The organism is Streptomyces sp. NPDC012825, from assembly GCF_042900925.1.
In the GTDB taxonomy this organism is placed as follows: Bacteria; Actinomycetota; Actinomycetes; order Streptomycetales; family Streptomycetaceae; genus Streptomyces.
Genome location: NZ_JBIBBZ010000001.1, coordinates 440,581 through 553,585 on the forward strand (window position 1 = coordinate 440,581; position 113,005 = coordinate 553,585).

The window sequence follows — 113,005 nt, forward strand, 5'->3', positions numbered from 1 at the left end:
CGGCAGGCAGGCCCCGGCCCGCGCGCCGCTGACCGACGTCGTGCCGCGCCGCACCCTGGTCATCATCGCCGCGGTCGTGGTCGTCGCCCTGCTCGGGACGATCCTGGCGGTCTCCCTCGGCGGCGGGGACGAGGGCAGCCAGGGCAAGGAGGGCACCACGGCGTCGGCCGGCGCCTCCGCGGGCGGTGACGGCTCCGGCGGCGCGGACGGCTCCGACGGCGGCAAGGGCCAGACCCCGTCCGACCCCGGCCAGCAGGGCGGCGCGCAGCCCGGCGGCGACGGCGCCGACGGCTCGGCGGGCACCGACGGCGCGACGGGTTCGACGGGTTCCACGGGGACGGCGGACGGCGGGCAGGGCGCCACGCCGTCCGGCACGCCCGACGGCGGCACCGGCGGCCGGCTGCCCGCCGGATACGCCCTCGTCACCAGCGACCGCTTCCACTTCTCCATGGCCATGCCCTCGTCCTTCGGGCTGAGCACCATCCCGGGGTACGCCCTCGGCGGGATCTTCAGCGAGAACGGCGGCTTCCCGCGCGTCCAGGTCGACTACAACGACAGCCCGAAGGACAACGCGGCGAGCGCCTGGGAACTGGCCAAGATCGGCGTGGCCGCCACCAGCGAGGACTACAGGCACCTCGGCATAAGGACCGTCTCGTACAAGGGCTATCCGACCGTCGCCGACTGGGAGTTCGAGCGCACGCAGAAGGGCGTGCGCGTCCACGTGCTCAACCGCGGCTTCAAGGCGGACACCGGGCGCGGCTACTCCATCATGGTCAGCTGCGCGGCGGACGAGTGGAACGGCGAGGAGTGCCGGACCCTGCGGGAGACGGCGTTCGCCACGTTCAGCCCCAAGGACTGACCGGTGCCCCGTATCGTGGGGATCCGGGGGTCGTACGCAGTCGAACAGAGCCGTTGACCGCACGGCCCCGGACCGGACCGACCGGAACCGACGGACTCGCGTGATCCCGCACGATCCGGGGTACCCGTGGGGCCACGGGGGACAGTGCGCGCGTGGGGAGGCGTCGTGGACGACTACGCGGGAAGGGTGCTCGCGGACCGCTACCGCCTGCCGCTGCCGCCGGCGGACGGGACCGCGGGCGGTCACGACCTGACGGAGACGCGGGCCTTCGACACGTACAGCGGCCAGGAGGTGCTGGTCCGTCAGGTCCCGCTGCCGGAGTTCGTCGACGCCGAGGTGCTCGACGACACGGGGCCCGGCGGTCCCGGCGGCCTCCGGGGCGGCGCGGGGCGGCCCGGCCGCGGGCCCGCCGAACCCGTCGTGCGCCGCGCGATCGAGGCGGCCCAGGCCGCCGCGCAGATCCCCGACCACCCCTTACTGGACCAGGTCTTCGACGTCTTCGCGGAGGCCGGTTCGCTGTGGATAGTCAGCGAACGCGTGGCGGCGTCCCGGCCCCTGGCCGCCCTCCTCGCCGAGCGTCCGCTCAACCCGTACCGGGCCGCCGAGATCGGCGCCGACGTCCTCACCGCCCTGCGCGCGCTGCACGCCCACGGCTGGGTGCACCGGAACATCACCTCCCGGACCGTCCTCGTCTGCGACGACGGCCGGGTGGTCCTCTCGGGCCTCGCGGTGGGAGCCGCCGAGGAGGCCCTCTGCGGCTACGCGCCGGTACCGGAACAGGACGGGCCCGACGCGTTCGCGCATCCCGACGAGTTCGCGTACGCGCCTGCGCCTCCGGCGGGCGTGGACGAGGAGACCGATCCGGACCCGTACGCCCCTGATCCGTACGACCCCGACCCGTACGCCCCGGACCCCCACGGGCCGGACACGTACGAGCCGGGGGTGTACGAGGCCGAGACGTACGCGCCCGGACCGTACGAGGCCGAGACGTACGAGCCGGACGCGGAAGGACCCGAGACGCACGGGTCCGGTGCGTACGCCCTGGAGCCGTACGCGGCGGACACGTACGAGACGGAGGTGTACGCGCCCGAGCGGTACACGCCCGAAGGGCTCGCGCCCGTCGAGGAGTACGGCTCCGAGACGTACGGCTCCGAGGCGTACCGCCCCGGGGAGCCCGGCTCCGGGACGGCATACGGCTCCGCGGCGTACCGCCCCGAAGAGCACCGGCCCGAGCCGTACGCGCTGGAGGCCCCCGACGGGGGCGTGCGCACCGGTGACGGGACGGACGGCGCGGACAGCGGCACGGGCGACGGCACCGAGGGCCGGTCGGGCGGGGGCGCCGGTTCCGGCGGTTCCGCTCCGGGGCCCCGCCCCGCCCCCAACGCCTACGGCGCCGACCCCTACGGGAAGTCGGCGGCGGCCCCCGCCGGGACGCGGCCCCCGGCCACGCCGCCGACCGCCGACGTGCGGGCCGCGCGGGCCGGGGCCATCGCCGCCTACCGGGCCGGTGCGCGGGCCGCCGCCCGGCTCGGCGAGACGGGGGCGCTGCCCGTGCAGCGGCCCGTGCCGCCGGAGTCGCCGGGACCGCCGCCCCCGCCGACGGCGCAGGCGGAGGGCGCGCCCGAGCCGCAGTGGTGGGCCCGGGTGGCGGACGACGAGGACGACGAGGACGAGGGCGACGAGCCGTACGGCGGCGGCCCCCGGAACGACCCGCCGCCGCGCGCGATGCTGACCGGCAGCTGGAGCGACGGCCCGCACGCCTCGCGGGACGCCTCCGGGCCGGTACCGGCCGGGGGCGGCTCGGGCCGCGGCCCGGTGCTGCCCGGTTCGGGGCGCCCGGCGCTGCCCGCCGGATACCGGGCGGCGGACCCGGACGCCGGGCGCCTCCCGGTCCCCGCCGGTGTCCCGGAGGCCCGGCGGGAGGAGCCGGCGACGGCCGCGGCCGAGCCGCACCGGGGTCCGGCCACGCGCCTCGCGGCGGAGCGGGCCCGGCAGACCCGGATCGCGGTCGTCGGCGCCGTCACCGAGCGCTGGGCGCCCGAACAGGCCGGTCCCGTCCACGAGAACTGGCGCCTCGCGGCGCCCATCGGCCCCGCCACCGACCTGTGGGCGCTCGGCGCCCTCCTCTACCGCGCCGTCCAGGGCCACGCCCCCTACCCGGAGGACAGCGCGGCCGAACTCGTCCAGCTGGTCTGCGCCGAGCCGCCCGCCTTCGCCGAGGAGAGCGGGCCGCTGCGCCCGGTCGTGGAGTCGCTGCTCCGTCAGGACCCCACCGAGCGTCCCGACTTCGAGGAGCTGCGCGGCTGGCTGCGCTCCCTCGTCCGCTCGGCGCCCGAGCCGGAGGCCGGTGTCGGCGTCGTACCGCTGCCGTCCGACGAGAAGCGGCTGCCGATCGTGCGCCGGCGCGGCGAACTGGTGCGCCGCAGGCGCCGGGGCGAGGGCGCGGGCCGCCGCCGTCACAAGCGGGGCAGGGACCCGCGCGCCGAGGTCCGGCACGAGGTCCGGCACGAGCCCGAGCGCGCGCACGTCCGCGAGTACGCGCGCGTACCGGACGATTTCCGCGAGGAGTCCGACGGCGGGTACCACGAGGAACTCCCGCAGCGCGCCCCGCGCGCGCCCCGGACTCCGCGCGCCCCGCGCACCTCCTCCGGTTCCTCGGGCTCCCCGCGCGCCCTGGGCCGTACGCTCCTGCTCCTGGTGCTCCTCCTGCTCGTGGGGGCCGTCGCGTACGCCGTCCTCTTCATGCCCCGCGCGGGGGAGGAGCCCGCCGGTTCGGGCGCGCCCACGACCGGTCCGGCCCCCGTCACCACCGCGCCGAGCACCGGCGGCGAGAGCCCGGCCCCGACCACGGGCGGTCCCTCCACGGGCGGCCCCTCCGCGACCACCGCGCCGGCCACGACCCGGCCCCCGGCGGATCCGTCGGCCCCCGCGCTCGCCGCCGGGTACGCCCTGCGCCAGGACCCGGAGGGGTTCCGGATCGGGGTGCCGAACGGCTGGCGGCGCAGCCCGATCAACGACGCCGGGCAAGTGCGCTACACGGGCGGCGACTTCACGATGATCGTGGTCCCCGGCCGGGACGGCGTGAAGGAGAACGGTGCCGACCCGCTGGCGTACCAGAACGCCAGGGAGCGCGAGCTGGAGCCCTGGCGGGCGTCCAGCTGGGCGGGCGCGGAGCGGACGCTCCGGGTCGACATCGGCAGCACGGCGACGGCCACCGGAAGTTACTGGTGGCTGGACGGCACGGGACGGGAGGTGTTCGTCCGCAACCTCGCCCTGATCGACGGCGGCCGGTACCACGTCGTCCAGGTCATCGGCCCGTACACCGAACGGGACAAGGTCTCCGAGATCTACGAGCAGGCCACGAAGGCGTTCCGTCCGGGCCGTTGAACCCCCGCCGGTCCACCGGCCCCCGGTCACAGTGCTGTTCCTATGGCCGCCCCGAGGTTTCGCGGTCCGTGCCCCCCTCCGTAACCTGGCGTCAGAAGGAACGGGCGGGGGCAAGTGGAACATTCACAGGGCACAGGGGCGGGGCTGCTGCTCGCCGGACGCTACCGGCTGGGCGAGTCCATCGGACGCGGCGGCATGGGCAAGGTCTGGCGCGCGCACGACGAGGTGCTGCACCGCGTGGTGGCGGTGAAGGAGCTGACGGCGGGCCGGTTCGTGGCCGAGGCCGACCGGCTCGTGCTGCACGCCCGTACGCAGAAGGAGGCGCGGGCGGCCGCGCGGATCACGCACCCGGGCGTGGTGACCGTCCACGACGTCCTGGAGCACGACGCCCGCCCGTGGATCGTCATGCAGTACGTCGACGGGCCCTCGCTCGCCGACGCCGCCAAGGAGTCGGGCACCGTCGAGCCCCGCGAGGCGGCCAGGATCGGGCTGCACGTCCTCGGCGCGCTGCGCGCCGCGCACGCGGCCGGGGTGCTGCACCGGGACGTCAAGCCGGGCAACATCCTGCTCGCGCGCGACGGGCGCGTCCTCATCACCGACTTCGGGATCGCGGCGATCGAGGGGGACTCGACGATCACCCGGACCGGTGAGATCGTCGGCTCCATCGACTACCTGGCGCCCGAACGGGTGAAGGGCGCCGACCCCGGCCCCGCATCCGACCTCTGGTCGCTCGGGGCCACGCTCTACACGGCGGTGGAGGGCACCTCGCCGTTCCGCCGCGGCTCCCCGATCAGCACCATGCAGGCCGTGGTGACCGAGGAGCCGCCGCACCCGGAGAAGGCCGGGGCGCTGGCCCCCGTCATCGTGGCCCTGCTGCGCAAGGACCCGAAGCGGCGGCCGCGCGCGGACGAGGCCGGGCGGATGCTGCTCGAAGCGATGGAGGGGCGCGCACCGGCGTCGGCGCAGGCGTACGTGCCGACCCAGCGGGTGGTCAGGGAGGACCTGGACCGGACGGAGGACGCGGGCGACCGGAACGCGCGGGCCGGCGAGGCGCGTACGGCGTCCGGCGAGGCGCGCGCGGCGGACCGGACGGACCGGGCCGACCGGCCGGAGCCGGGAACGGCGGACGTCGCCCCGCGCGGCTCCACCGCCCAGTGGTCCCGGCCGCCCCGGACGGTTCGGCAGCCCCCGCACTCCCCGCCGCCCCCCGCCCCCACCCCCGCCCCGGCACACCCGTCGTCCGGCCGGGGCCGCCTGCGCACCGTCGTCCTCGCGGCCCTGCTCGCCGGGCTCGTCGCGGGCGGCGCGGTCTTCGCTGCCATGCACTACGCGGGCGGCGACCGCGTCGTCGACGGCACCGGGGGGACGACCGCCGCCACGGCCCCGACCACGATCCCCCCGGCCGGGGTCGAGGGGAAGAACGGGATCCCCGGGGGATGGCACCGCGTCGAGGACCCGGAGGGCTTCAGCCTCCTCGTCCCGGACGGCTGGAAGCGCCAGGTCACGGACGGCCAGATCGACTACACCCCGGACAACGGCAGGCACCGCATCCGGATCAGCGTCGACCGCAGCCCCGACTTCGAGAGCCCGTACATGCACGCGCTCGACCTGGAGGGCGCCCTGGGGAAGCGGATGCACTACAAGCGGGTCCAGCTCTCCGAGAAGGTCTACCGGGACCAGGTCCTCTCCGTCCTGTGGGAGTTCACCTGGACCGAGAAGAAGAACTTCCCGGGGCCCCGGCACGCGATCGACCAGATGTACTACGGCGACGACGGCACCGAGTACGCCGTCTACATGTCCTCGCCGGAGTCGAGCTGGGAGACCACCCGGGAGCAGTTCGACATCGTCCTGCGGCACTGGCGGGAAACGGGCGAGTAGACGGGCGGGCCGTCGGGCGGACGAGCAGGCGGGCGTGAAGGCCGGAAAAATCTCCGTGACCGGCCTTCGACAGCCGTAAGCCGCTGATCAGGCCTTATGTGCCAGTGATCGCTGGCGTGATGTGAGACCCCGGTGAAAACGCGTTACCGACGGGTACCCAAAGGGCGGACGGCGCCTTACGCTCGCCCTCATGACGGACTCGCAGGCCCCCGCCGCCCCTTCGGCTCCCGACGCCCCCGCCACCGCCTCCGCAGCGCGGACCGGGACCACCGCCCCCGCCGGGGCGACCAACCCGGTCGCGCCCGCGCCCGCCGGCGCCAGGACCGCCGCCGACGTCGTGACGCCCGACCTGGTCGCCCGGCTCGTCCGCGGCGTGGTCGGCTCCGGCCGGACCGCCAACCACACCCCCTTCACCGGGGAGAAGCTGGCGGACCTGCCCGAGTCCACCCCCGAGGACGTCGCCGAGGCCTTCGCCCGCGCCCGCGCCGCCCAGCCGGTCTGGGCCGCGACGCCGGTACGGACCCGCGCCGCCGTGCTCCTCCGCTTCCACGACCTGGTCCTCGACCGGCAGGCCGAGGTCCTCGACCTCATCCAGCTGGAGACGGGCAAGGCGCGCCTGCACGCCCACGAGGAGGTCATGGCGGTGGCCGTGGCCGCCCGCCACTACGGCCGCAAGGCCTCCTCCTACCTGCGCCCCCGCCACCACACCGGCGTCGTGCCGACCCTCACCAAGGTCACCGAGCTGCGCCAGCCGCGCGGGGTCGTCGGCCAGATCGCCCCCTGGAACTACCCCCTCGAACTCTCCGTCGGCGACGCCCTGCCCGCCTTCGTCTCGGGCAACGCCGTCGTCATGAAGCCCGACACCGAGACCGCGCTCACCGCCCTGTGGGCCCGCGACCTGCTCATCGAGGCCGGACTGCCCGCCGAGGTCTTCCAGGTCGTCCTCGGCGAGGGCCCGGTCGTCGGCCCCGAGGTCGTCCGGCACGCCGACTACGTCTCCTTCACCGGCTCCACCCGCACCGGCCGCGAGGTCGCGCAGGGCGCCGCCGCCCGCCTCGTCGGCGTCTCCCTCGAACTCGGCGGCAAGAACGCCATGCTCGTCCTGGCGGACGCCGACGTCGAGAAGGCCGCCGCCGGCGCCGTCCGCGCCTGCTTCTCCTCCGCCGGACAGCTCTGCATCTCTATCGAGCGCCTGTACGTGCACGAGTCCGTCGCCGACGACTTCGTCGCCCGGTTCGCCGCCCGTACGAAGGCGATGCGGCTCGGCACCTCCCTCGCGTACGGGGCCGACATGGGCTCCCTCGTCGGCGAGCGGCAGCTGGAGACCGTCGAGCGGCACGTCGAGGAGGCCGTCGCCAAGGGCGCCAGGCTGGTCGCGGGCGGCGTCGCCCGCCCCGACGTCGGCCCCCTCTTCTACGAGCCGACCATCCTCGACGGCGTCGAGGCCCCGATGGCCGTCTGCAACGAGGAGACCTTCGGCCCGGTCGTCTCGATCTACCGCTTCACGGACGAGGACGAGGTCGTCGAGCTCGCCAACGCCACCCCGTACGGCCTCAACTCCTCGGTCTGGACGAAGGACTCGCGCCGCGGCCACGCCGTCGCGGCCCGGCTGCGCACCGGCACCGTCAACATCAACGAGGGGTACGCGCCCGCGTACGGCAGCGTGCAGTCCCCGATGGGCGGCATGAAGGACTCCGGGCTCGGCCGCCGCCACGGCTCCGAGGGCATCCTCAAGTACACCGAGGCCCAGACCGTCGCCCAGCAGCGGCTGATCCCGCTCGCGCCCTCCTTCGGCATGGACGACGAGAAGTACGCGGCGTTCATGAGCCTGTCCCTGAAGGCGATGAAGGCCCTGCGCCTGCGCTGAGGCCCCGGGCCCCCGCGCGCGGCGGGGGCCCGCGCCCTCCCCCTTCCACCCCTTTTTCCGTACTCCGTACGAGGAGAGCCATGACCGCGGTACCCCCTACCCAAAATCAGGAGCAGGCGGAGGACGCCGCGTACGACTACGACGTCCTCGTCGTCGGCTCCGGCTTCGGCGGTTCGGTCACGGCCCTCCGCCTCACCGAGAAGGGCTACCGGGTCGGCGTCCTGGAGGCCGGGCGCCGCTTCACCCGCGAGACCCTGCCGAAGAACTCCTGGGACCTGAAGAACTTCCTCTGGGCCCCCGCCCTCGGCCTCTACGGCCTCCAGCGCATCCACCTGCTCGGCAACGTCATGGTCCTCGCGGGCGCCGGCGTGGGCGGCGGCTCCCTCAACTACGCCAACACCCTCTACGTACCGCTCAAGGCGTTCTTCGACGACCCGCAGTGGAAGGACATCACGGACTGGGAGGACGAGCTCCGGCCGTACTACGACCAGGCCAAGCGGATGCTCGGCGTCCGGCTCAACCCGACGATGACCCCCTCCGACGTGCACCTGAAGTCGGCGGCCGAGGCGATGGGCATCGGCGACACCTTCCACATGGCGCCGGTCGGCGTCTTCTTCGGGGACGGGAAGGACGCCGACGGCGGGACGAGGACGAAGCCGGGCGGCGAGGTCCCCGACCCGTACTTCGGCGGCGCGGGCCCCTCCCGGCGCGCCTGCGCCGAGTGCGGCGAGTGCATGACCGGCTGCCGCCACGGCGCCAAGAACACCCTCAACGAGAACTACCTGTACCTCGCCGAGAAGGCGGGCGCGACCGTCCACCCCATGACGACGGTCGTCACCGTCACCGAGGACTCGCGCGGCGGCTTCGCGGTGAAGACCCTGCCCACCGACGACCGGAAGAAGGGCAGGGGCCGCACGTTCACCGCCCGCCGGGTCGTGATCGCGGCCGGCACGTACGGCACGCAGACCCTGCTCCACCGGATGAGGGACACCGGCCTGCTGCCCCGGATCTCGGACCGGCTCGGTGAGCTGACCCGCACCAACTCCGAGGGCCTGGTCGGCGCGCAGACCACCGACCGCCGCTACCGGAGGAAGCACGGGAAGGGGAAGGCCGACTTCACCCGGGGCGTCGCCATCACCTCCTCCGTCCACCCCGACGAGAACACCCACATCGAACCGGTCCGGTACGGCAGGGGCTCCAACTCGATGGGCAGCCTCACCGTCCTCCAGGTGCCCTACGGCGCCCACCGGGTGCGCGACTGGGTCCTCAACCTGCTCCGGCACCCCGCGCTCGCCGCCCGCTCGCTATCCAACCGGAAGTGGTCGGAGCGGACCATCATCGGCCTGGTCATGCAGTCCCTCGACAACTCCCTGACCACCTACCGCAAGCCCGGTGGCCTCGGAAAGGGCCTGCTCACGGCCCGCCAGGGGCACGGGGCGCCGAACCCGGTCCAGATCCCGGCGGCCACCCGGGCCGCCACCCTCCTCGCCGAGGAGATCAACGGCTTCGCCGGCTCCAACGTCGGCGAGCTGATGGGCACCCCGCTCACCGCGCACTTCCTGGGCGGCTGCCCGATCGGCGCGGACGCCGCGTCCGGCGTCATCGACCCGTACCACCGGCTCTACGGCCACCCGGGGATCTCCGTCGTCGACGGGGCGGCCGTCTCCGCCAACCTCGGCGTGAACCCGTCCCTGACGATCACCGCCCAGGCGGAACGGGCCATGTCCTTCTGGCCGAACAGGGGCGAGGAGGACCCGCGCCCGGCGCAGGGGGAGGCGTACGCACGGCTCGCGGCGGTCGAGCCGAAGTCCCCCGCGGTCCCGGCCGAGGCCTTCGGCGCGCTGCGCCTGCCGTTCCTGGGGATGCCGAAGATGCCGTCGAAGACCCTGCCGGACGTTCCGCTGGAGGTCCCGTCGCAGCAGTCGCAGCAGTCGAAGCAGTCGCAGCGGGAGTGACCCGGGCCGGACCGGCGGAAACAGAAAGGGCGCTGCATCCCCCTCCGAATGCAGCGCCCTTCCGGCTTCTGGTGTTGCTGCATTGGTTGACCCGCGACCCCCGTGATGGGTTGTAGCGGTTGCACGGGATCTTCGTGTGACGCGCGTCACATGACCGGGGGGCGGGGGTACGGGCGAGGGCCCCGTGGCGCGATTCGGGTCGCGGCACGGGGCCCTCGGGGGTCGGCACCGGTGTCAGGGCAGCCGCGGTGCCGAGCGGAGCGGCGCCGGGGGGTCGCGCCGCTGGGGGAGGAGGAACGGGGGGAGTAACGGGGTGGCGGGACGAGGGGACGGGGCCTTCGCAACGGTGCTGGGGCCGCGGGATGCGGCCGGGGGAGCCGGTTGCGATCGGCCCCGGGCGTCCCCGGGGCCGACCGCACTTTCCGGGTGACCGGGCCGCTGTCCCCTGCTGCCCGGTCACACGCGCTGGTGCGAGGTCCCACGGCGTACCGGAGAGGTACGCCACACGCCCCAGCGAAGCCACGCGTGGTTTTTCTTCGGGCCCGCCCCTGGCTGGCACGGACAACCGGACCAACGAAGCCGGCGCGGAGCCGGTCACGCGCCGTACGGGTGAGAGCGGGTCCGAACTCGGGTGCGGGCGCCCACTCGGACGCGTCCCCGACGGCTCTCAGACGCGTCCCCGGCACAGCTCCAGCATCGTCATCGCGAGCGCCGTGCCCGGCTTGCCGAGGGCGTCCCTGTAGCGGCCGAGGACCTCCATCTCGCGGTTCAGGTTCACCCGGCGGCCGCCGGAGGAGATCCGGGCCTCCTGGATGACGGCCGAGACGGCCGTCCGTTCCTGGATGAGACCGATGATCCGGTCGTCGAGCGCGTCGATGCGCTCACGGGCGTCGCCGATCAGCGCCGCCGCCTCGGCGGTGCGGGCGCCGGTGCGCTCGGTGGTCTTCGCGGTGACGGTGGTGTCGGTCGTCATGGTGGGGCTCCTGGGGTGTCGGGCCCCGGAGCGACCCGGCCCGGGAACGACGGACGCCCCGGGCCTTGTCGGCCCGGGGCGCCTGGGAAGTCGCTTGTCAGTTGCTCAAGCAGCACGACCATGGCAGCCGGTGGGCCGGTTGCCATAGGTAAAGACGAAGGTCTGGTGCTTGCGCATGGCGACAGTATGGACCCGGCCCCGGAACCGGGGCCAACCCGGGTTCGGATGGTGAGACGAATGGTCCGACCGGCGCGCCGGTAGAATCGACAAATAGCACCCCTTTCGAGGGACCCCCTCCTACCGCCGGAAGGCCGCCGTAGTGTCATCAGCGACCCCCGCTGCCGCGCCCGACGTCACCAACCCGGACGTAGTCCTCGTTGTCGACTTCGGCGCCCAGTACGCCCAGCTCATCGCCCGCCGCGTCCGTGAGGCCCGGGTCTACAGCGAGATCGTCCCGTCCACCATGCCGGTGGCCGAGATGCTGGCCAAGAACCCGAAGGCGATCATCCTCTCCGGCGGCCCCTCCTCCGTGTACGCGGAGAACGCCCCCCGCCTCGACCGCGCGCTCTTCGAGGCGGGCGTCCCCGTCTTCGGCATGTGCTACGGCTTCCAGCTGATGGCGACGACCCTCGGTGGCACGGTCGACAACACCGGAGCCCGCGAGTACGGCCGCACCCCGCTCCACGTCTCCAAGGCCGGCTCCACCCTCTTCGAGGGCACCCCGGTCGAGCAGTCGGTGTGGATGTCGCACGGCGACGCCTGCTCCGCCGCCCCCGAGGGCTTCAGCGTCACCGCGTCCACGGACGTCGTGCCGGTCGCCGCCTTCGAGAACGACGAGAAGAAGCTGTACGGCGTCCAGTACCACCCCGAGGTGCTGCACTCCACGCACGGCCAGCAGATCCTGGAGCACTTCCTCTACCGGGGCGCCGGCATCGAGCCGAGCTGGACCACCGGCAACGTGATCGAGGAGCAGGTCGCGGCCATCCGCGCCCAGGTCGGCACCAAGCGCGCGATCTGCGGCCTCTCCGGCGGTGTCGACTCCGCCGTGGCCGCCGCCCTCGTGCAGAAGGCCATCGGCTCGCAGCTCACCTGCGTGTACGTCGACCACGGCCTGATGCGCAAGGACGAGACCGAGCAGGTCGAGAAGGACTTCGTGGCCGCCACCGGCGTCCAGCTGAAGGTCGTCGACGCGCAGGAGCGCTTCCTCACCGCCCTCGCCGGCGTCTCCGACCCGGAGACCAAGCGGAAGATCATCGGCCGCGAGTTCATCCGCGTCTTCGAGCAGGCACAGCTGGAGATCCTCCAGGAGGAGGGCCCCGAGGTCGCGTTCCTCGTCCAGGGCACGCTCTACCCGGACATCGTCGAGTCCGGCGGCGGCACCGGCACCGCCAACATCAAGTCCCACCACAACGTCGGCGGCCTGCCCGACGACATCGAGTTCGAACTCGTCGAGCCGCTGCGCCAGCTCTTCAAGGACGAGGTCCGCATGGTCGGCCAGGAACTCGGCCTGCCCGAGGAGATCGTCCAGCGCCAGCCCTTCCCCGGCCCCGGCCTCGGCATCCGCATCGTCGGCGAGGTCACCAAGGAGCGCCTGGACCTGCTGCGCGAGGCCGACGCCATCGCCCGCGAGGAGCTGACGGCCGCCGGTCTCGACCGCGACATCTGGCAGTGCCCGGTCGTGCTGCTCGCCGACGTGCGCTCCGTGGGCGTCCAGGGCGACGGCCGCACCTACGGCCACCCGATCGTGCTGCGTCCCGTCTCCTCCGAGGACGCCATGACGGCCGACTGGTCGCGCCTGCCCTACGAGGTGCTCGCCAAGATCTCGACCCGCATCACCAACGAGGTGGCCGACGTGAACCGCGTCGTCCTCGACGTCACCAGCAAGCCGCCGGGCACCATCGAGTGGGAGTGACCCTTCCCGCCCGCCCGTGAAACCGCCGCCCCGAACCCCCCCGGGGCGGCGGTTTCGTCGCATCGAGGGCTCGGGGGCCCCGGTCGTGACGGCGCAGGGCGTGGAGGCCGACCGGGTCACGGTCGACACCCCGGACCGACCACCCGGCCTCTCCTCGCGCCCCGGGGCCGCCGAACGGAGGAGAATCGTTCCGCGAGCAGCCGTACGGGGCGTGTGAGAGGTGACCGGTGATGACGGGACAGACGGGCCAGGGAGACGACAGGACCTCCGGCGGAACCGGCGACGCGAACTCCGGCGTCCACCGCCCTCTCGGCGCCGATGGTGACGGGACCGGTGTCTGGAAGGCCCTCGCCTCCCGCTACGCCCTCCTTCCCCTGCGGATCTTCCTGGGTGTCACGTTCCTCTACGCCGGGCTCGACAAGCTCACCGACTCCTCCTTCTTCGCCGGTACCGGCAGTGGTTCCATCGGCGAGACGATGCGCGGCGTCCGGGACGTCTCCGCGATCCCCGCCCTCGTCGACCTCGCCCTCAAGAGTCCCTCCGGCTTCGGGTACGCCCTCGCCTTCGGGGAGCTCGCCGTCGGACTCGGGACCCTCTTCGGTCTCTTCGCCCGGGTGGCGGCGCTCGGCGGCGCGCTGATCTCGCTGAGCCTCTGGCTGACCGTGAGCTGGCAGGTGTCGCCCTACTACCTCGGCAACGACCTCGTCTACCTGATGGCCTGGCTGCCGCTGCTGCTCGCCGGAGCCCCGGTGCTCTCGCTGGACCGGCTCCTCGCCGAACGGCGCCGTATTCGATAGGCGGCCCAGGTCGCGAGGGCGGCCACGCCCAGGCCGCCGCAGAGCACCGGGACCACCGCGTACCAGGGGGTCGTCCAGGCCCCGGCGGCGTCGCCCGCGTACAGGGCGGTCAGGGCGAGGGCGGTGAGGCCGACGAGCAGCCGGCCGGGACGGAACTCATGAAGCAGCACGGATGACCTCCACCTGTCCGAGTGCGACCTCCAGGGAGAGGTCCAGGGTGCCCGCCGGGGTGGTCCCGGCCGGCGGCGCGAGCGTGTGGGTCTCCTCGCGGTCCGGTGCGATGTCGATGTCGTTCGGGGGCTGTCCCGGCAGGCGCAGATCGCCCAGCGCCACCGTGGCGCGCAGCTTCACGACCGCGTCCTTCGGGACGATCACCTTGAGCTGTCCGGCGCCCACCTCGGCGCCGGTGGTGACCGTCGTCCCCGCGGGGAGCGGGAGCCGCGACAGGTCGAGCGTGCCGACCCCGCTGCCCAGCTCGTAGCGCGGCTGCACGACGGCGACCGACGCCGGCGTCCACGTCTCGCGGACCCAGTCCGTGGTGATCCGGTCGGGCAGTGCCGTCGTCAGGGCGAGCAGGCCCGCCGTGACCACGGTCAGGAACACCGTGCCGAACCCGGTCCGCCCGAGGAAGCTGCTCACGACGAGCCCCAGGCCGAACACCCCGAGGGCGGCGGTCAGACCGATCTGCAGGCTGGTGCCGAGCGGCTCGGTCTCCCAGGTCAGGGCCGTGCCGAGGCCGGCCGCCACCATCGCCAGCAGCTCGACGAGACCGGCGATGGAGAGCGGGCTCCTCCGGACGGAGGGCGTCGGACGCCCGGGCGCCGGAGCCGGGGGACCCCACTGACTGCCGGGCCTCGGCACCTCGCCGTTCACCCTGCCGTCCTCGTCCAGCACGCCGTGCGGACCCCACAGGTAGCCGACGGCCACCCGGCCCGTCGAGCCGTCCTTGACGATCGGGTCCTTCCACCAGGACGTGTACTCGATCAGCGGCGGGGCCTTCGTCTCGGGCGGGGCCTCGGCGACCGCGAGCGCCGCCGCCGTGTCCGCCCTGCCCTCGCTCTCGACCGCGCCGGTCCGTCTCCGCCGGGACCAGACCGCCGCCCCGCACGCCGCGAACGCCACCAGCAGCGAGGAACCCAGCATCGATCCGCTGCGCAGCATCGACAGGAAGACCCCGCAGCCGACCAGCGCCATCAGCAGGGCCGCGAGGGAGGAACCGGAGACGCGGCCGGTCAGCAGCCTGCGCCCCTCGGTGTCCTCCTCGCCCGCGAGCGGGATCAGCAACCACGCGAAGCCGTAGAAGATCAGCCCGAAGCCGCCCGTCACCGCCAGCACGCCGATCACGACGCGGAAGACCACCGGGTCGAGGTCGAAGTACCGGCCGAGACCGCCGCAGACGCCGCCCACGACCTTGCTCCCGCGAGAGCGCCGCAGGGGCGCGGCGGAAGCGGCCTCCGCCGGCGGCGGGGCCTCGTGCTGCGAAGGCGTCGAACTCGTCATGCCTCCATGGTGACGGCCCGTGACGCCGTGCGGCACCGGGGACGACCCTGGCCCGACCCTGATATTCGGAGGGCCCTCCTCCCCGAGGCCGTACCAGGGAAGATCTCAGGGCCGACCCTGATGTTCCGGGCGGGCCGAACGTGTGACGATCGGTGCATGTCCGTATCCGCTCGTGTCACCGAGACCGACGAACCGCCTCTGCGCAGGCTCTACCGGAGCGCCGACGGGCGGTGGCTCGGCGGTGTCGCACGCGGTCTCGCGGGACACCTCGGGCTCCCGGTCGTCTGGGTGCGCACGGCGTTCGCGGTCCTCGCCCTGGCGGACGGCCTCGGCGCCGTGCTCTACGCGGTCTTCTGGATCGTCGTCCCACTAGGCGTCGGCGGGCGGACCGCGCCGCGCCCCGTCTTCGAGACCACCCCGGACGGGCGCCGCAGGCTGCGCAAGCCCGACCGGGGCCAGGTCTTCGCTCTGGTCGCGCTCGCCGTGAGCCTCGCGGTCGTCGCCGGGAACGCCAGCTTCGACGGCGAGACGGGGCGGTACATCTGGCCCGTCCTCCTCACCGGCGTCGGCGTCGCCGTCTTCTGGCGCCAGACGGACAACGCCCGCCGGGCCAGCTGGACCGATCCCGGGCGGCACCGACGCGCGTTCCAGCTCGCCCGCGGCTTCGTCGGCGTCGCCCTGGTCGGCACCGGCCTCGCGGTCTTCGTGGTGGTCCGCGGCTCCGTCGCCCAGCTCGGCACGGCCCTCACCGCCGCCGTCGCCGTCCTCACCGGCATAGCCCTGCTCGCCGGCCCCTGGCTGGTCCGCATGTCGCAGGACCTCACGGAGGAGCGGACCATGCGCATCCGCGCCCAGGAGCGCGCCGAGGTCGCGGCCCACGTCCACGACTCGGTGCTGCACACCCTCACCCTGATCCAGCGCAACGCCGACGACCCGGGCGAGGTGCGCCGGCTCGCCCGCGCCCAGGAACGGGAGCTGCGGAACTGGCTCTACAAGCCGGAGGGCACCGGCAGGGACGAGGAGCCCGAGACCCTCGCGGAAGCGGTGAAGAGAGCCGCGGCCGAGGTCGAGGACAAGCACGGCGTCCCGCTGGAGGTGGTGGTCGTCGGCGACTGCCCCCTCGACGAGGGACTGGTCGCACAGATACAGGCCGCGCGCGAGGCGATGGTCAACGCCGCCAAGTACGGTGGCGAGGGAGGGGCGGTGCAGGTGTTCGCGGAGGTGGACGGCCGCACGGTCTTCGTCTCGGTGCGCGACCGGGGGCCGGGCTTCGACCTGGACGACGTGCCCGAGGACCGGATGGGCGTACGAGAATCGATCATCGGCCGGATGCAGCGCAACGGCGGTACGGCCCGGCTGCGGTCACCGCAGGGCGGCGGCACCGAAGTGGAGCTCGAGATGGAGAGGGCGGACGGATGAGCGACGGGACCGGGGCAGCGACCGGGAGTGGGGCGGGCGCGGACACGGGCGCGGAAACGGGTGCGGGGGCGGCGCCGGGCGCCGGGCGTCGGGTGCGGGTGGTGCTCGTCGACGACCACCGCATGTTCCGCACCGGGGTGCAGGCCGAGATCGGCCGGACCGAGGTCACCGGCGTCGAGGTGGTCGGTGAGGCCGCCGACGTCGACCAGGCGGTCACGGTCATCACCGCGACCCGCCCCGAGGTCGTCCTGCTCGACGTGCACCTGCCGGGCGGCGGCGGGGTCGAGGTGCTGCGGCGCTGCGCGAGCCTGCTCGGCGCGCCCGAGGACCCGGTCCGCTTCCTGGCCCTTTCGGTGTCGGACGCGGCGGAGGACGTGATCGGGGTGATCCGGGGCGGGGCCCGCGGCTACGTCACCAAGACGATCACCGGCACCGACCTGGTCGACTCGGTCTTCCGGGTCCAGGAGGGCGACGCGGTCTTCTCCCCCCGGCTCGCCGGCTTCGTCCTGGACGCCTTCGCCTCGACGGACGCGCCCCCGGTGGACGAGGACCTGGACCGGCTCACCCAGCGGGAGCGGGAGGTGCTGCGGCTGATCGCGCGCGGCTACGCGTACAAGGAGATCGCCAAGCAGCTCTACATCTCGGTGAAGACGGTCGAGTCGCACGTCTCGGCGGTGCTCCGGAAGCTCCAGCTCTCCAACCGCCACGAGCTGACCCGCTGGGCCACCGCCCGCCGCCTGGTCTGAGCCCGCGCTCCGGACCCGGGAAGCGGCGAGCCCGGGCCCGGACCCGGGTGTCAGCCCACGCGGGTCGCCCCGGCGAAGGGCATCTCGTCGATCGGGGCGATTCGGATCGGGGCGCCGGGGCGGGGGGCGTGGATCATCTGGCCGCCGCCGATGTAGAGCCCGACGTGGCTGATCCCGGAGTAGAAGAAGACCAGGTCGCCGGGGGCGAGCCGGGAGCGGGAGACCCTCTGGCCGGCGTTGATCTGGGTGTACGTGGTGCGGGGCAGGGAGACGCCGGCCGCGCGCCAGGCCGCCTGGGTGAGGCCCGAGCAGTCGTACCCGGAGGGACCCGTCGCCCCCCACACGTACGGCTTGCCGAGTTGGGCGCGGGCGAAGGAGACGGCCTGGGCGGCCCGGGAGTCCGGGACGTCCACCGATGCGCGCGCCCCGCCGGAGGAGCGGTCGGCCCGGGTGGAGGCGGAGGCGCCGGGCGCGTTCGTCGCGTCCGGCCGCGCCGAGGGGGCCGGGGCGTTCCGGGTGGCGGTGGCGGCCTCGTACCGGGCCCGTTCCTCCGCGGTCAGCCGGGCGAGCAGGGTCCTGGCCGCCCGCAGTTTGCCGAGGACGGTCGTCTTCTGCCGCCGCAGCTCGGCCTCGTGTCCGCGCAGCGCGGTCAGCCGTTCCGCCGACTCGCCGCGCAGCCGCCCGATCGCGCCGAGTTCGCGTCGTACGGTCCGGATCGCGGTCGCCTGCCGGTCACCGGCCTTCTCGGCGAACGCGGCCCGCGCCAGGTACTGGTCCGGGTCGGAGGTGAGGACGAGCCGGACCGTCGGGTCGAGGCCCCCGGAGCGGTACTGGGCGGCGGCCGCGGATCCGAGGGCGTCCCGCGCGTCGTTGAGGCGCTGGGTCCTGCGGGCGGCCTCGTCGCGCAGCCGGTCGAAGGCGGCGCGCGCCTCGTCCGCCTTCTCCTTCGCCCCGTTGTACCGCTCGGTCGCGGCCCCGGCCTCCTGGTAGAGCCGGTCGACCCGCGCCTTGACCTGGGCCGTGGTGGGCCGGGGGTCCGCGTGTCCCGCCCCCTCGAAGAGGGTCGTCGTCGCCGCGGAGGCGAGGGCGAGGGTGGCGGCGGTACGGACCGCCTGACCGCCGAGGAGGGACGGCGTGGACTTCCGGTGCGCTGCCACGAGGGCGGTTCACATCCTCTTCCCTGGGGGACGGTGTCCGCCGGGCCGGCGGCGGCCCGCACAGGGGGACGGACCGCCGCCGGTTTTCTCGGCGGGGGTGACCGACGACCGCCGACCTGCCGGCGGTGGTGGGGAGCCGGTCACCTGGTGGAGGACGCTAGGCCCGGGGTCGCGCCCGGACGACGGGTTGACCGCTATTGGCGCCAGTTGACAGGTGGGAGACCGAACTCTTTCGCCGGGTGACGGGGTGAGGATCATTCCGAGGGCGCCAAGGGTGCCGGGGGCGCCCCGGCGGCCGACCGGAGTTCCGGAGCGGGCGGGACCCGCCCGGAAAGCGGGACCGGGGCCCCGGTTAGGCTCCGCCCCATGGACGTTCTCATCAATGTCTTCGTCGCCCTGCACGTCATCGGTATCGCCTCCCTCCTCGGCGGCTTCCTCACCCAGATGAAGGCGATGGGCGCCGGTACGGCCCGTTTCAGCCCCGCGATGCTGCACGGCGCGCTGACCATGCTGATCACGGGCGTCGCGCTCGTCGGCCTGAACCAGGCCGACGACCAGACCGTGAACAACCTCAAGATCGGCATCAAGCTGGCGATCCTCGTCGTGATCCTCGGCCTGGTCTACGTCAAGCGGGACGACGAGAAGGTCGACAAGGGCCTCTTCGCCGCCGTCGGCGGCCTGACCACGGCGAACATCTTCATCGCGACCCTCTGGACCTGAGCCGCACCCGCGGTCCGCGGCCCCGGTGTGACCCGTTCCGCACCCCGTCCGCACGGGCCGGCCTCCGAACACGGACCCGGATGTCGGTGGAGCGCCCTAGACTCGTGAGGCGATGAGCAGCCTCTTTGACGACAGCTTCCTGGCCGGTCTCCAGAACTCCTCGGAGGAGCCCCCGCCCCACCCCGAGGACGACGAGCAGGGCTCCCCGGCCTCGGAGGAGGTCCCGCACGACCTCTTCGGGGAGCACTTCGACGCGCCCCCGCCCCGGGACGCGTACTACCGCGACGGCGCCCCGCGCCCCGTCGTGGACCCCGCCGCGCTCCTGGACGGGCTGAACGAGCAGCAGCGCGCCGCCGTCGTGCACACCGGCACCCCGCTGCTCATCGTCGCCGGCGCCGGTTCCGGCAAGACCCGGGTGCTCACCCACCGCATCGCCCACCTCCTGGGCACGCGGCACGTCCACCCCGGCCAGATACTGGCGATCACCTTCACCAACAAGGCCGCCGGCGAGATGAAGGAGCGCGTCGAGCAGCTCGTCGGCCCGCGCGCCAACGCCATGTGGGTCATGACCTTCCACAGCGCCTGCGTCCGGATCCTGCGCCGCGAGTCGAAGAGGCTCGGCTTCACCTCCTCCTTCTCGATCTACGACGCCGCCGACTCCAAGCGCCTGATGGCCCTGGTCTGCCGCGACCTGGACCTCGACCCGAAGAAGTTCCCGCCGAAGTCGTTCAGCGCCAAGATCTCGAACCTCAAGAACGAGCTGATCGACGAGGAGACCTTCGCCGGCCAGGCGCAGGACGGCTTCGAGAAGACGCTCGCCGAGGCGTACCGGATGTACCAGGCGCGGCTGCGCGAGGCCAACGCCCTGGACTTCGACGACATCATCATGACGACGGTCCACCTGCTCCAGGCGTTCCCCGACGTCGCCGAGCACTACCGCCGCCGCTTCCGCCACGTCCTCGTCGACGAGTACCAGGACACCAACCACGCCCAGTACACCCTGGTGCGCGAGCTGGTCGGCACCGGCTACGACGACCTCGGCCCGGCCGAGCTGTGCGTGGTGGGCGACGCCGACCAGTCGATCTACGCCTTCCGCGGCGCCACCATCCGCAACATCCTCCAGTTCGAGGAGGACTACCCGGACGCGACCACGATCCTCCTGGAGCAGAACTACCGCTCCACGCAGACGATCCTGTCGGCCGCCAACGCCGTCATCGAGCGCAACGAGTCCCGCCGCCCCAAGAACCTGTGGACCAACGCGGGCGAGGGCGCGCGGATCACCGGCTACGTCGCGGACACCGAGCACGACGAGGCCCAGTTCGTCGCCGACGAGATCGACCGGCTCACGGATGCGGGCGAGGCCAAGGCCGGGGACGTGGCCGTCTTCTACCGGACCAACGCCCAGTCCCGCGTCTTCGAGGAGATCTTCATCCGCGTCGGCCTGCCCTACAAGGTCGTCGGCGGCGTGCGCTTCTACGAGCGCAAGGAGGTCCGGGACGTCCTCGCGTACCTCCGCGTCCTCGCCAACCCCGAGGACAACGTCCCGCTGCGCCGCATCCTCAACGTCCCCAAGCGGGGCATCGGCGAGCGCGCCGAGGCGATGATCGACGCGCTCTCGCTCCGCGAGAGGATCACCTTCCCGCAGGCCCTCAAGCGGGTCGACGAGGCGTACGGCATGGCCGCGCGCTCCGCGAACGCCGTCAAGCGCTTCAACGTGCTCATGGACGAGCTGCGCACCGTCGTCGAGTCCGGCGCCGGGCCCGCCGTCGTCCTGGAGGCCGTCCTGGAGCGGACCGGCTACCTGGCCGAGCTCCAGGCGTCGACCGACCCGCAGGACGAGACCCGGATCGAGAACCTCCAGGAACTCGCCGCCGTGGCCCTGGAGTTCGAGCAGGAGCGGGGCGAGGAGCCCGCGACCCTCGCCGAGTTCCTGGAGCAGGTCGCGCTCGTCGCCGACTCCGACCAGATCCCCGACGAGGACGAGGAGGGCCGGGGCGTCATCACCCTCATGACGCTGCACACCGCCAAGGGCCTCGAATTCCCGGTGGTGTTCCTCACCGGCATGGAGGACGGCGTCTTCCCGCACATGCGCGCCCTCGGCCAGACGAAGGAGCTGGAGGAGGAGCGGCGCCTCGCGTACGTGGGCATCACGCGCGCGCGTGAGCGGCTCTACCTCAGCCGCTCGGCCATGCGCAGCGCCTGGGGCCAGCCCTCGTACAACCCGGCCTCGCGCTTCCTGGAGGAGATCCCGCCCACGCACCTGGAGTGGAAGCGGACCGGGCCGATGGCGAAGCCCGCCGGGCCGACCTCGGGCATCACCTCCTCGCTCTCCTCCTCCCGCGCGCGCTCCGGCCCCTCGGGCTTCGCCACGCGGCGGGCCGGCGACAAGCCGGTGGTCTCGCTCCGGGTGGGCGACCGGGTCACGCACGACCAGTTCGGTCTGGGCACGGTGACGGCGGTGACGGGCGAGGGCGACCAGGCCCAGGCGACGATCGACTTCGGCGACGACAAGCCGAAGCGGCTGGTGCTGAGGTACGCGCCGGTCGAGAAGCTCTAGGGACGGCTGTAGGGACGTACGCGGTCACGGAAGAGGGCCCCGACTCCGGTCGGGGCCCTCTTCCGTACGTACGTGGCGGATCAGACGGTCGGGTCCAGGCCGTGGCTGCGCAGCCACGCCAGCGGGTCGATCGCGTAACCGCCGCCCGGCCGGACCTCGAAGTGCAGGTGCGGGCCGGTGGAGTTGCCGGAGTCCCCCGAGTACGCGATGACCTCGCCGGCCTTCACGGAACCGGAGCGGATCTTGGCGCTGCTGAGGTGGCAGTACCAGGTCTCGGTGCCGTCCGGGGCGGTCACGATCACCATGTTGCCGTACGCGCTGTTCAGCTGGGTGCGGACGGTGCCGTCCGTCGCGGCCATCACGGGCGTGCCGCCGAACACGGGGAAGTCGATGCCGGTGTGCACGGACATCCAGTTGACGCCCGACTGGCCGAAGCGCGCGCTGAGCCGGTGGAGCTTCACCGGCAGCGCGAACTTGGGGCGCATCGCCTCCTTGCGGATCGCCTCCTCCTCGCGCTTCTTCTTCTCGGCCGCCTGGCGGACCTTGAGATCGATGCGTTCCTGGGTGCGGCTGGCGCGGCTGCCGAAGTCGCGGGCGTCGGCGTCGAGCGCGTCGAGCTGGGTGTTGAAGGCGTTGTTGGCGGCGACCGGCTCGACGGTGTCCGGGGCGGCGGCGAGCGCGGTCGTGTTGTCCTTCGTCTCGCCCCCGGCGCCGGTGCCGGGGAGCCCGCCGACGGACGCGGCGGCGATGCCGGCGACCCCCATGACGCAGGCGGAGGGGACGGCGACGGTCAGCAGCGCGGACCGCTTGGCGGGGGTGCGGCGACGGCCGCGCCCGCCGCCGGAGGAACGGCGTGCGGGGCGGCCGGCAGGGGAGTCGGTACGGAGCTCGACGGCGGGCTCGCCGTGGGGTTCCTCGTCGGTCCCGTGGGCCTCGCCGTCCTCGAAGGCCTCGGCCTCGTCGGTGCCGTCGGCGTCGCCGAAACCGTCCGGCTCCGCCTCGGAGGCGTAATCGGAGGCGGCGTAATCGGAGGCGGCGTATGCGGAGACGGGCTCGGGCGTGTGGTCGAAGGAGAACTCGGCGGTGTGGCCGTCGACCTGCTCGGTCTGCGGGGTGTACTGGTGGGGGACGACCGGCTCGGGCTCCGGGGCCGCGTGGTTCCACGCGGTCGCGTCGTAGGAGCCGGTCCCGCTCTCGGTCTCGGTCGCGAAGGCCGGGGCGGCCCACTGGCCGGTGGTGTCGTAGGACTCGTAGCCGTACGTGCCCTGGGCGGCGTACGCGCCGGCGTGGGCGGTCTCGTACGGGCCGGTGTGCTGGGCCTCGGTCCAGGTGGAGGAGTCCCACTGGCCGGAGGTGTCGTGCCGACCGGCGGTGTCGTACGGCGCCGCGCCGGTCCCGTAGGCCTCGTAGGAACCGGTGGTCCCGTAGGCGGGGGTCCCGACGTTCCACTGCCCCGTGGTGTCCCACTGGCCGGTCGTGCCGTACTGCTCCGCCGCGTCGTACCGGCCGGCCGTGTCGTACGGACCGGTGGCGCCGTTGGTGTCGTACGGGCCGAGGTCCCACTGGCCGCTGTGGTCGGCCTGACCGCCGGGGTACGTGCCGAACAGCGGGTCTGTGGCGAAACTGCCAGTGGTGTGGGTGTCGTCTCCGACGTACCCGGCGTGGGGGTGCTGGTCGTTCACCAACGTCTCTCTCGCCTCGGCAGCAGGACCAGTCCGGGGCGGGCCCGACGAGGGGTGTCCCGGGGGTAAGCAGTGGCGCGACTGTACCCGGCGGTATGCGCGGCGGACAATCTTCGGAGGGGTTTGCGACCGCAGGAAACGGGCAATCGGTTGCGTTTCGCCAGCTCGCGAAGACAGCTTTGGCCTTGTGTTCGAGAAACGTTCGAACGGGAGTGTCGCGCCGTCGGGTACCGAGGTGTCGATGCCGGTGATGCCGTGTGAACGGACGGGCACAAGGCGTGTGCGAAACGTCTACGAGGCGCTCGCGGGGGTCGGCGCGCCGTCCGCGAGGCGCCGGTGGAACTTCACCGGAGCGGGCGGGCGCGGTCAGGCCACGGAGGACGCGTCCGGTTCCTCCCCCCGCCTGGCCGTGGTCCCGGGCCCGTCGGCGTCGAGGGCCTCGCGGACCCCGGCGGCCACCGTCGGGTGCACGGGCAGCGCGAGGTGGCCGATGCCGCTGACCCGGACGTTGTGCACGAGCAGGTCGGGGTGGTCGAGGCGGGCGGTCTCCACCGGCACCATCACCTGGTCGAGGTCGCTCCAGAAGCTGACGAACCTGGTCCGGCAGCCGGGCGCGGGCCCGGCCAGCTCCCGCAGCACCCCGGAGCCGGGCCGCATCTGCCGCACCAGCGGATGCGCGGCGGCGAGCCGGGCCATGGTCGTGCCCGCGTGCGGGGTGCCGAGCGTGACCAGGGTCCGCACCCGTGCGTCGCCCCCGAGGCGCTGCACGTAGTAGCGGGCGATCAGCCCGCCCAGGCTGTGCCCGACGATGTCGACCTCGGCGTGTCCCGTACGGGCGCGGATCTCCTCCACCCGGCGGCCGAGGGCCTCGGCGGCGGCCCGCAGGTCGCACGTGAGCGGGGAGTAGTTGAGCGACTCGATCCCGTCACGGCCGTGCCGGGTGAGGGAGCGGCGCAGCAGGACGAAGACGGAGCGGTTGTCGACGAAACCGTGCAGGAGCAGGACGGGGCGCCCGCCCCGGGGGCGCCCCCCTGGCGAGGCGTCGGGCGGGGCGGGGGCCAGGCGCTCGGCCACGATCCCGGTGGGGTAGAGGACGAGGTGACCGGTGAGGATCGCGACCTCGAGCGCGGTGGCCTTCATCAGGGTGGTGACCTTGGCGAACTCCATGGCCGGCCTCCCGAACGGCACGCGGGGCCGGACGGCGTGGCCGGTGCGCCGCGCCCCCGCGCCGCACGGACGGCGGCACGGAGGCGCGACGGACCTCGTCGCGGCTCCTTTCGCGACCGGTCCCGCCTGCGGCTGGTGGGCCCAGGAGGAGGGCCCGGAAGCGGGGACGGTGCGGAGCGAACATGTCCCACGTGTGATTTCCCCCTCGGTGGCTGCCGCGAAACGGCCGCTTGCGGGATGCTGGGGATAACGTTCGTTCACCTCCCCGGCAAAGACGCGCGGGGGTCGCATGTGGAGGCAGTGATGGGTGTGACCGGTCCGATCCGCGTGGTGGTCGCCAAGCCGGGCCTCGACGGCCACGATCGCGGGGCCAAGGTGATCGCGCGAGCGCTCCGGGACGCCGGCATGGAGGTCATCTACACCGGGCTCCACCAGACGCCCGAGCAGATCGTCGACACCGCGATCCAGGAGGACGCCGACGCGATCGGCCTCTCCATCCTCTCGGGCGCGCACAACACGCTCTTCGTGAAGGTCCTGGAGCTCCTCAAGGACCGCGACGCGGAGGACATCAAGGTCTTCGGCGGCGGCATCATCCCGGAGGCGGACATCGCGCCGCTGAAGGAGAAGGGCGTGGCGGAGATCTTCACGCCGGGCGCGACGACGACGTCCATCGTCGACTGGGTGAACGCGAACGTCCGCGTGGCCGCGTAGTACGGCGTAGTACCGCGTAGTACACGGGCCGTGGGGCGGTTCGCGCCTCACCGTCCAGGGCCCTCCCCCGGGGAGGGCCCTTCGCCGTCCCCGTACGCCCTCCGGGAGGGCGGCGCGAGTTCGGCGCGTATCGACGCGCGCAGGCGGAGCGTGGAGACCAGCCGGCGGAAGGCCTCCGACCAGTAGCCGCCCGCGCCGGGAACGACGGTCTCCGCCTCGTCCGGACGGGCCGTCAGGGCTTCGAGGCGCCGGGCCGCCTCCGGGGCGAGGCAGCGCTCCGCGAGGCCCATCACCCCGCTGAAGCTCCATGGGTAACCGCCCGCCTCGCGCGCGCTGTCCAGGGCGTCGATCACCGCCCCGCCGAGCGGCTCCGCCCACGGCACGGCGCAGACGCCGAGGAGCTGGAACGCCTCCGACAGGCCGTGGGCCGCGACGAACCGGGCGACCCAGAGCGCTCGTTCCTCCGGGGACAGCATCGACAGGAGCTGGGCCCGCTCGGCGAGCGACGAGGTGCCGGGGCCCGTCGCGGGCGGGGTCGCGGGCGAACCGAGCAACGCGCGCGACCAGGCCGCGTCCCGCTGCCGCACGGCCGCCCGGCACCAGGCCGCGTGCAGCTCGTCGTGCCACTCGTCGGCGACCGGCAGGGCCACGATCTCCTCCGGGCCGCGTCCCCCGAACCTGGCCGGCCAGCAGGAGAGCGGCGCGGACTCGACGATCCTGCCCAGCCACCAGGAACGCTCGCCCCGGCCCGCCGGAGGGACCGCCGCGACGCCGTCCCGCCGCATCGCCGCGTCGCACTCGTGCGGGGCCTCGACGCCGATCGTCGGCACGTCGGCCGTCCGGTCGGGGCCGACGCAGGTCAGGGCGCGGACCGCCATCCGGCCCGCGAGGGCGGAGGACGGCAGGGCGGAGAGGAGTTCGGCGGCGGTGGCGCGGACGTTCCGGCTGCGGTCGCCGAGCGCCGCCTCCAGGAACTCCTCGTCCGCGTCGGAGAGTCCGGCCCGCAGCGAGTCGAGGAACATCAGCCGGTCCTCCGCCCGCTCGGTGGCCCAGGTGGAGGCGAGGAGGGCGAGACCGGCGGCCGGGTCCTCGCTCCGCACGGCGATGAGCAGGGCGACCCGTTCGGCGAACAGGCCCTCGTCCCACAGGGCCCGCACCGCCTCCGCGTCCCGGGGGGACGGGAGGGAACCGGCCGCCCCCGTGCCGCGGAGGGCGAACCTCCACTCGGGGTTGAGCCGGGCCAGCCACAGCCCGCGCGGCCCCGCGAACCGGAGGACCGGGGCCCGCAGATCGGTGCGGGCCCGGGCCGCGTCGAGGAGGGCGGGCAGGGCGGCGGGCGGCGCCTTGTACCCGTGCTCGCCGGCGAGGGCCAGCCACTGGGGGAGCAGCTCGGCGAGGTCGGGCGCGGCTCCGCGCCGTCCGGCGGGCGGGGGTGCGGTCCGGCCGGCGAGCAGCTGGCCGAGACGCCGCCGGGCCGCCTCGGGCAGCGGCGCGCGGGGGTCCGCCGGCGCGGGCTCCGGCGGGGGCGCGGCGGGCCCGGGGCGCAGCCCCGCCCTGCGCCGTACGGTGTGCAGCGCGGCCGCGTCGAGCAGCGCGGCCGCCGCGTCGCCGGTCGCGGTGCCCTCCGGGCCGCCGCCTCCCGCGTCACCGCCCGTCCCCGCGCGCGTGAACCCCGCGGGTGTCCGCCGGTCCGTCCCGAGCAGCGCCGAGGTGACCAGCTCCTCCCAGAACTGGTCGGGGGCGGTCCCGGCAGCCGGACGGTCCCCGCTTCCGTCCGTGGCACGGGCGGTTGCGGCGTCGTCCGCGATCCTCGTCCCGCCCCTGGCGGAAGTGGTCGTGGCGGTGTCCATCGGGCTCCTCCGGGCGGTCGGGGACTGGTGGTCGGTGGGCGGCGGTTGGTGGCTGGTGGTCAGTGGTCGGCAGTTGGTGGGCGGCGGCCGGTGACCGGTGGTCATGGGCGGTGGTCGGTGGTCGGGCGGGGCGTACGGACGGGGTTACCGGCAGAGGACATTACGGGCAGGGACGTACGGACGTCACGGGGTCACAGGAGGGGGACCGTCTCGTTCGGGGCCTCCGGCGACCAGGCGGCGAGCGGGGTGAACCCCCGGTGTCCGCACTCCCCGAAGACGGTCACCGGGGCGCCGCCGGACAGGGCGACGAGCCGCCAGAGGCCCGGGTGGGACCGGGTCCCGGAGGTCAGGGGCAGCGCCTCGCGGCCGTCCGCGTCGGCGAGCTGCCAGCCGTACTCCGCCCGCGCCGGTACGACCCCGCTCAGCGTCACGGGCCACGCGTCCAGCCACGGGTCCTCGCGCAGCGCCCGCCCGTACGCGTCGAGGGCCGCGCCGACCGGGCCGCCCGGCGGCGGGGCCGCGGGCCCGGCGACCGGGACGAAGCGCTCGCCCGGCTCCGCCCGCACCTGCCCGGAGCCGGCGTGCGGGGTCAACTCGCCGTCGAGCAGGGCGCCCACGGGCAGGGACAGCCGGGGCGCCCGCCCCGACGCCCCGTACGAGAGCACGAGCGCCGTGCGCCCGCCGGTCGTCCCGTACAGCCAGACGCGCCGGGTGGTCAGCCGGCTGTCGCCCGTGTCGTACTGCGCGAGGACGAGCCAGTGGTCGCGCACCGGGGATCCGGCGACCGGGGCGGGGAGGCCGACCCGGGTCCGCACGGTCGTCGCGAAGGGCGCGGGCAGCCGGTCGGCGGTCAGCCACGCCCGGTCGAGGAGGTGGGTCAGCGCGCACTCCTCCAGGAGCCGCACGGGCCAGCCGGGCCCCGATCCCGGTATCGCCCCCAACTCCCTGACCCGGCCCGCGAGTCCCGGCGCCTGGGCGTCGACCATGCGGGCCGCCGTCTCCTCCCACAGGCCGTGTCCGGCCCGTCCGGCCGCCGCCAGGCCGCCGCGCAGCAGATCGGCGAGCCGCTGCTCCAACTCCTGCGCGCCCGAGGTGATCCGGGCCGCTCTCCGCTCGGCCCTGCGGCGGGCCGCGGCGGGATCCGCCGGGCCTCCGTCGGCCGCGCCGATCCTGCTCCCCGCTCCGCGCGAGACCTCGTCGGAAACCGGCGCGGGCACCTGCCCCGCCGTCGAACGCACCCCCATGCCATTCATGTCCACGACCGTAGAGGGCGCCACTGACAACGCACCCGGCCTGGGAGTTCGGGGAGGCGGGGAGGCGGTGTGAGAGGGAGGGGGAGAGGGGGCTTTACCCTTCCTTTACTATTCTCCCTGTGGGGGGTCACGCTCGGCTTCCCGCGTCCGGACACACCCAGGGGGACCCCCGTGAAGCGCACCACCCGTACCGTCCGCACCGCCGTCTCGGCCCTCGCCGTCACCGGTCTCGCCCTCGGCCTCGGCGCCTGTTCGGAGGTCACGGATAAGGCCGTCGACCAGGTCGACAAGTCCGTGAACGAGACCTACGAGGTCACGTACGAAGTCACCGGCAGCGCGATCGAGTCCGTCGACTACCACGCCGGCGGCGGCACCGCGATGGAGCCGAAGATCGAGTCGGAGAAGAAGCCCGCCTCCCCCTGGAAGAAGACGGTGACGCTGAAGGGGATCATGCCGCCGGCCGTCATGCCGGTCTCGCTCAACCCCTCCGACCTCACCTGCAAGATCACCTACAACGGCAAGGTCATCAAGGAGGCCAAGGCCGAGCAGGCGATGGCGGGCGGCTGCGTCGCCGTCTCCCCGGTCGTCGGCTGACCCCACCGGGACCGGAGGGGGCGTCAGCCCCTGGAGTCGGAGGGTGCGTCAGCCCCTCCAACCGCCCGTGACCAGCGATGACATCGGATTGTCAGTGGCATGGTGCACGGTGGATCGCACAGCAGGTCGAACGATCTGGAGGGGGATCCATGCCCGTGCCCGAAACCATCGCGAAGCCCGGTGACGGTGCCGAGACGGACACCGCACCGGGCCGGCCGCAGGGCTCCACCGAGGTCCTGCGGCCGCACGCCGAGCACGCCTTCGCCGCCGAACTCGCGGCGCTCGCCGCGGCCGACGACCGGCCCAGGCCCGCCCGCTGGCGCCTCTCGCCCCGGGCCGTCGCCACCTACCTCCTCGGCGGCACGCTCCCCGACGGGACCGTGATCACGCCCAAGTACGTCGGTCCGCGCCGCATCGTGGAAGTCGCCGTCACCACCCTCGCCACCGACCGGGCGCTGCTCCTCCTCGGCGTCCCCGGCACCGCCAAGACCTGGGTCTCCGAGCACCTCGCCGCCGCCGTCAGCGGCGACTCGACCCTCCTCGTCCAGGGCACCGCAGGCACCCCCGAGGAGGCGATCCGGTACGGCTGGAACTACGCCCGGCTCCTCGCTCACGGCCCCGACCGGGAGGCGCTCGTGCCGAGCCCCGTCATGCGGGCCATGTCCAGGGGCGCGACGGCCCGCGTCGAGGAACTCACCCGCATCCCCGCCGACGTGCAGGACACCCTCGTCACGATCCTGTCCGAGAAGACCCTGCCCGTGCCCGAACTGGGGGAGGAGGTGCAGGCCGTCCCCGGCTTCAACCTCATCGCCACGGCCAACGACCGCGACCGGGGCGTCAACGAGCTCTCCAGCGCGCTGCGCCGCCGCTTCAACACGGTCGTGCTGCCGCTGCCCGCCACCCCCGAGGACGAGGTCGACATCGTCGCCCGGCGCGTCGAGCAGCTCGGGCGCTCCCTGGACCTGCCGGTCCCGCCGGACGGCGCGGCCGAGATCCGCCGGGTCGTCACCGTCTTCCGCGAACTGCGGGACGGGGTCACCGCCGACGGGCGCAGGAAGGTCAAGACCCCCTCCGGGACGCTCTCCACGGCGGAGGCCATCTCCGTCGTCACGGGCGGCCTCGCCCTCGCCGCCCACTTCGGCGACGGCGTCCTGCGTCCCGCCGACGTCGCCGCCGGCGTCCTCGGCGCCGTCGTCCGCGACCCGGCCGCCGACCGGATCGTCTGGCAGGAGTACCTGGAGACGGTCGTCCGGGAGCGGGACGGCTGGAAGGACTTCTACCGCGCCTGCCGGGAGGTGGGCGCGTGACGCCGCCCGCCGGCACGTCCTCGGCCGGGGCTCCGGGGGGAGCCCGGGCCCCGCGGGCGGAGCCCGGCGGTCCGCTGCTGCTCGGGGTGCGGCACCACGGGCCCGGGTCCGCGCGGGGAGTGCGGGCCGTCCTGGAGGCGGAGCGGCCCGACGCGGTGCTGATCGAGGGACCCGCCGAGGCCGACGCGCTGGTGGAGCTCGCGGGGGATCCGGGCATGCGGCCGCCCGTCGCGCTGCTCGCCCACGCCGTGGACGACCCCGGACGGGCCGCGTTCTGGCCGATGGCCGGGTTCTCGCCCGAATGGGTCGCGATCCGCTGGGCCTTGGACCGGGGCGCCGCCGTCCGGTTCGTCGACCTGCCCGCCGCGCACACCCTCGCCGCCGACCCCACCTGGGACGACGGGGAGGGGGTCGCCGGGGACGGGGTGCGGATCGACCCCGTCGCGGAACTGGCCGGGGCCGCCGGGTACGAGGACGCCGAGCGCTGGTGGGAGGACGTCGTCGAGCTGCGGGGCGGCGGCGACCCCGCCGCTCCGTTCCGGGCCCTCGCCGAGGCCATGGGCGCCCTGCGCGAGGCGTACGGCCACGGCGGCCACCCCCGGGACCTCGTCCGCGAGGCGCACATGAGGCTCCGGCTGCGCGCGGCGAGGAAGGAGTTCGGGGACTCCGTCGCCGTCGTCTGCGGCGCCTGGCACGTCCCCGCCCTCGCCCTGCGCACCACCGTCGCCGCCGACCGGGCCCTCCTCAAGGGCCTGCCCAAGGTGCGGACCGAGGCGACCTGGGTCCCCTGGACCCACCGCAGGCTCGCCCGCCGTTCCGGCTACGGGGCCGGCATCGACGCCCCCGGCTGGTACCACCACCTCTTCACCGCACCCGACCGGCCCGTCGAACGCTGGATGACCGGGGTCGCCGGTCTCCTCAGGGCCGAGGACCGCCCCGTCTCCTCCGCCCACGTCATCGAGGCCGTCCGGCTCGCCGAGGCCCTCGCCGCCCTGCGCGGCCGCCCGCGTCCCGGCCTCGACGAGACGACCGACGCCGTCCGCGCCGTCCTCTGCGACGGCTCCGACGTGCCGCTCGCCCTCGTCCGGGACCGTCTCGTCGTCGGGGACGTCCTCGGGAGGGTTCCCGACGGCGCCCCCGCCGTCCCCCTCCAGCGCGACCTGAGCCGCCGTCAGCGCTCCCTCCGCCTCAAGCCCGAGGCGGAGGAGCGCGAACTCGCCCTCGACCTGCGCAAGGAGACGGACGGCGACCGCAGCCGCCTGCTGCACCGGCTGCGGCTCCTCGGCGTCCACTGGGGCGAACCGGTCGCCGGCCGGACCGGTACCGGCACCTTCCGAGAGACCTGGCGGCTGCGCTGGGAGCCCGAGCTGCACGTCCGGGTCGCCGAGGCCGGCGTCTGGGGCACCACCGTCGAGACAGCCGCCACCGCCAGGGTCACCGCCCGGGCCCTGGCCGCCACGGGGTCGGCCACGACAGCTGCCGCTTTCACCGGGGCGGCCTCCGCCGCAGGCTCCGCGGGGCCGGCCTCCGCCGCAGTCTCCGCCGGTCCCGACGCCTCCATCGGGCCTGCCGCCCCCACCCTCGCCGACGTCACCGTCCTCGCCGAGGACTGTCTCCTCGCCGGGCTCGCCGACGCGCTTCCCGTCGTCATGCGGGCGCTCGCGGACCGGGCCGCGCTCGACGTCGACGTCACCCATCTCGCCCGCGCCCTCCCGGCCCTCGCCCGCTCCCTGCGCTACGGCGACGTCCGGGGCACCGACACCGCCGCCCTCGGTGAGGTCGCCGCCGGGCTCGCCGAGCGGATCTGCGTCGGCCTGCCGCCCGCCTGCGCCGGGCTCGGCGCCGACGCCGCCGCACCCCTGCGCGAGCTGATCGACGAGGTCCACCGGGCCCTCGGCCTGCTCCCCGACGCCACGGGCGTCCGCGAGCGCTGGACCGGCGTCCTGCACCGGCTCGCCGCGCACGACCGGGTGCCCGGCCTCCTCCGGGGCCGCGCCGCCCGGCTCCTCCTCGACGAGGAACGGATCCCCGACGACGGGGCCGCCCTCCTCATGAGCCGCGCCCTCTCGCCCGGCACCCCGCCCCCCGACGCCGCCGCCTGGATCGACGGCTTCGCCGGCGCCGCCGCCGACGGGGGACTGCTCCTCGTCCACGACGAGCGCCTCCGCGGTCTCGTCGACGCCTGGCTCACCTCCGTACCGGCCGAGGCGTTCACCGACGTCCTGCCCCTGCTGCGCCGCACCTTCTCGGCGTACGAGCCGGGCGTGCGCCGCACCCTCGGCGAGCTGGCCGCCCGGGGCCCCGGGCCCGGCGGTCCGAGCGCCTCCGCGCCCGGCGCGCCCGGTTTCGCGTCCGTCCCCGACCGGGAGCGCGCGGACGCCGTCCTCCCGCTCCTCCACCTCGTCCTCGGCACGGAGGCACCCGCATGAGCCGCACGACCTCCACGACCCGCACGCACCCCACGTCCCCCGACTCCGCCGACGAGCGGCTGCGCCGCTGGCGGCTCGTGCTCGGCGGCGGCGACGCCGACGGCACCGGGCGCGCGCTCACCGGGAGCGACGCCGCCGTGGACGGAGCCCTCACCGCCCTCTACGGCCGGCACCCGGACGACCGGGACCGCGACGGTGCCGGAAGGAGCCGTACGGCCGGGCTCGGCGCCTCCGCGCCCTCCGTCGCCCGCTGGCTCGGCGACATCCGCACGTACTTCCCCGTCCCCGTCGTCCAGGTCATGCAGCGCGACGCGATCGACCGGCTCGGCCTCGCCGCCCTCCTCCTGGAGCCGGAGATGCTGGAGGCCGTCGAGCCCGACGTGCACCTCGTCGGCACCCTCCTCTCCCTCCGCGAGGCCATGCCCGAGACCACCAGGGAGACCGCCCGCGCCGTCGTGCGCGAGGTCGTCGACGACCTGGAGAGGCGCCTCGCCGCCCGCACCCGCGCCACCCTCACCGGCGCCCTCGACCGCTCCGCCCGGACCGCCCGCCCCCGCCACCGGGACGTCGACTGGGACCGCACGATCCGCGCCAACCTCAAGAACTACCTGCCCGAGCACCGCACGGTCGTCCCCGAGCGGCTCGTCGGCCACGGGCGCGCCGCCCGGGGGGTGCGCAAGGAGGTCGTGCTCTGCGTCGACCAGTCCGGCTCCATGGCGGCCTCCGTCGTCCACGCCGCCGTCTTCGCCGCCGTGCTCGCCTCGCTGCGGACGGTCGCCACCCGGCTCGTCGTCTTCGACACCGCCGTCGTCGACCTCACCGACCGGCTCGACGACCCGGTCGACGTCCTCTTCGGCACCCGCCTCGGCGGCGGCACCGACATCAACCGCGCCCTCGCCCACTGCCAGGCCGGCATCACCCGCCCCGCCGACACCGTCGTCGTCCTGATCAGCGACCTGTACGAGGGCGGCATCCGCGACGAGATGCTGAAGCGGGTCGCGGCGATGAAGGAATCCGGCGTGCAGTTCGTGGCCCTGCTCGCCCTCTCCGACGAGGGCACCCCCGCCCACGACCGCGACCACGCGGCGGCGCTCGCCGCGCTCGGCGTCCCGGCCTTCGCCTGCACCCCCGACCTGTTCCCGGAGATCATGGCGGCCGCCCTGGAGAAGCGTCCCCTGCCGATACCCGCCTGATCACGGGAGCGCCCCGGGGTGCGGAATCCGTCGTCACGGACCACCCGCACGGGTGCTCGGAGGGCGACTGAGTTCCATGTCACAGCGCTCCCCGGGCCTCCCTCACCCCGTCGTCCCGCGCGCCGTGAGGGGCCGGAACCCCGGGCCCCGCCTGCCACGACCGCCGTGGACGGCCACCCCGCGACCCCCTCGGACCGGCCCGCCGCCCCCGCGGCCTGTGACCCGTATCACCGCTCTCCTGTGATCTGCGATTTAGGGACCCACGGCCCACGGCGATAACCTGCGAGACGGACATGCCGCGTCCACGGACACCGTGTACGCCTCCCTTGTGACAGAGCAGTCACGTTGCCCTCCGCGGCACGCCCACGCAGACAACGAACCGCGATCATCAGAAAAGGGACGGACGCGCGTGGACCTGTTCGAGTACCAGGCGAGGGACCTCTTCGCCAAGCACGGTGTACCGGTGCTGGCCGGTGAAGTCATCGACACGCCTGAGGCGGCGCGCGAGGCCACCGAGCGTCTTGGCGGCAAGTCGGTCGTCAAGGCGCAGGTGAAGGTCGGCGGCCGCGGCAAGGCCGGCGGCGTCAAGCTGGCCGCCACCCCGGACGAGGCCGTCGCCCGCGCGACGGACATCCTCGGGATGGACATCAAGGGCCACACGGTCCACAAGGTGATGATCGCCGAGCTGTCCCCGGAGATCGAGGCCGAGTACTACGTCTCGTACCTCCTCGACCGCACCAACCGCACCTTCCTGGCCATGGCCTCGGTGCAGGGCGGCATGGACATCGAGGAGGTCGCGGAGAAGACCCCCGAGGCCCTCGCGAAGGTCCCCGTCAACGCCAATGACGGCGTCACCCTGGAGAAGGCCCGCGAGATCGTCGCCCAGGCGAAGTTCCCGGCCGACGTCGCCGAGGGCGTCGCCGAGGTCCTGGTCACCCTGTGGGACACCTTCGTCGCCGAGGACGCCCTCCTCGTCGAGGTCAACCCGCTGGTGAAGACCAAGGACGGCCGCATCCTGGCCCTCGACGGCAAGGTCTCCCTCGACGAGAACGCCGACTTCCGCCAGCCCGGGCACGAGGCCCTGGAGGACAAGGCGGCGGCCAACCCGCTCGAGGCCGCGGCCAAGGCCAAGGGCCTCAACTACGTCAAGCTCGACGGCGAGGTCGGCATCATCGGCAACGGCGCCGGCCTGGTCATGTCGACCCTGGACGTCGTCGCGTACGCCGGTGAGGACCACGGCGGCGTGAAGCCGGCCAACTTCCTCGACATCGGCGGCGGCGCCTCCGCCGAGGTCATGGCGAACGGCCTGGAGATCATCCTGGGCGACCCGGACGTCAAGTCCGTGTTCGTCAACGTCTTCGGCGGCATCACCGCCTGCGACGAGGTCGCCAACGGCATCGTCCAGGCCCTGGAACTCCTCGCCTCCCGCGGCGACGAGGTCACCAAGCCGCTGGTCGTGCGCCTCGACGGCAACAACGCCGAGCTGGGTCGCAAGATCCTGTCGGACGCCAACCACCCGCTGGTGCAGCGCGTGGACACCATGGACGGAGCGGCCGACAAGGCCGCCGAGCTCGCGGCTGCGAAGTAAGGGACGAGGGACACCAGAGCCATGGCTATCTTCCTCAACAAGGACAGCAAGGTCATCGTCCAGGGCATGACCGGTGCCACGGGCATGAAGCACACCAAGCTCATGCTGGGTGACGGCACCAACATCGTCGGCGGCGTGAACCCGCGCAAGGCCGGCACCAAGGTCGACTTCGACGGCACCGAGGTCCCGGTCTTCGGCACCGTCGCCGAGGCCATCAAGGAGACCGGCGCCGACGTCTCGGTCCTCTTCGTGCCGCCGGCCTTCGCGAAGGCCGCCGTCGTCGAGGCCATCGACGCCGAGATCCCCCTCGCGGTCGTCATCACCGAGGGCATCGCCGTCCACGACTCCGCCGCGTTCTACGCGTACGCGGTGGAGAAGGGCAACAAGACCCGCCTCATCGGCCCGAACTGCCCCGGTCTCATCACCCCGGGCCAGTCCAACGCCGGCATCATCCCGGGCGACATCACGAAGCCGGGCCGCATCGGCCTGGTCTCGAAGTCCGGCACGCTGACGTACCAGATGATGTACGAGCTCCGTGACATCGGCTTCTCGTCCGCCGTCGGCATCGGTGGCGACCCGGTCATCGGCACCACGCACATCGACGCCCTGGCGGCCTTCGAGGCCGACCCGGAGACCGACCTGATCGTCATGATCGGCGAGATCGGCGGCGACGCCGAGGAGCGTGCGGCCGACTTCATCAAGGCCAACGTCACCAAGCCGGTCGTCGGCTACGTCGCGGGCTTCACCGCGCCCGAGGGCAAGACCATGGGCCACGCCGGCGCCATCGTCTCCGGCTCCTCCGGCACCGCCCAGGCGAAGAAGGAGGCCCTGGAGGCCGCGGGCGTCAAGGTCGGCAAGACCCCGACCGAGACGGCCAAGCTGGCGCGCGCGATCCTCGCGGGCTGACGCCGCCACCACCGCACAGCGAGTGGGCCCCACCCCTCCCGGGAGACCGGGCGGGGGCGGGGCCCACTCGTGTGCGGGGCGGGGGTGGGGCCCACTCGCGTACGAGACCGGGGGCGGAGCCCGCCCGTGTACGGGGCGGAGGTCGGGACCCGGCCTCCGTACGGGCCCGGGCGGGCGGTTACCCGGCCACCGGGAGCAGGCGTTCGGGGCCCGGGTTGGGCTCGGAGCGCAGCCGGTCGCGGAGTTCCACGTCCTCGGGTCTGAGCTTCTCCGGGCCGCCGCGTACCGGCACCCCGTTGACGGTCTCGCCGGGGGCGTTCACCGGGATGTACCGGGTCGGCGCGGTCACCGCCGTGAAGCCGGTCATCACGATGAGGGCCGCCGACACCCCGACCACCGCCCGCGTCCAGGTGCGGGCCCGCTGCTCGCCGCCGGTCCGGATCGCGCGGGCCGCCGGGAGCGTCGCCGCCGGTGCCTCCGCGACCGGCGCGTTCAACCGCCGGTGCAGCTCCTCGGGGTCGGCGAGGCCGGGGTCCCGCCGTCCGAGGACCGCGCGCGCGTGCAGCAGCCGGTGGGCGGCGGCGGGGGTGCTCGCCTCCGTCTCGGCCGCCGTGTCCGGCAGGTCGAGGCCGAGACCGTCGTAGAGCAGCACGGTGCGGCGGTGGGGCGGCGGCAGTTCGAGCAGCGCGGAGACCAGCTCCCGCTCTCCCCGGCCCGCCCCGGCCGAAGGGGCGTCGGGGTGCTTGTGGGCGCGGCGCAGCCGGTGCCAGGGGGAAAGGGCGTACTCGTACGCCGTCGCCCGCACCCAGCCCACCGGGTCCGCGTCGACCGCGACCTCGGGCCAGCAGTGCCACGCCCGCTGGAAGGCGCGCTCGACGGCCTCCCGGGAGAGCGCCCGGCGTCCGGTGAGCAGATAGGTCTGGTGGACGAGGCCGGGCGCGGCGTGCGCGTAGAGCGCGTCGAACGCCTCCTCGGGGGTGGGGCCCGGCACGGCGGCGTCCCCGGTCGCCGGCTCCGCCGTCTCCGGCGCTTCCGGTTTCAGGCGTTCCGACGGCATGGAGACCCCGTCACCGGCCGGTACGGGGGGAAGGACCCGCGTCGGCTCGGCGTCCCGCTCGGGCGCGCTCCCGGTGGTGCCGCCGGTCGTGCTCCCGGTGGCGCCCCCGGACCGGTCCCCGGCGGGGGGCCGGGAGGAGACCGGGGAGGAGGGGGCCGAAGGGGTGAGACCGGCGGCCCCGGGGGTCGATTCCGAACCGGGTACCGCTTCCGAGGCCGGGACCGCTTCCGTCCCGGGAGCCGTCTCCGCCCCGGGACGCCGTGCTTCCGCCCGCTCCGCCTCCGTCTCCCCGGCGGGACTCGGGGACAGGGCCGGGGACGGGCTCGGCGACGGGCCGTCGGGACCGTCCACGCCCAGCAGCCGCGCGTACGCCTCGCGCTTGCGGCCCCGGGGCGCCGAACGCCCGGTCTCCCACGCCTTGACCGTGGCTTTCGTGACGCCCATGGCCTCGGCGACCTGCTCCTCGCTCAGGGCGAGGGCCTCGCGCAACCTGCGTCGCTCCTTGGGGGTCGGCAGGGTGGCGGAGGAGCTGGAATCCGCGGTGCTCCGGCTCATGGGCGTCGACCTCCCACAGAGCTTCTCTGGGCGGAAAAGTACATAAACGTATCTTGAGCGACACAACGGATGTTTGCCTGTTACGCGGCGAAAGCGCGTGTCGTTGGGAGCATGGCCCCGTGACCCACGTGACCGAGCCCCCCCTGGTCCAGGGCGGCCGTTCCGCCGCGCTCGCCGCCGCCTGCGTCCGGGGCGGAGTCGCCGCCGGACTCGGCCTCGGCGCCCTCGCGGTCCTGGTGATCGCGGCCTGGATCAGCTCCCCGTTCCTCGGCGGCGGCCCCGACGACGTCCTCCACGCCGCCACCGGGCTCTGGCTGCTCGCCCACGGCGTGGACCTGATCCGCACCGACACCCTCTCCGGCCCGCCCGCGCCCCTCGGCGTCGCCCCGCTCCTCCTGACCGCCCTGCCCGTCTGGCTCGTCCACCGGTCCGCCCGCGACACCCTCGCGCCGGGCACCGCGGGCCGGGACCGGCCGCGCCCCTCCCCGAGCGGCGCGATCGCCTCGGTGGCCGGGGGATACCTGCTGGTCACGGCGGCGGTCGTGCTCTACAGCGAGAGCGGTCCGCTGCCCGCCGACCTGGTCACGGCCGGACTCTGGCCGCCCGCCGTCGTGGCCGGCGCGGCGGGGGCGGGGGTCTGGACGGCGCTCGGCCGCCCCTTCCCCGGGCAGCGGTGGGTGGTCCTCCCGCGCGCGGCCGGGCTCGGGCTCGTGACGCTGCTCGCCGGCGGCGCGACGGCCGCTGCGGTCTCGCTGGTCCGGCACGCGGACCGGGCGCAGGCCGTGTTCCTGGGCCTGGCGGGGGAGTGGTCGGGGCGGGCCGCGGTCCTGCTGCTCGTCCTGGCACTGCTGCCGAACGCGGCCGTGTGGGGGGCCGCGTACGGCCTCGGACCCGGTTTCGCCCTCGGCACGGGCGCCCTCGCGACCCCGCTGGGCCTCACCGGGGACCCCGCCGTGCCGCCCTTCCCGCTCCTGGCCGCGGTGCCCGCCGAAGGGCCCGGCGGCTGGCTCCACTGGACGACCGCGACGGTCCCGCTCGCCGCGGCCGTGCTCCTGGGCCACCGGGTGGGCCGCTCGGCACGGACCTGGACGGCCCGGGACACGGCGCTGACGGCCCTGGGCGCGGTCGGGGCGTGCGGAGCGGCCGCCGCCGCCCTCGCGGGCGCGGCGGGCGGCCCGCTGGGCACCGGCCGGCTCTCCGCGTTCGGCCCGGTGTGGTGGCAGACGGGCGGAGCGGTGGTGCTCTGGGGGACCTGCGTGGGCGTCCCGGCCGCCCTGGGGGCACGGGCCTGGGGCCGCCGCGTCCCGCGAGCGGAGCGCGTACCGGCTCCGGCCGCCGCCCCGGACCTCACGACGGAGGAGACGGGGACGGGCGCCGCCGCCGGCCGGAAGCTCCTTCCGGGGTGGGTACGGCGCCCGGCGTGGAGCCGGAACCCGAGCCTTGCCCGGGTCCGCTTCCGGCGGACCGGCGCGGCGGTCGGGACTCCGGCCCCCGGCGGCGGTTCGCACGGGGCTCCGTACGCCGATCCGTACGGCGACCCCTTCGGCGACACCGGCTACGAGCCGTACGACTTCCTCCCGGCGGCCTGGGAGCCCACCCCGGAACCGGAGCGGAAAACGGAACCGGAGCCGGAGCCGGAGCGGAGGGCTGAGCCCCGAAAGGAGACGGGGCCGGACCCGAAGACGGATCCGGCCCCGGATTCCGGGGGCCCCGGAGCCCCCGAGGGCACCGGTGAAGAGACGAAGGGGCGAACGGGCGAATGAGGGCCCGCTACTCCCGGACCCCGAAGCCCGCCCGCAGCGGCTTCGGCAGGAGGTCGTTGCAGGCCAGCCGGCCCGCGTGGGTGAGGGCGTCGTCGCGGCACTCGTAGAAGTCGCGGTAGACGAGCTGCATGGTGAAGCCGCCCGCCACGATCGCCAGGGCCACGGCCGAGGCGACCAGACCGCTGATCGCGGCCGTCCGCATCGCCCGCGCCGGGGCGGCCACCGGGGCGCCCTGCCCCGGAGTCCGTCCCGAGGGCCGGGACGCCGGCTGTGACGTCGACGACGCCGCACCGGCCCCGTCGGCCGCGCCGGTCCCGTCCGCCGCCCCCTGCCCGCCCTGCTTCGGCCCGGTCCGCAGCGAGCTGATCCCCCAGTAGAGGCCGAGGGCGCCGAGGAGCAGCGCCAGCTCCGGGATCTCGAAGAGGGCGAAGAAGAACCCCCACATGCCGGCGAGGATCGCGTACCGCGCCCGCCGCTGCGCCGGGTCCGTCGGGTCCCAGCGGAGCCCCGGGCCGCGCCCGGACCCGCCCTGCCCCGGCCCGCCGGGGCCGCCGCCCTGGCCGCCCTGGCGCTCGGGTCCCCGGCCGAAGCCGTCTTGGGAGGGGCCCGGCTGGCGCGGGCTCCAGCGGCCGTCGGACGGGCCCCGGGCGTCCGGGTTCCCGGACGCGTCGTCGTCCGGGCCCTCCGGCCGCCGCGGCTGCCACGGCTGATCCGGCCGCCCCTCGGGCGGCGGCGCGAACGGGTTGTTGTCGTCCGTGGACTGGCGTTCCGGCATCTGCTGAACGTCTTCCCTCTGTCGTCTCGACCACGGCCGCACCCGTGGTCTCCGCTGCTGTCTCGTACTGCTCGGCAACCGCTCCGTGCCGCCCAGTCCTTCTCGTACCGCTTCGTACCGCTTCTTCGTGCTCCGCGCCGTCCCGTCCGCGTACGTCCGCGTACGTCGGTGACTCGTCCGCCGTCCGTCCGCCGCGCCGTCCGGCCCCCCGGCCCGGCCCCGGTCCGCGACCGGTCCGGCGCGCGTCCGGCGTCGGACCCTGACGCTACCGCCCTGCTCCGCCCCCGTCCCGCGGGGGCCGTCCGGTGTGCCGGTATCGTTGCTGACGGTCGAGCCATTCGTAGGGTTCCCCGTATCGAGCGGCACGATTCGTTCGTACGACCGCACAAACACCACGGAAAGAGTGACCCAGTGGCTGCCGCCCGCCTCGTCGTCCTGGTCTCCGGTTCCGGTACCAACCTTCAGGCCCTCCTCGACGCCGTCGCCGCCGACCCCGCGTACGGCGCCGAGATCGTCGCCGTCGGCGCCGACCGCGACGGGACCGTCGGGCTGGAGCGGGCCGAGCGCGCGGGGCTCCCCACCTTCGTGTGCCGGGTGAAGGACCACGCGAGCCGCGAGGAGTGGGACCGCGCCCTGACGGAGGCCACCGCCGCGTACGAGCCCGACCTCGTCGTCTCGGCCGGCTTCATGAAGATCGTCGGCAGGGAGTTCCTCGCCCGCTTCGACGGCCGGGTCGTCAACACCCACCCGGCCCTGCTGCCCAGTTTTCCCGGTGCCCACGGGGTGCGTGACGCCCTCGCCTACGGCGCGAAGGTCACCGGGTGCACCGTCCACTTCGTCGACGACGGCGTCGACACCGGCCCGATCATCGCCCAGGGCGTGGTCGAGGTGCGGGAGACGGACGATGAAGCCGCTCTGCACGAGCGCATCAAGGAAGTCGAGCGCTCGCTGCTCGTCGACGTCGTGGGGCGTCTCGCCCGGCACGGCTACCGCATTGAGGGACGAAAGGTTCATGTCGGTGAACACGGACACCGTTAAGCCCATCCGCCGCGCGCTGGTCAGCGTCTACGACAAGACGGGGCTCGAAGAGCTGGCCCGCGGCCTGCACGAGGCCGGTGTCGAGCTCGTCTCCACCGGCTCCACCGCCGGGAGGATCGCCGCGGCCGGCGTTCCCGTCACCAGGGTCGAGGAGCTGACCGGCTTCCCCGAGTGCCTGGACGGGCGCGTCAAGACCCTCCACCCGCGCGTGCACGCCGGCATCCTCGCCGACCTGCGCCTGGAGTCGCACCGCGAGCAGCTCGCCGAGCTCGGCGTGGAGCCGTTCGACCTGGTCGTCGTGAACCTCTACCCGTTCCGCGAGACGGTCGCCTCCGGCGCCACCCCGGACGAGTGCGTCGAGCAGATCGACATCGGCGGCCCGTCCATGGTCCGCGCCGCCGCGAAGAACCACCCGTCCGTGGCGATCGTCACCAGCCCGGAGCGGTACGGCGACGTGCTCGCCGCCGTCCGGTCCGGCGGCTTCGACCTGACCGCCCGCAAGCGGCTCGCCGGCGAGGCCTTCCGGCACACCGCCGCGTACGACGTGGCCGTCGCCTCCTGGTTCGCCGCCGACTACGCCGCCGCCGACGACAGCGGCTTCCCGGACTTCCTGGGCGCCACGTACGAGCGGAAGAACGTCCTGCGGTACGGCGAGAACCCGCACCAGGGCGCCGCCCTCTACGTCGACGGCACCGGCGGCCTCGCGGAGGCCGAGCAGCTGCACGGCAAGGAGATGTCGTACAACAACTACACGGACACCGACGCCGCGCGCCGGGCCGCGTACGACCACGACGAGCCCTGCGTCGCGATCATCAAGCACGCCAACCCGTGCGGCATCGCGATCGGCGCCGACGTAGCCGAGGCCCACCGCAAGGCGCACGCCTGCGACCCGCTGTCCGCGTTCGGCGGCGTCATCGCCGTCAACCGCCCGGTGACGGTCGAGCTGGCCGAGCAGGTCGCGGAGATCTTCACCGAGGTCATCGTCGCCCCGGGCTACGAGGACGGCGCGGTCGAGGTCCTGGCCAGGAAGAAGAACATCCGCGTGCTGCGCGCCGAGGGCGCCCCGGCCAACCCGGTCGAGGTCAAGCCGGTCGACGGCGGAGCCCTCCTCCAGGTCACCGACCGCCTCCAGGCCGACGGCGACGACCCGGCGCACTGGACCCTCGCCACCGGCGACGCCCTGTCCGCCGAGGAGCTGGCCGAGCTGTCCTTCGCCTGGAAGGCCTGCCGCGCGGTCAAGTCCAACGCGATCCTGCTCGCCAAGGACGGCGCCTCGGTCGGCGTCGGCATGGGCCAGGTCAACCGCGTCGACTCCGCGAAGCTGGCCGTCGAGCGGGCGGGCGAGGAGCGGGCGCGCGGCGCGTACGCCGCCTCCGACGCCTTCTTCCCCTTCCCGGACGGCCTGGAGATCCTGACCGCGGCCGGCGTGAAGGCGGTCGTGCAGCCCGGCGGCTCGGTCCGCGACGAGCAGGTCGTCGAGGCGGCGGCCGAGGCCGGCGTGACGATGTACTTCACGGGCACCCGCCACTTCTTCCACTGACGCGCGGCCGCGCGACGCGGACGGCCCGCCGACCTCCCCGGGAGGCGGCGGGCCGTCCGCGTCGCGCCGGCGGACCGGCCGGTCGAACGGTCTCTGTTCTAATGGGTTGCTCTTCTGTCGGCCGCTGGTAATGGGGGCGTGATGCTGGACGTAGGGAACAAGTCCCCCGAGGAGGCCGTCGAAGGCGCCGAGGGCGCCGACGCCGGGGTTCCGGCCGTCGCCGTCGCCGTCCCCGCTCCCGCGAGCGCCCCGGACGCCCCGGACGCCCCGGACGCCGTCGGCACCGAGGCCCCCGCCGGTCTCGCGCCCGCCCCCCTCCGCCCGTACCTGATCGTCGCGGGCGTCCTGTGCGCCCTCTACTTCCTGTACTCCTGGGTGCAGTACGCGTACTTCCGGACCCCCTCCTGGGACCTCGGGATCTTCGGGCAGTCCGTCCGCGCGTACGCCGAGTTCCGCGCGCCGGTCGTCGACATAAAGGGGCCCGGTTTCCCGATCCTCGGGGACCACTTCAGCCCCGTCACCGCCCTGCTCGCACCGCTGTACTGGATCTGGCCCTCACCGGTCGCCCTGCTCTTCGCGCAGGCCGCGCTCTTCGCCGCCTCGTCCGTCGTCGTCGGGCGCACCGCGCAGCAGGTGCTCGGCAGCCGGGCCGCCGGCATCGGGCTCGCGATCGCGTACGGGCTCTCCTGGGGGCTCCAGGAGGCGGTGAAGTCCGACTTCCACGAGATCGCCTTCGCCGTCCCGCTGCTCGCCCTGGCCTGCCGGGCGCTGGTCCTCGGCCGCTGGACCGCGGCCGCGGCCTGGTCGGCCCCGCTGGTCCTGGTCAAGGAGGACATGGGGCTCACCGTCGCCATGGTCGGCGCGGTCCTCTTCCTCAAGGGCAGCAGGCGGCTCGGCGCCGCCCTGGCCGGCTTCGGCGTCGCCGCCTTCGCCCTCACGGTCCTCGTCCTGATCCCGGCGGCGAGCAGCCTCGGCCAGTACGACTACTGGTCCAAGATCGAGAAGACGGGCGAGGGGGCCGACACCTCCTTCGGCCAGATCGTCGGCGACGCCCTCGCCTCGGGCGAGCGCTGGGAGATGGTTCTCCACCTCCTCGCCGTCACCGGCTTCCTCGCCCTGCGCTCCCCGCTGGTCCTGCTCGTCCTGCCGACCCTGGGCTGGCGGTTCCTCTCCCAGGACCCCCATCACTGGGGCATGCACTGGCACTACAGCGCGATCCTCATGCCGGTCGTCCTGCTGGCCCTCGTGGACGGCGCCCGCGCGGTGCGCACCTCGCCGCGCGCCTGGCTCGTCTCGTACGGGAGGGTCGTCGTCCCGGTGGCGACGGCGGTCGCGCTCGTCCTCGCCGCGAACCTGCCGCTGCGGGAGCTCCTGAGGCCGGAGACGTACCGGGCGGACGCGCGGGTCGCGCAGGCGCGGGAGGCGCTGGCGGCGGTGCCGGAGGGGACGAGCGTGGAGACCGACGTCTCCCTCCTCGCCCACATGACGGCGGACCACCGGGTCTACTGGGCCGGGACCTCTCAGGACGTCGACCCCGACTACCTGGTCTACGACCTGCGCGGCTGGTCGCAGCAGGTCTCGGACCCGGCGGCGCTGGCTTCGCAACTGCACCCGCGGGCCCGCTACGAGCTCACGCACCGCTCGGAGGGATTCGCGGTCCTGAAGCGGCGGTGACACGCGCCGGTGACGCACGGCGGTGACGAGCGCGAACGGGGAGGCCCCGGGCATCGACCGATACCCGGGGCCTCCCGCACGGAACGGCGCCGACGTGATGTCAGCCGTTCTCCTTGACGACCAGCGTGCTGCACACCTTGTCCGCGAAGGTCTGCTTCTTGGAGTCCCAGATCGGCCAGAGGTAGCCGATGTAGCAGGCGATGCCGTCCAGGAAGTGCGCCAGCTGGCGGACGAACGCCATGCCGAAGCCGAGCGGACGGCCGTCCGACTCGCGCAGCGTCCGGGTGCCGACGGCCTTCTTGCCGATCGTCTGGCCGGTCGCGCCCTCCTTGTAGATCTGGAAGAAGAACATGAAGATCAGGTAGACGAGGCCGACCAGGCCGAGGATCGCCCCGAGGCCGCTCTCGCCGCTGCCGTCGCTCATCGCGACGCCTATCCCGAGCAGCACGTAGTACGGCAGCAGGATGACGGCGAGGTCGATCAGCCGGGAGAGGAAGCGCCAGCCCCAGTGAGCCAGCGGCGGGACGTTGCCGTAGCCGCCCGCGCCCGGGTAGCCGCCGCCGTACGGCGAGACCGGCGGGGCGGCCGGGTAGCCGTAGCCCTGCTGCGGCGGGACGCCCTGCGGAGCCTGCTGCGGGTAGCCGTAACCGGGCTGCTGGCCCTGCGGGTAGCCGTAGCCGGGCTGCTGGCCCTGGCCCTGGCCCTGACCCTGACCGTAGGGGTTGTTCGGGTCGCCGAAGCTCATCGCGGGATTCCTCCGTGAATTTCTCTGTGCGGGGACGTCGCGGCCCGCGCGGAGGACTTTCACAGCGTTTGAGCGGATTTCCCCCCGGCACTTTCCGCGGTACTGCGCCGATCATCGTCGTTGCAAGGTCGACTTTTTGTCCAGTCGATACGGCACGGAGTTGTGCAAGTGCAACCTTCCGTTCCACGGCCCGGAACCCTCGGTACGCGCGAATTGGAAGAAGGCGGGGGCGATCCGGGAAGATGGCTCCATGAGCGCCCAGATTCTCGATGGCAAGGCCACCGCAGCCGCGATCAAGTCCGATCTGACCGTCCGTGTGGCGGCCCTCAGGGAGAAGGGCGTCACGCCCGGACTCGGCACCGTCCTCGTCGGCGACGACCCGGCCAGCCAGAAGTACGTGGCCGGGAAGCACCGCGACTGCGCGGAGGTCGGCCTCGCCTCCATCCAGCGCACGCTGCCCGGCACCGCCACCCAGGAGGAGATCGAGGCGGTCGTGCGGGAACTCAACGAGGACCCGGCCTGCACCGGCTACATCGTGCAGCTCCCGCTGCCCGAGGGCATCGACGAGAACCGCGTCCTGGAGCTGATGGACCCGGAGAAGGACGCGGACGGGCTGCACCCGACCAACCTGGGCCGCCTGGTGCTCAACGAGCCCGCCCCGCTGCCCTGCACGCCCAACGGCGTCATCACCCTGCTCCGCCGCCACGGCGTCGAGATCAACGGCGCCGAGGTCGTGGTCGTCGGGCGCGGCGTCACCATCGGGCGCTCGATGCCGCTGCTGCTCACCCGCCGCTCCGAGAACGCGACCGTGACCCAGTGCCACACCGGCACCCGGGACCTCGCGGCGCACCTGCGGAACGCCGACATCGTCGTGGCGGCGGCCGGCGTGCCGCACCTGATCAAGCCCGAGGACGTGAAGCCGGGCGCGGCCGTCCTCGACGTCGGCGTCTCGCGCAACGCCGAGGGGAAGATCGTCGGCGACGTGCACCCGGGCGTCGCCGAGGTCGCCGGCTGGATCTCCCCGAACCCGGGCGGAGTGGGCCCGATGACCCGCGCGCAGCTCCTCGTCAACGTCGTCGAGGCCGCGGAGCGCGCGGCCGCGGCGCTCTGACGTGCCGTCCGGGAGCCTCCGGATGCGACGCGGACCACGACGGCCGCCCACCGTCACCACCGACACCGCGCGCCCCGAGGGCGGCGGGCGCGCCGCGCCCGGCGCCGCCCCGGCGCCCGCGCGCCAGTGGCCGCTGCTCACGGTCCTCTGTGTCGCCGGGGCCGGACTGCTCGTGGTGGGCACGGACGCGTTCTCGCAGGCCTTCCGCGTGGGGACGATCCTGATCGGGGCCGCGCTCCTGCTCGGCGCCGTGATGCGGCGGACGGTGCCGTCCGTGGGCATGCTGGCGGTCCGGTCCCGCTTCACCGACATGATCACGTACGGGGTGATGGGCGGCCTGATCGTGCTGCTCGCGCTCATGGTGCAGCCGCATCCCTGGCTGCGGATCCCGTTCCTGGAGGACATCCTCCACCTGACGGTGACGTAGGCGCCGGCCCCGGTCCCGCACGCGGCGCCCGCCCTCTCCCCCGTGGGAGGGCGGGCGCCGTCGTGATCAAGGGTCACGGACGCGCCGACGCCGGTTCAAGGCCCGTCGGCGCGCTGTGGCACGGAAGTGACCATTCCGGTACGTCGTCCCGCGAGCTGGGCGCGCGTCGCCCCCGGAACTGCCATCCTTCGACGTGGCGGACGAGGCAGGGACGAACGCAGGGGACGAGGGGGCCGCACATGCCCGGCTGGAAGGCGCTTCCGGAGGAACTCGACCCGGAGGTGCGCGCGTTCACGGAGCGGATCCGGCGGCTGATCGACCGCAGCGGCCTGGGCGTGACGGCCGTCGCCGAGCGCACCGGACACGAACGGTCCGCGTGGGACGCGTACCTGAACGCCCGTCGGCCCGCCCCGCGAAGCGCGGTGATCGCCCTCGCGGAGACGACCGGCGCGGACCCGGCCGACCTCACGGCCCGCTGGGAACGAGCACGGAGCCGCTTCGCACCGGAGGAGGGCACGCGCGCGGGGGGACCGGAGACCGTGTTCCCGCGCGGGAGGGGCCTGTACGGCGGTGCTCCCGAGGTCCCGGACAGGGGCGCTCCCCGGGGCCCGGCGACCGAGGCGCAGGGCTCCGGCGGTTTCGAAGCCCCCGGCGGTCCCGACGGTCTTGGCGGACCCGAACGCCCCGGCGGACCCGAACATCCCGGCGACGACCACACCATGCGGATCCGGCGCCTCGACCCGACGGCCCCACCGGCCCCCATCCCCATCCCCATCCCCGTCCCCGCACCCGCTCCCACCCCCCGGCCCCGCCGAACCACCGTGCTCCTCTACGTCGCCGGGATCCTCGGCGCCCTGCTCGTCGTCACCGCCGCCCTGCTCCTCGTCGACCTGGGCGGCGGCGACGGGGCGGACGGCGGTGCGGACGGGCGCGCGACCGCGCCGCCCACCACCCCCGCCCCGAGCCCCACGCCCCGTACCGAACTCCCCGCGGGGGTGAAGTGCTCCGGCGCCGACTGCGCCGGGCGGGACCCCGAGGCCATGGGGTGCGGCGGGCCCCTCGCCGTCACCCTCGCCCGCGTCCGCGTCGGCACCGCCGGCGTCGAGGTCCGCCACAGCGCCGCCTGCGCGGCCTCCTGGGCCCGGATCACCGGCGCCGCCCCCGGCGCCACCGTCTCCGTCGAGGTCGCGGGCGCGACCGAGCGCGCCACCGTCCCCGGGGACGCCGACACGACGGCGGCGGAGACCGACGCGTACACCCCGATGCTCGCCGTCGCCCCGGGCGCGTCCGCACGCGCCTGCGGCACCCTCGCGGACGGCACCGGGGGCTGCACGGCGGGCCGGTAGGACGGCCCGCGCGGACGGGTGGCAGTGAGCCGCACCACAAGGGGGTGGGGATTCAGGAGGGTCCGGGTCGGATAGCCTGACCGCTGGATATCTCTTCACGTCGAGACACCGATCGATCAAGAGGGGTATCCCGCACCAGGGGCAGGGACCCCCACCGCCAGCTGTCTTACGGAGATCGCCATGACCCGCACTCCCGTGAATGTCACCGTGACCGGCGCGGCCGGCCAGATCGGCTACGCGCTGCTCTTCCGCATCGCCTCCGGCCACCTGCTCGGCGCGGACGTGCCGGTCAAGCTGCGCCTCCTCGAGATCCCGCAGGGCGTCAAGGCCGCCGAGGGCACCGCCATGGAGCTCGACGACTGCGCGTTCCCGCTGCTCAAGGGCATCGACATCTTCGACGACCCGACCCAGGGCTTCGAGGGCGCCAACGTCGCGCTGCTCGTCGGCGCCCGCCCCCGCACCAAGGGCATGGAGCGCGGCGACCTGCTCGCGGCCAACGGCGGCATCTTCAAGCCGCAGGGCAAGGCCATCAACGACCACGCCGCGGACGACATCAAGGTCCTCGTCGTCGGCAACCCGGCCAACACCAACGCCCTGATCGCCCAGGCCGCCGCCCCGGACGTCCCGGCCGAGCGCTTCACCGCGATGACCCGCCTGGACCACAACCGCGCGCTGTCGCAGCTCGCCGCCAAGACCGGCGCCTCGGTGGAGGACATCAAGCGCCTCACCATCTGGGGCAACCACTCCGCGACCCAGTACCCGGACGTCTTCCACGCGGAGATCGCCGGCAAGAACGCCGCCGAGGTCGTCGACGACGAGGCGTGGCTGGCCGACACCTTCATCCCGACCGTCGCCAAGCGCGGCGCCGCGATCATCGAGGCCCGTGGCGCGTCCTCCGCCGCCTCCGCCGCGAACGCCGCCATCGACCACGTCCACACCTGGGTCAACGGCACCGCCGAGGGCGACTGGACCTCCATGGGCGTCCCGTCGGACGGCTCCTACGGCGTCCCCGAGGGCCTCATCTCCTCCTTCCCCGTCACCACCAAGGACGGCACGTACGAGATCGTCCAGGGCCTGGAGATCAACGACTTCTCCCGCGCCCGCATCGACGCCTCCGTGCAGGAGCTCGCCGAGGAGCGCGACGCGGTCCGCGAGCTCGGCCTCATCTGAGCCCGCCCCTCCCGCACTTCCGGCGCCCCCGGCCCGTACGACCGACCGTACGGACCGGGGGCGCCGTTTTTCCCGGCGGGCAACTGCCGCCTCCCCTATGCTGTGCCACCGGCTCCCGGTCAACTCCACGGGAGCACAGGACAGTTCCACACCACGGGGGAGCCTTGGCGCAGTCGTTCGTACCCCAGCAGCCCGGACAGCCACCCAGTACGCCACCGTCCGGGCCCCCGGTGCCCGGGGCCTCACCGGGCACCCACCCGTCCGCCAGCGAGGCGACCCGGCTGCTCTGCGCCGGCACGTACCTCGACGACGGCTTCCGCGACGAGGTCATCGACCAGCTCTACGTCCACGAGGAGCGCTTCGCCGCCCCCTCCCTCGGCTACGACGCGAGCCGCGTCCTCGCCCACGCGCTGCGCGCCCGCCGCGTCGAACTCGGCTGGGCCGCCGCGATCCTGGCGCTCTGGATCGTCGCGTTCCCGCTCACCAAGGGCCTGGTCGTCCTCCTCGTCGTGCCCTTCCTGGTGCTCGGGACCGCCCGCTGGATCCGCGGCCGGGCCGCCACCGCCGCCACCCCGGTGTACCGCCTCGTCCCCGCCTTCGTGCTGCGCTGGTACGGACGGTTCATGCTCTTCCAGGGCGCGGTGTTCCTCCTGCTGCTCGCCCTCGGCGACGAGCAGGACCGTTGGGAGCTCCTCGGCGACCTCTCCGAGGCGGGCGGGTTCCTCGGCGCCCTGGCGCTGCTCGCCGCCGAGGAGGTGTGGGGCGTCGGCCGGCTGGAGGCGTGGATCGCGATCGCGGTGCCGCTGCTCGTGGCCTGGGCGGTGGCCGTCCAGCGCGGCCAGTTCGCCCGCGCGCTCACCCAGGAGCTCTCCCGGGAGCGCTTCCCCGACCAGCGCGCCGACCCGGCCGAGCAGGCCGAGGGCGCCCGCTCCCGCAGGCTGCGCGACCGCATCCGGATCGAACAGCACGCGCGGCTCATCATGTACGGGGCGGACGACCCGTTCTGCGGCGCCGGCGAACCGTACGAGCCCTGGTCGCTCTCCATCGAGCTGCGGCCCCGCAAGGACCTCGACGGCAAGGCGCCCGAACCGCTCGACAACAGCGCCATCATGCGGCACGTCGTCCCGCTCGTGGAGGCGCTGCGCGTGCCCTCCCCGCACGGTTCGCCGCAGATCCGGGCGGCCGTACGGGACCGGCTGCGCGAGCTCGAGATCGACGAGGTCGTCTTCCTGCCCGTCGACGGGCTCCCGGACCGCACCGCCGCCCCGTACACCCCCGAGGGCTTCGAGGCGCACCGCTCGGGCTCCATCGAGGAGGGCGGCGAGACCCGCCGCCACTTCCTGCGCGTCCGGGTCGGCGGCTGGGGCGAGGAGATCGTCACCACCGTCTTCGTCCGCGTCCACACGCAGGGCGGCATGCTGATGCTGGAGGTCGCCCCGCACGTCCTGCGTCCGGTGAAGCCCCTCTACCGGCACGCCGACCGGATCGCCCACCGCTACCGGCACAACCACCACTTCGGCAAGGCCGTCTGGGCCCTCGGCCAGACCCCGCGCTCCGCCGGGCAGGCCCTCGTCACCCTCTGGCGCTCGCTCCGCCACGCCTGGCGGCTGCTCACCGCGGGCCACGCCCGCGCGCTGCCCGAGGGGCCGGAGGTCTCGGTCCGCGAGCTCGGCTCCGACGACGAGGCCTCCCTGTTCCAGGAGATGGACGTCAGCCGCTACCTGAAGAGCGTCCAGGACCGGGTCGCGAACGGCGTGACGGTCGCGCTCCGCGAAGCCGGCTACGAGACCGCCGAGTTCGAGCAGAAGATCGTCCACGTGGCCGAGGGCGGCACGTTCATCGAGAACACCAAGGGCAACGTGACCCTCGGCCACCACAACACCGTCACCAACAAGACCTTCACCACCTCGACGCCCGGAGGCAACCGTGGCTGACACCGACAACACCCCGCGCCGCGACGGCATCCAGGTCTCCAACACCGGCGGCAACGTCACCATCGGCGACCACAACACCGTCACCAGCACCGTGACCGGGAACCAGCCGGCCCGCGACCCCCTCCAGGAGGAGCTGCTCCTGGCGATCCGGCGCCTCCGCGCCGACCTGGGCGGTGTCGTCGCCTCCGAGCAGACGGCCGCCCTGGACGCCGAACTCTCCGACGCCGAGGGCGAGATCGAGGGCACGGGAGGCGCGGGCACCGTCCGCCTCACCCGCCTCCGCCGCGCCCTCGCGGACGCCGGAGCCGTGACCGGCATCCTCGCCTCGGGCGTGGCCGTGGGCCAGGCCGTCGGCGCGCTCCTCGGAGGATGAGATGAGCGGGTACGGGGGAGGCGGGGGCGGCGGGGCCCGCTGGAACGACGAGACGCAGAGCTGGGAGACGGGCGCCCCGGCGCCCGCGCCCGGACCCGTCGGCGGGGGCGGCCCGCTCCTCCCGCCGCCTCCGCCGCCGACCGCGCCGGAGTACGGACCGGGCCCGGGACCGGGCCCGGACCCGGCATACGGCCCGGAGCACACCCTCACCCACGAGACGCGCCACGGCCCCCGATACGTACCGGAGACGGGCGGCTGGGAGTACGCGCCGCCCCCGCCCCCGCCGCCCCGGTCCTCCGCGCGGACGGCGGTCGTGGCCGGGGTGGTCGCGGCGGTCCTGGCGGCGGGCTCCGTCGGCGGCTGGCTGCTCTGGGGCGGGGACGACGGGAGGGCCCCGGCGGCGGGCCCGCCGGCCTCGGCGTCGGACCCGGTCTCGGACCCGACCTCGGACCCGGCCCCGGAGGAGCCGACGGATCAGTCCTCCGGCACGGCCTCCCCCACCCCCACGGACGGCGTGCCCCCGCCCGGCTACCGGACGGTGGAGGACCGCAAGAGCTTCACGATCGCGATCCCCGAGGACTGGAACCGCACCGAGTCCGACCAGGGCGTCTTCTACAACGCGCCGGACGGCCGGAGCCTCCTCCAGGTCTTCGTGGTCACCGAGGCCGGCCTGACGCCCTACGAGGCCCTGCGCGGGACCTCGCGGGACGGCGCGGCGAACAAGCCCGGCTACGAGGAGATCAGCCTCGAACGGGTCACCGGCGAACCGGACGCCCCGGCGGACACCGTCGAGCTGGTGTACGCGTACGACCGCGACGGGGGCCGCCGCAAGGTGGTCGACCGGGCCTTCACGGCGCCGGACGGCAACCACTACGCGATCCTGGCCGCGGGCCCGGAGGAGGACTGGCCGAAGCAGCGCGAAGTGCTCCGGGTGGCGCTGGAGTTCTTCGAGCCGGGCCCGTACTGAGCCCGGGGGCGCCTACGGGGCGCCTACGGGGCGGGCGGGGCGTAGTGGCCGGGCGTCATCCGGGTGGTGACGCCGATCCGGTTCCAGGCGTTGATGGCGACGATCCCGGCGATCACCCGGGCCAGCTCGGTCTCGTCGAAGTGCGCGGCGGCGAGCGCGTACACCTCGTCGGGCACGAAGCCGTCGGTGAGGACGGTGACGGCCTCGGTCAGGGCGAGCGCCGCGAGCTCCCGCTCGGTGTAGAAGTGCCGGGACTCCTCCCAGGCGGAGAGCTGGACGATCCGCTCGACGCTCTCGCCCTCCGCGAGGGCGTCCTTGCTGTGCATGTCCACGCAGAACGCGCAGTGGTTGATCTGGGAGGCCCGGATCTTGATCAGGTGGTAGAGAGTGGGGTCGACGCCCTTGGCGGCGGCCGCCTCCAGGCGGATCATCGCCAGGTAGAACTCGTGGGCCCGTTCGGCGAAGGGCATCCGGGGCGCGTGCTCGTGGGCGCGTCCGGTGGTGACGGCGGTGTGCGTACTGGTCATGAAGCCCACCGTAGGAGCCGGTTGGCGCAGGGGTATGGTCCATTTCCATGGGGAACGACTGGGCCACTTTCGGGGCCGACCTCCACCTGGAACTCCGGGGGGCGCGCCTGCGCGCGGGGCTCATGGACGCCCTGCGGGAGGCGGTGCGCAGCGGGCGCCTGGCGGCGGGGACCCGGCTGCCGTCCTCCCGCTCGCTCGCCGCCGACCTCGGCACGGCCCGCAACACGGTCGCCGACGCGTACGCCGAGCTGGTCGCCGAGGGCTGGCTGACCGCCCGGCAGGGCTCGGGCACGCGGGTGGCCGACCGCACGGAACCCCGGGACCGCCCGCGCCACCGGCCCCTCGCCACCCCTCCGGTCACGGCCACCCCCGTCCACAACCTCAAGGCGGGCGCCCCCGACCTCGCCTCCTTCCCCCGCGCCGACTGGCTCAAGGCGTACCGGCGGGCGCTCACCACCGCCCCCGACGAGGCCTTCGGGTACGGGGACCCGCGCGGCCGGCCCGAACTGCGCACCGCGCTCGCCGAGTACCTGGCCCGCGCGCGGGGCGTGCACGCCCGGCCCGAACGGATCGTGGTCTGCGCGGGGTTCGCGCACGGCCTGACGCTGCTCGGACAGACGCTGCGGGGCCGGGGGGTGCGGGACGCGGCCGTGGAGGCGTACGGCCTGGAGATCCACGCGGACGTCCTGACCCGGGCGGGCCTGGGCACCCCCCTCCTCCCCCTGGACGAACGGGGCACGGACGTAGGGCGGTTGTCGTCCCTCCCCGACTGCGGAGCGGTCCTGATGACGGCGGCCCACCAGTTCCCGCTCGGCGGGGCCCTGCCCCCGGACCGGCGGGCGGCCGTCGTCGACTGGGCGCGGGCGTCGGGCGGCCTCGTCCTGGAGGACGACTACGACGGCGAGTTCCGCTACGACAGGCAGCCGGTGGGGGCCCTCCAGGGCCTCGACCCGGAGCGGGTCGTGTACCTCGGCACCGCGAGCAAGTCCCTCGCGCCCGGCCTGCGCCTCGCGTGGATGGTCCTGCCGGAGGACATGGTGGACGAGGTGACGGCGCTGAAGGGGGCCGTGGAGCGGGCGTCGAGCGCGCCGGACCAGCTGGCGTTCGCGGAGTTCCTGCGCTCGGGGGCGTACGACCGGCACGTCCGGGCGATGCGGCTGCGCTACCGGCGCCGCCGCGACCAGCTCATGGCGGCGGTGGCGGCGCACGCGCCGGGGACCCGGGTCGGCGGCATCGCGGCCGGCCTGCACGCCGTCCTCACCCTCCCCCCGGGCACCGAACGCCCCACCCTGCGAACGGCCGCCCACCACGGCCTCGCCGTCCAGGGCGTCTCCCACTACCGCCGCCCCACGGCCCCCCCGGCCCCGGACGGCCTCGTCGTCGGCTACGCCACCCCGTCGGACAGCGCGTGGCCGGGGGCGCTGGAGACACTGTGCCGGGTGCTGCCGTGAGGGGACCGGCGCCCGGAGGGGTTCCTCGGTCCGCCTCCGTGGGGGTCTCCTCCGTCCGCACTCCTGGCACGGCCCCTCCTTGTCAGGCCCTCCCTGACGCCTTTACCCTGCTTGTCAGGGGTGGCCTGACGGACGGCCGCCGGTGGAGGAGGGTTCGCGATGCTCGCCGAAACGACGGACCGCGACGGCCGGGCGTGCTCGTTCTGCGCCAGGCCCGAGGCGGAGGTGACCAAGCTGGTCACCGGTCCCGGAGTGAACATCTGCACCGAGTGCGTGGACCTGGCCGCCTCGATCGTCGCCGAGTACCGCCCGGGCCCGACCGAGCTGCGGATGCCGATGTGGGGCGAGCTGACCGATGCCGAGATGCTGGAGCGGCTGCCCCGGGTCGCGGCGCTCGCCGACCAGGTCGAGGCCGACCTGCGCATGTGGGTCACGGAACTCCGGCGTCGTGGTGCGACCTGGGCCAGGGTCGGCCAGGCCTTGGGCATCACCCGCCAGTCGGCCTGGGAACGGTTCTCCGGGGAGGAGTGACCGGGGGTGGCGGGCGCGCCTCCCCGGCGCGCCGTCCCCGCCGGGTCCCGTCACTCCCGCGTACGGCCGGAACCGTCGCCGCGCCGCCCGTCGAGGATCCCCCAAGCCGCCCGCACGAGGTGCGCGTTGTCCTTCGCCGGTGAGCCGTCGGGCAGGGTCAGTACGTCCTCCAGGCCGATCCTGGTGTCCAGGCCCAGGCCGGCCGCCACGCGCAGGACGGGCCAGGCGCCGTCGTCCTCGCCGTGCAGCAGCAGAGGGGCCGTGAGGTCGTCCCCCAGTTCCCGCAGCAGGGTCGTGGCCGTTGCCGCCGCCGTGGCCGGGTCGGTGTCGGTCACCTCGGCCAGCACGCGCAGCACCCGGTGGGCCGACGGCCAGGCGCGGAACCGGCGGGCGCCCCCGGTGCCCGACCAGACGCCGGCCTCGACGCCGATGCCGCGCTCCAGCAGCGCGTCGGCCACCGGCTCGGCCCCCTCCTCGTGCCAGTTCACCGAGGCGTGGTCGGGCAGGACCGTCCAGGACCGGATCAGCTCGACCCGCTTTCCCGGGTCCGGCACCGCCCAGGCCCCGGTGGTGACCCCGACCCGCACCCCGCCCGGCACGGCGGCGCGCACCGCGTCCACCGCTCCGGCGATCGCCCCGGGCTCCAGCGAGTCGAGGCCGTCGGCCCCTCTGGGGTGGAGGTGGAGGTCCTCCGCTCCGGCCTCCACCGCCCGTACGGCCTCGGCCGCCAACTCGGCCGGGGTCACCGGGATGTGACGGCCCTCGTCCCGGCTCCGCATTCCGTTCAGGCACACCTGCAACATGGACCGCACTCTGCCAGACACCGTCGCCGCCCTTCCCGGGCCGCGCGCGGCAGGGCGTGCCGTCCGGAGAGGTGGGCGCGGATGCCGTACGGGACTACGGCGTAAGCGCGTTCGGCCAGGTGTCGTCGTACGAGGGGGATCGAGCCTGTGGGTCCGCAGGTCCGTGGTTCGTGCCCCCGTGCCCCGCGTCCCCATAGGACCGCGGGTCCGTACACGTCCGGCGCGCCGGAGTCCGTCAGCGCGGGCGCTCCCCGCACTCCGCCGGGAACAGGACCGCGCCCGGCGGCAGTTCGTCCGGGTGGCGGGCGCGCACCCGCAGGCACGCCTCGGGGGAGTCGTCCTCGGGCGGGTACGCGAGGGTGAGGCCGTCCAGCGCGGTGACGTCCCCGCCGTGGTGCATCTCCGCCGCGTGCACGCCTTCCGGGAAACGGCCCGCCAGGACGCCGAAGGCCGCCGTGCCGTCGCCGTCGGCGACGCACTCGTGCACCTCGAAGCGCCAGTGCGCGGCCGCGTCGGCCAGCAGCGACCTGCCCCTCCTGTCCGGGCCGGTGAGGAAGTCGGCGTGGGCGCGCAGGTGGTGGGCGAGGGCGCAGCAGAGCGGGACCCCGGTGCCACCGGGGGCGGTCACCCGCGTGTATCCGGCGTGCGGGTGGAACGACAGGGCCTCGTCGAGGAGCACGAGCGCGGTGTCCCTCGCCGCCGGACGGCCCCGCCGGGCGATGTCCAGGAGCGGCGGGGCCGCGGTCACGGCCGCCGGGAACACCGAGCCGCTGTGGTCGTGGACGATTCCGCCGCAGCCGAGCAGTGACCCGGCCTCCGCCGCCCGTACCGGGTCCGCCGCCCCGGAGAGGACCCGCAGGCCGCGGGCGACGCGATCCGGTTCGTACCACCCGGGAGGGCCCGGTATCGCGGCCCAGTCCACCGTTTCCGTCTCCTCCGGCACGGTCGGATCCTCGCACGTGGCCGCCCGCAAGGCGGACGCCGTGCCGTGACGGATGGCTGAAGCAAACGCACAAATCATCCCGAGGAGCACGAAACGGCTCCACGGCTCGCGGCCGGACAGGACCGGACTGGACTGGCGGTCGCGGCATGTGTGACCGTGAGGCGCGCGGCCGAGGGGATCGCGTCCGCGAAGGGGGAGGGTGACAGACATGCGGAGGCTGAGGTCGAGCACGGTGGTGCTCGGCGGCATGGGCGTGCTCGCGGCGACGATCACGGCGTGCGGTTCCGAACCGGACAAGCGGTGCGTGGACCGGCTGACCCGGGAACAACTGCCCCGTTACGAGTGCGAGAGCGGGAGCGGGAACAGCAGCGGCACCCCCCGCGGCACGTACTACTACGGCGGGTCCGTCAGCGACAGGAAGGTGAGCGGCGGCAGCTTCGACAAGACCGCCGTCGACAGCGGCGGCTTCGGCTGCTCCGGCACCGGCGGCGGCTGAGGCGGGCCGGAAGCATGCAACGCCACACCGTCGAACCCCGCCCGGACTGGCAGCGGACCGTCGAGGAGCAGGGGCTCGTCTATCCGCTCACCCGCCACCCGGACGGCTCCCTGCGCCCGTACTGGGACGAGAGCGCGTACTACTCCTTCTCCCTGCCCGAGGTCGAGGCGCTGGAGGAGGTCGTCGAGGAACTGCACGCGATGTCCCTCGCCGCCGCCGCGCACATCGTGGAGAAGGAACGTTTCGCGGAGCTGGGGATCACCGATCCCCGACTGGCCGGCCTGATCGCCGAGTCCTGGCGGCGGCGCGACGAACTCCCCTCGATCTACGGGCGGTTCGACCTGCGGTACGACGGCACCGGGCCGGCCAGGATGCTGGAGTACAACGCCGACACCCCCACCTCCCTCGTGGAGGCCGCGAGCCCGCAGTGGTTCTGGATGGAGGAGCGGTTCCCCGGCGCCGACCAGTGGAACTCCCTCCACGAGCGGCTCGTCGACGCCTGGAAGCGGCAGGCCCACCTGCTGCCGCCCGGCCCCGTCCACTTCGCGCACTCGGACGGCGACGAACTCGGCGAGGACCTGATGACGGTCGCGTACCTGCGCGAGACCGCCCAGCAGGCCGGTCTGGAGACCGAGGCGCTCTCCGTCGAGCAGATCGGCTGGGACCGGCTCTCGGGCCGCTTCGTCGACGACCGGCTCCGTTTCCTCCGCAGCTGCTTCAAGCTCTACCCGTGGGAGTGGCTGACCACCGACCGCTTCGGCCCGCACGTCCTGGACACCCTCGACAACGGCGGCGGCACCGGCACCACCTGCTGGATCGAGCCCGCCTGGAAGATGCTGCTCTCCAACAAGGCGCTGCTCGCGATCCTGTGGGAGCTGTACCCGGGCCACCCCAACCTGCTGCCCGCCTACCTCGACGGACCGCGCGAACTCGCCACCACCACCGGCTGGGTCGCCAAACCGCTGCTCGGCCGCGAGGGCGAGGGCGTCACCCTGCACGAGGCCGGCACGGAACCCCTCGTACGGGACGGGGAACCCCGCTGCTACCAGGGCCTCGCCCCGCTGCCCGACTTCGACGGCAACCGGGTGGTCCTCGGCGCGTGGGTCGTCGAGGACGAGGCGGCGGGCCTCGGCATCCGGGAGTCGGCGGGCCCCGTCACCGACGAGTACGCCCGCTTCCTGCCGCACGTGATCCTCTGACCGCCGCCCCGCCCCGGGACCGGGCGGGTCCCCTCAGCCCGCCAGCACCCCCCTCAGCTGCTCCAGACCCCAGTCCAGGTCCTCCTTCGCGATCACCAGCGGCGGGGCGATCCTGATCGTCGAGCCGTGGGTGTCCTTCACCAGGACCCCCCGGTCGAGCAGCCGCTCCGAGATCTCCCGGCCCGTGCCCTTCGACGGGGCGACGTCCACGCCCGCCCACAGCCCGCGCCCCCGCACCGCCTCCACCGCGCCGCCGCCCACGAGCAGCCCCAGCTCGGCGTGGAGGTGGTCGCCCAGCTCCGCCGCCCGCTCCTGGTACTCGCCCGTCCGCAGCATCGCGATCACCTCCAGGGCCACCGCGCAGGCCAGCGGGTTCCCGCCGAAGGTCGACCCGTGCTCGCCCGGCCGGAAGACCCCGAGCACGTCCCGGTCGGCCACCACCGCCGACACCGGCACCACCCCGCCGCCCAGCGCCTTCCCGAGCAGGTACACGTCCGGCACCACGCCCTCGTGGTCGCACGCGAACGTCCTCCCCGTACGGCCCAGACCCGACTGGATCTCGTCCGCCACGAACAGCACGTTCCGCCGGCGGGTCAGCTCCCGCACCCCCGGCAGGTAGCCGGCCGGCGGCACCAGGACCCCCGCCTCGCCCTGGATCGGCTCCAGGAGCACCGCCACCGTGTTCTCCGTGACCGCCGCCTCCAGGGCCGTCAGGTCCCCGTACGGCACGATCTCGAACCCCGGCGTGTACGGCCCGAAGTGGTCCCGCGCCTCGTGGTCCGTGGAGAAGCTCACGACCGTCGTCGTCCGGCCGTGGAAGTTGTTCGCCGCCACCACGATCTTCGCGTGTCCGTCCGGCACGCCCTTCACCTCGTACCCCCACTTCCGGGCCGTCTTCACGGCCGTCTCCACCGCCTCCGCCCCCGTGTTCATCGGCAGCACCGCCTCCTTGCCGCACAGCTCCGCGAGCCGCGCGCAGAAGTCGGCGAACCGGTCGTGGTGGAAGGCCCGCGAGGTCAGCGTCACCCGCTCCAGCTGGGCCTTCGCCGCGTCGATCAGACGCCGGTTGCCGTGCCCGAAGTTGAGCGCCGAGTACCCGGCGAGCAGATCGAGGTACCGACGCCCCTCGACGTCGGTCATCCAGGCGCCGTCCGCCGAGGCGACGACGACCGGAAGGGGGTGGTAGTTGTGGGCGCTGTGCGCCTCCGCGGAAGCGATCGCGTCTTCTGTCCTCGACACGGGATCTCCGTTCGTCCTGCGGCCCGGGGTGGATGTGCCCCCTTTCCCTATCGTCGCTCGCATGCCGGACGGGGAAACCTCCGACACGGCCGGACCGCTACCCTGACGGCACGCACGGCGACTGGCGTACGGGGAAGCGACCCCGGGGGAGTCGTGCGCGGCAGACCACACGAGGCGCCGCCCGCCTGGGCGTCCCGGGACCGAAGTCCCGCGTGGCGCCGCGCCTCACGCAGTGCCCCGGGACCCCGCCCACGCCCGGAGGACACCACCGTGACCACCACCGAAGCCACCGTCACCGAAGCCGCCGTCACCGGCGCCCACCCCGCCCTCTCCGCCGCCGACCCCGAACTCGCCGCCCTCGTCGGCGCCGAGGAGCGGCTCCAGGCCGACACCCTGCGCCTCATCCCCAGCGAGAACTACGTCTCCGCCGCCGTCCTCGAAGCCTCCGGCACCGTCCTCCAGAACAAGTACAGCGAGGGCTACCCCGGCCGCCGCTACTACGAGGGCCAGCAGAACATCGACAAGGTCGAGACCCTCGCCGTCGAGCGCGCCAAGGCCCTCTTCGGCGTCGACCACGCCAACGTCCAGCCCTACTCCGGCTCCCCGGCCAACCTCGCCGTGTACCTCGCCTTCGCCGAGCCCGGCGACACCGTCATGGGCATGGCCCTGCCCATGGGCGGCCACCTCACCCACGGCTGGGGCGTCTCCGCCACCGGTTCGTGGTTCCGGGGCGTCCAGTACGGCGTACGCCGGGACACCGGGCTCGTCGACCTCGACGAGGTCCGCGACCTGGCCCTGAAGGAGCGCCCGAAGGTCATCTTCTGCGGCGGCACCGCCCTGCCCCGCACCATCGACTTCGCCGCCTTCGGCGAGATCGCCCGCGAGGCCGGCGCCGTCCTCGTCGCCGACGTCGCCCACATCGCGGGCCTGATCGCGGGCGGCGCCCACCCGTCCCCGGCCGGGCACGTGGACGTGATCTCCACGACCACCCACAAGACCCTGCGCGGCCCGCGCGGCGCCATGCTGCTGTCCCGCGAGGAGCACGCCAGGGCCCTCGACCGGGCCGTCTTCCCCGGCCTCCAGGGCGGCCCGCACAACCAGACCACCGCCGCCATCGCCGTCGCCCTGCGCGAGGCCGCCCTGCCCTCCTTCCGCGCCTACGCCCACGCCGTCGTCGCCAACGCGAAGGCCCTCGCCGAGGCGCTCCTCGCCCGCGGCTTCGACCTGGTCTCCGGCGGCACCGACAACCACCTGATCCTGATGGACCTCACCCCCAAGCAGGTGCCGGGCAAGACCGCCGCCAAGGCCCTCGACCGGGCCGGCGTCGTCGTCAACTACAACACCGTCCCCTACGACCCCCGGAAGCCCTTCGACCCCTCCGGCATCCGCATCGGCACCCCCGCCCTCACCTCCCGCGGCCTCGGCACCGCGCACATGCCGCTGGTCGCGGAGTGGATCGACCGGGGCGTCACGGCCGCCGGCCGGGGCGACGAGGAGGCCCTCGCCGCGATCCGCGCCGAGGTCGCCGGCCTCATGGCCGCCTTCCCGGCCCCGGGCCTGCCCGTCTGACCCGGTGATCCCCGCAGGGGCGCGGACCGGCGCGCGCACTGTGTTCCTGGTCTCATCCGCCACGGGACACGGCCGCCGCGACCGGAACCGCGCCCCCGCGCGCGTACCCCCGTGACTCCGGCCGGTCGGGCCCCCCGCACCGGCCGGGCGGCACCCGTCGCACCGGCCGGGCCGGGCCGGACGCATCGGTCGGGCGGGGACCGGTCCCGCACCTGAGAGAATGATGTGCATGGCCTTCGACAGTCCCCGTGTGCTCTCCGGAATCCAGCCCACCGCCGGCTCGTTCCACCTCGGCAACTACCTCGGCGCCGTCCGCCAGTGGGTCGCCCTCCAGGAGACCCACGACGCCTTCTACATGGTCGTGGACCTGCACGCGATCACGATCCCGCAGGACCCGGCCGAGCTGCGCACCAACACCCGGCTCGCCGCCGCCCAGCTGCTCGCCGCCGGTCTCGACCCGGAGCGCTGCACCCTCTTCGTCCAGAGCCACGTCCCGGAGCACGCCCAGCTCGGCTGGGTCATGAACTGCCTCACCGGCTTCGGCGAGGCCTCCCGCATGACCCAGTTCAAGGACAAGTCCGCCAAGCAGGGCGCCGACCGCGCCACCGTCGGCCTCTTCACGTACCCGATCCTCCAGGTCGCCGACATCCTGCTCTACCAGGCGAACGAGGTCCCGGTCGGCGAGGACCAGCGCCAGCACATCGAGCTGACCCGCGACCTCGCGGAGCGGTTCAACGGGCGCTTCGGCGACACCTTCACGATCCCCTCGCCGTACATCCTGAAGGAGACGGCGAAGATCTACGACCTCCAGGACCCCTCGGTCAAGATGAGCAAGTCGGCCTCCACGCCGAAGGGCCTCATCAACCTCCTGGACGACCCGAAGGCCACCGCGAAGAAGGTCAGGAGCGCCGTCACCGACACCGACACGGTGATCCGCTTCGACCCGGAGAACAAGGCCGGCGTCTCCAACCTCCTCACCATCCTGTCCACCCTCACCGGCACCTCCGTCCCCGACCTGGTGACGTCCTACGAGGGCAGGATGTACGGCGCGCTCAAGACGGACCTCGCCGAGGTGATGGTGGACTTCGTCACGCCGTTCCGGGCCCGCACCCAGGAATACCTGGACGACCCGGAGACGCTGGACTCCATCCTGGCCAAGGGCGCGGAGAAGGCCCGCGCGGTCGCCGCCGAGACCCTGGCGCAGACGTACGAGCGGATGGGCCTCCTGCCCGCCAAGCACTGAGTCCTGGGACCCTGGCCACGAGGGTGGTGCAGGCCGCACACTGGCGGCTGCACCACCCGCACGCCACCCGCACACGCGACGGCACCGATACGCACCGGACGACGGAGGAGAACGACGTGGGGACCGTAACGCTCGGCGTTTCGATCGCGGTCCCGGAGCCCTACGGCAGCCTGCTCCAGGAGCGGCGCGCCGGCTTCGGGGACCGGGCCGCGCACGGCATCCCCACCCACGTCACCCTCGTCCCGCCGACCGAGGTCCCCCGGGAGCGGCTGCCGGAGATCGAGGCGCACCTCGCGCGCGTGGCCACCGGCTACCAGCCCTTCCCCGTCCGCCTGAAGGGCACCGGGACCTTCCGGCCGCTCTCCCCGGTGGTCTACGTGAGGCTGGCGGAGGGCGTGACGTCCTGCGACCGGCTCCAGCAGCGGATCAGGGACGAGGCCGGGCCGCTCGTGCGCGCCCTCCAGTTCCCGTACCACCCGCACGTCACCGTGGCGCACGGCATCTCCGAGGAGGGGATGGACCGGGCCTTCGAGGAGCTCGCCGGGTACGAGGCGGCCTGGACCTGCCGCTCCTTCGCGCTGTACGAGCAGGGCGCGGACCAGGTGTGGCGCAAGCTGTACGACTACGAGTTCGGCGGCGGCCACCCGACCCGCGCCGTCCCGGCGCAGGGCGGCAGCCCGGTCGACACGCCGTCGGCCGCGCCGAGCGCCTGAGCGCCCGGCGCGGGCCGCGGAGGGCTCACACCGGCAGCCGCCGGTACAGCGGCCTCGGCACGTGCCGCACCGCCGCCGTCACCATCCGCAGCGCCCCCGGCACCCACACCGTCTCCGAGCGGCGCCGCAGCCCCAGCTCGATCGCGCCCGCGACCGCCTCCGGGGTGGTCGCGAACGGCTCCTCCGGGCGCCCCGCCACCGCCCCGGAGCGCACGGACCCGGGCCGCACCACCATCACGTGGACCCCGGTGCCGTACAGCGCGTCCCCGAGCCCCTGGGCGAAGACGTCGAGCCCCGCCTTCGAGGAGCCGTAGATGAAGTCGGCGCGGCGGGCCCGTTCGGCCGCCACCGAGGAGAGCACCACGAGCGAGCCGTGCCCCTGCGCCTGGAGCGCGCCCGCGCACACCAGGCCGGCCGAGACGGCGCCGGTGTAGTTGGTCCCGGCGACCCGGGCGGCGGCGACCGGGTCGGACTCGTCGCGCGCCTGGTCGCCCGGGACCCCGAAGGCGAGCAGCACCATGTCGACGTCGCCCGCCGCGAAGACCGGGCCGAGCCGCTCCTCGTGCGACGCGGGGTCGAGCGCGTCGAAGGGGACGGTCCGCACCCCGGCCCCCAGCGCCCGCAGCGAGTCGGCGGCGGCGTCGAGGGCGGGGGAGGGGCGGCCGGCCAGGTGGACCGTACGGGTGCGCCGGGCGATCATCCGGCGGGCCGTGGCGAGCCCGATCGCGGAGGTGCCGCCGAGGACGAGCAGGGACTGGGGCGCACCGAAGGCGTCCTTCACGAGCAACTCCTGGAGAGTCCTAGAGGGAGAGACGGCGGGAGAGGTCCGAGGCGAGGACGGACCGGGGGTCGAGCGCGGCCCGCAGGGCCCGGAACTCGTCGAGCCGCGGGTACATCGCGGCCAGGACCTCCGGCCGCACCCGCGCGTCCCCGGCCAGGTACACCCGCCCGCCGGCCTCCGCGACCTCCTCGTCGAGCGCGTCGAGGAAGGCGCCGAGCCCGGGCAGGCCGGTGGGCAGGCCGAGGGACAGGGACCAGCCGGGCAGGGGGAAGGAGAGCGGCCCGGGGCCGCCCGGACCGAACCGCTTGAGGACGGCGGGCAGGACGGGCCAGCGCCGGTCCGCGATCCGCCGCACGATCCCCCGGAGCGTCTCCTCCCGCCCGTACGGGAGGACGAACCGGTACGGGACGGAGCCCCCGGGCCCGTACAGCCGGTTCCAGTGCGGGACGGCGTCGAGCGGGTGGAAGAAGCCGGACAGCGGCCGGAGCCGGCCGGTGGCCGCGCGGGGCGCGGCCCGGTACCAGAGCTCGCCGAAGAGCCCGGCGGAGGCGCGGCCGAGCAGCCCGTCGGGGACGTGCGGCGGCGGGCCGGGCAGCCGTCCGGGCCGGAAGGCGAGCGGCGCCCGGCGGGCCGGGTGGCGGCGGGGCAGTGCCTCGTACGGGGTGGGGTTGCCGCGCGTGAGGACGGCGCGGCCGGTGGCGGCGCCCCGGGCGAGCAGGTCGATCCGGGCGGTGGAGTGCCGGTACCGGTGGTCGCCCCCGGCGAGCAGGGCGAGGAGTTCGTCGAGGTCGCGGGCGCGCTCGGTGTCCACGGTCATCAGGGAGGTCTCGACGGCCGGCAGCCGCAGGACGGCGGAGAGGACGACGCCGGTCAGGCCCATGCCGCCGGTGGTGGCGTCGAAGAGCGGGGTGCCGGGCCGGACGGTCCTGACCTCCCCGTCGGGGGTGAGCAGCCTGAGCGAGGCCACGTGCCGGCCGAAGGAGCCGGCGGCGTGCTGGTTCCCGCCGTGGACGTCGGCGGCGATCGCGCCGCCGACCGTCACGTGCCGGGTGGCGGGCACGACGGGGACGAACCGGCCGAGCGGCAGCAGGACCTCCATCAGCCGGTGCAGGCTCACGCCCGCCTCGCAGTCGACGAGCCCCGTGCGCGCGTCGACGGCGCGGATCCGGTCGAGGCCGGTCATGTCGAGGACGGTGCCGCCGGCGTTCTGGGCGGCGTCGCCGTGGGCGCGGCCGAGACCGCGGGCGATCACGCCCCGGCCGCCGGGGGCCCGGAGGGCGGCGGCCGCCTCGGCGGGGTCTCGGGGCCGGTGCACGCGCGCGAGGGTGGGGGCGGTGCGGCCCCAGCCGGTGAGGGCTTCGCAGTCGTCGTCCGGGACGCGGGTCTCGACAGCCATGGAGCCGACCGTATAGGCGTCAATGTCGCTTATGGCGGGATTGCACGATATTCCCGGGCGGTTCGTCGAAAGGGTGATGATCCGACGGAAGGAGGATCGGACGGGAGTCCCGGCACCCGACCCCATGTCGATCGCGCGCACGAGGGCCCGGCGGGGGGATTCTCGTACTCCGGTCACCCGCGCACCGCACGGATCGAGGGGTACACGCACGACATGGACTGGCTGACGAAGCTCCCCGTCATCGGCCCCTGGGCCGCCCGCCTCATGCGGACCCACGCCTGGCGCGCGTACGAGACCCTGGACCGGGCCCACTGGACGCGGCTCGCGGCCGCCATCACCTTCCTCTCCTTCCTCGCCCTCTTCCCGCTCATCACCGTCACCGCCGCGATCGGCGCCGCGCTCCTCAGCGACGAGCAGCTCGACCGGATCGAGGAGAAGGTCGGCGAGCAGGTGCCCGGCATCTCCGACCAGCTGAACATCGGCGGACTCGTCGACAACGCCGGCACCGTCGGGATCGTCGCCGGCGCCCTGCTCCTCTTCACCGGCATCAGCTGGATCGGCTCCATGCGGGAGTGCCTGCGCGCGGTGTGGGGCCTCGACGACGTCGAGGGCAACCCGATCCTGCTCAAGGGCAAGGACGCGATCGTCCTGGTCGGCCTCGGCGGCGTCGCCCTCGGCTCGCTGGCCGCCTCCTGGCTCGGCTCCACCGCCGTCGGCTGGAGCGCCGAGCGGCTCGGCCTCTCCGAGGGCGGGGCGGGCGGCGTCCTGCTCCAGACCGCCGCCGTCCTCGTCGGCGTCGTCGCCGACTTCCTGATCCTGCTGTACGTCCTGTCCCTGCTGCCCGGCGTCGAGCCGCCCCGCAAGGAGCTCGTGGTGGCCTCGCTCATGGGCGCGGTCGGCTTCGAACTCCTCAAGCTGCTGCTCGGCGGCTACATGAAGGGGGTCGCGGCGAAGTCGATGTACGGGGCGTTCGGCGTCCCCGTCGCCCTGCTCCTCTGGATCAACCTCACCGCGAAACTGCTGCTGTTCTGCGCCGCGTGGACGGCCGCGGCCGCGCCGGGGAAGGACGCGGCCCCCTCCTCGTCCGGTGACGACGGGGCCCCCGGCGCCGACAAGGCCGCGGCCCCCGGCTTCGACAAGGGCGGGGCGTCCGGCTCCGGCGGCTCCGGGTCTACTGTTCTCCGACCCGGTCGCGGCGACGGGCCACGGCCGGCGGCCAGCGACGGTTGACCAGGAAGGCGGCGCCCGAGAGGAGCGCGACGAACCCGCCCGCCACGCCCAGCGCGGTCCAGGCTCCGCCGGTCCGCCCCGCCGCGACCGCGTGGACGGGCGGCGCCGGAAGGGTCTTCCCGGTCGCCGGGTCCACCGCGCCGGCGGACACGGGCGACGTCGTGCGGGCCGAGAGCGGCGGCACCAGCTCGCCCACCGGCTCGACCTTCCCGAGCGACGCGAAGCCCCAGTCGAACAGGCGGGCGGTCTCCCGGTAGACGGCGTGCTGCTCCTTGGAGGACGGGTTCATCACGGTGACGAGCAGGACCCTGCCGTTCCGCTCCGCGACCCCCGTGAAGGTCGCGCCCGCGTGCGTGGTGTTGCCGTTCTTGACCCCGGCGATGCCCTGGTACGGCGGAACGCCGAAGTCACCCGTGAGCAGCCGGTTGGTGTTCTGGATCTCGAAGGTCCCGCGCTTCTTCTCGCCCGGCTTCTGTATGCCGGGGAAGGTGGCGCGGGCCGTGGCGGCGTACTCGCGGAAGTCCGGCTTCGTCATGCCGTTGCGGGCGATGAGGGTGAGGTCGTACGCGGAGGAGACCTGGCCCGGGGCGTCGTAGCCGTCCGGGGAGATCACCTTGGTGTCGAGCGCCTGGAGCTCGACCGCCTGGGCGTTCATGTCCTCCACGGTCTGCTTCAGACCGTGGTTCATGTTCGTCAGGACGTGCACGGCGTCGTTGCCGGAGCGCAGGAAGACGCCGAGCCACAGGTCGTGGACGCTGTAGGTCTGCTTCTCCTTGACGCCGACCAGGCTGGAGCCCACTCCCATGCCCGCCAGGTCCTGCCCGGTGACCAGGTGGTTCCGCGTCTTGGGGAACTTCGGCAGCAGGGTGTCCGCGAAGAGCATCTTCAGGGTGGAGGCCGGGGCGAGCGGCCAGTGCGCGTTGTGCGAGGCGAGGACCTCGCCGTTCTCCGCGTCCGCGACGATCCAGGAGCGGGCCGACAGCTCCTTGGGCAGCACCGGGGCCCCGGCCTTGAGCCGCACCTGTGTCCCGGGCAGGCCGAGCAGGGCGCCGCCGACCTTGGACATGGAGGGCGGCGGCTTGGGCTGCGTGTCCTGGGAGTCCTTCCCGTCCGCGTGGGCCGCGGGCGCGGAGAGGACGAGCGGGAGGAACACAGCAGCGGCGACCGCCCAGGCGGTCTTCTTCGAAGCAGACACGGTCGTGAACGTACAGGTACGGAACAGAGATCCGAACCCGGGAAGGCCATTCGACCGCGTTCGTCCACCCGGGGGCGTGAAACCCCGCCGCCGCAACCGCTGGTTCCCGCTCGCGTTCGGGGCACGGAGCCGGCGCATCGGCATCACCTTTCGTACGTCACTGGCCCGGAGGGGGCACGCTCACGCCCTCCAAGACGCCGACGGGCCCGCCGGGGATCCGGATGCGGCCCTTTTCGTCCGGCAGATCCGGCCGACGGGCCCGCTCCGGCCGGTGCGCCCCCTACCTCCGGTGCGCCCGGACGCCCCGGAGGCCGATCACGCCGACGGCCGTCCCCAGGACGAAGGAGGTGACGGCGAGCAGCAGGTGCACCCAGAAGTACGCCGTCGGGTCCCCCGCGTCGTCGAAGGCGAGACCGCTCCCGTCCTTCCAGAGGTTCTTGACGAAGGTCACCCAGATCACCCAGGACCAGATCCCGAACGCGAGCAGGAACCAGGAGACGCGGCGGCTGAGCTTCATGAGGTGTCCTTCGGGGAGGGCGGGTCGTTCCCCGCCAGTATCGAACCGCCCCCGCCGGGCCCCGGAGGCGGGTCTCTGTACGCTGGGCCCGGCCGCGCCCGGGATCGACGGGTCGCGCGGGGGCGCGCGTCGCACGGGCGCCCAGAAGGAGAAGGGGTTCCGGACCGTGGTCGTCCTCCTGCTGGTCCTGGTCGTGGTCCTCGCCCTGCTCGGCGGCGTCCACTGGTACGTGTGGCGGCGCCTCGTCCGCGACGTGACGGCGCCCGGCGGCCTGCCGCGCCGTCTGGGCACGGCCGCCGTCGTGGCCCTGCCGCTGTTCTCGCTCGCGGCCCTGGTCTCCTCCCGCGCCGGCGTGCCCTTCCGGCTCCAGCAGGTGCTCGCCTGGCCGGGGCAGCTGTGGCTCGCCGTGCTCCTGTACCTGGTCCTGGCCCTGCTGGTGGGCGAGGCCGTCCGCCCGCTCCTGCGCACCTGGCTCGCCCGCCGGACGCCCGCCGCCGCCGTCACGGCCCCCGAGCCGGTGCCGGTGTCGGTGCCGGCGGCCGCCCCGGAACCCGCGCCCGCCGCGACCGGCCCCGCGACGGGCCCCGCGACCGGCCTCGCGACGGGTCCCGCAGACCCCACCGACCCCTCCCGCCGTCTCTTCGTCTCCCGGGTCGTGGGCGGCGCGGCCGCCGCCGTCGCCCTCGGGACCGTCGGACACGGCACGTACGGCGTGCTGCGCGGGCCCCGCGTCAAGCGGGTCACCGTGCCGCTCGCCAAGATCCCGCGCGCCGCGCACGGCTACCGGATCGCCGTCGTGTCCGACATCCACCTGGGCCCGATCCTGGGCCGCGCCCACACCGAGCGCATCGTGGCCACGATCAACTCCACCCAGCCCGACCTGATCGCGGTCGTCGGCGACCTCGTCGACGGCACCGTCGCGGACCTCGGCTCCGCCGCCGAACCGCTCGCCCGGCTCCGAGCCCGCCACGGCTCCTTCTTCGTGACCGGCAACCACGAGTACTTCTCGGGCGCCGACGCCTGGGTCGACCACGTGCGCGAACTCGGCCTGCGCCCGCTGCGCAACGAGCGCCTGGAGATCGCGGCCGGCTTCGACCTCGCGGGCGTCGACGACGTTGCGGGCGAGAGCGAGGGGCGGGGCCCCGACTTCGGCCGCGCCCTCGGCGACCGCGACCGGGCCCGCGCCGCCGTCCTCCTCGCCCACCAGCCGATCGTCGTCCACGACGCCGTGCGCCACGGCGTGGACCTCCAGCTCTCCGGCCACACCCACGGCGGCCAGCTCTGGCCAGGCGACCTCCTCGCCGGACTGGCCAACCCGACCGTCGCCGGACTCGAGCGCTACGGCGACACCCAGCTGTACGTCTCGCGGGGCGCGGGCGCCTGGGGACCCCCGGTCCGGGTCGGCGCCCCCTCCGACATCACCGTCGTCGAACTCGCCTCGAAACAGGCCTGAGAAGGCCCGGCCGCTCCCCGCACGGAGAGTGATACGCGCTGCTCACCGCCGTGAATTCTCATATCCCGGACATATGCCTGTGGTGTGAAAGTTTTCCCTTCCACTTGTGAAGGCCGTGTGATGGGATGACGCCATCGCGGCGGTACCGGGGGCCCCGCACCTGGGGTGGTACCGGAAAAAGGAAGCACGGCAATGCGGTCGACGGTCCGTCTGCGGATCCTCATCACTTGTGGAGTACTGGTCGCGGCCGGGGCGGGAGGCTGGCAGCTCCTGCCCTCCGACGGCGTCAGGACCGATCCGATCGCCGTCGGCACCACCGACGAGATCACCTCGCTCGACCCGGCCGGCGCCTACGACGCCGGTTCCTGGGCGATCTACAGCAACGTCTACCAGTCCCTCCTGACGTTCAAGCCGGGCTTCACCGAGCCGGTGCCGGACGCCGCCGAGAGCTGCGGGTTCGCGGGCTCCGGCCTCACCACGTACCGGTGCACGCTCCGCGACGACCTCACCTTCTCCAACGGCCGCAGGATGACCGCCGAGGACGTCGAGTACTCCTTCGAGCGCATGCTGGGCATCAAGACGGACGTCGGCCCGCAGCCGCTCTTCCCGACGCTGAGGAGCGTCGACTCCCAGGGCCGGACCGTCACCTTCCACCTCAGCGCCAAGGACGTCACGTTCCCGCTGAAGCTGGCCACCGGCGCCGGTTCGATCGTGGACCGCGAGCGTTACCCGGCGAAGAAGCTGCGCCCCGACGCGGCGGTCGACGGCTCGGGGCCGTACGTCCTCAAGGAGTACAAGCTGGGCGTGTCCGCCCTCCTGGAGCCCAACCCGCGCTACAAGGGCGCCGTCACCAAGGCCGGTCACCCGGTCCTCGTGAAGTACTACGCCAAGTCCGAGGAGCTCGCCGGCGCCTGGAAGGCGAAGGACGTGCAGGTCACGCACCGGCAGCTCCCGCCGGACTTCGTCTCCGAGCTGGAGGCGGTGGACGGCACCCGGGTCACCGAGGCGGAGAGCGCCGAGATCCGCAACCTCAACTTCAACGTCCGTCCCGGCTCGCCCATGGCGGACAGGGCCGTGCGGCAGGCCGTCGCGGCGGTCCTCGACCGCCCGGCGATCACCACCGGTGCCTACAAGGGCACGGTCGAGCCGCTGTACTCCCTCATCCCGCAGGGCTTCGTCGGCCACAGCACCGCGTTCTACGACCGCTACCCGGAGCCCAGCAGCGCGAAGGCGAGGAAGATCCTGAAGGACGCCGGGATCGCCACCCCCGTGAAGTTCACCTTCGGCTTCCGCCAGGACGACACCTACGCGGCCGAGACGACCGAGATCGAGCGGCAGCTGGAGGAGACCGGCCTCTTCGAGGTCGAGACCGTCGAGGTGAAGTGGGAGGACTTCCAGAAGCAGTACGCGAAGGGCGACTTCGACGCGTACACCGTCGGCTGGCTCCCCGACTTCCCCGACTCCGACAGCTTCACCGCCCCGCTCGTCGGCACCGGGAACACCCTGCACAACGGCTTCTCCGACCGGCTGATCGATTCCCTGATCGCCTCGACGCAGCGGTTCAGCGACCGTTCGCGGGCGACGGAGGACTTCAAGGCGATCCAGAGCGAGGTCGCCGACGACGTCCCGCTCGTGCCGCTGTGGCAGAAGAAGGACTACGTCCTCTCCACGGAGACGGTCGCGGGCTCCCCGTACCTGACGGACGGCACCGGCATCTGGCGCCTGTGGGAACTGAACTGGATCTAGTGGTCGTGGGGGGAGTCGTACGGCTCCCCCCGCCCCCCTGCCCCTACTGCTTCGCGCCCGCCCGCTTCGGCTTGCCCGAGGCCGCCATCCCGGCCGCCGTCGGCATGAAGTCGGCGAGCAGCTCGTGGGTCTCCTTGACCAGCGGGCGCAGGATCCGGAAGCGGGAGAGCGAGATCGCGCGGGCGGTGACCGGCGCGAGCCGCTCCACGAGCCGGCGGCTGTTGGCGGCCCCCTCCGACCGGTCGTACACCCAGAAGAGCACCAGGCCCATCTGCTGGAGCCACAGCAACTGCGGCAGGGCCTCGCTCAGTTCGGGGTCGATCTTCACCGAGGCCCCGGAGATGACGCGCCGGTGCACCTCGATCGCGGCCTCGCGCGGCCCCTCCGACTCGGGCGAGAACGGGCTGAGCGGGCTGTCCGGGTCGGCGGCGTTCTTGAAGAACTGCGAGGCGAACTCGTGGTACGGCTCCGCGATGTCCAGCCACCCGAGGTAGACCCCCCGGATGCGGGCCGTCAGGTCCTTCTCGCCCCCGGTCAGGATGGGCTCGACGGCCGCCTGGTGCTCCTCGGCGATCCGGTCGTAGAAACCCTGGACCAGGTGCTCCTTGGAGGAGAAGTAGTAGTACGCGTTGCCGACGGAGACTCCGGCCTCCTGGGCGATGGCCCGCATCGTCGTCTTGTCGTAACCGCGCTCCTTGAACAGCCGGAGCGCGGTTTCGAGGATGAGCGTGCGGGTCTGCTCGCTCTTGGGGGCCTTCTTCTCTTCCTTCTCTTCCTTCACGGAGCCGAGCCTAACCGGGCGGGCCGGGCACCTCGCAGCGCCCGTCCCCGCAGCCGTCCCCGCCGGACCCCTTGAGGGCCTCGCGCCACTTGGCGGCGGCCAGGACGGTCATCCGGGCGAAGGGCCGCCCGGCGGGGGTGGCCAGCCAGTGGGCCCTGGGCCGGTGCTCGGCGAGGGCCCAGAGGCAGACGATCCAGGCGGCGGTCTCCCGGTAGACCTGGCCCCGGTCCCCGATCACGGTGATCTCCCGCAGGGTGGCGGCGTGGTCGAGGGCCGGGAACCGGCGCCGGGCCTCCTGGGACCCGGCCGGCACCAGGTCGAGCGGGACGAGCTGCCGCTGCCGCAGCAGCCAGTGCCGCAGGTGCACGCAGAGCGGGCAGTCGGCGTCGTACAGCACGGTCAGGCGCGTCACGGGCGTCCGCGGGGCGAGGGCCCCCGGTGCGGGGGCCCGTCCGGGTGCGGTGGACACGGCGGGTCAGCCCTGCGGAGCGGGCGGGGCCCAGGGGCCGGCCTTGGGGGCGGCGGTCCAGCCCTGCGGGCCGACCGGCGGCACCTGCTCGCGCTCCATGACCCCGCGCCGGCGGATCTTGTTGAGCACGTACACGTTCCCGAGGTGCATCACGCCGAGGACGAGCAGCACCACCCCGAGCTTGACGGAGAGGGCCTCGAAGAGCGCCCGGGCGTCGAGGACGGCGTGGTCCTGGCTCAGGTAGAGGGCGACGAAGCCGAAGTTGACGAGGTAGAAGCCGACCACCAGGAGGTGGTTGACGGCCTCCGCGAGCTTCTCGTTCCCATGCAGGACGTCCGCCAGGAAGATCCTTCCGTTGCGGCTGAGCGTGCGGGCGACCCAGACGGTGAGGGCCACGGCGATCAGCAGGTAGACGATGTACGCGACGACAGTGAGGTCCATGCCCCACCCTCCCTTGAACACGTTCAAAAGCTGGCGGTGACGACTGTAGACCTCCTCTTGAACGTGTTCAAGTGGGGGAGGGGGAAAGCGGTGGCCGTCCGGACCGCGACCGTCTAGGGTCGCGCGGATGACGCTCTCTCACGATCTGGCCGGCACCGGCCCCTCGACCGTCGTCCTGCTGCACTCCGGGGTCTGCGACCGCCGGATGTGGGACGTGCCGTTCTCCGCGCTCGCCGAAGCGGGACACCGCGTCGTCCGCTGCGACCTGCGCGGCTACGGCGAGACCCCCATCGACGCCCCGCACACCCACGCCGAGGACGTCCGCGAGCTGCTCGACCACCTCGGCGCCGACCGCGCCGCCGTCGTCGGCTCCTCCTTCGGCGGCGAGGTCGCCCTGGAGTTCGCCGCCCGCCACCCCGGGCGCGTCCAGGCCCTCGCCCTGCTCTGCTCCGGCATGCCCGGCATGGAGCCGAGCGAGGAGCTGCGGGCCTGGGGCGGCCGTGAGCGCGACCTGCTCGTCGCGGGCGACATCGACGCCGCCGTCGAGCTCAACGTCGACACCTGGCTCGGCCCCGAGGCCGACGAGAAGGCCCGCGCCCTCGTCCGGGAGATGCAGCGCCACGTCTTCGACGTGCAGCTCCCCGTCCCCGACGAGCACGCCCCGGTCGACCCCGGGATCACGAAGGACGAGCTGCCCCGGATCCAGGCACCCGCCCTGGTGGTCTCCGGCGCCCACGACGTCCCCGACTTCCGTGCGGTCGCCGGTGAACTGGCCGCCCTGCTGCCCGCCGCCCGCCGCCTCGACCTCGACTGGGCCGGCCACCTCCCCGCCCTGGAGCGCCCGGAGGAGACCGCCCGCCTGCTCACCGCCTTCCTGGCGGAGGCCCTGGCACCGGTCTAGGAGCGTCCCGCCGAGCGCGCCGGAAGTCCCGCCCGCCGGTGTCGCCGGGGAGGGGGACGCGCCCGCCCCCGACGTACGATCGCCCCATGGATCCGACCCCCGCGCTCCCCGGCCCCCCGGAACGGCGCGACTGGACCGACGGGCACGTCGCCCGCTGGCAGCCCGTCCTGCCTGCCCTCGACCCCGTCGTCGAGGGCGCGGTCACCCGGATGAAGAAGCTCTCGGTCCACCTGCGCCGGGTCAGGGAGCAGTCGCTCGTCGACTTCGACCTGGAGCGCCACGAGTTCGACACGCTCCACAAGCTGGCCGGCCGCGGCGGCAGCGCCGCCCCCTCCGAACTGGCGCAGGACCTCGATCTGGCCCCCGCCTCCGTCTCGGGCCGCCTCGACGCCCTGGAGAAGCGCGGCTTCGTCCGGCGCACCCAGTCGACCACCGACCGGCGCCGGGTCGTCGTCGAGCTCACCGCCTCCGGCCGCGAGACCTGGCTCGGCGCGACGGACGTCCTCGGCCACGAGGAGTACCGGCTCCTCGGCGTCCTCGACCCCGAGGAGCGCGCCCTGCTCAACGACATGCTGCGCCGCGTGATGGTGGCGGCGGAGGCGGGCGACGACCCCGCCCCCTGGCGCGGCTGACGCCCGCCGGGAGCCGGTCCGGTCCGGACCGTCAGACGCTCAGCGAGCGCGCGAAGTTGAGCTGACCCATCACCCAGTGGACGGTGTTCGGATTCGTCACCGGGATCATCGTCACGTGGTGACGGCCCCCGCTGGTCACGGTGACCTGGACGAAGCCCGTGGTCTGCTTCTCCTTCATCAGGAGGAACAGCAGACCGAGGAGGCACAGCAACGCGAAGACGATCGCGAGCACGATCGCGACCGTCGGGATCTTCTCCTCGGTCCGCGACATGTCCATCGCGTTCCACACCGCGCCCTTCAGGGGCATCTCCCCGGCCGGCGTGACGATCCGGTCCCCGACGACCGTGATGTCACCGAGCGCGAGGAGCGGCGCGGCCCCGGCCGGCCCCGCCGGCGGGAACGGCTGCGGCACGGGCACGCCCGCGGCGAGCGTCGGCCGGTACGCGGGCGGCTGCGGGTACCCGTACCCCGGGGGCACGTCCTGCGGGTACCCGTACGCCGGGGTCCCGGGCGCGCCGCCCTGCCCCGGTGCCTGCCCCGGCCCCCACTCGTACTCGCCGTCCGCGTAAGGGTTCGGCTCGCTCATCAGTCCCCGCTCTCCACAACGACACGCACGACACGCACCTGCGCGTGCGGACGGAAAAGCCCGCTTCCGCACGCCGAGCGTACAGAAGCGGGCTCCGGGGCCGTACCGCGGTTCAGAAACGACGCGTGATCAGCGCGCGCTTCACTTCCTGGATCGCCTTGGTGACCTCGATGCCGCGCGGGCAGGCGTCCGTGCAGTTGAACGTCGTACGGCAGCGCCACACGCCGTCCTTGTCGTTCAGGATCTCCAGGCGCTGCTCGCCCGCGTCGTCGCGCGAGTCGAAGATGAAGCGGTGCGCGTTGACGATCGCGGCCGGACCGAAGTACTGGCCGTCGTTCCAGAAGACCGGGCAGGACGACGTGCACGCGGCGCACAGGATGCACTTGGTGGTGTCGTCGAAGCGCTCGCGGTCCTCGGCGGACTGCAGGCGCTCGCGGGTCGGCTCGTTCCCCTTGGTGACCAGGAACGGCATGACGTCCCGGTACGCCTGGAAGAACGGCTCCATGTCCACGACCAGGTCCTTGAGGACCGTGAGGCCCTTGATGGCCTCGACCGTGATCGGCTTCTCGGGGTTGATGTCCTTGATCAGCGTCTTGCAGGCGAGCCTGTTCTTGCCGTTGATCCGCATCGCGTCCGAGCCGCAGATGCCGTGGGCGCACGACCGGCGGAAGGTCAGCGTGCCGTCGACGTCCCACTTGATCTTGTGGAGGGCGTCGAGCACGCGCTCCTTGGGGTCGATCTCGATCTGGAAGTCCTCCCAGACCGCCGCGTCCGAGATCTCGGGGTTGAAGCGGCGGATCCGCATCGTGACCGTGATGTACGGCGAGGCGGCGGAGTCCTTCTCGACCTTGTCCAGTACGGGAGTAGCCATCAGTACTTACGCTCCATCGGCTGGTAGCGGGTCTGGACGACCGGCTTGTAGTCGAGACGCACGGTCTCGGAGCCGTCCTTGCCGACCTCGCGGTACGCCATCGTGTGGCGCATGAAGTTGACGTCGTCGCGGTTCGGGTAGTCCTCGCGGTAGTGACCGCCGCGGGACTCCTTGCGCGCCAGGGCCGAGACGGCCATGACCTCGGCCAGTTCGAGCAGGTTGCCCAGCTCGATGGCCTCCAGGAGGTCGGTGTTGAAGCGCTTGCCCTTGTCCTGGATGGACACGTTCTCGTAGCGCTCGCGCAGCTCGGCGATCTTCTCGACGGCCGTCTTGATGGTCTGCTCCGTGCGGAACACCATCACGTTGGCGTCCATCGTCTCCTGGAGCTCGCGGCGCAGGTCGGCGACCCGCTCGTTGCCCGTGGAGTCGCGCAGCTTCTCGATCTGGCCGACGACGAACGCCTCGGGGTTCTCCGGCAGCTCGACGTAGTCGGCCCTGGCGGAGTACTCGGCCGCGGCGATGCCGGACCGCTTGCCGAAGACGTTGATGTCGAGCAGCGAGTTGGTGCCGAGGCGGTTGGCGCCGTGCACCGACACGCAGGCGACCTCGCCGGCCGCGTACAGGCCCGGGACGACGGTGGTGTTGTCCGAGAGGACCTCACCCTCGACGTTGGTCGGGATGCCGCCCATGGCGTAGTGCGCGGTGGGCTGGATCGGGATCGGGTCCGTGTACGGCTCGATGCCGAGGTACGTACGGGCGAACTCGGTGATGTCCGGCAGCTTGGCGTCGAGCTGCTCCGGCGGGAGGTGCGTCAGGTCCAGGTAGACGTGGTCGCCCTCGGGACCGCAGCCGCGGCCCTCGCGGATCTCCGTGTAGATGGAGCGGGAGACGACGTCACGGGACGCGAGGTCCTTCATGACCGGCGCGTACTTCTCCATGAAGCGCTCGCCGTCCTTGTTGCGCAGGATGCCGCCCTCGCCGCGGGCGCCCTCCGTGAGCAGGATGCCCATGCGCCAGATGCCCGTCGGGTGGAACTGGAAGAACTCCATGTCCTCCAGGGGCAGGCCGCGGCGGTAGCAGGCGGCCTGGCCGTCACCGGTGAGGGTGTGCGCGTTGGACGTCACCTTGAAGAACTTGCCGGTGCCGCCGGACGCGTAGATCACGGCCTTGGCCTGGAAGATGTGGATCTCGCCGGTGGCCAGCTCGTAGGCGACGACGCCGGCGGAGTGCTTGACCCCGTCGACCTCGGTGATCAGCTGGTCGAGGACGTAGAACTCGTTGAAGAACTCCACGCCCTCCTTGACGCAGTTCTGGTACAGCGTCTGGAGGATCATGTGGCCGGTGCGGTCCGCGGCGTAGCAGGACCGGCGGACCGGGGCCTCGCCGTGGTTGCGGGAGTGACCGCCGAAGCGGCGCTGGTCGATGGTGCCGTTCGGGGTGCGGTTGAACGGCAGGCCCATCTTCTCCAGGTCGAGGACGGCGTCGATGGCCTCCTTCGCCAGGATCTCGGCGGCGTCCTGGTCGACCAGGTAGTCACCGCCCTTGACCGTGTCGAAGGTGTGCCACTCCCAGTTGTCCTCCTCCACGTTCGCCAGCGCGGCGGCCATGCCGCCCTGCGCGGCGCCCGTGTGGGAGCGGGTGGGGTAGAGCTTCGTGAGCACGGCGGTGCGGCTGCGCTTCGTCGCCTCGATGGCGGCGCGCATGCCGGCTCCGCCGGCGCCGACGATGACGGTGTCGTACTTGTGGATCTTCATGAGTGGATTACCTCAGCCCCGTGCCTAGCGGATGTTCGGGTCGAAGGTGAAGATCACCAGCGTGCCCAGAAGGATGGTGAACACCGTGGCGGTGTACAGCAGGCCCTTGAGCCACAGGCGCGTGTTGGCCCGCTCCGCGTAGTCGTTGACGACCGTACGGAGGCCGTTGGCGCCGTGCAGCATGGCGAGCCAGAGCATCAGCAGGTCCCAGACCTGCCAGAACGGGGACGCCCAGCGGCCGGCCACGAAGGCGAAGCCGATCTTGGAGACGCCGCCGTCCAGGAAGAGCTGGATCAGCAGGTGGCCGAGGACCAGGACGACGAGGACCACGCCGGAGAGGCGCATGAAGAGCCACGCGGCCATCTCGAAGTTGCCGCGGGTCGCGCGCGGGGTCCTGCCGGTGCGCTTGCGGGGAGGCTCGATGTACGGCGCGGGGTTGTCCACGTCGTAGCGGTGGCCGTCCTCGACGGGGCCGATCGCGGAGGTGGTGTCAGTCGACATGTCTGGCGTCAGCTCCCGAACAGTTCGCGTGCGGCGTGGCCGAGGACGGGGTACAGCGAGCCCGCCATCAGCACGACCCAGATGCCCACGACGGTCCAGAGCATCTGCTTCTGGTAGCGCGGGCCCTTGGACCAGAAGTCCACGGCGATGACGCGGAGGCCGTTCAGCGCGTGGAAGAGGATGGCGGCGACCAGGCCGTATTCGAGCAGGGCGACGATCGGCGTCTTGTAGGTCGCGACGACCTCGTCGTAGGCCTCGGGGGAGACGCGGACGAGAGAGGTGTCAAGGACGTGTACGAACAGGAAGAAGAAGATGAGGACGCCGGTGACTCGATGAGCCACCCAGGACCACATTCCTTCCCGGCCGCGGTACAGCGTTCCAGCCGGCACGGAAAAACCCTCCGGGAGCGGGGATCGGGGCCGGCCGGCTTCTGTGTCGGTCTGGCCCGGCCGGGTACGGTCCACCGGCCCCGGTCATCGTAGCGACGAGTCGTCGGTTCGCTCGCGCGGGGTCCATAGGTGTGATCAAACAGGCACGGACGGGCTATCGCACGGGGCGGAATCACCGCATTGTGGACGGAATCACGCGCCGGAGTGTCGGGAGGTGGGCGTCGGGTCAGCCCGGGGCCAGCCGGAAGGCCAGCCGGGCGCGGGCGAGCCGGCGCAGTTCCTCGGCCGCGATCACCCGCTCCTCCTCCGGTTCGTTGCCGAGACGTGACCGGATTCCGGCCAGAACCGCGTCGAGCCGCTCGCCGGGGCGCACTCCGTCGAGGCTGATCACGAACGCGTGTCCGAAGCTGTGCTCGTACGCGGCGTGCGCGGCCCGCAGCGCGGTCCGGGCGGCCGGCGGGGCGTCGGGGTGCGGCAGCGCGGAGGACTCGGCGGCCAGGGCCCCGTCCAGATCGGCCCGCGACAGGTCGTAGCCGGCCTCGTCGGCGGCGGCGAGCAGGGCCTCCACCGTGGGGTAGGGGCGGTGCGCCGTCACCCGTTCGGCCCAGCGGAGGCTGTGGCAGCAGGAGAGCAGCAGGGCCACGGCCTCGGCCGGGGCCGCCGCGTTGAAGCCGACGAGACCGCCGGTGTGCCGGGGGCGCGGGGGCTGCCGGCCGGGTATGGCGGGCGTGCCCGCGGGGCCCGGGTTCCGGCAGGGGGCTTGGGTGTCGCTGGTCAGCGTGGGCTCCGGTTACTCCGGGACGGGTGGGGCGGGCGTGACGCGACGCTATCGACGGGGCGGGGGGAGGGATCCGACGGATGCGCGATTTTCACCCGGAAGGGAGAGTTTCGGAACATCTGATGGACGCCGGGATTCCGGTCGCCCGCCCGTGGATGAACACGGGGCGTCGATCTCCCCCGTCGTCGTCGCCGACGCGGCGGGTGCCGCACTTGTTGACGGCGTCCGGGGTTCCGGCGTTCCCTCCGCGCCGGATGCGGGGCCCCGATTTCGTCCCCGATTCCGCCGCCGATCTCGCCACCGGCTCCGTACCGGCCCGTCGCCCGATTGGCCGGACCCTCGTCCGTAGGGGAGGATTCCGATTGATGCGGTACTCCATACGAGGGGCCCGACGCGGCCCCGCGCTCCTGGCGACCTCGGTGGCACTGGCCACCGCGGCGGCCTGTTCCGGCGGCTCCGCGACGGGCCCGTCCGCCGCCCCGTCCCCCGGCTCGGCCACGACCGCCGCGCCCACGAGCGCGCCCCCCTCGCCGACGCCCACGCCCACGCCGACGCGGACGTATCCGCTCTCCAGCGCGCCCCTCACGGTCCCCGCCGTCCGGGCCCACGAGGCCGCCCGCGGCCCCGGCTGGAAGCCCGCGCCCACGGGCGGGGTCGTCATCGCCGCGAACAGCGGGGGCCTCGCCGACGAGGGGAAGCTGATCGCGGGTGAGCTGGGCGTCCCCTACCGGGGCGCGGTCGCCGCCGGGCCCGGGGACGTCGAGCTGGCCCTGGGCGGGACGGGCGCCCCCGAGTCGTACACCCTCGCCGTCCGTGACGGCCGGGTGCGGATCAGCGGGCCGGACGAGGCCGGCGTCTTCTACGGCACCCGCACCCTCAAGCAGTCGGTGAAGGCGACCGGCGCGATGCCCGAGGGGACGGTGAACGACCGGCCGGCCAAGCCGCAGCGCGGACTGAACGTGGACACCGCCCGCAAGCACTTCACGGCCGGCTGGATCGAGGACCGCATACGCGAGATGGGCGACCTCAAGCTCAACCAGCTCGGACTGCACTTCTCCGACGACCAGGGCTTCCGGATCGAGTCCGACAGCCACCCCGAGGTGGTCTCCGCCCAGCACCTCACCAAGGCGGAGGTGCGGCGGATCCTCGCCCTCGCCGCCGAGCGGCACGTCACCGTCGTCCCCGAGATCGACTCCCCGGGACACCTCGGCGCCGTCATCGCCGCCCACCCCGACCTCCAGCTCCGCAGCGCGACCGGCCGGGCCCCGCGCGGCGCCGTCGACATCGCGGACCCGGACGCGGCGAAGATCGTCGACGACCTGCTGCGCGAGTACGCCCAGCTCTTCCCCGGCGCGTACTGGCACCTCGGCGCCGACGAGTACGTGGCCCTCATGGCGAAGGACCCCGAGGCCACCTATCCGGAGCTGGCGCGGGCGGCGAAGGCGAAGTACGGGCCCTCCGGCCGGGTCCAGGACCTGGCCACCGGCTGGCTCAACGACCGCGCCGCCGTCGTCCGCCCCACCGGCAAGACCCTCAAGGCCTGGAACGACGGCTTCTTCACGGGCGGGGTCGTGGACGCGGCGAAGGACCTGGAGGTCGAGTACTGGACGGGCAAGGAGATCGGCGCCCGGCAGCCCGTCTCGTACCTGAGCCAGGGCCGGAAGATGGTCAACCTCAACGACGAGTACCTCTACTACGTCCTCGGCGAGCCCAACGACTTCGCGTACCCCACCGGCCGCCGGATCTACGAGCAGTGGACCCCGCTCGTCGTGCGCGGCACCAGCCCCGTCCCGGCGAAGTACGACGCCCAGATCCTCGGCGCCCGGTTCGCCGTCTGGTGCGACCTGGCGAACTCCCAGACCCCGGCCCAGGTCGCGGCCGGCATCAGGCTGCCCCTGGCCGCCCTCTCCCAGAAGCTCTGGAACCCGGCGAAACCGACGGCGAGCTGGGACCGGTTCCGGGCGCTCGCGGAGAAGGTGCGGTGAGCGGCTGCTCGCCCCGCACCTCATCGACGTCGAGGTGGTCCCGGCCCTCGGGCTGTGATCGTCTCGTACCCCTAGGCAACGAGCCGACCCCGCTGGCATGATTCCGGCCACACGGTGACGAAAAGGCGACCCCCCGCCACGTAAGGGGAACCGCCGCGTCCACATCGGGTGGCGAGGAGGCGTCCATGACGTCGGGGAAGCCGGAGAACGACCGGAGTCTGCGGGAGCTGATCGACGGGGCCGACGAGCGCGGCCTGGCCGCGGCCGGCCTCGCCTGTCTCGACCGCTGCCTCCCGCTGCTCGCCGCCGACGGGGGCGACGCCCTGCGGCCCGCCTGGGCGGCCGTCGCGCGCGCCGACGGTCCGGCGTGGGGCGAGGCCGTCGCCGAGGCCCGCGCCGAGCTGGACGCCGAGGGCGGCGGGGACGCGGCGGAGGCCGTGCGCGGCATGCTGGCGTCCGCCCCCGGGGACTGGTCGCCGGAGTCCCTGCGCGCCTGGGTCGGCGCCTGCTCCGGCACCGCCCTCGCCCTGCACGGACGCCACGACGCGGCCGGCGCCGACGAGGGCCTCGTCGAGCGCTGCCGCGCCGGGGACGCGGAAGGTGCGGGCCCGCTGCTCGCCGGGGAGCTCCGCCGCCAGCGGGCCGTCCTCGAATCGGTCGCCCACGGCCCGACCGGACTGCGCCGGGCCCGCGAGCTCTCCGTCGAGGGCGGCCGGGTGCTGCGCGCGGTCGTCTCGCGCCGGGCCCGCACCACCGCCTGAGGGGACGGTCGGGCCTCCGTTCCGGCCTCGGGCCGCGATTCGGAGGGCGGTCAGGCCTCCGGCTCGGAAGCCCGGACCGCGAGCGAGGCGACCGCCTCGGCGATCTCCCGCTCCGCCGTCGCCTTGTCGAGGCCGAGCCCGCTCAGCACGCCCTCCCCGTCCTCGTGCTCCAGGAGCGCGAGCAGGACGTGCTCGGTGCCGACGTAGTCGTGCCCGAGGCGCAGGGCCTCGCGGAACGTCAGCTCCAGGACCTTCTTCGCCGCCGCGTCGTACGGCACGAGCGCGGGCGGCTCCTCGACGGCCGGCGGCAGGGTCGCGGCCGCGGCCTCGCGCACCCGGTCGAGGGTCACGCCCCGCGAGGCGATCCAGTGCGCCGCGAGCCCCTCGGGCTCGGCGAGCAGGCCGAGCACCAGGTGGGAGGGGGTGATCTCGGCGTTGCCGACGGCCGTGGCCTCGTTCTGGGAGGCCATGACCACGTTCCGCGCGCGGGGCGTGAAGCGGCCGAACCCGGCGTTCGGGTCCATCTTCTCGGCGTCGGGGTCCTTGGGCACGAACCGCTTCTGGGCGGCCTGGCGGGTGACGCCCATGCTGCGGCCGATGTCGGTCCAGGAGGCACCGGAGCGCCGGGCCTGGTCCACGAAGTGGCCGATGAGGTGGTCGGCGACGTCGCCGAGGTGGTCCGCCGCCACGACCGCGCCGGAGAGCTGCTCCAGGGCGTTCGGGTGGACCTTCTTGATGGCGTCGATGAGTTCGTCGAGACGGACGGGAACGGTCGGGCCGACTGGATTCGTCATGAGGCAACCCTAGGTTGACACTCATGGGGTGTCAACTGTCGGTTGACGGGAGTGGGGGCGCACCGCGGCCGGGACGGGCCGGCGACCGGGAAAAGGGAAGAGGAGGGGAGAAGGCGGAAAAGGAGAGACGACCGGGGCCGCCACCCCCCACAGGAGAGGCCCCGGTCGTCCTCCACGGAGCCGCAGCACGGCTCCGTACTCCTTTCAGCGCCGGGAGTGCGCTTTCTGTCACACCGTCTCCGGACACCGGAAGGTTGCAAGTTGCACAAGGGGCGGGCATCGCGTGGACGCGACGCCGGGGCACCACGTAGCGTGCTGGTGCGTGAGACAGCGTGGCGGCGGTGACCAGCCGTGACGGGACGACGCGAGCGACGAACAGGGTTTGGGGAGTGCTGGGGGACGACGCGGAGCTGACGGCCGCGGTGCTCGCCGCACAGCACGGGGACGAGGACGCCTTCCGTGCTGTGTATCGCGCCGTGCACCCCCGGCTGCTCGGCTACATACGCACGCTGGTCGGCGACACCGACGCGGAGGACGTGGCCTCCGAGGCCTGGCTCCAGATCGCGCGCGACCTCGACCGCTTCGGCGGCGACGCGGACCGCTTCCGCGGCTGGGCCGCCCGGATCGCCCGCAACCGCGCCCTCGACCACATACGGATGCGCGGCCGGCGCCCCGTCGTCGGCGCCGACGAGACCGAACTCACCGACAAGCCCGCCGAGTCCGACACCGCGAGCGAGGCCCTGGAGGCCCTGGCCACCGGCCACACCATGGACCTGATCGCCCAGCTGCCGCAGGACCAGGCGGAGGCCGTCGTGCTGCGCGTCGTCGTCGGCCTGGACGCCAAGAGCGCCGCCGACACCCTGGGGAAGCGCCCCGGCGCGGTGCGCACCGCCGCGCACCGCGGCCTCAAGCGGCTCGCCGAACTCCTCGGCGTCGAGGGCGCCCCGGACGGCACCGACGGGGCCGTCGTCCCCCTGGACGGCGTGCCCCCGCAGCGCGGCCGGACACCGGGGCCGGTGGCGCCCGGCGGTGTGACGCAATGGCGTCCTCGTACGCAGAAGGACATGTGATGGCCGACGAGCGGTACCAGTGGCTCGACGAGGAGGCCGCGGAGCGACTGCTCCGGGGCGACCCCGTCGGCCCGGCCGACGACCTCGCGCGCCTGCGGGCCGCACGCCTCGCGGAGGCCCTCGGCGCGATCCGCGCCCCGGCGGCGCGGGACGGCGACGGCCTGCCGGGGGAGGCCGCGGCCCTCGCCGCCTTCCGCGAGGCCGTGGCGGCCCGCGCCGCCGCTTCCGGGGCCCGGAACACGGCCGGGGGCATCGCCGGAGGTACGGCCCGGAGTACCGCCGGAAGCACGGCCCGGAGCACCGCCCCCGCCGACCTGGGCCGGGTGCGCCTCGCGCGTCCCGTCGCCGCGCCGCGCCGCTGGGGCCGCTCCGCCCGCTACGGCCTCGCCGCCGCGGTCGCCGCCGTCACCGTCGGCGGGGTCGCCGTCGCCGCGGGCACCGGCGCCCTCCCGCTGGTGGGACCCGCGCCCGCCAGTTCCGTCTCGGCCGGGGAGACCGCGCGACCGCTCGTCTCGCCGGAGCCCGACGGCCTGCGCGAGGACCCCGGGATACCCGGGCCCCCGCCGTCCGCCGGCGACCGCACGCCCGGCACGTCCCCCTCCACCGGCACCGGCTCCACGGCACCGGCCACCCCGGCCCCGGACGGGGACGGCGCGGACCGCCCGAAGCGGGACGCCCCGGAGCCCGAGCGCAGCACGGCGGGCCCGGACGGGACCCCGGACCCGGACCGCACGGACGGCCGGGACCGGGCCGGGAGCGGCGGTACGGACTCCCGGGAGAAGGCCGTCGAGGCCTGCCGGGCGTACCGGTCCGGAAAGTTCGACGACGGACACCGCCGCCTGCTCACGGAGACCCGGCGCAAGGGCGAGACCCTGCGCCGCTACTGCGACCGTCTCCTCTCCGACGCCCCCCACGCCCCCGGCGCACCCGGGGACGGCGCGGAGGACGGCGCGGACTCCGGATCTCGGGACGACTCCCGGGACCTGCCGGGCGAAGGCTCCGAGGGCGACCCGAAGGACGACGGGAAGGGCGACGGCGGGGGCGGCTCCCGGGGCAGGGGCGGGGACGGCCGCGACGGCGCCCGGACCTCGGCGGAGACCCTCGCGGGACCGGCCACCGCGACCCCCGCGGTGCTCCCGGAAACGGGCGCGACGACGCGCCTCCCGCTCGCGGTGTAACACTTTCCGGCCCGCCGACGCAGTACGTAATGCCGACTGGTCATCGGCCGCGCGATGAGCCGGGGTTCCCCCCGTACCTACGGCTCGGCGCACCCGGCGCGGGTGGGGCACGTTCCCCCGGTCCCACCCGCGCCCTCTCTCCTCCCCGCCCCCGCCGGCGAGTTCTCCGTCCCTACCAGTGGACGACGACCTTGTCCCCGACCCCCACCTGGTCGAACAGGGTCGCGAGCTTGGCCCGGTCCCGGACGTTGACGCAGCCGTGCGAGGCCCCGGCGTAACCGCGGGCCGCGAAGTCCGCCGAGTAGTGCACGGCCTGGCCGCCGCTGAAGAACATCGCGTACGGCATGGGCGTGTGGTAGATCGTCGACGTCCACTCGCGGGCCTTCCAGCCCACGCTGAACGTGCCCTCGCGGGTCGGGGTGTTCTCCGAGCCGAAGCGGACGTCCATCGACGAGACGACCTTGCCGTCGATCATCCAGGCGAGGGTCCGGCTCTCCTTGCTGATGCAGAGCACCCGGCCGGTCATGCACGCCGGGGCCGGGGCGTCCAGGGCGTTGGTGGTCGACGGCTTCAGCTCGTCGGCGGTCGGCTTCCGGCTGGTGGCGAGCAGCCGCTGCCAGGTGGCCCCGTCGACCGAGCCGGTGGCGGACAGCCCCTGCTTCTCCTGGAAGGCCCTGACCGCACCCGCCGTCATCGTCCCGTAGAAGCCGGTCGGGGCGCGGTCGAAGAACTTCAACTGCCGCAGCCGCGCCTGGAGCTCGCGCACCTGCTCGTTCTCGTCCCCGTCCTTCAGGAGCACCGGGGACGCCGGCGCCCCGGCGGAGGCCGAGCCGGAGGGCTCGGGCGTGGGGAAGGCGGGGGAGGAGGACGGCGCCTTGCCGTCGTCCGCGGGAGAGGCCCCGGGGGAGGCGGACTCCGAGGCCGACTCCGAGGGCGACGCGGACTCCGACGCGGATGCCGATGCCGATACGGAGGCCGATGCGGAGGTCGACGGCTGCGCCGAGGAGCTGCCCGAAGGGCCCGCGGAACCGGCGCTCCCCGTGCCGGCCGCCTGGGCCGTACAGCCCGCGACGAGCGCCACCGAGGCCGCCGCCAGCGCCACCCTGCGTACGACACCCCCGCGCACGACACCCCTGCGTACGACGCCTCTGCGCACCGCGCTTCCGCGCACGACGGTCGAAGACCGCTTCATCGTTGCCCCCCGTGAAACTCGTCTGTACGGAGAGGGATGCTTCCCACGCGCGGGTGGTTGCGCACCACGGCCGGAAACCGACCGTCCCGGGCGACGCGTTCCGATCTTCCGCGATGCGAAACACGGGGGCGGAACGCCGTACACGCATGCGACACTCCGCCCATGCTGGGTGTCACCGATCTGCCGACCTACCTCGCCGGGCTCGTCCTCATCATTCTCCTGCCCGGACCGAACTCGCTCTACGTCCTGTCCGTCGCCGCCCGCAAGGGCACCCGGACCGGATACAAGGCCGCCGCCGGCGTCTTCACCGGCGACACGGTCCTCATGACCCTGGCCGCCCTCGGCGCGGCCTCCCTCCTCCAGACCACCCCGGTCCTCTTCATGATCGTGAAGTACGCGGGCGCCGGATACCTGGCCTGGATGGCGTACGGGATGCTCCGGGCCGCGTGGGCGATGTGGCGCTCGCGCGAGGAGCCGGCCGCGGAGGAGCCCGCGGGCACTCCGGCGGCCCCCGCCGAGCGCCCGTACCGGCGCGCGTTGATCATCAGCCTCTTCAACCCGAAGGCGATCCTCTTCCTGATCTCCTTCTTCGTGCAGTTCGTGGACCCCGGCTACGCCTACCCGGCGCTCTCCTTCCTGGTCCTCGGCACCCTGCTCCAGCTCGGCAGCCTCCTCTACCTCACGACCCTCATCTTCGGCGGCACCCGCCTCGCCGCCGCCTTCCGCCGCCGCCGGCGCCTCTCCGCCGGCGCGACCTCGGCGGCCGGCGCCCTCTTCCTCGGCTTCGCCGCGAAGCTCTCGCTCAGCAGCGCCGCCTGACCCGTCCCTTCGCGGGCGCCGCTTGACCCTGACACCGTGTGAGGCCGTTCCGTAGGGGCGTCATGTTCACCATCGGAGACTTCGCCCGGCACGGGCGGGTGTCGGTCCGGATGCTGCGTCACTACGACGCGATCGGACTGCTGCGCCCGGCCCGGGTCGACCCGCACACGGGCTACCGCTTCTACGCGGCGGACCAGCTGGCCCGGCTCAACCGCGTCATCGCGCTCAAGGACCTCGGCTTCACCCTCGAACAGGTGGGGGCCGTCCTGGAGGAGCGGATCGACGCGGAGGAGCTGCGGGGCATGCTGCGCCTGCGCCAGGCCGAGCTGGAGACGGCCCTGGCGGAGGCGCGGACCCGGCTCGACCGGGTCGGCGCGCGGCTCCGGGCCATCGAGAGCGAGGGACGCATGTCCACCCAGGAAGTCGTCGTCAAGAAGATCCCCGCCGTCCGGATCGCCGAACTGAGCGCGGTCGCCGCGAGCTTCGGCCCGCAGGACATCGGCCCCGTCATCGGCCCGCTGTACGACGAGCTGTGCGGCCGGCTCGCGGGCGCGGGCCTCACCTGCTTCGGCCCGGGCGTCGCGTACTACGAGGACGCGGGCCGGGGCGACGGCTCGGTCGTCGTCCACGCCGGCATGACCGTCCCCGAGGGTACGGAGGCGGAGGGCGTCCTCGTGCACGTCCTGCCCGGCGTCGAGGAGGCGGCGACCGTCGTCCACCACGGCGCGATGGACGACGTCCTGCCGACCGCGCAGGCCCTGGCGTCCTGGATCGACGCCAACGGCCACGCCTCCGCCGGGTACGCCCGCGAGCTGTACCTGGAGTGCCCGGAGGACCGGGCGCGGTGGGTGACCGAACTCCAGGAGCCGGTCGTCCGCGCCTGAACGGCGGCTACCTCTTCAGCGCCCTGCGCAGCCGCAGCGCCCGCCGGGCGAGCCGGCGGACCTGCGGGTGCCGGGGGAGGGGCAGGCCGCCGGGGAGGCCCAGGGCGGTGAGGCGGCGGCGGGTGAAGTGGTGCCGGGTGCGCTCGGCGAGCGGCCCCGACAGGTGCCGTACCGCCGCCGTCCGCAGCTCCGGCCGGATCTTCGGCTGCATCGCGAAGCCGACCGCCGCGACCAGGTCGTTCAGCTCCCCCGTACCGATCCCGGCGCCGCCGCCCGCCGGGTCGTCGAGGGGCGGGACGACCGCGTCCACCACCGTGAGCGGGATCCGGTTGCTGTTCTGGAAGGGGGTGAGCCGCTCCAGGAGGGGGCGGGTGCCGACGCGGGCGACCGGCAGGCCGTAGAAGGTGTGCGCGGTGAGCAGCGCCGTCGAGAAGCAGCCGACGACGAGGGCGGGCCGCAGCTCGCGGTAGAGCACCTCCGCGAGGACGGGCCGGTCCTCGACCGTCAGCTCCGCGCCCAGCTCCTCCGCCGCGCGCACCAGGGACCGCGACCAGGCGTCCGGGGCCGTCGGGTGCGGCTTGAAGACGAGCCGCCGGTGGCCCAGGGCGACCGCGCCCCGCACCATCCGCAGGTGCAGCTCCTCCTCCTCGGCGGCGGTCAGCAGGTTCAGGGCCGCCAGGTACTGGCCCAGGAGCAGCGCCGGCCCCTCCTCCGCCGCCGGGCCCCCCGCCGGGGACGGGCCCGCCAGCTCCTCGACGCACTTCGTGAACGCCTCCACCGGCACGGCCTCCGGCACCGCCCCGAACTCCCCGAGCAGCAGCGGCGCGAGCCCCGGGACCAGGTCCAGGTGGAGCAGCCGGGAGACCCGGCCGCCGATCAGCGGGTCGATCTTGTTGCGGGTCGGCCCGTAGCTCATCAGCCCGTCCGCGTACACCGTGATCGGCGCCTCGGGGAGGAGCTGGGCGATCGCGAGCGCGGGCGTCACCTGGATCGACTCCAGGGTCAGTTCGACCCGGTCGTCGCCGAGGTCCCAGAGCTTGCGCAGATGGCGCTGGAGGAGGGGGAGGTCGCTCGCGCGGGGGGTCCAGCCGCCCGGGTGGAGCGGGGAGATCACCTCGTTCCAGGAGAGGACGGAGTCGAAGCGGCCGCGCAGCCGCGCGAAGCCCTCGGCCTGGTCCAGGGCGGGTGTCGTCTCCGGCACGGGCGCGTTGTTGGTGACGAGGAGGATCCGGCGGTCGGCGGAGCCGAAGCAGCCGCTGTCGATCGCGGCGGCGAGCGTCACCGCCCCGTAGAGGGTGGAGGCGCAGAAGATCTGGGTGGTGCGGCGGGGGCGCGTACGGGTGCTCATGCCGCGACCTCCGGCTCCGGCGAGGCGGCCGCGCGGGTCGCCGGGTCCGGAGCCGCCGGCGGCGGTGCCGGCCTCCGCCTCCGCAGCCTGCGCAGCAGCGTCGCACGGTCCCCGCCCATCGCGGTCAGGGCCTCGTCGAGGACGTCCTGCGGCATCCGCCGCAGCGCCCCCGCGCTCATCGCCCGCACCTGCCGCGCCACCTCCGGCTCGAACTTCTCGATCGAACCGACGTGGTGGGAGATCACCGCGCAATAGGTGCGCACGGCTTTCGGGAGAAGGCGGTCCGCGTCCCGGTCCCGTGCCGTTTCCTCGATCACCTGGTCGAAAGCGCGGATGAAGTCCAATTGCCTGACATCGCCGATCTGCGTGAGGGAGGTCGCCACTCCGCGCCGGTAGAACACGCCGAGTTCCCCGACCGCCGCGAACGATTCCGCCTCGCGGTGCAGCCGCCAGATCCACGGCCGGTCCTCGGCCGTCCGCAGCCCGTGCGTGAAGTGCAGCAGCCCCCGGTCCAGGAGCCGCCGGTGGTAGATCCCGGCCCAGGCGTACGGGTAGTCGACGGAGGTCGTCCGGTGCGCCGGCAGGATCGCGTCCCTCGGACGCAGCACCTCGCCGCGCCGGGGGACCGGCGCCCGGCGCATCCCCCGCTCGCGGCCGGTCACCGAGACGTGGTCGGTGCGCAGGAAGTCGCAGCCCAGCTCCTCGGCGGCGGCGACGAGGCGGCCGTAGTAACCGGGGGCGAGCCAGTCGTCCCCGTCGAGGAAGGCGACGTACTCGCCGCGGGCGGCGTCGAGTCCGGTGTTCCGGGCCGTGGCGAGCCCCTCGTTGCGCGCGTGCCGGAGCAGGACGGCGCCCGGGATCTCGCGCGCGGCCCGTTCGAGGAGGTCCGGGGTCCCGTCCGACGAACAGTCGTCGACGAGCAGGAACTCGAAGTCCTCGCGGGTGTTGGCCCGCAGGCTCGTGAGGGTGTCGGGGGCGTATGTCTGCACGTTGAAGAACGGCACGACGACGGAGAGCTTGACCACGCGGCCGACGCTAGGCGCCGGCCCGGCATTCCCCCCGACCGGCGGGGGGATGTCCGGTGAACACCAAGCGGCGGGCCGCTTAACCGCCTTTCCGGAAAGGGGGGAACCCGGCCGCGGGCGACCGGATACCGACCCGCTTCAGAAGTCGGAGAGGCTCTGTTCACCGGTTGTTGTGGCCCAGTTGGGCCGGAAAGCGGAATGCCCTTCTAGCGTCCTCGACGTGCCATCACGTACCCGAGAAGCGATACGGGTCGCCGTACTCGCCGACTCCGACACCCGGTGGAAATGGGGCGCCCTCACCGCGCGCCGCATCACGGCGACGAGCGCCGGACCCACCGGCTTCGTCCTGCGCGGACGCGCCACCCCCACCGCCCGCCAGCTCGCCGAGACCGGGGTGTCCGCGGACGCCCCGCGCGAGGTGACGGGCGTGGAGTTCCTGCGCGCCGTACGGGACGCGGAGACGCGCGGCGAGGGGTACGACGTCCTCGTCCTCGCCCTCGTCGGCGGCACCGTCCGGGCCGTCCTCCAGGGCCTGGCCGACCTGGGCCTCGCGCGGCGCCCCGTGATCGTCACCGGCTACGTCGGGGTCGTCTACGAGAAGCTCACCGACGGCCTCCTGCTGCGCCACGGCGCCGACGTCGTCCTCGCCAACTCCCGCCACGACGCCGAGCGCTTCCGCGCCGTGTACGAAGGGGTGGGCGCCGGCGCGGAGTCGGTCGTGGAGGCGGCGCTGCCCTTCCTCGGCGGCGCCCCGTACGCCCCCGTCGCCGGCCGTGACACCCTGGTCTTCGCCGCCCAGCCCTCGGTGCCCGCCACCCGCGCCGAACGCGCCCACGTGCTGCGGCGGCTGATCGGGCACGCCCGGCTCCACCCGGGCCGCGAGGTGCTCCTCAAGCTCCGCTCCAAGCCGGGCGAACACACCACGCACCTGGAGGAGTTCCCGTTCCAGAGGCTGGTCCGCGAACTCGACCCGCCGGACAACTTCCGCCTCGTGTACGGGCACATGGGCGAGGTCCTGGACCGCACCGACCTGCTCGTCACCGTCTCCTCGACGGCCGCCCTCGAAGCCCTGCACCGGCGGATCCCCACCGCGGTCCTCACCGACCTCGGGGTCCGCGAGGCGCTCGGCAACCACCACTTCGTCGGCTCCGGCCTGCTGACCTCCTTCGACCGGCTTGACGAGGGACGCGTGCCGGCGCCCGACGGGGCCTGGCTCGGCCGCCAGGGAGTCGCCTCCGACGGCTCGTACGAGAAGGCCTTCGACGCGGCCCGCGACCGGGTCGCCGCGCTCCTGGCGCTGCCCGCGCTCCCCCCGATCACCCCCTACTACACCGCGGAGACGGCCTCCGGCTACCTGCCCGGGATCCTCGCCCGCCACCGCCTGGACGTCACCGCGCCGGAGCCCCGCGAGAGCGGGCTGCGCCGGATCGTCCGGGAGGCCGCGCGGGGCGCGTACCGCCACGGCGTGCAGCGCGTCGCCCCCGTCATCCGCCGCCTGGGAGAACTCTGATGACCGCCGCACCTGCTTCCGGGCCCGCCATGCCCACGACCGGGACCGCCGCGCCTGTCCCCGGGACCGCCGCCCCCACGACCGGGACCACGACCGCCACCCCCGTGCACACGGGCCCCGCCGCCCCCGTCGTCCTCGCCGTGATCCCCGCCCGGGGCGGTTCGAAGGGCGTGCCCGCCAAGAACCTCGCCCCGGTGGCCGGGGTCCCCCTGGTCGGCCGCGCCGTCCACGCCTGCCTCGGCGCCCGCTCCGTCACCCACGTCGTGGTCTCCACCGACGACCCCGCCATCGCCGCCGCCGCCCGGTCCGCCGGGGCCGAGGCCGTGCACCGCCCGGCCGCGATCGCGGGCGACACCGCCACCAGCGAGGCCGCCGTCCTGCACGCCATGGACGCCTTCGAGGCCACCCACGGCCGCGCCGCCGACGTGGTCCTCCTCGTCCAGTGCACCAGCCCCTTCCTCACCCCCGCCGAGGTCGCGGAGACCGCCGACCGGATCCTCAGCGGCGCCGCCGACACGGCCTTCACCGCCGCCCCGTCGCACGGCTTCCTCTGGCGCGAGGCGGCGGAGGGCGCCGAGGGCGTCAACCACGACAAGGCGCACCGCCCCCGCCGCCAGGACCGGGAGCCGGAGTACCTGGAGACCGGCGCCGTCTACGCCATGGCCGCGCCCGGCTTCCGCACCCACCGGCACCGCTTCTTCGGCCGCACCGCGCTCGTCGTCACCGACCCCGCCCGGGTCCTGGAGATCGACGACCCGCACGACCTGGCCCGCGCCAAGGCCCTGGCTCCGCTCCTGGACGCCCCCGTCACCCCCGGCCTCGCCGACGTGGACGCGGTGGTCCTGGACTTCGACGGCACCCAGACCGACGACCGGGTCCACCTCGACGCGGAGGGGCGCGAGTTCGTCTCCGCGCACCGCGGCGACGGCCTCGGCATCGCCGCCCTGCGCCGCGCCGGACTCCCCGTCCTCATCCTCTCCACCGAGCAGAACGCCGTCGTCGCCGCCCGCGCCCGCAAGCTCCGGATCCCCGTCCTGCACGGCATCGACCGCAAGGACCGGGCCCTCAAGGAGTGGTGCGAGGCCGAGGGCATCGACCCGCAGCGCGTCCTCTACGCCGGCAACGACGTCAACGACCTGCCCTGCTTCCACCTCGTCGGCTGGCCCGTCGCGGTGAGCAGCGCCCACGACTCCGTACGGGCCGCGGCCCGCGCGGTCACCGCCACCCCGGGCGGCTCCGGAGCGATCCGCGAGATCGCCGCCTGGCTCCTCGGACCCGAGCTCGACACCCCCGTACGCGCCACCGCGGCACGTACGACCCCCGCACGCACCACCACCGCAACCTAAGGACCCGCACCATGAGCACCCGTCTCCGCACCCTCGGCGCCAAGACCGCCGGCCCCGGGCAGCCCGTCTACGTCACCGGCGAGATCGGCATCAACCACAACGGCGAGCTCGAGAACGCCCTCGCGCTCATCGACGTCGCCGCCGAGGCCGGCTGCGACGCGGTCAAGTTCCAGAAGCGCACCCCCGAGATCTGCACCCCGCGCGACCAGTGGGACATCGAGCGGGACACCCCCTGGGGCCGCATGACCTACATCGACTACCGCCACCGCGTGGAGTTCGGCGAGGAGGAGTACCGGGCCATCGACGCGCACTGCAAGGAGCGCGGCATCGACTGGTTCGCCTCCCCGTGGGACACCGAGGCCGTCGCCTTCCTGGAGAAGTTCGACGTCCCCGCCCACAAGGTCGCCTCCGCCTCCCTCACCGACGACGAGCTGCTGCGCGAGCTGCGCTCCACCGGCCGCACGGTGATCCTCTCCACCGGCATGTCGACGCCGAAGCAGATCCGGCACGCCGTCGAGGTCCTCGGCAGCGACAACATCCTGCTCTGCCACGCCACCTCGACCTACCCGGCCAAGGCCGAGGAGCTGAACCTGCGCGTCATCCAGACGCTCCGGGAGGAGTACCCGAACGTCCCGATCGGCTACTCCGGCCACGAGACCGGCCTCCAGACCACCCTGGCCGCCGTCGCCCTCGGCGCCGTCTTCGTCGAGCGCCACATCACCCTCGACCGCGCCATGTGGGGCTCCGACCAGGCCGCCTCCGTCGAGCCCCAGGGCCTGACGCGCCTGGTCCGCGACATCCGCACCATCGAGACGGCCCTCGGCGACGGGGTCAAGAAGGTGTACGAGTCGGAGCTCGGCCCGATGAAGAAGCTCCGCCGGGTCCAGGGCGCCGTCGCCTCATGACCGGGCAGCTGGCGTTCGTCGAGAGCCCGGTCCAGCTCCTCAACGTCCTGGAGTGGGCCCACACCCGGGCGCACACCCGCGCCCCGGCCCGGACCCCCGGCCCGGGAGCGCCCGCCCCCGGGACGCCCGCCACGGAGGCCCCCGGCACGGAAGCCTCCGTCACGGGGTCCGGTGCCGCGGGCATACCCGCCGGGAGAGCACCGGGCCGGGGAACGCCGGCCACCGGGACCGCCACCGGGAGGACCGCCACCGGAACACCGGGCCGGGAAGCGCCCGCCGCCGGGGCGCCCGGTGCGCCGGGCCCCGGCCCCCGGACGCCCGCCGCCGAGGCGCCCGCGTCCCCCCTCACGGTCGTCGTCCTCTCGCCGACCGACCCCATGTCGCGGGGCCAGCTGCGCCGGATGGCCCAGCTGGCCCGCGACGAGGGCCTCACCGTCCACTGGCAGGAGGCCCGCGGCGGCCGGGGCGCCCTCGTCCGCACCCTGCGGCGGCTCGCCGGGCCGCTGCGCTCCGCGGAGCGGGTGATCATCGGGGATCCGTTCTCCCGGTACGTCCAGCTGCTCCTGACCCTCTTCGGCCCCCGGCACCTGACCGTGGTCGACGACGGCACGGCGACCATGGAGTTCGCCGCCCAGCTCGGCCGCGGCGAGCGCCTGGTCCGCTGGCACCGCAGGGGCGGCCTGGACCCGCGCGAGCTGGTCCTCGCCCCCGTGACCACCCTGGCCCGGCGGCGGCTCGCCCCGGCCCGGGGCCGTACCGTCGAGATCTTCACCTCGCTGCCCGTGGAGGCGCCGGCGGGCGTCGAGGTCACCGGGAACTCCTACGCCTGGACCCGCTCCCGCTTCGGCCCGCCGCTGCTCACCGGCGGCGCGGACCTGGTCGGCACCTCGCTGGTGGAGACGGGGGTGGTCGACGCCGACCACTACACCCGCGTGGTCGGCGAACTCGCCCGGACCCACGGCGCCACCCGCTACTTCGCCCACCGCAGGGAGAGCACCGGCAAGCTGCACCGGATCGCGGTCGAGACGGGCCTCCAGGTGGTCCGGCCCGAGCTGCCCCTGGAGCTGATCGCCCGGCGCGGCCCGGTCGGCCGCACGATCGTCAGCTTCCCGTCCACGGTCGTGCACACCCTGCCGCTCGCCCTCGCCGGCACGGGCGTGAAGGTCGCCGTCTGCGAGGTGGCGCCCGAGTGGCTGCGGGCGACCGCCTCGCCGCGCGCGCAGGGCTTCCTGTCCGGCGTGACGGGCACGGCGGCCCACGAGGTCGACCGGCTCACCGCGCGGGCGGTCCACCCCACCGACCGGCTGGAATTCGGGTGAGCTTACCCACAGCGAGTGATCCTCAAGCCCGTGAAATCGGGGATCTTTCCCCTAACAGGTTGAAGTTTTGTGATCAACGGGCAGTTGACCACCTCGAAGGCCTACCCTTCAAAAGGTGAACCAGTTGAAGTCCCGTGAGCCAGGCTCCGCCACTCTGCCCGGAAAGCTGCCCGCAACCCTGCGCGACGAACTGATCATGTTCCGCAGGGACTTGCACATGCACCCCGAGCTCGGGAAGCAGGAGTTCCGTACGACCGCCGCGCTCAAGGCCCGCCTGGAGGCGGCCGGGCTCGCGCCGGAGGTCCTTCCGGCCGGCACCGGACTCATCTGTGACATCGGCACCCCGGACCCACGCCGCCCCATGCTGGCGATCCGCGCCGACCTCGACGCGCTGCCCATCCCGGACGTCAAGACCGTCGCCTACCGCTCCACCGTGGCCAACCGCGCCCACGCCTGCGGACACGACGTCCACACCACCTCCGTCCTCGGCGCGGGCCTGGTCCTCGCCGAGCTGGACCGGCAGGGCCTCCTGCCGGGCGCCGTGCGGCTGATCTTCCAGCCCGCCGAGGAGGTCCTCCCCGGCGGCGCCGTCGACGTCGTCGAGGCCGGCGCGCTGAACGGCGTCGGCAGGATCATCGCCGTCCACTGCGACCCGAGGGTCGACGCGGGGAAGATCGGTCTGCGCGCCGGCCCCATCACCTCCGCCTGCGACCGGCTCGAGATCACCCTGGACGGCCCCGGCGGCCACACCGCCCGGCCGCACCTCACCACCGACCTGGTCACCGCCGCCGCCCGCGTCGCCACCGACGTCCCCGCCGTCCTGGCCCGCCGCGTCGACGCCCGCTCGGGCCTCTCGGTCACCTGGGGCCGCATCGAGTCCGGCCACGCCCCCAACGTCATCCCGCAGCACGCGGAGCTCTCCGGCACCGTCCGCTGCCTCGACCTGCCGGCCTGGCGCGACGCGCCCGACCTGGTGCACGCGGCGATCGACGAGGTCGCGTCCCTGCACCGGGCCAAGTCGACCGTCACCTACGTCCGGGGCGTCCCGCCGGTGGTCAACGACGCGGCCGTCGCCGAGCTGCTCCGCGACGCCATGGCCGTCCGGCGCGGACCGCACGCGATCGAGGACACCGAGCAGAGCCTCGGCGGCGAGGACTTCTCCTGGTACCTGGAGCACGTCCCCGGCGCCATGGCCCGCCTCGGCGTCCGCGTCCCCGGCGACACCCGCGTCCGCGACCTGCACGCCGGCGACTTCGACGTGGACGAGAACGCCATCGAGGCGGCCGTGGAACTCTTCACCGCGGCGGCCCTGCTCGACGGCGCGCGGGAGGCCTGAGCCCCGGGCTCCGCCACCCGGCGCGACCCGTACGCCCGAGCGACGGTTTCCGGCCGGACGGACCCCTCGTCCGTCCGGCCCGGTCGTTCCCCCCGACGGCCCAGCGCCCGGCGTGTCCGCCACGCGCCCCCCGCCGCACCGGGCGCCGCCGGGGATATAACCGGCGGTACCGGGCCGAACGCCCTCGGTCGCCCCGCCGGGCCGGTTCGCGACGATCCGATAACGACTCATGAACGGGTCTTTAACTGACATCTACGCGCGTTACGATCGCCGCGAAACCAGCGCCGGAAGAGGCGCTTTCGGTCAGTCTTGAAGGGACCCTCCTCTTGCGCCGGATCACCAGGATCACGACCGTGGGCATCGCCTCCGCGGCGCTCGCCCTCTCCGCCACCGCGTGTGGCAAGTCCTCGACGGACACCGGTTCCAGCTCCTCCTCGGACCCGAAGAACATCACGGCCGCCATCGCGTACGACATCGGCGGCCGCGGTGACCAGTCCTTCAACGACGCCGCCTACGCGGGCCTGCAGAAGGCCGAGAAGGAGCTGGGTGTCAAGGGCAAGGAGGCCGAGCCCTCGGAGGGTGAGGGCGACGCCGACAAGGTGCAGCGCCTCACCGCCCTCGCCCGCGCCGGGAACAACCCGGTCATCGGTGTCGGCTTCGCCTACGCCCCGGCGATCGCCAAGGTCGCCAAGGCCTACCCGAAGACCACCTTCGGCCTCATCGACGACACCTCGGTGACCGCCCCGAACATCGCCAACCTCGTCTTCAACGAGGAGCAGGGCTCCTACCTGGCCGGCGTCGCCGCCGCCAAGACGTCGAAGACCGGCACGGTCGGCTTCATCGGCGGCGTCGAGGTCCCCCTGATCAAGAAGTTCCAGGCGGGCTACGAGCAGGGCGTCAAGGACACCGACCCCAAGGCGAAGGTGCTCGTCCAGTACCTGACCCAGCCGCCGAACTTCGACGGCTTCTCCAAGCCCGACCTCGGCAAGGCCGCCGCGCAGGGCCAGCTCGACAAGGGCGCCGACGTGATCTACGCCGCCGCCGGTCTGGCCGGTTCGGGCTCGATCGAGGCCGCCGCGTCCGCGGGCAAGTGGGCCATCGGCGTCGACTCCGACCAGTACAACCAGGCGGGTCTGTCCTCCTACAAGGAGCACATCCTCACCTCGGTCACCAAGGACGTCTCCGACTCCGTCTTCAACCTGATCAAGTCGGTCAAGGACGGCAAGCCGCAGACCGGCGAGATCCGCTACGGCCTCGCCCAGGACGGCGTCGGCCTGGCCGACTCCAACCCGGCGTACAAGAAGATGACCGACGTCATCGCCGCCGTGGACAAGGCGAAGAAGGACATCGTCGACGGCAAGATCACGGTCAAGACCGCTCCGTAAGGAACCGCAGGTCAACGACCTCAGGGCCCGGCGACGGTGGGACCCCCACCGGAGCCGGGCCCCGTTCCCGTACGGATTTTCATTTTTCGGCAGTGCTACGCGTGTAGATGTCTCCCTGGCACGATAGCTTCGCCCCGCCCTGCCCTCCCCGCTCCCACTCCTTCCGGCCAAGGAGAGTGCGTCATCAACGCGTCCAGCCCCCCTGCCGTAGAACTGCACGGCATCACCAAGCGATTCCCCGGCGTCGTCGCCAACAAGGACATCGCCATCACGGTCCGCAAGGGCACCGTGCATGCCCTGATCGGCGAGAACGGCGCCGGCAAGTCGACCCTCATGAAGATCCTCTACGGCATGCAGAAGCCGGACGAGGGCACCATCGCCGTCGACGGCGAGCAGGTCGCCTTCTCCAGCCCCGGTGACGCCATCGCGCGCGGCATCGGCATGGTGCACCAGCACTTCATGCTCGCCGACAACCTCACCGTCCTGGAGAACGTCGTCCTCGGCGGCGAGAAGCTCTACGGCATCGGCGCCAAGGCCCGGAAGAAGATCCGCGAGATCTCCGACCAGTACGGCCTCGGGGTCCGCCCGGACGCCCTCGTCGAGGACCTCGGCGTCGCCGACCGGCAGCGCGTGGAGATCCTCAAGGTCCTCTACCGCGGCGCCCGGATCCTCATCCTCGACGAGCCGACCGCCGTCCTCGTCCCGCAGGAGGTCGACGCGCTCTTCGACAACCTGCGCGAGCTCAAGTCCGAGGGCCTGACCGTCATCTTCATCTCGCACAAGCTGGGCGAGGTCCTGAAGGTCGCCGACGACATCACCGTCATCCGCCGGGGCACCACGGTCGGCACCGCCGACCCGAAGACCGCCACCACCAAGCAGCTCGCCGAGCTGATGGTCGGCAGCGAGCTGCCCTCCCCGGAGACCCGCGAGTCGACCGTCACCGACGTGCCGATGCTCCAGGTCCGGAACCTGACCCTGTCCGAGGCCGGCGCCGTCTCCGCCGCCCCGCTGACCAGCGCGGCCCCGCCGGACCCGGCCCGCGGCGCCACCGTCCCGGAGGAGACCGCCGGGGGCCGCAAGCTCCTCGACGACGTCTCCCTCACCATCCACAAGGGCGAGATCCTCGGCATCGCGGGCGTCGAGGGCAACGGCCAGACCGAGCTCATCGAGGCCCTCATGGGCATGGCCGCCCCCGACGCGGGCACCATCTCCCTCGACGGCCGGGACATCTCCAAGGTCTCCGTGCGCAAGCGCCGCGAGGGCGGCATCGGCTACATCCCCGAGGACCGGCACCGCCACGGCCTGCTCCTGGAGGCCCCCCTCTGGGAGAACCGCATCCTCGGCCACGTCACCGAGGCCCCCAACTCCAGGCGCGGCATCCTCGACCCGAAGGCCGCCCGCCAGGACACCGAGCGGATCGTCCGCGAGTACGACGTGCGCACCCCCGGCATCGACGTCACCGCGGCCTCCCTCTCCGGCGGCAACCAGCAGAAGCTGATCGTCGGCCGCGAGATGAGCCACGCCCCCAAGTTCCTGATCGCCGCCCACCCCACCCGCGGCGTGGACGTCGGCGCGCAGGCGCAGATCTGGGACGCGATCCGGGACGCCCGCCGCGAGGGCCTGGCGGTGCTGCTGATCTCCGCCGACCTCGACGAGCTGATCGGCCTCTCCGACACCCTCCGGGTCATGTACCGCGGCAAGCTGGTCGCCGACGCCGACCCCGCCACCATCACGCCCGAGGAGCTGGGCTCCGCCATGACCGGCGCGGCCTCCGGCCACCTCGAAGGCACCGAAGAGCAGTCCGAAGACGGTGACGCCCGATGATGAAACTCGACAAGGACCGGCTGATCCTGGGCGCGGCGGGACCGGTGCTCGCACTGGTCTCCTCGTTCGTGCTCACCGTGCTGGTGCTGCTCGCCACGGGTCTCGACCCGATCGAGCCGATCCGGATCATGATCGACAATGCCGGGTACTCCGACATCCAGGTCCTGATCGTCAACCAGACCGGGATCTACTACCTCGCGGCCCTGGCCGTGGCGGTCGGCTTCCGGATGAACCTCTTCAACATCGGCGTCGACGGCCAGTACCGGCTCGCCGCGATGGTCTCCGCCCTCGTGGGCGCCTCCGTCGAGCTGCCGGGCCCGCTGCACATCCTCCTGATCGTGCTCGTCGCCATGCTGACCGGCGCCTTCTGGTCCGGCATCGCCGGCATCCTCAAGACGACCCGCGGCGTCTCCGAGGTCGTCTCGACGATCATGCTCAACGCCATCGCGACCTCCCTGGTGGCCTGGCTGATCCTGCCGAAGAACTTCGGCGTCCAGCCCGAGGGCTCCAACAACCTCACCACCGGTGAGATCGCCGAGTCCGGCTGGTTCCCCGGCATCGACATGGGCCAGGGCAACGGCGTCGTCTACGGCTTCACCTTCGTCGCCCTCGCACTCGGCGTCGTCTACTGGTTCGTCCTCAACCGCACCCGGTTCGGCTTCGACCTGCGCGCCACCGGCGCCAGCGAGTCCGCCGCCCAGGCCAGCGGCGTCGACGCCAAGCGGATGATCCTCACCTCGATGCTGCTCTCGGGCGCGCTCGCCGGCCTCTCCGGCATGCCGACCCTGCTCGGCGAGTCCCACACGTACAGCCTCGACTTCCCGGTCGGCGTCGGCTTCACCGCCATCACCATCGCGCTGCTCGGCCGCAACCACCCGGTCGGCATCCTCTTCGCCGCCCTCCTCTTCGCCTTCCTCGACAAGGCGTCCTCGTCGCTCGACACCTTCGGCTACCCGAAGGAGATCACCAAGATCATGCAGGGCATCATCGTGATCGCCGTGGTCGTCTCCTACGAGCTCGTCCGCCGTTACGGCCTCCGCCGCCAGCAGCAGAAGGTCGGCGAGGAACTCGCCGCCGGCGGCGCCCTCAAGACCGACAAGGAGGTCTCGGCATGAGCACCGCCGCTGCCACCAAGCCGAGCGCCGCGCCCAAGGGCGGCGGACGCCGCAAGCTCACCCTGCCGTGGATCATGCTGATCGTCGCGGCCGGCCTCGTGCTCTTCTCGCTGGTCCGGGTCGTCTCCGGGGCGAACGACCTCACCTCCGTGGGCCAGGTCTCCGGCGCCCTCCAGCTCGCCGTCCCGATCGGCCTCGCCGGTCTCGGCGGCCTGTGGGCCGAGCGCGCGGGCGTCGTCAACATCGGCCTCGAGGGCATGATGGTCCTCGGCACCTGGTTCGGCGCCTGGGCCGGCTACCAGTGGGGCCCCTGGACCGGCGTCCTCTTCGGCCTCGTCGGCGGCGCGATCGGCGGTCTGCTCCACGCGGTCATCACCGTCACGTTCAACGTGAACCACATCGTCTCCGGTGTGGCGATCAACATCCTCGCGGTCGGCTTCACCCAGTACCTGTCGAACTTCACGTTCGCCGAGGCCGAGGGCGGCTCCTCCAAGCAGTCCCCCCGCATCGAACAGATCACCAAGATCACGATTCCGGGACTCTCCGACTGGTTGCAGGACCTCCAGGCCAAGCACTGGTTCCTGATCTCCGACCTCGCAGGCGTCCTCGGCGGCCTGGTCACCAACCTGTCGCTGCTCACCGTCGTCGCGATCCTGCTGATCCCGGCCACCTGGTGGGTGCTGTGGCGCACGGCCTTCGGCCTGCGGATGCGCTCCTGCGGCGAGAACCCGGTCGCCGCCGAGTCCCTGGGCGTCAACGTCTACAAGTACAAGTACATCGCCGTCACCGTCTCCGGCGCCCTCGCCGGCCTCGGCGGCGCTTTCCTCGCGATCGTCGCCACCGGCATCTACCAGGAGGGCCAGACCGGCGGCCGCGGCTACATCGGTCTCGCCGCGATGATCTTCGGCAACTGGATGCCCGGCGGCATGGCGCTCGGCGCCGGCCTCTTCGGCTTCACCGACAGCCTCAAGCTGCGCGGCGGCGCCGAGAACGTCCACGCGCTGCTGCTCCTGGTCGCGCTGCTCCTGGTGATCGCCGCCCTCTGGCAGCTCTACAGGAAGAAGTACGTGGTCGCGGTGGTCTCCGCCGCCTTCTCCGCCGTGTTCTTCCTCTGGTACGCGCTGACCGACGAGGTCCCGAGCCAGTTCGTCGACGCCGCCCCGTACGTCACCACCCTGCTCGTGCTCGCCCTGTCGGCCCAGCGCCTGCGGATGCCGAAGGCGGACGGGCTGCCCTACCGGAAGGGCCAGGGCAAGTGACCGCGAAGCTCTCCGAGTCCGACTGGGAGGCCCTGCGGGTCACGGCGCGCGAGGCGATGTCCCGCGCGTACGCCCCGTACTCGGGCTTCCCGGTCGGCGCGGCGGCCCTCGTGGACGACGGGCGGACGGTCTCCGGCTGCAACGTGGAGAACGCCTCCTTCGGCCTCGGCCTGTGCGCCGAGTGCGGGCTCGTCTCGCAGCTCCAGGCGACCGGTGGCGGCCGGCTGACCCACTTCGTCTGCGTGGACGGCCGGGGCGAGTCCCTGGTCCCGTGCGGGCGCTGCCGGCAGCTGCTGTACGAGTTCGGGGGCCCCGACCTGGTCCTGGAGACCCCGGCCGGTCTCCTGACCCTGGCCGAGATGCTTCCGCAGGCCTTCGGTCCGGAGCACCTGTCCGGGTAACACTTCGGAGCGGCCCTTCCGGCACGATGGGAAGGGCCGCTCCTCCTTTCCCCCTCTATGCGCGTAGAAAGAGGCATCACCCCATGGACGTCATCTCCGTCATCCGCACCAAGCGGGACAAGGGCGAGCTGAGCCCCGAGCAGATCGACTGGGTCATCGACGCGTACACCCGCGGCGCGGTCGCCGACGAGCAGATGTCCGCCCTGGCCATGGCGATCCTGCTGAACGGCATGAACCGCGACGAGATCGCCCGCTGGACCGCGGCCATGATCGCCTCCGGCGAGCGCATGGACTTCTCGTCCCTCTCCCGGCCCACCGCCGACAAGCACTCCACCGGCGGCGTCGGCGACAAGATCACCCTCCCGCTCGCCCCGCTCGTCGCCGCCTGCGGCGCGGCCGTGCCGCAGCTCTCCGGCCGCGGCCTCGGCCACACCGGCGGCACCCTCGACAAGCTGGAGTCGGTCCCCGGCTGGCGGGCGCTCCTCTCCAACGAGGAGATGCTGCACGTCCTCGACACCACCGGCGCGGTCATCTGCGCGGCGGGCGACGGCCTGGCCCCGGCCGACAAGAAGCTGTACGCGCTCCGCGACGTCACCGGCACCGTCGAGGCGATCCCGCTGATCGCCTCCTCGATCATGTCCAAGAAGATCGCCGAGGGCACGGGCTCCCTGGTCCTGGACGTCAAGGTCGGCACCGGCGCCTTCATGAAGAACATCGAGGACGCCCGCGAGCTGGCCTCCACCATGGTCCAGCTGGGCACCGACAGCGGCGTGAGGACGGTCGCGCTGCTCACCGACATGTCGACCCCGCTCGGCCTGACCGCCGGCAACGCCCTGGAGGTCCGCGAGTCCGTCGAGGTCCTCGCGGGCGGCGGCCCGGCGGACGTCGTCGAGCTGACGATCGCGCTGGCCCGGGAGATGCTCGACGCGGCCGGCGTCAAGGACGCCGACCCGGCGAAGGCCCTCGCCGACGGCTCCGCGATGGACGTCTGGCGCCGGATGATCGCGGCCCAGGGCGGCGACCCGGACGCGACCCTCCCGGTCGCCCGCGAGCGGCACGTCGTGACGGCCCCCTCCTCCGGCGTCCTGACCCGCCTCGACGCCTACGACATCGGCATCGCCGCCTGGCGCCTGGGCGCGGGCCGTGCCCGCAAGGAGGACCCGGTGCAGGCGGGCGCGGGCGTCGAGCTCCACGCCAAGCCCGGCGACACGGTCACGGCGGGCCAGCCCCTCCTGACCCTCCACACGGACACCCCGGAGAAGTTCGACTACGCCCTGGGCTCCCTGGAGAACACCTGGGACATCGCCCCGTCGGGCACGCCCTTCACGGCCTCCCCGATCGTCCTGGACCGCATCGCCTGACCCTTTGGCATATGCGGCTGACACGTTCAGGTGAACGGGACCGGTGGACCCCCGCCGGTCCCGTTCGGCATGTTGAAGTGGCCGGGTGAACAGTGACGACGCGCCCATCGACCTGGGCGACGACTGGCCCGGCCTGGTGCGCCTCTGGGAGGTCGTGGACGCCCCCAAGAACTGCAAGGTGGAGATCGTCGCGGGGCACGTCACCGTGGCACCGCCCGTCGACACCCGTCACCACCTGATCGCCGGCGAGGTGCAGCGCTCTTTGTACGAGGTCATCCCGGAGGACTGGGGCGTCTACCAGACACAGGCCGTCGCCGTCCCGTCCCTGCTGGGGATGTACGTCCCCGACCTGCTGGTCGCGCCCGGGGCGGTCCTGCGCGGGCCGGGTTTCTCCTTCCCCGCCCCGGAAGCCGAACTCGTCGTCGAGATCACCTCGCGGAACAACGCGAACCACGACCGGATCGTGAAGCTCCAGGCCTACGCCACCGCCGCCGTCCCCCTCTACCTGCTCGTCGACCGCCGGCACTCCGGCCGCCCCACCGCCACCCTCTACGGTGAACCGGAGAACGGCCTGTACCGGGTCCTCGACGCGGTCGAGTTCGGCCGGGAGCTCCGCCTCCCCGCCCCCTTCGGCCTGACCATCGACACCGGCACCTTTCCGCTCGGCTAGAGCCCCGTCCCCGACAACAGCCCCGGCAGCGCCCGCATGTCCTCGAAGACCACCGTCCCCGGCCCCGTCAGGCGGTCCGCGCGGGTCAGGCCGCCGCAGTAGCCGAAGGCGCGCATGCCGGCGGCGCGGGCCGCCTCCACGCCGTACGGGCTGTCCTCGACCACCGCGCAGCGCCCGGCCGGGACGCCCATGGTGGCGGCGGCGTGCAGGAAGAGGTCCGGGGCGGGCTTGCCCCGGGCGACGTCGCGGGCGCTGAAGATCCGGTCCTCGAAGCGCTCCAGGAGACCGGTGCGGCCGAGGTTCCGCCGGATCGTGGGACGGCTGCCGTTGGAGGCGAGGCAGTACGGGACGGACAGCGCGTCCAGCGCGTCGGCGACGCCCTCGACGGCGGTCAGCTCGGCGTCGAGCGCGTCCTCGTACCGCTGCCGGAAGGGCTCGTGCCAGCCGGGCTCCAGGGGGCGCCCGATCCGCTCCTCCAGGATCGCCGTCAGCACCTCGTGGGAGGAGCCCACGAACCGCTCCACGATCTCCGCCTCGGTGAACTCGGCCCCGAGGCCGGCGAACACCTCCCGGTCCACCCGGCAGTAGATCCGCTCGCTGTCCACCAGAACGCCGTCACAGTCGAAGATCACCAGTTCGACAGGTTCGAGAGTCATGGGCGGAGCCTAGCCAGGGGGGTCCCGATGAGTTCCCGCCCCCCGCCCGGTCTCACCGGACGTGGACACCAGTCAGCCGGGCACCAGCCGGCCCCTCGTCGTGACCCTGACCGCCCGGCCCGGGCGGGAGGAGGTCGAGCGCCTCTGCGCGGAACTCGCCGCCGCCCCGCCCGCCGAGGTCGTCTGCGAGGCCGGCGCGCTCGCGCCCGCCGGGCTCGCCGCCGTCGACACCCTGGCCCGGCTGAGGCTGGCGGCGACCCGGCACGGCCACCGCCTCCGGCTCCACGGAGCGGGCCCCGAGCTGCGGGCCCTGCTCCGGCTCACCGGACTGGACGAGATGCTAGGCCTCTAGCCTCGCCGGCAGGTCGAAGAGCGGGAACCAGCGCTCGGTGTCCAGGAAGAAGTCCATCCCCGCCACCTTGCCCTCCCGCAGCTCCAGGACGATCAGCGCCCACGGACCGAAACCGCCCGCCGGGTCCGGGTGGTACTGCGCGAACGCCGGCGAGCCGTTCGCCACGGTCGGCACCAGCTTCGAGCCCGCGCAGACCTCGCCGACGCCCAGCATCCAGCCCACGATGTCGTCGTGGCCCCGGAGCCACAGGTCGTACGGCGGCATGGACATCGTCGCGTCCTCGTGGAGGAGCGCGGTCAGCGCCTTCATGTCGTAGCCCTCGAAGGCGGCGACGTACCGCTCCAGGAGCGCCTTCTGCTCCTCGTCCAGCGGGTCCGCCGGGTCGGAGGCGGCCGGCGCCTGCTCGGCCAGGGTCGCGCGGGCCCGCTGGAGCGCGCTGTTCACCGAGGCCACGGAGGTGTCGAGCAGCTCCGCCACCTCGCTCGCCCGCCACGCGAGGACCTCGCGCAGGATGAGGACCGCCCGCTGCTTGGGCGGCAGGTGCTGGAGCGCGGCCACGAACGCGAGCCGCACGGTCTCCCGGGAGACGGCCGCCTCCGCCGGGTCCGCCACCGAGGGCAGCACCCGGCCGTCCGGCACCGGCTCCAGCCAGGTGATCTCGGGCTGCTTCACGAGCTGCGCCCGCTCCACCGGCGTCGGGGAGGTCAGGTCCATCGGCCGCGCCCGCCGGTTCCCCGCGTTCAGCGCGTCGAGGCAGACGTTGGTCGCGATCCGGTAGAGCCAGGACCGCAGCGAGGAGCGGCCCTCGAAGGAGTCGAGCGCCTTCCAGGCCCGCACCATCGTGTCCTGCACCGCGTCCTCCGCCTCGAAGGAGGAGCCGAGCATCCGGTAGCAGTAACCGGTCAGCTCACGGCGGTACTTGTCGAGTTCCTCGGTCGTCACGGCCACGGTGTCACTCATCGGGTCCACACCCCACTCGCCCTCACCGGCACCCGTCCGATGCCGATGAGAGCGAAGCTACCGCAGCGCACTGACAGCCGGGGTCACGTTCCCGGCTTGCGCCCGTACACGTAGACGTCGTCGCCGTTGCGCAGCAGGTTCCAGTACGCCTTCGCGTCGGCCGACGTCATGTTCACGCAGCCGCCCGAGCCCGGCGGGTTCCACATCGACTTGGTGGTCGAGTGGAAGGCCTGGCCGCCGTCGAAGAACTGAGAGTACGGCATGGAGACGTCGTAGAGCGTCGACCAGTGGTCGATGCTGCGCCAGTAGATCTTCTTCAGGCCGGTACGGGTCTCCGTCCCGTCCTTGCCCGTGCGCACCGGCACCGGGCCGTACTTCAGCGTGGCGCCGTCCTGGATCCAGCTCAGCTGCCGCGTCAGGTCCACGCAGGCGATCCGGCCCTTATTGGTCGGACACTTGCGGTCCTTGTTCGGGTTCTTCCCGGCCGCCTTCTGCTGGAGCATCGTGTTCATCGTGCGCCAGGTGATCGTCCCCGCGTACCCGGCGGACGGCGTGATCCCGTGCTTCTTCTGGAAGGCCTGGATCGCCTTGCAGTCGGCGGACGACTGGCGCCCGTCGACCGTCCGGCCCAGGAACTTCTCGACCTGCTTCTGGTACGGCCCGGTCGTCACGTTGCAGGAGGCGGCCTCGGCCGTCCCCGTCCCGAGCGCGACCGTCAGCGGCACCACCAGCGCCGTCAGACCGGCCGTGACGACCGCCCTCCGGCCCGTCCGGCGTATGACTTCCCTCATGATCCTCTGCACCCCCTGGAGTCCTGTTCTCGAAGACGTACGGGGGAGTCTGTCGGTTGCGGTCCGCCCGCGAAAGAGGGGCTTGCGTCACAGGCGGGCCGCCCCCGCGCCTCAGGCGGCCGCCGGACGGATCCGCCGCGCCTCCACGCGCGCGCTGTGCGTGCCGTACAGGGTGATCGAGACGACGCCGAGGACCGCGACCAGACCGATCAGGACCGTGCCGGCCCAGCCGCCCGCGTGGAAGGCGACCGCGCCGAGCGTGCCGCCCGCGCTGGAGCCCAGGTAGTACGCCGACTGGTACAGCGCCGAGGCCTGCGCCCGGCCCGTCCTCGCCGTGCGGCTCACCGAGGAGGACGCGACCGCGTGACCGGCGAAGAAACCGGCCGTGATGAGGACGAGGCCCGCCAGGACCGCCGCGAGCGCGTCGGAGAGCGAGAGCAGCAGGCCCGCGGCCGTGGTGGAGACCGCCAGGTAGAGCGCCCCGCGCCGGCCGAGCCGCCCGACCAGCCTCCCGGCCGCCGCCGAGGAGACCGTACCGACCAGGTACACCAGGAAGATCGAGCCGATCACGCCCTGCGGCAGCGAGAACGGGGCCTCCACCAGGCGGTAGCCGATCACGGTGTACACCGCGCCGAAGACCGTCATGAACAGGGCGCCGATCGCGTACAGCCGCAGGAGGAGAGGATCGGCGAGGTGGCCGCGCACGGTCCGGGCCAGCGCCTTCGGGTTCAGCGTGCCCGGCGTGAAGTGGCGGGCCTTCGGCAGCAGCGCCCGGAAGGCGAGCGCGCACACCAGGGAGAGCAGGCCCACGGCGGCCACGCCCGCGCGCCAGCCCCACAGCTGGGCGACCCAGCCGGACACGATCCGGCCGCTCATCCCGCCGATGGAGTTGCCCGCCACGAAGAGGCCGATCGCGCCGACGAGCGCCTTGGGCCGCACCTCCTCCGCCAGGTACGCCATCGCGGAGGCCGGGAGCCCGGCGAGCGCCGCGCCCTGGAGCGCGCGCAGCACGACCAGGGACTCCAGGTTCGGGGCGAGCGGCACCAGGAGCGCCAGGGCGACCGCGACCGAGAGGGAGACGGTCATCAGCGTGCGCCGGCCGAAGCGCTCGGAGAGGGCGCTGAGCGGCAGGACGCACAGGGCGAGGGCGCCGGTCGCGGCGGAGACCGTCCACGAGGCGGCGGAGGCGGTGGCGCCGAACTCGGCGGAGATCGCCGGGAGGAGGGCCTGCGTGGAGTAGAGGAGGGTGAAGGCCGCGAGTCCGGCGGCGAAGAGCGCGAGGCTCATGCGGCGGTGGCCGGGGGCGCCGGGGGCGAGACGGGTGTCGGCGGACGCGTGGGTGGCGGCCGCCCTGGTACTGGCGGAAGGCATGCCACGAACGTAGGCCGACGCCTTTCATGCGTCCAATGCACGGAACTGCTGTAATCGTTCCCATGGTGCATGAGTACAGGTCACAGCCCCGGCTGTCATCGAGTAGTAACGAAGAAGACATGGGACTGCTGCTCGCGCCCCGGCTGGCGTACTTCGCGGCCGTCGCCCGGCACGAGCACGTGACCAGGGCCGCGGCCGAGATGGGCGTCCCGCAGTCCACGCTCTCGCGCGCGATGGTCCGCCTGGAAGGGGACCTCGGCGTGACCCTCTTCGCCCGCCGGGGCCGCACGGTCTCCCTCACCCCGGCGGGCCGCCGCTTCCTCGCCGCCGCCGAGCGGGCCCTCGCCGAGGTGGAGCGGGCCGCCGACACCGTACGGGCCGACGCCGACCCGGCCGCCGGGCGGGTCGCCTTCGGGTTCCTGCACACCATGGGCTCCGAGACCGTCCCCGGGCTCATCCGCGCCTTCCGGGTCGACCACCCCCGGGTCCGCTTCACCCTGGTCCAGAACTACGGCGAGGCCATGATCGAGCGGCTGCGGGCCGGCGACCTCGACCTCTGCCTGACCTCGCCGGTGCCGGACGCGCCCGACCTGGTGGCCCGGCGCCTGGACGAGCAGCGGCTGCGGCTCGTCGTCCCGGACGACCACCGGCTCGCGACCCGCAAGCGGGTGCGGCTCGCGGAGGCCGCCGACGAGACCTTCGTGACCCTGGAGCCGGGGTACGGGCTGCGCCGCATCACCGACGACCTGTGCGCGGAGGCCGGGTTCAAGCCCCGCGTGGCCTTCGAGGGCGAGGAGGCCGAGACCCTGCGCGGCCTGGTCGCCGCCGGGCTCGGCGTCGCCCTGCTGCCCCCGCCGGCCGTGCCCCGGCCCGGCGTCGTCGAACTGACCGTCACCGCTCCGCGCGCGGTCCGCGAGATCGGGGTCGCCTGGCTCGACGGCCACCCGGACACGGCCCCGGTGGCCGCCTTCAAGAAGTTCCTCCTGAGCCGGCGCGGCCACCTGCTCCCGAAGGAGCCCTCGCCCCCGGCGTGAGCCCGTACCGCACGGACTCGCCCCCTGCGTGAGGCCGTCACCTCCGCCGCGCGCCCCCGAACCCCGCCGCGAGCGGCATCCGCAGACCGAGCGGCGGCGGCGCGGCGAACGCGTCGGTCAGCGGGCGGGCGACCGGCCGGGCGAAGAGGGCGCCGAGGACGAAGTCGGCGGCCAGGGCCCGGACCTCGTCCGCGTACTGGCGCAGCGCGTGGCCGTCCGAGTGCACCTCGAAGCGGCAGGTCTCCCGGTTCGCCTTCTTCGCCCGCTGGGCGAAGCGGAACGACAGCTCCGGGTCCGTACGGGCGTCGTTGGTGCCGTGCACGAGCAGCACCCGGCGCCCCACCAGCTGCCGCACCGGCTCCGGCTCGGCCGCCACGTCGTCCTCGGGCAGCCAGGGGGCGAGCGCCAGGACCGCGCCGACCGCGTCCGCCCCGGCCGCCCGCAGCGCGGCCCGCCCGCCGAGCCCGTGCCCGGCCAGGCAGACCGGGACGTCTCCGTAGCGCCGTACCGCCTCCGCGACCGCCCAGGCGGCGTCCGCCGCGAGGTCCGCGTCCGCGCCGTTCCAGCCGCGCGCCCGGTAGCGCACCACGTGCGCGACGAGCCCCTCGGCCCGGCCCGCCCGCGCCAGGGCGCGCCCGAGCGGGAGCACCGCCGCGTGGGCCCGCGCGGAGGCCCGGCGCCTCGACGACGGCTCGCCGTCCGGGAGGAGCAGCACCACGCCGCCCACCGCCGACGTGCCGGAACCTGCGACGGACCGTCCGAGCCGGGGTCTCCGTGCGTCGGGCGGCCCCACGAGTGCGAAGTGCGCCATGGCAGAACAGTCTCAGAAGCGGAGGTGTACGCCGGTCGTACGGACGGTCACTGTTGCGTATCGCCGCCCGCCTCCTCGAACGGACGTGCCCGGCAAGCCCGTTCGAGCCCCGGGGGCGCCGACGCGCGCGTACGGGAAGGGGAGTGCCACGGGGGGCGCTCTACGCGCGTAGGGGCTAGAGTGCGGCAATGACGAGCCAGACCCACAGCGTCCCCACCGCGGACCAGATCCGCCGCGCCCCGAAGGTGCTGCTCCACGACCACCTCGACGGCGGGCTGCGCCCCGGCACGATCGTCGAACTCGCCCGCGAGCAGGGCTACGAGAACCTCCCCGAGACCGAACCCGACAAGCTCGGCGTCTGGTTCCGGGAGGCCGCCGACTCCGGCTCCCTGGAGCGGTACCTGGAGACCTTCGCGCACACCTGCGCCGTCATGCAGACCCGGGAGGCCCTCTTCCGCGTCGCCGCCGAGTGCGCCGTCGACCTCGCCGAGGACGGCGTCGTGTACGCGGAGGTCCGCTACGCCCCCGAGCAGCACCTGGAGGGCGGCCTCACCCTCGAAGAGGTCGTGGAGGCCGTCAACGCGGGCTTCCGCGAGGGCGAGCGGCGGGCCAGGGAGGGCGGCCACCGCATCCGGGTCGGCGCCCTGCTCACCGCCATGCGGCACGCCGCCCGCTCCCTGGAGATCGCCGAACTCGCCAACGCCTACCGCGACTCCGGAGTCGTCGGCTTCGACATCGCGGGCGCCGAGGCCGGCTACCCGCCCACCCGCCACCTCGACGCCTTCGAGTACCTCAAGCGGGAGAACAACCACTTCACGATCCACGCGGGAGAGGCCTTCGGGCTGCCCTCCATCTGGCAGGCGCTCCAGTGGTGCGGCGCCGACCGCCTGGGCCACGGCGTCCGGATCATCGACGACATCGAGGTCGCGGACGACGGCCCGGTGAAGCTGGGACGGCTCGCCGCCTACGTCCGCGACAAGCGGATCCCCCTGGAGATGTGCCCCTCCTCCAACCTCCAGACCGGCGCCGCCGCCTCGATCGCCGAGCACCCCATCGGCCTGCTGCGCACCCTGCACTTCCGCGCCACGGTCAACACCGACAACCGCCTCATGAGCGGCACGAGCATGAGCCGCGAATTCGAGCTGCTGACCGAGGCGTTCGCATACACGCTCGACGACATGCAGTGGTTCACGGTCAATGCGATGAAATCGGCGTTCATTCCTTTCGATGAACGACTGGCCATGATCAATGAGGTCATCAAGCCCGGCTACGCCGAACTCCGGTCCGAATGGCTGTTCCAGCAGACCGCCGCGACCAGCGGACCTTCCGGTACGGAGGGCTGAGCGGGGACCCTGGGAAGGGACGGAGACGGCCGGGGCGGCACGACACCCGGCCGCTTTCCGGTGTTTGCGGAGGGGTTCCCCGCTGGTTAGGTTGCAGAGCCGCTCTGCGTTGACCTCTCCCGTTCCCCGGATTTCCCCGCACGGCTTTCCCGAAGCCCCCGGATTCCCCAAGGAAGTTTCCCA

99 protein-coding genes (1 of these 99 cut by a window edge) are annotated in these 113,005 nt (G+C 73.7%); 62 read left to right on the forward strand and 37 right to left on the reverse strand.

Annotation, left to right across the window (positions count from 1 at the left end; genetic code table 11):
- The 5 genes from ACFY7E_RS02260 to ACFY7E_RS02280 all read left to right on the forward strand — a co-directional run.
- Nucleotides 1–859, forward strand: the 3' portion of a protein-coding gene (locus ACFY7E_RS02260) for a protein kinase (RefSeq protein ID WP_389479746.1). 1,658 nt of this gene lie to the left of the window's left edge; the window shows 859 of its 2,517 coding nt (coding positions 1,659–2,517); the start codon falls outside the window, past its left edge; it ends in the stop codon at nt 857–859.
- Nucleotides 860–1,024: 165 nt separating this feature from the next.
- Nucleotides 1,025–4,246: a serine/threonine protein kinase gene (locus ACFY7E_RS02265; RefSeq protein ID WP_389479748.1), complete on the forward strand. Its 3,222-nt coding sequence runs from the start codon at nt 1,025–1,027 to the stop codon at nt 4,244–4,246.
- A gap of 114 nt (nt 4,247–4,360) precedes the next feature.
- Complete coding sequence (locus tag ACFY7E_RS02270) at nt 4,361–6,124, forward strand: serine/threonine-protein kinase (protein WP_389479751.1); 1,764 nt, start codon at nt 4,361–4,363, stop codon at nt 6,122–6,124.
- A 190-nt stretch (nt 6,125–6,314) separates the two neighbouring features.
- A complete protein-coding gene (locus ACFY7E_RS02275; protein ID WP_389479753.1) occupies nt 6,315–7,991 on the forward strand; it encodes a succinic semialdehyde dehydrogenase in 1,677 nt (558 codons plus the stop codon).
- Between the two features lie 80 nt (nt 7,992–8,071).
- Complete coding sequence (locus tag ACFY7E_RS02280) at nt 8,072–9,946, forward strand: GMC oxidoreductase (protein WP_389479755.1); 1,875 nt, start codon at nt 8,072–8,074, stop codon at nt 9,944–9,946.
- 667 nt (nt 9,947–10,613) lie between these two features.
- On the opposite strand, the gene ACFY7E_RS02285 is transcribed toward ACFY7E_RS02280, so the two are convergent.
- The gene (locus ACFY7E_RS02285) at nt 10,614–10,919 is read right to left on the reverse strand and encodes a chorismate mutase (protein WP_383446601.1); all 306 of its coding nucleotides are present in this window, start codon (nt 10,917–10,919) and stop codon (nt 10,614–10,616) included.
- A 319-nt stretch (nt 10,920–11,238) separates the two neighbouring features.
- On the opposite strand from ACFY7E_RS02285, the gene guaA reads away from it, so the two are divergent.
- Together guaA and ACFY7E_RS02295 are read left to right on the forward strand one after the other, a co-directional pair.
- Nucleotides 11,239–12,831, forward strand: a complete 1,593-nt coding sequence (gene guaA, locus ACFY7E_RS02290; RefSeq protein WP_383445646.1) for a glutamine-hydrolyzing GMP synthase — start codon at nt 11,239–11,241, stop codon at nt 12,829–12,831.
- Nucleotides 12,832–13,061: 230 nt separating this feature from the next.
- Nucleotides 13,062–13,628: a DoxX family protein gene (locus tag ACFY7E_RS02295; protein ID WP_389479757.1), complete on the forward strand. Its 567-nt coding sequence runs from the start codon at nt 13,062–13,064 to the stop codon at nt 13,626–13,628.
- Here the strand turns inward: ACFY7E_RS02295 and ACFY7E_RS02300 are convergent.
- Complete coding sequence (locus ACFY7E_RS02300) at nt 13,538–13,798, reverse strand: hypothetical protein (protein ID WP_389479759.1); 261 nt, start codon at nt 13,796–13,798, stop codon at nt 13,538–13,540. The genes ACFY7E_RS02295 and ACFY7E_RS02300 overlap by 91 nt on opposite strands.
- Entirely contained in the window at nt 13,785–15,128 is a 1,344-nt protein-coding gene (locus ACFY7E_RS02305) for a PspC domain-containing protein (RefSeq protein ID WP_389479761.1), read from the reverse strand. The genes ACFY7E_RS02300 and ACFY7E_RS02305 overlap by 14 nt, the downstream gene beginning before the upstream one ends.
- A gap of 156 nt (nt 15,129–15,284) precedes the next feature.
- On the opposite strand from ACFY7E_RS02305, the gene ACFY7E_RS02310 reads away from it, so the two are divergent.
- On the forward strand, nt 15,285–16,547 hold the full coding sequence (locus ACFY7E_RS02310; protein ID WP_383445658.1) for a PspC domain-containing protein: 1,263 nt from the start codon (nt 15,285–15,287) through the stop codon (nt 16,545–16,547).
- Complete coding sequence (locus tag ACFY7E_RS02315; RefSeq protein ID WP_389479763.1) at nt 16,544–17,293, forward strand: LuxR C-terminal-related transcriptional regulator; 750 nt, start codon at nt 16,544–16,546, stop codon at nt 17,291–17,293. Before ACFY7E_RS02310 ends, ACFY7E_RS02315 begins: the two co-directional genes overlap by 4 nt.
- Nucleotides 17,294–17,343: 50 nt before the next feature.
- On the opposite strand, the gene ACFY7E_RS02320 is transcribed toward ACFY7E_RS02315, so the two are convergent.
- Nucleotides 17,344–18,450, reverse strand: coding sequence for an NlpC/P60 family protein (locus ACFY7E_RS02320; RefSeq protein WP_389479765.1), 1,107 nt, complete (start codon nt 18,448–18,450; stop codon nt 17,344–17,346).
- A 366-nt stretch (nt 18,451–18,816) separates the two neighbouring features.
- On the opposite strand from ACFY7E_RS02320, the gene ACFY7E_RS02325 reads away from it, so the two are divergent.
- Nucleotides 18,817–19,170, forward strand: coding sequence for a hypothetical protein (locus tag ACFY7E_RS02325; RefSeq protein WP_383445667.1), 354 nt, complete (start codon nt 18,817–18,819; stop codon nt 19,168–19,170).
- A 112-nt stretch (nt 19,171–19,282) separates the two neighbouring features.
- Nucleotides 19,283–21,727, forward strand: coding sequence for a DNA helicase PcrA (gene pcrA, locus ACFY7E_RS02330; protein WP_383445670.1), 2,445 nt, complete (start codon nt 19,283–19,285; stop codon nt 21,725–21,727).
- A gap of 80 nt (nt 21,728–21,807) precedes the next feature.
- Here pcrA and ACFY7E_RS02335 read toward each other — a convergent pair whose 3' ends face one another.
- Nucleotides 21,808–23,409 (reverse strand): M23 family metallopeptidase, encoded by a 1,602-nt coding sequence (locus ACFY7E_RS02335; RefSeq protein WP_389479768.1) that lies wholly within the window; start codon nt 23,407–23,409, stop codon nt 21,808–21,810.
- 366 nt (nt 23,410–23,775) lie between these two features.
- Nucleotides 23,776–24,576, reverse strand: a complete 801-nt coding sequence (locus tag ACFY7E_RS02340; RefSeq protein ID WP_389479770.1) for an esterase/lipase family protein — start codon at nt 24,574–24,576, stop codon at nt 23,776–23,778.
- A gap of 303 nt (nt 24,577–24,879) precedes the next feature.
- On the opposite strand from ACFY7E_RS02340, the gene ACFY7E_RS02345 reads away from it, so the two are divergent.
- Nucleotides 24,880–25,287, forward strand: a complete 408-nt coding sequence (locus ACFY7E_RS02345; RefSeq protein ID WP_062752650.1) for a cobalamin B12-binding domain-containing protein — start codon at nt 24,880–24,882, stop codon at nt 25,285–25,287.
- A gap of 47 nt (nt 25,288–25,334) precedes the next feature.
- Here ACFY7E_RS02345 and ACFY7E_RS02350 read toward each other — a convergent pair whose 3' ends face one another.
- Nucleotides 25,335–27,137 (reverse strand): DUF5691 domain-containing protein, encoded by a 1,803-nt coding sequence (locus ACFY7E_RS02350; RefSeq protein ID WP_389479772.1) that lies wholly within the window; start codon nt 27,135–27,137, stop codon nt 25,335–25,337.
- A 191-nt stretch (nt 27,138–27,328) separates the two neighbouring features.
- Nucleotides 27,329–28,390 (reverse strand): SWIM zinc finger family protein, encoded by a 1,062-nt coding sequence (locus ACFY7E_RS02355; RefSeq protein ID WP_389479774.1) that lies wholly within the window; start codon nt 28,388–28,390, stop codon nt 27,329–27,331.
- A 171-nt stretch (nt 28,391–28,561) separates the two neighbouring features.
- Between ACFY7E_RS02355 and ACFY7E_RS02360 the strand changes: the two genes are divergently transcribed.
- The 6 genes from ACFY7E_RS02360 (at nt 28,562) to sucD (ending at nt 36,407) form a co-directional block, all read left to right on the forward strand.
- Nucleotides 28,562–28,984 (forward strand): MmpS family transport accessory protein, encoded by a 423-nt coding sequence (locus ACFY7E_RS02360; protein ID WP_389479776.1) that lies wholly within the window; start codon nt 28,562–28,564, stop codon nt 28,982–28,984.
- A 149-nt stretch (nt 28,985–29,133) separates the two neighbouring features.
- Nucleotides 29,134–30,291 carry an AAA family ATPase gene (locus ACFY7E_RS02365; protein WP_389479778.1) on the forward strand — a complete coding sequence of 386 codons (1,158 nt, stop codon included), beginning with the start codon at nt 29,134–29,136 and terminating at the stop codon, nt 30,289–30,291.
- Nucleotides 30,288–32,720, forward strand: a complete 2,433-nt coding sequence (locus tag ACFY7E_RS02370) for a DUF5682 family protein (RefSeq protein WP_389479780.1) — start codon at nt 30,288–30,290, stop codon at nt 32,718–32,720. The genes ACFY7E_RS02365 and ACFY7E_RS02370 overlap by 4 nt, the downstream gene beginning before the upstream one ends.
- Nucleotides 32,717–33,913 carry a VWA domain-containing protein gene (locus ACFY7E_RS02375; RefSeq protein ID WP_389479782.1) on the forward strand — a complete coding sequence of 399 codons (1,197 nt, stop codon included), beginning with the start codon at nt 32,717–32,719 and terminating at the stop codon, nt 33,911–33,913. Before ACFY7E_RS02370 ends, ACFY7E_RS02375 begins: the two co-directional genes overlap by 4 nt.
- Nucleotides 33,914–34,322: 409 nt before the next feature.
- On the forward strand, nt 34,323–35,501 hold the full coding sequence (gene sucC / locus ACFY7E_RS02380; protein ID WP_383441847.1) for an ADP-forming succinate--CoA ligase subunit beta: 1,179 nt from the start codon (nt 34,323–34,325) through the stop codon (nt 35,499–35,501).
- A gap of 21 nt (nt 35,502–35,522) precedes the next feature.
- Entirely contained in the window at nt 35,523–36,407 is an 885-nt protein-coding gene (sucD, locus tag ACFY7E_RS02385) for a succinate--CoA ligase subunit alpha (protein WP_030218244.1), read from the forward strand.
- A gap of 178 nt (nt 36,408–36,585) precedes the next feature.
- On the opposite strand, the gene ACFY7E_RS02390 is transcribed toward sucD, so the two are convergent.
- Nucleotides 36,586–38,019, reverse strand: coding sequence for a helix-turn-helix domain-containing protein (locus ACFY7E_RS02390; protein ID WP_389479786.1), 1,434 nt, complete (start codon nt 38,017–38,019; stop codon nt 36,586–36,588).
- A 119-nt stretch (nt 38,020–38,138) separates the two neighbouring features.
- On the opposite strand from ACFY7E_RS02390, the gene ACFY7E_RS02395 reads away from it, so the two are divergent.
- Nucleotides 38,139–39,782: a DUF6350 family protein gene (locus ACFY7E_RS02395; protein ID WP_389479789.1), complete on the forward strand. Its 1,644-nt coding sequence runs from the start codon at nt 38,139–38,141 to the stop codon at nt 39,780–39,782.
- Nucleotides 39,783–39,789: 7 nt separating this feature from the next.
- Here ACFY7E_RS02395 and ACFY7E_RS02400 read toward each other — a convergent pair whose 3' ends face one another.
- A complete protein-coding gene (locus ACFY7E_RS02400) occupies nt 39,790–40,557 on the reverse strand; it encodes a hypothetical protein (protein WP_389479791.1) in 768 nt (255 codons plus the stop codon).
- Nucleotides 40,558–40,968: 411 nt separating this feature from the next.
- Between ACFY7E_RS02400 and purN the strand changes: the two genes are divergently transcribed.
- The 3 genes from purN to ACFY7E_RS02415 all read left to right on the forward strand — a co-directional run bounded on the left by purN (nt 40,969) and on the right by ACFY7E_RS02415 (nt 44,809).
- Entirely contained in the window at nt 40,969–41,595 is a 627-nt protein-coding gene (gene purN, locus ACFY7E_RS02405) for a phosphoribosylglycinamide formyltransferase (RefSeq protein ID WP_389479793.1), read from the forward strand.
- Nucleotides 41,570–43,135, forward strand: a complete 1,566-nt coding sequence (gene purH, locus ACFY7E_RS02410) for a bifunctional phosphoribosylaminoimidazolecarboxamide formyltransferase/IMP cyclohydrolase (RefSeq protein ID WP_389479795.1) — start codon at nt 41,570–41,572, stop codon at nt 43,133–43,135. Before purN ends, purH begins: the two co-directional genes overlap by 26 nt.
- Nucleotides 43,136–43,276: 141 nt before the next feature.
- On the forward strand, nt 43,277–44,809 hold the full coding sequence (locus tag ACFY7E_RS02415; protein ID WP_389479797.1) for a DUF2079 domain-containing protein: 1,533 nt from the start codon (nt 43,277–43,279) through the stop codon (nt 44,807–44,809).
- A 100-nt stretch (nt 44,810–44,909) separates the two neighbouring features.
- Here ACFY7E_RS02415 and ACFY7E_RS02420 read toward each other — a convergent pair whose 3' ends face one another.
- On the reverse strand, nt 44,910–45,554 hold the full coding sequence (locus tag ACFY7E_RS02420; RefSeq protein WP_389479799.1) for an RDD family protein: 645 nt from the start codon (nt 45,552–45,554) through the stop codon (nt 44,910–44,912).
- A 250-nt stretch (nt 45,555–45,804) separates the two neighbouring features.
- On the opposite strand from ACFY7E_RS02420, the gene ACFY7E_RS02425 reads away from it, so the two are divergent.
- The 7 genes from ACFY7E_RS02425 (at nt 45,805) to ACFY7E_RS02455 (ending at nt 52,882) form a co-directional block, all read left to right on the forward strand.
- The gene (locus ACFY7E_RS02425; RefSeq protein ID WP_389479801.1) at nt 45,805–46,665 is read left to right on the forward strand and encodes a bifunctional methylenetetrahydrofolate dehydrogenase/methenyltetrahydrofolate cyclohydrolase; all 861 of its coding nucleotides are present in this window, start codon (nt 45,805–45,807) and stop codon (nt 46,663–46,665) included.
- A 22-nt stretch (nt 46,666–46,687) separates the two neighbouring features.
- Nucleotides 46,688–47,092 carry a DUF3017 domain-containing protein gene (locus ACFY7E_RS02430; RefSeq protein WP_383447438.1) on the forward strand — a complete coding sequence of 135 codons (405 nt, stop codon included), beginning with the start codon at nt 46,688–46,690 and terminating at the stop codon, nt 47,090–47,092.
- A gap of 239 nt (nt 47,093–47,331) precedes the next feature.
- Nucleotides 47,332–48,438 (forward strand): DUF2690 domain-containing protein, encoded by a 1,107-nt coding sequence (locus ACFY7E_RS02435; RefSeq protein ID WP_389479804.1) that lies wholly within the window; start codon nt 47,332–47,334, stop codon nt 48,436–48,438.
- Between the two features lie 180 nt (nt 48,439–48,618).
- Nucleotides 48,619–49,608 carry a malate dehydrogenase gene (locus ACFY7E_RS02440; protein WP_389479807.1) on the forward strand — a complete coding sequence of 330 codons (990 nt, stop codon included), beginning with the start codon at nt 48,619–48,621 and terminating at the stop codon, nt 49,606–49,608.
- Between the two features lie 230 nt (nt 49,609–49,838).
- Complete coding sequence (locus ACFY7E_RS02445; protein ID WP_389479809.1) at nt 49,839–51,542, forward strand: hypothetical protein; 1,704 nt, start codon at nt 49,839–49,841, stop codon at nt 51,540–51,542.
- Nucleotides 51,535–51,915 carry a hypothetical protein gene (locus ACFY7E_RS02450; protein WP_389479811.1) on the forward strand — a complete coding sequence of 127 codons (381 nt, stop codon included), beginning with the start codon at nt 51,535–51,537 and terminating at the stop codon, nt 51,913–51,915. Before ACFY7E_RS02445 ends, ACFY7E_RS02450 begins: the two co-directional genes overlap by 8 nt.
- Before the next feature lies 1 nt (nt 51,916).
- Nucleotides 51,917–52,882, forward strand: coding sequence for a hypothetical protein (locus ACFY7E_RS02455; RefSeq protein ID WP_389479813.1), 966 nt, complete (start codon nt 51,917–51,919; stop codon nt 52,880–52,882).
- 23 nt (nt 52,883–52,905) lie between these two features.
- Here ACFY7E_RS02455 and ACFY7E_RS02460 read toward each other — a convergent pair whose 3' ends face one another.
- Entirely contained in the window at nt 52,906–53,409 is a 504-nt protein-coding gene (locus ACFY7E_RS02460) for a carboxymuconolactone decarboxylase family protein (RefSeq protein WP_389479815.1), read from the reverse strand.
- A gap of 47 nt (nt 53,410–53,456) precedes the next feature.
- Here ACFY7E_RS02460 and ACFY7E_RS02465 point away from each other — a divergent pair, with 47 nt between their 5' ends.
- Nucleotides 53,457–54,860 carry a PLP-dependent aminotransferase family protein gene (locus ACFY7E_RS02465; protein ID WP_389479817.1) on the forward strand — a complete coding sequence of 468 codons (1,404 nt, stop codon included), beginning with the start codon at nt 53,457–53,459 and terminating at the stop codon, nt 54,858–54,860.
- Nucleotides 54,861–55,019: 159 nt separating this feature from the next.
- Nucleotides 55,020–55,391 (forward strand): ClpX C4-type zinc finger protein, encoded by a 372-nt coding sequence (locus ACFY7E_RS02470; protein WP_389479819.1) that lies wholly within the window; start codon nt 55,020–55,022, stop codon nt 55,389–55,391.
- 50 nt (nt 55,392–55,441) lie between these two features.
- On the opposite strand, the gene ACFY7E_RS02475 is transcribed toward ACFY7E_RS02470, so the two are convergent.
- Together ACFY7E_RS02475 and ACFY7E_RS02480 are read right to left on the reverse strand one after the other, a co-directional pair.
- Nucleotides 55,442–56,194 carry a 3-keto-5-aminohexanoate cleavage protein gene (locus tag ACFY7E_RS02475; RefSeq protein WP_389479821.1) on the reverse strand — a complete coding sequence of 251 codons (753 nt, stop codon included), beginning with the start codon at nt 56,192–56,194 and terminating at the stop codon, nt 55,442–55,444.
- Between the two features lie 235 nt (nt 56,195–56,429).
- Entirely contained in the window at nt 56,430–57,137 is a 708-nt protein-coding gene (locus tag ACFY7E_RS02480; protein ID WP_389479823.1) for a hypothetical protein, read from the reverse strand.
- A 208-nt stretch (nt 57,138–57,345) separates the two neighbouring features.
- Here ACFY7E_RS02480 and ACFY7E_RS02485 point away from each other — a divergent pair, with 208 nt between their 5' ends.
- Together ACFY7E_RS02485 and ACFY7E_RS02490 are read left to right on the forward strand one after the other, a co-directional pair.
- On the forward strand, nt 57,346–57,633 hold the full coding sequence (locus ACFY7E_RS02485) for a hypothetical protein (RefSeq protein ID WP_389479825.1): 288 nt from the start codon (nt 57,346–57,348) through the stop codon (nt 57,631–57,633).
- 14 nt (nt 57,634–57,647) lie between these two features.
- Nucleotides 57,648–58,832: a glutathionylspermidine synthase family protein gene (locus ACFY7E_RS02490; protein ID WP_389479827.1), complete on the forward strand. Its 1,185-nt coding sequence runs from the start codon at nt 57,648–57,650 to the stop codon at nt 58,830–58,832.
- Nucleotides 58,833–58,865: 33 nt separating this feature from the next.
- Here the strand turns inward: ACFY7E_RS02490 and rocD are convergent, their stop codons facing one another.
- The gene (gene rocD / locus ACFY7E_RS02495) at nt 58,866–60,071 is read right to left on the reverse strand and encodes an ornithine--oxo-acid transaminase (protein WP_389479830.1); all 1,206 of its coding nucleotides are present in this window, start codon (nt 60,069–60,071) and stop codon (nt 58,866–58,868) included.
- A gap of 270 nt (nt 60,072–60,341) precedes the next feature.
- On the opposite strand from rocD, the gene glyA reads away from it, so the two are divergent.
- The 3 genes from glyA (at nt 60,342) to ACFY7E_RS02510 (ending at nt 63,596) form a co-directional block, all read left to right on the forward strand.
- Nucleotides 60,342–61,640, forward strand: coding sequence for a serine hydroxymethyltransferase (glyA, locus tag ACFY7E_RS02500; RefSeq protein WP_389479832.1), 1,299 nt, complete (start codon nt 60,342–60,344; stop codon nt 61,638–61,640).
- 229 nt (nt 61,641–61,869) lie between these two features.
- Entirely contained in the window at nt 61,870–62,883 is a 1,014-nt protein-coding gene (gene trpS, locus ACFY7E_RS02505; RefSeq protein WP_389479834.1) for a tryptophan--tRNA ligase, read from the forward strand.
- Between the two features lie 116 nt (nt 62,884–62,999).
- Entirely contained in the window at nt 63,000–63,596 is a 597-nt protein-coding gene (locus ACFY7E_RS02510; RefSeq protein ID WP_389479837.1) for a 2'-5' RNA ligase family protein, read from the forward strand.
- Between the two features lie 25 nt (nt 63,597–63,621).
- Here ACFY7E_RS02510 and ACFY7E_RS02515 read toward each other — a convergent pair whose 3' ends face one another.
- Both ACFY7E_RS02515 and ACFY7E_RS02520 read right to left on the reverse strand, forming a co-directional pair.
- The gene (locus ACFY7E_RS02515; protein ID WP_383434401.1) at nt 63,622–64,377 is read right to left on the reverse strand and encodes an SDR family NAD(P)-dependent oxidoreductase; all 756 of its coding nucleotides are present in this window, start codon (nt 64,375–64,377) and stop codon (nt 63,622–63,624) included.
- 19 nt (nt 64,378–64,396) lie between these two features.
- Nucleotides 64,397–65,773, reverse strand: coding sequence for an FAD-binding protein (locus ACFY7E_RS02520; RefSeq protein WP_389479840.1), 1,377 nt, complete (start codon nt 65,771–65,773; stop codon nt 64,397–64,399).
- Nucleotides 65,774–65,986: 213 nt separating this feature from the next.
- Between ACFY7E_RS02520 and ACFY7E_RS02525 the strand changes: the two genes are divergently transcribed.
- Nucleotides 65,987–67,003 (forward strand): YihY/virulence factor BrkB family protein, encoded by a 1,017-nt coding sequence (locus tag ACFY7E_RS02525; protein WP_389479843.1) that lies wholly within the window; start codon nt 65,987–65,989, stop codon nt 67,001–67,003.
- Here ACFY7E_RS02525 and ACFY7E_RS02530 read toward each other — a convergent pair.
- Both ACFY7E_RS02530 and ACFY7E_RS02535 read right to left on the reverse strand, forming a co-directional pair.
- Nucleotides 66,945–68,198, reverse strand: a complete 1,254-nt coding sequence (locus tag ACFY7E_RS02530) for a D-alanyl-D-alanine carboxypeptidase family protein (RefSeq protein WP_389479846.1) — start codon at nt 68,196–68,198, stop codon at nt 66,945–66,947. The genes ACFY7E_RS02525 and ACFY7E_RS02530 overlap by 59 nt on opposite strands.
- 280 nt (nt 68,199–68,478) lie before the next feature.
- The gene (locus tag ACFY7E_RS02535; protein WP_383434389.1) at nt 68,479–68,715 is read right to left on the reverse strand and encodes an SCO4848 family membrane protein; all 237 of its coding nucleotides are present in this window, start codon (nt 68,713–68,715) and stop codon (nt 68,479–68,481) included.
- 166 nt (nt 68,716–68,881) lie between these two features.
- Between ACFY7E_RS02535 and ACFY7E_RS02540 the strand changes: the two genes are divergently transcribed.
- Together ACFY7E_RS02540 and ACFY7E_RS02545 are read left to right on the forward strand one after the other, a co-directional pair.
- Nucleotides 68,882–70,168, forward strand: coding sequence for a metallophosphoesterase (locus ACFY7E_RS02540; RefSeq protein WP_389479849.1), 1,287 nt, complete (start codon nt 68,882–68,884; stop codon nt 70,166–70,168).
- 192 nt (nt 70,169–70,360) lie between these two features.
- Nucleotides 70,361–71,914, forward strand: a complete 1,554-nt coding sequence (locus ACFY7E_RS02545) for an ABC transporter substrate-binding protein (RefSeq protein ID WP_389479851.1) — start codon at nt 70,361–70,363, stop codon at nt 71,912–71,914.
- 43 nt (nt 71,915–71,957) lie between these two features.
- On the opposite strand, the gene ACFY7E_RS02550 is transcribed toward ACFY7E_RS02545, so the two are convergent.
- The 3 genes from ACFY7E_RS02550 to ACFY7E_RS02560 form a co-directional block, all read right to left on the reverse strand.
- Complete coding sequence (locus tag ACFY7E_RS02550) at nt 71,958–72,695, reverse strand: TetR/AcrR family transcriptional regulator (protein ID WP_389479854.1); 738 nt, start codon at nt 72,693–72,695, stop codon at nt 71,958–71,960.
- A 10-nt stretch (nt 72,696–72,705) separates the two neighbouring features.
- The gene (locus tag ACFY7E_RS02555) at nt 72,706–73,107 is read right to left on the reverse strand and encodes a thiol-disulfide oxidoreductase DCC family protein (RefSeq protein WP_389479856.1); all 402 of its coding nucleotides are present in this window, start codon (nt 73,105–73,107) and stop codon (nt 72,706–72,708) included.
- Nucleotides 73,108–73,170: 63 nt separating this feature from the next.
- The gene (locus ACFY7E_RS02560) at nt 73,171–73,605 is read right to left on the reverse strand and encodes a hypothetical protein (protein ID WP_389479858.1); all 435 of its coding nucleotides are present in this window, start codon (nt 73,603–73,605) and stop codon (nt 73,171–73,173) included.
- Nucleotides 73,606–73,732: 127 nt separating this feature from the next.
- Here ACFY7E_RS02560 and ACFY7E_RS02565 point away from each other — a divergent pair, with 127 nt between their 5' ends.
- Entirely contained in the window at nt 73,733–74,506 is a 774-nt protein-coding gene (locus ACFY7E_RS02565) for an alpha/beta fold hydrolase (protein WP_389479860.1), read from the forward strand.
- An 86-nt stretch (nt 74,507–74,592) separates the two neighbouring features.
- The gene (locus ACFY7E_RS02570; RefSeq protein WP_383434372.1) at nt 74,593–75,138 is read left to right on the forward strand and encodes a MarR family winged helix-turn-helix transcriptional regulator; all 546 of its coding nucleotides are present in this window, start codon (nt 74,593–74,595) and stop codon (nt 75,136–75,138) included.
- Nucleotides 75,139–75,169: 31 nt separating this feature from the next.
- Here ACFY7E_RS02570 and ACFY7E_RS02575 read toward each other — a convergent pair whose 3' ends face one another.
- The 6 genes from ACFY7E_RS02575 to ACFY7E_RS02600 all read right to left on the reverse strand — a co-directional run bounded on the left by ACFY7E_RS02575 (nt 75,170) and on the right by ACFY7E_RS02600 (nt 79,882).
- Entirely contained in the window at nt 75,170–75,724 is a 555-nt protein-coding gene (locus tag ACFY7E_RS02575; RefSeq protein WP_389479863.1) for a hypothetical protein, read from the reverse strand.
- A 112-nt stretch (nt 75,725–75,836) separates the two neighbouring features.
- On the reverse strand, nt 75,837–76,595 hold the full coding sequence (locus ACFY7E_RS02580; RefSeq protein ID WP_383434367.1) for a succinate dehydrogenase iron-sulfur subunit: 759 nt from the start codon (nt 76,593–76,595) through the stop codon (nt 75,837–75,839).
- Nucleotides 76,595–78,349, reverse strand: a complete 1,755-nt coding sequence (gene sdhA / locus ACFY7E_RS02585; RefSeq protein WP_383434364.1) for a succinate dehydrogenase flavoprotein subunit — start codon at nt 78,347–78,349, stop codon at nt 76,595–76,597. Before sdhA ends, ACFY7E_RS02580 begins: the two co-directional genes overlap by 1 nt.
- A 24-nt stretch (nt 78,350–78,373) precedes the next feature.
- The gene (locus ACFY7E_RS02590) at nt 78,374–78,850 is read right to left on the reverse strand and encodes a succinate dehydrogenase hydrophobic membrane anchor subunit (RefSeq protein WP_389479866.1); all 477 of its coding nucleotides are present in this window, start codon (nt 78,848–78,850) and stop codon (nt 78,374–78,376) included.
- An 8-nt stretch (nt 78,851–78,858) separates the two neighbouring features.
- Nucleotides 78,859–79,239, reverse strand: a complete 381-nt coding sequence (gene sdhC, locus ACFY7E_RS02595) for a succinate dehydrogenase, cytochrome b556 subunit (RefSeq protein ID WP_356541453.1) — start codon at nt 79,237–79,239, stop codon at nt 78,859–78,861.
- A 226-nt stretch (nt 79,240–79,465) separates the two neighbouring features.
- Complete coding sequence (locus ACFY7E_RS02600; protein ID WP_389479868.1) at nt 79,466–79,882, reverse strand: 2-oxo-4-hydroxy-4-carboxy-5-ureidoimidazoline decarboxylase; 417 nt, start codon at nt 79,880–79,882, stop codon at nt 79,466–79,468.
- A gap of 500 nt (nt 79,883–80,382) precedes the next feature.
- On the opposite strand from ACFY7E_RS02600, the gene ACFY7E_RS02605 reads away from it, so the two are divergent.
- Together ACFY7E_RS02605 and ACFY7E_RS02610 are read left to right on the forward strand one after the other, a co-directional pair.
- Entirely contained in the window at nt 80,383–82,002 is a 1,620-nt protein-coding gene (locus ACFY7E_RS02605) for a glycoside hydrolase family 20 protein (RefSeq protein WP_389479870.1), read from the forward strand.
- 185 nt (nt 82,003–82,187) lie between these two features.
- Nucleotides 82,188–82,763: a hypothetical protein gene (locus ACFY7E_RS02610; RefSeq protein WP_389479872.1), complete on the forward strand. Its 576-nt coding sequence runs from the start codon at nt 82,188–82,190 to the stop codon at nt 82,761–82,763.
- A 50-nt stretch (nt 82,764–82,813) separates the two neighbouring features.
- On the opposite strand, the gene ACFY7E_RS02615 is transcribed toward ACFY7E_RS02610, so the two are convergent.
- A complete protein-coding gene (locus tag ACFY7E_RS02615; RefSeq protein ID WP_389479874.1) occupies nt 82,814–83,557 on the reverse strand; it encodes a Clp protease N-terminal domain-containing protein in 744 nt (247 codons plus the stop codon).
- 389 nt (nt 83,558–83,946) lie between these two features.
- On the opposite strand from ACFY7E_RS02615, the gene ACFY7E_RS02620 reads away from it, so the two are divergent.
- On the forward strand, nt 83,947–84,627 hold the full coding sequence (locus ACFY7E_RS02620; protein ID WP_389479876.1) for an RNA polymerase sigma factor: 681 nt from the start codon (nt 83,947–83,949) through the stop codon (nt 84,625–84,627).
- Nucleotides 84,627–85,805 (forward strand): hypothetical protein, encoded by a 1,179-nt coding sequence (locus ACFY7E_RS02625; protein ID WP_389479879.1) that lies wholly within the window; start codon nt 84,627–84,629, stop codon nt 85,803–85,805. Before ACFY7E_RS02620 ends, ACFY7E_RS02625 begins: the two co-directional genes overlap by 1 nt.
- 172 nt (nt 85,806–85,977) lie before the next feature.
- On the opposite strand, the gene ACFY7E_RS02630 is transcribed toward ACFY7E_RS02625, so the two are convergent.
- Nucleotides 85,978–86,997, reverse strand: coding sequence for a peptidoglycan-binding protein (locus ACFY7E_RS02630; protein WP_389479881.1), 1,020 nt, complete (start codon nt 86,995–86,997; stop codon nt 85,978–85,980).
- Nucleotides 86,998–87,159: 162 nt separating this feature from the next.
- Between ACFY7E_RS02630 and leuE the strand changes: the two genes are divergently transcribed.
- A complete protein-coding gene (gene leuE, locus ACFY7E_RS02635) occupies nt 87,160–87,816 on the forward strand; it encodes a leucine efflux protein LeuE (RefSeq protein WP_389479884.1) in 657 nt (218 codons plus the stop codon).
- 62 nt (nt 87,817–87,878) lie between these two features.
- The gene (locus ACFY7E_RS02640) at nt 87,879–88,700 is read left to right on the forward strand and encodes a MerR family transcriptional regulator (RefSeq protein WP_389479887.1); all 822 of its coding nucleotides are present in this window, start codon (nt 87,879–87,881) and stop codon (nt 88,698–88,700) included.
- A gap of 7 nt (nt 88,701–88,707) precedes the next feature.
- Here the strand turns inward: ACFY7E_RS02640 and ACFY7E_RS02645 are convergent, their stop codons facing one another.
- Together ACFY7E_RS02645 and ACFY7E_RS02650 are read right to left on the reverse strand one after the other, a co-directional pair.
- Nucleotides 88,708–90,048, reverse strand: a complete 1,341-nt coding sequence (locus ACFY7E_RS02645) for a polysialyltransferase family glycosyltransferase (RefSeq protein WP_389479889.1) — start codon at nt 90,046–90,048, stop codon at nt 88,708–88,710.
- Nucleotides 90,045–91,073 carry a glycosyltransferase family 2 protein gene (locus tag ACFY7E_RS02650; protein ID WP_389479891.1) on the reverse strand — a complete coding sequence of 343 codons (1,029 nt, stop codon included), beginning with the start codon at nt 91,071–91,073 and terminating at the stop codon, nt 90,045–90,047. Before ACFY7E_RS02650 ends, ACFY7E_RS02645 begins: the two co-directional genes overlap by 4 nt.
- A gap of 220 nt (nt 91,074–91,293) precedes the next feature.
- Here ACFY7E_RS02650 and ACFY7E_RS02655 point away from each other — a divergent pair, with 220 nt between their 5' ends.
- The 12 genes from ACFY7E_RS02655 (at nt 91,294) to ACFY7E_RS02710 (ending at nt 105,504) form a co-directional block, all read left to right on the forward strand.
- Nucleotides 91,294–92,583 (forward strand): DUF6716 putative glycosyltransferase, encoded by a 1,290-nt coding sequence (locus ACFY7E_RS02655; RefSeq protein ID WP_389479894.1) that lies wholly within the window; start codon nt 91,294–91,296, stop codon nt 92,581–92,583.
- On the forward strand, nt 92,583–93,929 hold the full coding sequence (locus tag ACFY7E_RS02660; protein WP_389479896.1) for a cytidylyltransferase domain-containing protein: 1,347 nt from the start codon (nt 92,583–92,585) through the stop codon (nt 93,927–93,929). The genes ACFY7E_RS02655 and ACFY7E_RS02660 overlap by 1 nt, the downstream gene beginning before the upstream one ends.
- Before the next feature lie 11 nt (nt 93,930–93,940).
- Nucleotides 93,941–94,834 (forward strand): N-acetylneuraminate synthase family protein, encoded by an 894-nt coding sequence (locus ACFY7E_RS02665; protein WP_125658438.1) that lies wholly within the window; start codon nt 93,941–93,943, stop codon nt 94,832–94,834.
- The gene (locus ACFY7E_RS02670) at nt 94,831–96,153 is read left to right on the forward strand and encodes a hypothetical protein (protein ID WP_389479899.1); all 1,323 of its coding nucleotides are present in this window, start codon (nt 94,831–94,833) and stop codon (nt 96,151–96,153) included. Before ACFY7E_RS02665 ends, ACFY7E_RS02670 begins: the two co-directional genes overlap by 4 nt.
- Nucleotides 96,154–96,268: 115 nt before the next feature.
- The gene (locus ACFY7E_RS02675) at nt 96,269–97,489 is read left to right on the forward strand and encodes an amidohydrolase (RefSeq protein ID WP_383434309.1); all 1,221 of its coding nucleotides are present in this window, start codon (nt 96,269–96,271) and stop codon (nt 97,487–97,489) included.
- Between the two features lie 326 nt (nt 97,490–97,815).
- Nucleotides 97,816–98,874 (forward strand): BMP family protein, encoded by a 1,059-nt coding sequence (locus tag ACFY7E_RS02680; protein ID WP_389479903.1) that lies wholly within the window; start codon nt 97,816–97,818, stop codon nt 98,872–98,874.
- A 183-nt stretch (nt 98,875–99,057) separates the two neighbouring features.
- Nucleotides 99,058–100,698 (forward strand): ABC transporter ATP-binding protein, encoded by a 1,641-nt coding sequence (locus ACFY7E_RS02685; protein WP_389481011.1) that lies wholly within the window; start codon nt 99,058–99,060, stop codon nt 100,696–100,698.
- Nucleotides 100,695–101,813: an ABC transporter permease gene (locus ACFY7E_RS02690; RefSeq protein WP_389479906.1), complete on the forward strand. Its 1,119-nt coding sequence runs from the start codon at nt 100,695–100,697 to the stop codon at nt 101,811–101,813. Before ACFY7E_RS02685 ends, ACFY7E_RS02690 begins: the two co-directional genes overlap by 4 nt.
- Nucleotides 101,810–103,072, forward strand: coding sequence for an ABC transporter permease (locus ACFY7E_RS02695; protein ID WP_389479909.1), 1,263 nt, complete (start codon nt 101,810–101,812; stop codon nt 103,070–103,072). Before ACFY7E_RS02690 ends, ACFY7E_RS02695 begins: the two co-directional genes overlap by 4 nt.
- Nucleotides 103,069–103,473, forward strand: coding sequence for a cytidine deaminase (locus ACFY7E_RS02700; RefSeq protein ID WP_383434297.1), 405 nt, complete (start codon nt 103,069–103,071; stop codon nt 103,471–103,473). The genes ACFY7E_RS02695 and ACFY7E_RS02700 overlap by 4 nt, the downstream gene beginning before the upstream one ends.
- An 83-nt stretch (nt 103,474–103,556) precedes the next feature.
- Nucleotides 103,557–104,834 carry a thymidine phosphorylase gene (locus tag ACFY7E_RS02705; RefSeq protein WP_389479912.1) on the forward strand — a complete coding sequence of 426 codons (1,278 nt, stop codon included), beginning with the start codon at nt 103,557–103,559 and terminating at the stop codon, nt 104,832–104,834.
- An 85-nt stretch (nt 104,835–104,919) separates the two neighbouring features.
- Nucleotides 104,920–105,504, forward strand: coding sequence for a Uma2 family endonuclease (locus ACFY7E_RS02710; protein ID WP_389479915.1), 585 nt, complete (start codon nt 104,920–104,922; stop codon nt 105,502–105,504).
- Here ACFY7E_RS02710 and ACFY7E_RS02715 read toward each other — a convergent pair.
- A complete protein-coding gene (locus ACFY7E_RS02715; protein ID WP_389479917.1) occupies nt 105,501–106,160 on the reverse strand; it encodes an HAD family hydrolase in 660 nt (219 codons plus the stop codon). The genes ACFY7E_RS02710 and ACFY7E_RS02715 overlap by 4 nt on opposite strands.
- A gap of 61 nt (nt 106,161–106,221) precedes the next feature.
- Here ACFY7E_RS02715 and ACFY7E_RS02720 point away from each other — a divergent pair, with 61 nt between their 5' ends.
- Nucleotides 106,222–106,512, forward strand: coding sequence for an STAS domain-containing protein (locus tag ACFY7E_RS02720; RefSeq protein WP_389479919.1), 291 nt, complete (start codon nt 106,222–106,224; stop codon nt 106,510–106,512).
- Here ACFY7E_RS02720 and ACFY7E_RS02725 read toward each other — a convergent pair.
- From ACFY7E_RS02725 to ACFY7E_RS02735, 3 genes are all read right to left on the reverse strand, one after another.
- Complete coding sequence (locus tag ACFY7E_RS02725) at nt 106,501–107,472, reverse strand: sigma-70 family RNA polymerase sigma factor (RefSeq protein ID WP_389479922.1); 972 nt, start codon at nt 107,470–107,472, stop codon at nt 106,501–106,503. The genes ACFY7E_RS02720 and ACFY7E_RS02725 overlap by 12 nt on opposite strands.
- Before the next feature lie 83 nt (nt 107,473–107,555).
- Entirely contained in the window at nt 107,556–108,263 is a 708-nt protein-coding gene (locus tag ACFY7E_RS02730) for a L,D-transpeptidase family protein (RefSeq protein ID WP_389479925.1), read from the reverse strand.
- 111 nt (nt 108,264–108,374) lie between these two features.
- Nucleotides 108,375–109,634: an MFS transporter gene (locus ACFY7E_RS02735; protein ID WP_389479928.1), complete on the reverse strand. Its 1,260-nt coding sequence runs from the start codon at nt 109,632–109,634 to the stop codon at nt 108,375–108,377.
- A 62-nt stretch (nt 109,635–109,696) separates the two neighbouring features.
- Here ACFY7E_RS02735 and ACFY7E_RS02740 point away from each other — a divergent pair, with 62 nt between their 5' ends.
- Entirely contained in the window at nt 109,697–110,668 is a 972-nt protein-coding gene (locus ACFY7E_RS02740; protein WP_389479931.1) for a LysR family transcriptional regulator, read from the forward strand.
- A gap of 37 nt (nt 110,669–110,705) precedes the next feature.
- Here the strand turns inward: ACFY7E_RS02740 and ACFY7E_RS02745 are convergent, their stop codons facing one another.
- Nucleotides 110,706–111,479, reverse strand: a complete 774-nt coding sequence (locus ACFY7E_RS02745; protein ID WP_389479934.1) for an alpha/beta hydrolase — start codon at nt 111,477–111,479, stop codon at nt 110,706–110,708.
- A 188-nt stretch (nt 111,480–111,667) separates the two neighbouring features.
- On the opposite strand from ACFY7E_RS02745, the gene ACFY7E_RS02750 reads away from it, so the two are divergent.
- Entirely contained in the window at nt 111,668–112,822 is a 1,155-nt protein-coding gene (locus ACFY7E_RS02750; RefSeq protein ID WP_383434268.1) for an adenosine deaminase, read from the forward strand.
- The last annotated feature ends 183 nt before the right edge of the window (nt 112,823–113,005 follow it).

What these genes read in the sequence shown, in the direction of transcription:
- ACFY7E_RS02275 (WP_389479753.1), top strand. Translation starts at nt 6,315, where the DNA reads ATGACGGACTCGCAGGCCCCCGCCGCCCCTTCGGCTCCCGACGCCCCC.
- ACFY7E_RS02280 (WP_389479755.1), top strand. Translation starts at nt 8,072, where the DNA reads ATGACCGCGGTACCCCCTACCCAAAATCAGGAGCAGGCGGAGGACGCC.
- ACFY7E_RS02285 (WP_383446601.1), bottom strand. Translation starts at nt 10,919, where the DNA reads ATGACGACCGACACCACCGTCACCGCGAAGACCACCGAGCGCACCGGC.
- ACFY7E_RS02295 (WP_389479757.1), top strand. Translation starts at nt 13,062, where the DNA reads ATGACGGGACAGACGGGCCAGGGAGACGACAGGACCTCCGGCGGAACC.
- ACFY7E_RS02305 (WP_389479761.1), bottom strand. Translation starts at nt 15,128, where the DNA reads ATGACGAGTTCGACGCCTTCGCAGCACGAGGCCCCGCCGCCGGCGGAG.
- ACFY7E_RS02310 (WP_383445658.1), top strand. Translation starts at nt 15,285, where the DNA reads ATGTCCGTATCCGCTCGTGTCACCGAGACCGACGAACCGCCTCTGCGC.
- ACFY7E_RS02315 (WP_389479763.1), top strand. Translation starts at nt 16,544, where the DNA reads ATGAGCGACGGGACCGGGGCAGCGACCGGGAGTGGGGCGGGCGCGGAC.
- ACFY7E_RS02325 (WP_383445667.1), top strand. Translation starts at nt 18,817, where the DNA reads ATGGACGTTCTCATCAATGTCTTCGTCGCCCTGCACGTCATCGGTATC.
- pcrA (WP_383445670.1), top strand. Translation starts at nt 19,283, where the DNA reads ATGAGCAGCCTCTTTGACGACAGCTTCCTGGCCGGTCTCCAGAACTCC.
- ACFY7E_RS02340 (WP_389479770.1), bottom strand. Translation starts at nt 24,576, where the DNA reads ATGGAGTTCGCCAAGGTCACCACCCTGATGAAGGCCACCGCGCTCGAG.
- ACFY7E_RS02345 (WP_062752650.1), top strand. Translation starts at nt 24,880, where the DNA reads ATGGGTGTGACCGGTCCGATCCGCGTGGTGGTCGCCAAGCCGGGCCTC.
- ACFY7E_RS02350 (WP_389479772.1), bottom strand. Translation starts at nt 27,137, where the DNA reads ATGGACACCGCCACGACCACTTCCGCCAGGGGCGGGACGAGGATCGCG.
- ACFY7E_RS02355 (WP_389479774.1), bottom strand. Translation starts at nt 28,390, where the DNA reads ATGAATGGCATGGGGGTGCGTTCGACGGCGGGGCAGGTGCCCGCGCCG.
- ACFY7E_RS02365 (WP_389479778.1), top strand. Translation starts at nt 29,134, where the DNA reads ATGCCCGTGCCCGAAACCATCGCGAAGCCCGGTGACGGTGCCGAGACG.
- ACFY7E_RS02375 (WP_389479782.1), top strand. Translation starts at nt 32,717, where the DNA reads ATGAGCCGCACGACCTCCACGACCCGCACGCACCCCACGTCCCCCGAC.
- sucD (WP_030218244.1), top strand. Translation starts at nt 35,523, where the DNA reads ATGGCTATCTTCCTCAACAAGGACAGCAAGGTCATCGTCCAGGGCATG.
- ACFY7E_RS02390 (WP_389479786.1), bottom strand. Translation starts at nt 38,019, where the DNA reads ATGAGCCGGAGCACCGCGGATTCCAGCTCCTCCGCCACCCTGCCGACC.
- ACFY7E_RS02400 (WP_389479791.1), bottom strand. Translation starts at nt 40,557, where the DNA reads ATGCCGGAACGCCAGTCCACGGACGACAACAACCCGTTCGCGCCGCCG.
- purH (WP_389479795.1), top strand. Translation starts at nt 41,570, where the DNA reads ATGTCGGTGAACACGGACACCGTTAAGCCCATCCGCCGCGCGCTGGTC.
- ACFY7E_RS02415 (WP_389479797.1), top strand. Translation starts at nt 43,277, where the DNA reads ATGCTGGACGTAGGGAACAAGTCCCCCGAGGAGGCCGTCGAAGGCGCC.
- ACFY7E_RS02420 (WP_389479799.1), bottom strand. Translation starts at nt 45,554, where the DNA reads ATGAGCTTCGGCGACCCGAACAACCCCTACGGTCAGGGTCAGGGCCAG.
- ACFY7E_RS02425 (WP_389479801.1), top strand. Translation starts at nt 45,805, where the DNA reads ATGAGCGCCCAGATTCTCGATGGCAAGGCCACCGCAGCCGCGATCAAG.
- ACFY7E_RS02430 (WP_383447438.1), top strand. Translation starts at nt 46,688, where the DNA reads ATGCGACGCGGACCACGACGGCCGCCCACCGTCACCACCGACACCGCG.
- ACFY7E_RS02435 (WP_389479804.1), top strand. Translation starts at nt 47,332, where the DNA reads ATGCCCGGCTGGAAGGCGCTTCCGGAGGAACTCGACCCGGAGGTGCGC.
- ACFY7E_RS02440 (WP_389479807.1), top strand. Translation starts at nt 48,619, where the DNA reads ATGACCCGCACTCCCGTGAATGTCACCGTGACCGGCGCGGCCGGCCAG.
- ACFY7E_RS02455 (WP_389479813.1), top strand. Translation starts at nt 51,917, where the DNA reads ATGAGCGGGTACGGGGGAGGCGGGGGCGGCGGGGCCCGCTGGAACGAC.
- ACFY7E_RS02460 (WP_389479815.1), bottom strand. Translation starts at nt 53,409, where the DNA reads ATGACCAGTACGCACACCGCCGTCACCACCGGACGCGCCCACGAGCAC.
- ACFY7E_RS02465 (WP_389479817.1), top strand. Translation starts at nt 53,457, where the DNA reads ATGGGGAACGACTGGGCCACTTTCGGGGCCGACCTCCACCTGGAACTC.
- ACFY7E_RS02470 (WP_389479819.1), top strand. Translation starts at nt 55,020, where the DNA reads ATGCTCGCCGAAACGACGGACCGCGACGGCCGGGCGTGCTCGTTCTGC.
- ACFY7E_RS02475 (WP_389479821.1), bottom strand. Translation starts at nt 56,194, where the DNA reads ATGTTGCAGGTGTGCCTGAACGGAATGCGGAGCCGGGACGAGGGCCGT.
- ACFY7E_RS02485 (WP_389479825.1), top strand. Translation starts at nt 57,346, where the DNA reads ATGCGGAGGCTGAGGTCGAGCACGGTGGTGCTCGGCGGCATGGGCGTG.
- ACFY7E_RS02490 (WP_389479827.1), top strand. Translation starts at nt 57,648, where the DNA reads ATGCAACGCCACACCGTCGAACCCCGCCCGGACTGGCAGCGGACCGTC.
- trpS (WP_389479834.1), top strand. Translation starts at nt 61,870, where the DNA reads ATGGCCTTCGACAGTCCCCGTGTGCTCTCCGGAATCCAGCCCACCGCC.
- ACFY7E_RS02520 (WP_389479840.1), bottom strand. Translation starts at nt 65,773, where the DNA reads ATGGCTGTCGAGACCCGCGTCCCGGACGACGACTGCGAAGCCCTCACC.
- ACFY7E_RS02525 (WP_389479843.1), top strand. Translation starts at nt 65,987, where the DNA reads ATGGACTGGCTGACGAAGCTCCCCGTCATCGGCCCCTGGGCCGCCCGC.
- ACFY7E_RS02535 (WP_383434389.1), bottom strand. Translation starts at nt 68,715, where the DNA reads ATGAAGCTCAGCCGCCGCGTCTCCTGGTTCCTGCTCGCGTTCGGGATC.
- ACFY7E_RS02545 (WP_389479851.1), top strand. Translation starts at nt 70,361, where the DNA reads ATGCGGTCGACGGTCCGTCTGCGGATCCTCATCACTTGTGGAGTACTG.
- ACFY7E_RS02560 (WP_389479858.1), bottom strand. Translation starts at nt 73,605, where the DNA reads ATGGACCTCACTGTCGTCGCGTACATCGTCTACCTGCTGATCGCCGTG.
- ACFY7E_RS02565 (WP_389479860.1), top strand. Translation starts at nt 73,733, where the DNA reads ATGACGCTCTCTCACGATCTGGCCGGCACCGGCCCCTCGACCGTCGTC.
- ACFY7E_RS02570 (WP_383434372.1), top strand. Translation starts at nt 74,593, where the DNA reads ATGGATCCGACCCCCGCGCTCCCCGGCCCCCCGGAACGGCGCGACTGG.
- ACFY7E_RS02575 (WP_389479863.1), bottom strand. Translation starts at nt 75,724, where the DNA reads ATGAGCGAGCCGAACCCTTACGCGGACGGCGAGTACGAGTGGGGGCCG.
- ACFY7E_RS02580 (WP_383434367.1), bottom strand. Translation starts at nt 76,595, where the DNA reads ATGGCTACTCCCGTACTGGACAAGGTCGAGAAGGACTCCGCCGCCTCG.
- sdhA (WP_383434364.1), bottom strand. Translation starts at nt 78,349, where the DNA reads ATGAAGATCCACAAGTACGACACCGTCATCGTCGGCGCCGGCGGAGCC.
- ACFY7E_RS02590 (WP_389479866.1), bottom strand. Translation starts at nt 78,850, where the DNA reads ATGTCGACTGACACCACCTCCGCGATCGGCCCCGTCGAGGACGGCCAC.
- ACFY7E_RS02605 (WP_389479870.1), top strand. Translation starts at nt 80,383, where the DNA reads ATGCGGTACTCCATACGAGGGGCCCGACGCGGCCCCGCGCTCCTGGCG.
- ACFY7E_RS02610 (WP_389479872.1), top strand. Translation starts at nt 82,188, where the DNA reads ATGACGTCGGGGAAGCCGGAGAACGACCGGAGTCTGCGGGAGCTGATC.
- ACFY7E_RS02615 (WP_389479874.1), bottom strand. Translation starts at nt 83,557, where the DNA reads ATGACGAATCCAGTCGGCCCGACCGTTCCCGTCCGTCTCGACGAACTC.
- ACFY7E_RS02625 (WP_389479879.1), top strand. Translation starts at nt 84,627, where the DNA reads ATGGCCGACGAGCGGTACCAGTGGCTCGACGAGGAGGCCGCGGAGCGA.
- ACFY7E_RS02630 (WP_389479881.1), bottom strand. Translation starts at nt 86,997, where the DNA reads ATGAAGCGGTCTTCGACCGTCGTGCGCGGAAGCGCGGTGCGCAGAGGC.
- leuE (WP_389479884.1), top strand. Translation starts at nt 87,160, where the DNA reads ATGCTGGGTGTCACCGATCTGCCGACCTACCTCGCCGGGCTCGTCCTC.
- ACFY7E_RS02640 (WP_389479887.1), top strand. Translation starts at nt 87,879, where the DNA reads ATGTTCACCATCGGAGACTTCGCCCGGCACGGGCGGGTGTCGGTCCGG.
- ACFY7E_RS02645 (WP_389479889.1), bottom strand. Translation starts at nt 90,048, where the DNA reads ATGAGCACCCGTACGCGCCCCCGCCGCACCACCCAGATCTTCTGCGCC.
- ACFY7E_RS02660 (WP_389479896.1), top strand. Translation starts at nt 92,583, where the DNA reads ATGACCGCCGCACCTGCTTCCGGGCCCGCCATGCCCACGACCGGGACC.
- ACFY7E_RS02665 (WP_125658438.1), top strand. Translation starts at nt 93,941, where the DNA reads ATGAGCACCCGTCTCCGCACCCTCGGCGCCAAGACCGCCGGCCCCGGG.
- ACFY7E_RS02670 (WP_389479899.1), top strand. Translation starts at nt 94,831, where the DNA reads ATGACCGGGCAGCTGGCGTTCGTCGAGAGCCCGGTCCAGCTCCTCAAC.
- ACFY7E_RS02690 (WP_389479906.1), top strand. Translation starts at nt 100,695, where the DNA reads ATGATGAAACTCGACAAGGACCGGCTGATCCTGGGCGCGGCGGGACCG.
- ACFY7E_RS02695 (WP_389479909.1), top strand. Translation starts at nt 101,810, where the DNA reads ATGAGCACCGCCGCTGCCACCAAGCCGAGCGCCGCGCCCAAGGGCGGC.
- ACFY7E_RS02705 (WP_389479912.1), top strand. Translation starts at nt 103,557, where the DNA reads ATGGACGTCATCTCCGTCATCCGCACCAAGCGGGACAAGGGCGAGCTG.
- ACFY7E_RS02715 (WP_389479917.1), bottom strand. Translation starts at nt 106,160, where the DNA reads ATGACTCTCGAACCTGTCGAACTGGTGATCTTCGACTGTGACGGCGTT.
- ACFY7E_RS02725 (WP_389479922.1), bottom strand. Translation starts at nt 107,472, where the DNA reads ATGAGTGACACCGTGGCCGTGACGACCGAGGAACTCGACAAGTACCGC.
- ACFY7E_RS02730 (WP_389479925.1), bottom strand. Translation starts at nt 108,263, where the DNA reads ATGAGGGAAGTCATACGCCGGACGGGCCGGAGGGCGGTCGTCACGGCC.
- ACFY7E_RS02735 (WP_389479928.1), bottom strand. Translation starts at nt 109,634, where the DNA reads ATGCCTTCCGCCAGTACCAGGGCGGCCGCCACCCACGCGTCCGCCGAC.
- ACFY7E_RS02740 (WP_389479931.1), top strand. Translation starts at nt 109,697, where the DNA reads ATGGTGCATGAGTACAGGTCACAGCCCCGGCTGTCATCGAGTAGTAAC.
- ACFY7E_RS02745 (WP_389479934.1), bottom strand. Translation starts at nt 111,479, where the DNA reads ATGGCGCACTTCGCACTCGTGGGGCCGCCCGACGCACGGAGACCCCGG.
- ACFY7E_RS02750 (WP_383434268.1), top strand. Translation starts at nt 111,668, where the DNA reads ATGACGAGCCAGACCCACAGCGTCCCCACCGCGGACCAGATCCGCCGC.